We start from the raw sequence: 115,343 nt of genomic DNA on the forward strand, positions 1-115,343 counted from the left end.
AGCTCCCATGCTTGCAAGCAGTGTCGCTACATCAATAATTTCGGGTTCCTTTGCAGCATTTTCAATCACGGTTTTTCCTTCAGCCAGTACGGCTGCCAGCATGATGTTGATCGTCGCACCTACACTGACAACATCAAGATAAATCCGGGCTCCGACTAATTTTTCAGCACGCAAATAAATTGCACCCTGCTCGTTTGTCACCTCGGCTCCAAGTGCTTCAAAGCCTTTGATATGCTGATCGATCGGCCTAGGTCCTAAGTGGCATCCTCCTGGCAGTCCGATGACAGCCTGCTTAAATCTGCCCAGCATGGCGCCCATTAAATAATAGGATGCACGCAGTTTCTTCACTTTTCCATTAGGAAGCGGCATACTAATCATGGAAACAGGATTAACAACCATTTCACCTTTTTCAAAAGTGACCTTTCCGCCAATTTCTTCTAACAGATCCCGTAATGTGTCGATATCTGATATATGCGGAAGGCCTTCAATGGTTACTGGAGAATCAGCGAGAATCGTGGCAGGAATCAGTGCTACAGCACTATTTTTCGCACCACTAATATGTACGGTCCCGCGCAAGGGATCACCGCCGGCAATGTTTAACTTTTCCATATTTGTCTCCCTTCTTAAAGAAGATCACTGTTGGAGTTATACTGTTTGTGGATGTCGCGCTTTAAAAGGTCTTGTCCAAAATTTAGCCAATATCAAGAGAAAGAATACAGGTTAAACGAAATTTGTCGGAAGAAAAATAATCGAAGCTTTGCGAGGCTGTGATGTTCTCTTCTTTGCACAAAACATTTCTTAGCGTTTATAAGGAAAACTATGGCAAACGAGAGACGATCCCGCCTGCCACAATTATTTATTTATTCCAGTCTGCTAAAAATTGCTCAATGCCTGCATCCGTTAATGGGTGTTTCGTCAGCTGCTTGATGACTTTCAGCGGCATAGTGCCGATATGAGCACCTCTAAGCGCAGCTTCTGTCACATGCTGCGGATGACGAATAGATGCAGCAATGATTTGTGTATCTAATCCATGAACATCAAAAATAGTTTTCACTTCGCTGATGAGATCAAGACCATTTTGGCCAATGTCATCTAAGCGGCCAAGGAATGGAGAGACATACGTCGCACCAGCTCTAGCTGCAAGAAGTGCCTGGTTTGCACTAAAAATCAATGTGACGTTTGTTTTAATTCCAAGGTCTGTTAATGCTTTGACAGCTTTAAGGCCATCTGTAGACATTGGAATTTTGACCGTAATATTTGGTGCGATGGCAGCAAGCTCTTTTCCTTCTTCAATCATTTCCTCTGCTTTTAGGGAAATCACTTCTGCACTGACAGAACCTGATACCACGTCAGTGATTTCGCGAAGGCGGTCGTGGAATGATACGTCCTTTTCTTTCGCTACTAAACTAGGGTTTGTTGTGACGCCTGCTAAAATGCCAAGCTCGTGCGCCTCTTTGATGTCCTCAATATTCGCTGTATCTACGAAAAATAACATAACTGTGCCACTCTCCTATCAATAAATTGTCTGAAATGTAAATTTGATTGCGCTTTCTCAAGATATGGAGAAAACCGCCTGTGACTCAGGCGGCTTTCGGTTCTCATCAAATTATGCTTGGTTAGAAGAACCAAATTCGCGCATTTTGCCGATAACAGTCGCTTTAATTGCGTCACGAGCTGGTCCAAGATATTTACGTGGATCATACTCTTCTGTTTTTGCAGCAAGTGTTTCGCGTACTGCTTTCGCAGAAGCAATTTGGTTTTCAGTGTTGACATTGATTTTTGCTGTACCAAGTGAAATTGCACGCTTGATGTCAGCAGTTGGGATACCTGTTCCGCCGTGAAGAACAAGTGGAAGACCAGTTGTTTTACCGATTTCTTCCATTTCAGCGAAACCAAGGTTTGGTTCACCTTTGTACGGACCATGTACTGAACCTAATGCAGGTGCAAGGCAGTCAATACCAGTGCGTTCTACAAGCTCTTGGCACTCTTTTGGATCAGCATAAATAACGCCTTCAGCGATGACGTCATCTTCTTGCCCACCAACAGTTCCAAGTTCAGCTTCTACAGACACACCATGGAAATGTGCAAGTTCAACGACTTTCGCAGTTGTTTCCACATTCTCATCGAATGGGTGGTGAGAAGCATCGATCATGACAGAAGTAAATCCTGCATGAATCGCTTTTGCACAAGATTCAAAGCTTGAACCGTGATCTAAATGAATCGCAACAGGAACTGTTACATTATATTCTTCGATTAACGCTTTAACCATTGCGACAACTGTTTTGAAGCCGCCCATGTAGCGTCCTGCTCCTTCAGATACTCCTAAGATAACAGGAGATTTCTCTTCTTCAGCAGCTTGTAAAATCGCTTGCGTGAATTCTAAGTTATTTAAGTTAAACTGTCCAACAGCGTAACCTTTTTCCTTTGCGTCTTTCAACATTTCTGTCATTGAAACTAAAGGCATGATGAAAAATCCTCCCTATGTAGCTAATTTGCTTGCTAAAAAAAGCTCTCCACCCTAGCATGACCAGAATTTCTCGCCATATGTAAACTTTCAAAGTCAGATCGCTTTCTTCTTCCTTTCTAGGATACCAATTATTCGACAAATCGGCAACAGAATGACTCGATTCAATCATTTCCATCTAGCCATTTGTTTCAAGCGGCAGGTATTCTTTGACAGCATCTCGGATTTCATCAATATCAAAAGGTTTAGCGAAGTGCGTCAATGCACCGAGTTCTTTGGATTCTTGGATCATATCTAACTCGCCATAGGCTGTCATAATGATGACACGGATGTCTTCATCAATTAATTTCATCCGTTTTAAAATTTCGATACCATCCATTCCGGGGATTTTCATATCAAGCAGGACAAGGTTCGGTCTATGGTTTTTCACAATATCTAATGCCTGTAGTCCATTGGCAGCTTGGAAGGTTTGATAGCCTTCTTTATGAAACACTTCATTCAATAATATTCTAATACCGTACTGATCATCGACAATTAAAATTTTCTCATTCATCTGTTACACCCCATTGCTTTCATTTTTCGCCATAAAAAGAGCTGTTGTTAAATAATTCTGTTTGATTTTCACATTTCCTTTAATTATAATAGTTTACTTTACGACATTTTCTGAGCATTTTTCCTAATATTCTCTTTATATTCTATTATAAAATGATCTGACCGAAGGAGGAAATGAGTCTTGTTAAAAATTTTTACGACCCAGTTATCAGGTATTTTTTCACGTATTGGAGAAAAACAGGCTGAAGCGATTGAGGACGGTGCACGCCTTCTTGCACAGGCTGTTGTCAGTGGACATGCCGTTTATTTTCACGGAAAGAATGAACTGGCTGCTGTCGCCCTAGAGGCATCTGAAAGCAAGGAGCCGTTTCCCGGTGCGAAGGTGCTGCCGCTCGATCAAAAGGAGCGCAGCTTACTTCATCCAAGTGACAGGGTGCTGCTATTTTATTCAGACCCAGAAGATCAGGAAATTCAATCTCTTGCAAAAGAACTGCACGAACAAGGTACGCCCGTTGTTGGTGTAGGGCCGGCACAAAAGGAGCCGTCTACGATTGAAGAGCATTGTGATGTCCACATTGATTTCCAGCTCAAGAAACCGCTTGTGCCCGCTGAAGATGGGACAAGGTTTGGTTATCCTGCTTTAATGACCTGCTTATACGTCTACCACGCTCTATCGTTTACTGTGAAGGAAATCGTCGAGGAATATGAATAAAAAAACTGCCGAGAAGTGATATTCCCGGCAGTTTTTTGTTTTATTTTGATTCAGATGCTTGAAGTGAAGCACCAACGAAATCTCTAAATAATGGCTGTGGTCTTGTCGGTCTTGAAACGAATTCTGGGTGGAACTGAGAAGCAAGGAACCAAGGGTGATCCTTCAGCTCGATAATTTCAACAAGACGTCCATCTGGGCTTGTACCAGAGAAGACAAAGCCTGCTGCTTCCATTTGCTGTCTGTATTCGTTATTAAACTCGTAGCGATGGCGGTGGCGTTCGTAGACCACTTCGTCATTGTATGCAGCAAATGCTTTTGAGTCTTCATTTAATTTACAAGGGTATAGACCGAGACGAAGTGTTCCGCCTAGATCATCTACATCCTTCTGTTCTGGAAGAAGGTCAATGATTGGGAATGCTGTTTCAGGGTCAATTTCCGCTGAATGAGCTCCCTCAAGGCCTAATACGTTTCTCGCGTATTCGATAGATGCCACTTGCATTCCTAAGCAGATTCCGAAGAATGGCACTTTGTTTTCACGGGCATATTGTGTAGCAATGATTTTCCCTTCTACTCCGCGGTCTCCGAAGCCTCCAGGAACAATAATGCCGTCCACATCTTGTACGAAATCAGCGATATTCTCTGCTGTCACTTCTTCTGCATTGATCCATTTAATTTGAACATCTGCATCAAACGCATAACCAGCATGACGAAGTGATTCAACGACAGAAATATAAGCATCTTGCAGCTCAACATACTTCCCTACAAGACCAATTGTGACTTGTTTCGAAAGGTTTTGCACTTTATCAACAAGCGCTGTCCACTCCGTCATGTCCGCATCTTGGCAGTCAAGTTTCATATGTTCACATACTAGCTTGTCCAGCCCTTGTTTTTGTAAATCAAGCGGAATGGAGTATAGCGTGTCTGCATCCTGACATTCGATAACAGCTTTTGTATCAATATCACAAAATAGCGCAATTTTGTCCTTCATATCTTGTGCCAATGGCATTTCCGTTCTGACCACAATGACATTTGGCTGAATACCAAGACTGCGAAGTTCTTTCACACTATGCTGTGTTGGTTTTGTTTTCAATTCACCTGCTGCACGGATGTAAGGAACAAGGGTACAATGAATGTACATCACGTTTTCACGGCCGATGTCACTCTTCATTTGACGAATGGCTTCAAGGAATGGAAGGGATTCGATATCTCCTACTGTTCCGCCGATTTCTGTAATGACCACATCTGCACCCGTTTCTTTTCCGGCACGGTACACACGGTCTTTGATTTCATTTGTAATGTGGGGAATGACCTGTACTGTTCCACCTAAGTAGTCACCGCGGCGCTCTTTCTTCAGAACAGTAGAGTAGATTTTACCAGTTGTGACGTTGCTGTACTTATTTAAGTTAATATCAATGAAACGCTCGTAGTGACCTAAGTCAAGGTCTGTTTCAGCACCATCATCTGTGACAAAAACTTCACCGTGCTGGTATGGACTCATTGTCCCTGGGTCTACGTTGATGTATGGATCGAATTTTTGAATGGTGACATCCATCCCTCTATTTTTCAGAAGGCGGCCTAACGATGCAGCCGTGATTCCTTTTCCAAGTGAGGAAACAACTCCTCCTGTTACAAAAATATACTTTGTCATTTCGTATGCTCCTCTCTTTTTTACCCTTGCATGTCTAGACATGCACAGCTTCATCCTTTTTAGAGTGTATCCCTAAATCTCTTGAAAAATAAGAAAGCTCCCTTTCAAATAAATGAAAGGGAGCGTAAATGAACGTATCTTTACGTACTCTTTTTTAGAGAGCCCAAAATACATACTACATAGTTCGCTCTCGAAAGTCAAGACGGTTTTGTCCTGTTTTGAAGACCGGTTTGAGAGGGTTATTTGTCTTCCTCATCATCGTCTAAATCGTCTTCATCAATCTCCGTTAAGCCGTCATCATCTTCATCGTCATCTTCGTCGAAGTCTTCAAGATCTTCTTCAATTTCTTCATCATCGTCTAGGTCGAGATCATCGTCGTCTTCAACAAGGTCAAGGTCTTCTTCAAGCTCGTCGATTTCTTCTTCCTCTTCGATCTCATCGAAGTCGTCTTCAACGACAGCTGCTTTTGATTTTTTCTTTTTCGCTTTTGTTTTCACAGCTGGCTGAACTTCTTCTTCGATTTGATCAACTGGATACCAGCTGCGAAGTCCCCATCTCTGATCACCTAACGAAATAAAGCGGCCATCTATATTTAAGTCTGTATAAAATTGAGCAAGTCGATCATCAAGATCGGATTTTTGTATTCCTTGCAAACGGATAATTTCATCTATTAACTCGGAAAACGTAATTGGTGTTTTGCTGTCTCTGAAAATTTCATAAGCAAGTTCAACTAAAGACATTTGTTTGAGCTGTTCCTGTGAGTATTCTTTCAAACTCAAGGTCAGACACTCCCTTTCTATTACATGTATGTATCCATTTATCAGTGAAATAATAAGTATTTATACCTTATTCTTACGACAAACCATACCTCTCATTATAAACAAATTGGGGGAGTTTATGCCACCTTTATTGATGTTAATTTTTGATTTTTCTCACGGGGAGCACCTAGAGTGGGTACGGCATGCTTTTTGTCGTTCAGTTTTTTCTCGTCTGTTTTAAAATGGGATGTTCTGAATGAGTGAGACAACGACAGGAATCGTGAATAACATTCCAGCAGACATGAGTACGATTAGTTTTCTCCGGCTGTTTTCTTTTTCTTCCTGCTTTTTTGGAGATTTCGAAAGCTCCGCGGACACCATGATCCAGATCACCATCGTGACGATTGCCAAAATGCCCATAAATGTTGAGTTCATCATCATAACCTCCATATTGATATTTTCCCTAATTTTAACATAACATGATGATATGGATGAACATTAACAATACGCTTACGTTTGAAAACTGCATGACGAACGAAAACAGACCACCTCACGTTCAGGCGGTCTATGCTTGTTTTCTACATATCTAGCAGTTTCCTTGAGATGACCAGGCGCTGGATTTCCTGAGTTCCTTCATAAATTTGAGTGATTTTCGCATCACGCATGTATCGTTCGACTGGGTAATCCTTTGTGTAGCCGTACCCGCCGAAGATTTGAACCGCCTCTGTCGTCACCTTCATCGCTGTATCACCAGCAAAGAGCTTGGACATGGCTGATTCCTTCCCATACGGGAGGCCTTTCGTTTCGAGCCATGCCGCCTGGTAAGTAAGCAGCCTTGATGCTTCAATCGCTGTGGCCATATCAGCCAGTTTAAAGGCGATCCCTTGCTGCTGAATGATTGGTTTGCCAAATTGTTTACGCTCCTTGGCATAATCAACCGCCACATCAAGAGCACCTTGCGCAATCCCAACCGCCTGTGCAGCAATGCCGTTTCTGCCGCCATCGAGTGTCATCATGGCTATTTTGAACCCTTCTCCTTCTAGACCGAGCCGGTTCCTTTCATGAATTCGGCAATCTTCAAATCGAATTTCAGTTGTTGGCGATGAACGTATGCCCAGTTTGCTTTCCTTTTTGCCAACAGAAAAACCAGGTGTCTCTTTTTCTACAATAAAAGCAGTTGTATTTCGAGACGAAGCTTCTTGGTCTGTGACGGCAAACACAATATAATAATCTGCAATGCCTCCATTTGTAATAAAAATTTTCGCCCCGTTCAGGACGTATTCACTGCCTGCCTTTACGGCCGTTGTCTTCATTCCGCCGGCATCTGAACCAGAACCGCTCTCGGTGAGCGCGTATGCTCCTATCTTCTGCCCTTTTGCAAGCGGCTTTAAGTATTTCTCTTTTTGTTCCTTTGTTCCGAATGTATAGATTGGCCATGAAGCAAGAGATGTATGAGCGGACAGGGTGACGCCTGTAGAGGCGCACACTCTTGAAAGCTCCTCAACTGCTATGACGTAGGCTAAATAGTCACTGCCAATTCCGCCCACGTCTTCCGGCCAAGGGATACCCGTTAAACCTAGCTCCGCCATTTTGCGGAAAATAGATGGATCATATGTCTCTGTTTCGTCTCGTTCTGCTGCTGTTGGCTCCACTTCATTTTTCGCAAAGTCTCTCACCATTTTTTGAATCATTTCATGTTCATCACTTAATTGGAACTGCATCGTGAGCCACCTCGTTTCATATTAGCTGTTTACAGATGACCAGCCTTTGAATTTCACTTGTTCCTTCATAGATTTCACAAATTTTCGCATCACGAAAGTAACGTTCTGCTTGATAGCGATTCGTATAACCATCCATGCCTAGCAAATGGATCGCTTCTGTACTGATCTCCACCGCCGTTTTTGACGCAAATAGCTTTGCCATTGATGCTTCCTTTGTGACCGGTCGATTTGCCTCTTTGAAAGAAGCCGCTTGATAGACGAGCAGTTTTGCCGCCTCAAGCTTCGCCGCCAAATCGCCCAGCCGAATGGTTGTTTCAAGACCTGCTGGATGCTGCTTTAAATAGACCACTGCCTCGGTTAAAGCGGCTTCTGCAATGCCAAGGCTTTGAGCCGCAATTCCGATTCTCCCTGCATTTAAGCTGGACATGGCAATTTGAAAGCCCTCTCCTTCTGCACCGAGCAGCTGATCTTTTGGAATCCGCACGCCATCAAAATGAAGCGTGACTGTTTTTGAACCGTGCAGTCCCATCTTTTTCTCATCTTTTCCAATCGTAAATCCCGGCGTATCTTTCTCGACAATGAACGCCGATATATTTTTTCTCGCAGAAGCCGGATCGGTCACCGCAAAGACAAGATACAGTTCTGCTTCTCCGCCGCTTGTGATAAAGATTTTCGTCCCATTTAATACATAATCGCCGCCCATCCGCTCTGCTCTTAACTGAATACTTGAGGCATCTGATCCAGCCTTTGGTTCAGTCAGACAAAAGGCGCCCAACTTCTTCCCGGATGCAAGCGGCGGCACATAAGTTTCTTTTTGTTCCTTCGTTCCAAAAGTCAAAATAGGCATCGTCACAACAGATGTATGAACGGACACAATGACACCGATGGTCGCACTCACTTTCGATAATTCATGGATTGCAATGATATACGTTGTAAAATCTGCTCCTAAGCCTTGATACGAAGCTGGTATTGGAATCCCTAGATAGCCTTGCCGCCCCATTTCACTTAAAAGGGTGTTTGGAAACCGGCCTTGTTCCATGGCTTCTACTTCAGGGAATATACGCTGGCGTGCAAATTTTGCTGTCTGTTCTCTCCAGAGACGCTGTTGATCCGTAAGCAAAACATCCATCTTGACTCCCCCTATGAGTGGTCGTGGTATGTGTAAAAACCTCTCTTTGTCTTTTTGCCCAGCCAGCCTGCATTCACGTATTTTTTTAAAAGAGGACAAGGTCGATATTTGCTGTCTCCAAGTCCCTCGTGAAGGGTATTCATAATAAATAAACATGTATCCAGTCCGATGAAATCAGCTAGACGAAGCGGCCCCATTGGATGATTCATCCCTAGTGTCATCACGCCATCAATGCTTTCTGCATCTGCTACGCCTTCATACAGGGTGTAAATGGCTTCATTGATCATTGGCATCAATATGCGGTTTGATACAAACCCTGGGAAGTCTTCCACTTCAATTGGGGTTTTGTTTAATGTCTTCGCTGTTTCATAAACAACTTGATATGTGTCATCACTCGTTTGCAGCGCTCGAATGACTTCAACCAGTTTCATGACAGGAACCGGATTCATAAAATGCATGCCAATCACTTTCTCCGGTCTGCTCGTCACAGCTGCTAATTCTGTGATCGACAAGGAAGACGTGTTTGTCGCAAATATGGCCTCAGCCTCTGCAAATTGATCAAGTGTTTCAAAGATTTGTTTTTTCACACTCATTTGTTCTGATGCGGCTTCTATGACTAAATGAGCCTGCTGCACGTCTTTTAAATCTGTGGAAACGGCAAGCCGCTGCGTGATATCTCGGACTGCCTGATGTGCCAGCTTTCCTTTTTCTGCCCGCTTCGTCAGTTGTTTGGTCATGGAGGAAATCGCTCGATGAATCTGCTTTTCTGATACATCATGGAGCAGGACTGTATAGCCTGACTGAGCAAACACTTGGGCAATGCCTGATCCCATTTGACCAGCCCCAACGACCATAACGGTCTCTTCTATACTCATCAATAAACGCCTCCCTTTTCATCTACCTTTATCATGATGGCATCTCCTTGACCGCCTCCGCTGCAAATCGCCGCAATGCCAATGCCTCCGCCTCTTTGTCTTAATGCATGAATCAATGTCAATATCACGCGTGTTCCGCTTGCCCCAATCGGATGACCGAGTGCGACAGCCCCCCCGTTGATATTCATTTTCCGCCGGTCGATCCCGGTTATTTTTTCACATGCCAAAGCCACAGCTGAAAAGGCCTCATTGATTTCAAACAAATCAATATCCTCTAGGCGCTTTCCTGTTTTCTTTAAAAGCTTCTCGATAGCAAAGGCTGGTGTTTTCGGAAAATCCTTTGCCTCTACAGCAACCTGAGCATGACCGAGAACGACTGCCATTGGCTTTACGCCATGCCGTGCAGCATACGTGTCTTTCATTAAAAGGAGCGCACCTGCACCATCATTGACACCTGGTGCATTTCCAGCGGTGATGGTACCCTTCTGATCAAAAACAGGCATGAGCTTTGACAGCCGTTCATATGACGTATCACGCCGCGGAGACTCATCTTCTGTGATCAGCCGTTCTCCCGTTTTTATTTTGACGGTGACGGGGGTGATTTCATGCTCAAAAAAGCCGTTTTTTTGCGCTTCGATGGCCCGTTCATGACTTCTAAGTGCCCACAGATCCTGCTCTTCGCGCGTGATGCCGAGCTCCTTTGCAGCCATACTTCCATACTCACCCATATGAACGCCTGTAAACGAACAGGTTAACCCATCTAAAATCATCGCATCTTGTACTGCACCATCACCCATTTTGTAGCCCCATCGCGCTTTTTTTAGCAGATAAGGAGCGTGAGACATCGATTCCATACCTCCCGCCGCGATGACCTCAGCATCTCCGGCTCGAATGATTTGATCTGCTGCGGTCACACTGCGCATGCCTGATGCACAGACTTTATTGATGGTTTGTGTTGGAACAGACCAAGGAAGATCAGCATATCTTGCTGCTTGCCTTGAAGGAATCTGTCCTTGCCCTCCTTGTAAAACACTTCCCATGATGACCTCATCTATTTCATGAGAACCCGAAACTCTTTCCAGTGCAGCTTTGATCGCTAACCCGCCTAGTTCTGCGGCAGTCAAACCACTGAGAGTGCCGCCTAGTTTTCCAAATGGTGTTCTTGCTCCAGATACAATGACCGTCGAACTCATGTATGCCCCTCCCCGTTTGTTACCGCTTACATATGATTTAGGCAGCTGATGAAACAGCGCCATGGATAAGCCGATGAACATCCTATTCATCGGCCAGTCATGTTTACGACACCTGCTTTCCAGGCTCACCAAACACTGATTTTTCAAGAAGTTCGGCGACATCAAATGTGCCTACCTGCTCCTCTACTTCCTTCGCCTTCGTCCCATCTCCCAGCATCGTTAAGCAATAAGGACACCCTGAGCTGATGATGGACGGCTGGACCTGTAACGCCTGCTCCGTTCGTGCAGTGTTAATCCGGGTACCCGTCTCTTCTTCCATCCACATTAAGCCCCCGCCTGCACCGCAGCACATACCAGTTTCACGGTTGCGCTCCATTTCTTTCAGCGTCACACCAGGAATGGCTTTTAAAATGTCTCTTGGCGGGTCGTACACTTCGTTATATCTGCCTAAGTAACAAGAGTCGTGGAAAGTAATCACTTCGTTCACTTCATGTACAGGTATTATTTTCCTTTCTTTCACTAACTCTGCCAGTAATTCTGTATGATGATAAACTTCTGCCTCAAGTCCGAAGTCTGGATATTCATTTTTAAATAAGTTATAGGCGTGTGGATCAATCGTGACGATCTTTGTGACGCCGTTTTTCTGGAATTCTTCAATGTTTTTTGCAGCAAGCTCTTGGAATAAAAATTCGTTTCCAAGTCTTCTTGGCGTATCGCCTGAGTTCTTCTCTTTATTGCCTAGGATGGCAAAGGAGACCCCAGCTTCATTGAGGAGCTTTGCAAAGGCAAGCGCAATCTTTTGGCTACGATTGTCATAAGCCCCCATTGAACCAACCCAGAATAAATAATCAAAGGTTTGCTCTGCTTTTTTCAGCTCTTTCACTGTCGGCACATGCACATCTTCTCTCAGTTCACGCCAATTTTCTCTTTCTTTTCGGTTCAGCCCCCACGGGTTCCCTTGGCGCTCAATGCTTGTCATGGCACGCTGTGCATCTGCGTCCATTTTTCCTTCAGTCAAGACAAGATATCTGCGCATATCAATAATCTTATCAACGTGTTCATTCATGACAGGGCATTGGTCTTCACAGTTTCGGCACGTCGTACATGCCCAGATTTCTTCTTCTGTAATGACCTCTCCAATAAGAGAAGGATGATATATAGAGCTGGCAGCCGACTCTTCCGCACCTGCTCCTCTGGCCTGCAGTGCCAGCTGGTTTCCTGTTGTCTGCTTGAAGGCAAGCTGCGGGACCCAAGGTGTCTTTGATGTAATAGCGGCCCCTTTATTGGTTAAATGATCTCTTAACCTTAATATCAAATCCATCGGAGACAGCATCTTCCCTGTCCCTGTTGCCGGGCACATATTCGTGCAGCGCCCGCATTCCACACAGGCGTAAAGATCGATGAGCTGAGACTGACGGAAGTCTTCAATTTTTCCCACACCGAAGGTCTCTTGTGACTCATCTTCAAAATCGATTTTTTGCAGCTTGCCTGGCGGGTCTAATCTGCTGACAAATACGTTCACAGGCCCTGCAATCAGATGGGCGTGCTTTGACTGCGGAACATATACTAAGAATGTCAGCAAAATAAGAAGATGCACCCACCATGCGGCATAAAAAACAATCGCAGCCGCAAGAGGTGAAATTCCGCCCAGCAAGAAAGCAATACCAGAAGCGATTGGCTCAGTTGGTGATAGAGAGTGTCCATGCCAGATTATGTTCATGCCGTTCCCAAGTAAGACTGTCAGCATTAAGCCGCCAATAAATAAAAGCACTAGACCCGATTTGAAGCCTCGTTTTAAACGGACAAGCTTCTCCACGTATCTTCTATGGAACGCCCATACAACGGCCACTAAAATGAGAAGTGTGACCACCTCTTGGAAAAACGTAAAGACGCCGTACACCGGACCTAAAGGAAGCCCGCTGTCTGGAATAAGCCCCTTCAGAATAAAATCAAGGGCTCCGAACTGTACGAGGATAAATCCATAGAAAAACAGCACATGAATGATGCCGCTCTTCTTGTCCTTTAACAGCTTCTTTTGCCCAAATACATTGACCCAAACACGCTCTAAGCGTTTCTTCATGTCTTGTTGAAACTCTTCTTTTTTACCAAGACGAATATACGCCGCTCGTGTTCGAATGAGATAAACAAACAAATACACTGCGTAAGCGGTCACCGCCGCAAATGCGATCAAGTTGATGATTAAAAGGCTATTCATCTTGCTCCCCCTTTCATTCCCCAATACCCACTTTGTTCCGTTTCCATGTTGTACCTCTATCATAAATAATGAATGAGTATTCAGTCAATATTTTTTACACGTTTGGGTACACTATTGAAATATGCAAAAAAGGAGGAAGTTTCATGATCGCATTGATCATCCTACTCGTACTCATTGCCATCGTTTTGCTCGTGATGTTAGACCTTTATATGGGAAGGAAATATTTTTCTACTCACGCATTTGAACGGTCTTTTGACCAAACAAGCGGCGATGCTGCCTTTTATCATGATGGCGAACCATTTTTCGATCAGCTGCTTACCGATATACAGCAGGCCTCTTCTTCTATTCATATGATGTTCTTTATTGTAAAGAACGACAAGGTTGGTCAAAAGGTCTTACAAGCATTGAAAGCCAAAGCGGAGCAAGGAGTTTCCGTCTTTTTGCTGACCGACCGATTGGGCTCCTATCCGTTTGATCAAAAGGCGATTGACATGCTAGAAAGAAGCGGCATTCAATTTTACTTTTTAAATAAGCCTCGGTTTCCTTTTTTGATTTACCGTTTAAACATGAGAAATCACCGTAAAATCACGGTAATTGATGGGAAAATTGGCTATATTGGCGGATTTAATATAGGCGATGAATATGTTGGAAAGAAAGGCCGGTTTGGCATTTGGAAGGATTATCATTTGCGGATGACTGGACAGGTTGTCGCAGATCTCCAGCATGTATTTCTGAATGATTTGTACCGGTCGTCTGGTATTCATCAGCTGCAATATGAGGTTTTCCCTGCATTGGAACCGGGAACATTACAATGCACAACACGCGCGACTGCTGGCTTTTCTTTAGAAGCTTTATTTCTTAAAGATATTCAACAGGCGAAGAAACAGATCATCATCTGTACGCCTTATTTTATTCCATCTTCCCCTCTTCTGAAGGCGCTGCTTGATGCACGAAAGCGCGGCGTCACAGTTGAAATCATCATTCCAATGAAAGCGGATCATCCACTTGTCAAAGAGGCTGGCTTTCATTATTTGAAGGATCTCATTGCCTCTGGATGCCTTGTTTATCGTTTTTATAAAGGATTTTATCATTCGAAAGCCATTTTGATTGATCGCAGCCGCTGTATGATCAGCACTGCGAATTTTGATAAACGCAGTTTGTTTTTAAACGAAGAAGTAGATGTGGCCATTGATGATCCCGACTTTACTGCACACGTAGAGGAAAAGATTCGGGAGCATATGGAGGTATCTGAAATCCTGACAGAAGAAACATTGTCAAAGCGCCCGCTTTTCACACGGCCGCTTGAGTGGGTTGCCGCCATGTTCTCGTATTTTTTATAAAGGAGATGACCTATGCGTTATCGATTTGGTTATGTATCCAATGCCGTCACCTTGTGGGAAGCTTCTCCTGCCAAGTCGCTGACCTTTGCTAGATACAGCAAGCTCGCTAAGGAAGAAAGAAACGAGGCTTTATTGCGAACAACAAAAGCCAATCTCGTTAATACATTAAGAACGCTTTATTTCGCCATTGCTCATGATATCCCGCTGTACCGTTTTTCAAGCTCGATCGTCCCGCTCGCGACCCATCCCGAGGTGCGCTGGGACTTTGTGACACCTTTTCGCAAAGAATTTCTTGAGATAGGCAAGCTGGTGAAACGGCACGGCTTACGGGTCAGCTTTCACCCCAATCAATTTACCTTGTTTACTAGTCCAAAACCTTCGATAACTGAAAATGCCGTCATCGATATGACGTACCATTATCAGATGCTTGAGGCGATGAAGCTCGAAAAGGAAGGCTACATGAACATTCATGTAGGCGGGGCGTACGGCGATAAAGAATCGGCTCTTCAACGCTTTGATGAAAATATCAAACAGCTTCCGGCTCATATCAAGGCGAGAATGACACTTGAGAACGATGACAAAACATATACGTCGCTGGAAACGCTTAGTGTATGTGAAAAGCATGAGATTCCGTTTGTTTTTGATTACCATCATCACGTGGCAAATAAAGATGATGATGCCGCACTCGATGACATCCTGCCAAGAATGTTCAACACTTGGACAAACACTGACATTCCGCCCAAAATCCATTTGTCTTCACCTAAATCAGAAAAAGCCATACGCAGTCATGCAGATGGAGTAGATATGAACTTTGTCTTACCGCTTTTTCAAACATTAAAACCGTATGGTCGTGATGTAGATTTCATGATTGAAGCAAAATTAAAGGATCAGGCTCTGCTCCGTCTAGTCGAAGAACTGTCTGCGATAAGGGGCAATCGGCGGACGGGCGGAGGAACCATTGAGTGGAAATCATAGAGAAAGGTTTGCCTTTATGCAAATGAGGGTAACAAAGCTATTATGAGAAAGTAATTAACAGGAGGATATGAAGATGTCTCAAATTTATTCAATCCGAATCGCTGCAAAAGCGTTGAATTTACATAAGCTTATTTCTCTTTATGAAAAGTGCCAGCAGGCTCAGCATCGTATATATGTGTATTCTAAAAAAACAATGTGCAACATTAAGAACATCGTAGAGCTTGAAACCTTCAGGCTCACTCATTTAGAATCTGATTACTTAATTGTCGTAGAGGGGAAAAAAGCGCAAGATCTCCTTCAGCCGTTTGAAAAAGAGACGGTTTCATAAAGAAGAGCAGCCGCGGGCTGCTCTTTTGCTATATCCACTCTTTTGTTAACCAAACTTGTTTGGAGGATGCATCCATTTTCACTTGTGCCCCGATTGGCATCGTAAGCATTGGGTGCGTATGAGCACAGTCAAAATCAGCGATGAGTGGTCTTTTTGTCTCTCCGAGTACCTCAAGTAAAATCTCATAAGGCTCTTTGCCCGTCCCTTCATCATCAAACAGCTCATGTTTTCCTAAAAGAATCCCAGAAACCCGTTCAAACACGCCATTTACTTTCAATAAAGAGAAGTTCTTTTCAACAACCGACGCGGTTTTCATACAATCTTCAATGAGAAGGATGTCTCCGTTTTGGATGGCTGGCATGAACTCACTTCCCCATATGCCGTACATCGCATTCAAGTTCCCGCCGATCAATTTGCCTTCTGCTTGTCCCTCTATGACGCACAGCCAATCATCTGGACGCTGCTTTTTATCACCCGTCTTTTCTTCCCAATTGATTCGTTCATCTGTCCAAAAAGGCGGTTTTTCAATCTGATAAGGAATGGTTTGATGGGACATCAGGATGCCCTCAAACGACTGATATGTATAAGTGACAAACGGTTCAAACTCGCCAAAAGAAGGAACAAGCGCCGGTCCGTAGAAGACAGGCAGTCCCGTTTTTTCGTAGGCCGCTAAAAGAATCGCTGTCGCATCTGAATAACCAATCATGATTTTCGGATGTTGTTTCAGCAGGTCAAAATCAAGATAAGGCAGCAAACTATTTGAATTCGTCCCGCCAATCATTGACATGATGAACGCCAAGTCCTCTCTAGCCATCAGCTCATTCAGCTCATCTGCTCGTTCTTGAATTGTACCTGAACGGTAGTGATCCTCTTTCCCTGTTAATGATCCTGGTACCACAATGAATCCTTTTTGCTCAAGCCACTTCTTCGCCCGCTCATACCTAAGAGGCGAGGTCGCTGATGCAGGACTGGAAGGTGAAAAAATACCGATCTTATCGCCCTTTTGTAATCGCCGAAGCCCCTTCATTCCATCAGATCCTTCCTACAAACGTTTTTTCTATCCTAACAAAAAAAGCCCTTTATCAAAAGGGCTTTCTCTTCAATGACCAAACTGCGCTTCATGCAGTCTGCTGTACACGCCTCCCATTTGAATAAGGTCTTGGTGGCGGCCTTGTTCTTGGATGCCTTCCTCTGTCACGACGATGATACGATCGGCGTGTTTAATTGTTGCCAGGCGGTGGGCAATGACGAGTGTTGTCCTTCCGACAGCCAGTTCGCTCAGTGCATCCTGTATAGCTTTTTCTGTTTCTGTATCAAGTGCTGATGTGGCTTCATCTAAAATAAGAATCGAAGGATTTTTTAGGAACATCCGCGCAATCGACAGGCGCTGCTTTTGGCCGCCTGACAGTTTGACGCCGCGCTCGCCTATGACTGTATTTAATCCTTCTGGGAAACGCTGGACGAGTTCCTCTAAATGCGCACGACGTACAGCCTCCCAAATCTCTGCATCGCTGGCTTCTAGGTTGCCGTACGCAATGTTTTCTCGAATGGTGCCTGAGAATAAAAAGACATCCTGCTGCACAATGCCGATCTGCTGTCTTAAAGAAGACAGGGTCATCGATTTTGTACTTACACCATCAATTGTAATCTCCCCTTCATCCACATCATAAAAACGTGGCAGCAAACTGCAAATCGTCGATTTCCCGGCTCCTGAAGGCCCGACAAACGCAACAGTTTCTCCTTGTTTGATCTTCAAATCGATGTCCTTTAACACATGGCTGTGCTCATCGTAGCCGAATGTCACGTTTCGATATTCAATTTCACCTTTCAGTCCGAATACATCACGAGCTCCCTCTGTATCCTTTACATCTGGCTCTGTTTCAAGTAAGTCGACATAGCTTTTAAAGCCCGCAATTCCTTTTGGATACATTTCAATCACTGTGTTGATTTTATCAATCGGTCTGAATAAGACATTTGTAATGAGAACAAATGCGATAAATCCACCTGCCGTTAATTGCCCCTGCAGAACAAACCATGTCCCTGCCAGAAGGACAAACAGTGTCACAAGACGTGTAAGAATGTAACTGATTGAGCCGTTCACCGACATGATTTTATATGAAAGAAGCTTCGCTTTCCGAAAGCGGTTGTTGTTTTCTGCAAAACGCTTTTTCTCGAAATGTTCGTTGGCAAAAGCTTGAACAAGACGAATGCCGCCAATATTGTTTTCAACCCTTGCATGAAAGTCTCCAATGTCATTGTTCAGCTGTGTAATCGCCTGTGTCATCTTCTTATTAAAATGAAGGGCAAGCCAAATGATGACAGGCATGATCAAGAAGGTTAAGATAGCAAGCTGCCAGTTAATCATCAGCATGACAGCAAAGGCGCCAAGAATCGTCATAATTGCAATAAACAAATCCTCAGGTCCGTGATGAGCCACCTCACCAATGTACATGAGGTCATTTGTCATTCGAGACATAAGCTTACCCGTTTTGTTGTTATCAAAGAACTTAAATGAGAGACGCTGAAAATGATCAAACAGCTTCTTCCTCATATCTGTTTCAATATTGATGCCAAGCATGTGCCCCCAGTACGACACAATAAACTGCATAACCGAGCTGAGTGCATAAATGATAAACAGAGCAAGTGCGGTCCAGGCAATGACCGTCCAGTTCCCTGTCGGTAATAATGTATCAATGAAGTAGTTCACGATCAGCGGGAAACCAAGTTCCATCAATCCAACTGCGACAGCGCAAAAGAAATCTAAAAAGAACAGACCGCGATAGGGCCTGTAATAGGCGAAAAAGCGTTTTAGCATATGTAAAAGAACCTCATTTCCTCTATAATTGATAATCATTTTCAATTATAGAGGAATCCTCTTCAAAATACTAGATCAGGAAATGATTTCTTTGGCTGGAAATCCTCATAATACGCCAGAAAACAACCGGGCAAATGATTCCTTCAAACGCTCTTTTAAGCCTCTTTTATAAAAATGAACAGGGCCCATTTGCTCACATTCCTTCATATCTTCCTCATAGTGGGCCATCAATTGCTCAATTGGCTTTTTCGCAGCTGTAAAGACATTGACCTCAAAATTGAGCTGAAAGCTTCTCATATCGACATTCGCGGTACCGACAGAGGCGAGTTCTCCATCTGCGATCATCACCTTTTGATGCATGAATCCTTTCTGATAGTGATACACCTTGATGCCCTCTTTTAGAAGCTCAGAAAAATAGGATCGTGTGGCGTATTGTGTGAGAAATCCGTCATTGATCTCTGGAACCATCACCCGCACATCCACCCCTCTTGTGGCAGCGATTTTGAGCGCAGTGCGAATCGATTCGTTTGGTACAAAGTAAGGTGTGGCAATCCAGACAAATTGTTTCGCATTAGAAATGAGGGCATCATATAAATCACTCATACTTTCTTTCATATCAGGTCCAGTTGGTACAACCTGAATGACATCCTCGCCTGTCACAGAATGCGGCGTATGATACCTCGGATCATCAATTAATACTTCATCTGATACATACTCCCAGTCCAGCATAAAAACGGAGTGAAGGGTCTGAACAGCCTCACCCTTTAACATGGCATGCGTATCACGCCAAAAGCCGATCTTTTCATCCCGTCCTACGTATTCCTTGCCGACATTTAACCCGCCGACAAACCCTGTCTCTCCATCAATAATGACGATTTTCCGGTGATTTCGAAAATTGAATTTTTGATTAAAGAATCCATATTTTAAAGGTAAAAAAGGAGCGACCTTGACCCCTGCCTGCTTCAAGCGTTTAATATCTTTTCGGGAGAAGCGGATGCTGCCTGCCGCATCATATATGAAACGGACCTCTACCCCTTCTTTCACTTTTTCAATCAAAATCTCCATCATCCGGTGGCCGAGGAAATCGGATTTGAACATGTAATATTCAATATGAATGAACGATTTTGCCTTTTTTAACTCTTCAAAAATTCTGGGGAACGTCTCCTCCCCATTCTTTAAAATCTCCATATCACTATTTGTGTTCACATGCATGCCTGTTGCTTTTTCTGTGTAATGAAAAAAAGCACGCTGATTATCGGTTAAACGTGACTCATTCGGCTTACTCTCAAGCTCAGAGATTCTGCGTAATTTCTCGCGGTTATACATTCTCTTTGATTTGAATAAATGCCCCTTTACATAGAGCTGCCCTGAGAACAGATAGAACATATAGCCAATGATCGGGAAAAAAATCAGCACATATATCCATAACAGCGTGTGCTGTGATGTACGGTTCTCCAGCATGAGTGAGATGATACTAAATAAAATAATGGCGATATAAATCGCTGCGTACAGCTGAACGCTCCACGCCGGCACAGTCCACCAATACACCACATATGCCCCGAATATCATAAAATATAAAAATAAAAATTCCAGTCTTCTCTTTTTCACATTCTCCGCCCTCATTCTGTCTTTTTCTCTTCCATACCCTTTGTACAGCTTGTATGAAACGCACGACCCCTTCCTTTCTCCTAGCCTTTACAGACTGACGCTATTTGATCCGATATAATGGAGAAATACGTGATGGAAAGGAAGATTTGTTTATGCATACACCCCCACCTTTAAAAAAAGGCAGCCATATTCGGGTCATTGCCCCAAGCCGAAGTGCCAGCATTTTATCAAAAGAAGGAATTTCTCAAGCGAAAAAACGTCTGGAGTCTTTAGGGTTCACTGTCTCTTTTGGACAGCACGTCTTTGAATGTGACCTTCATTCCTCATCGTCTATTGAACACCGCTTGTCTGATCTGCATGAGGCGTTCACAGATGATGAGGTCGATGGTATTTTGACAGCCATCGGAGGCTTTAACTGCAATGAGCTTTTGCCTTATATTGATTACGATTTGATCCGACAGCATCCTAAAGTCCTTTGCGGCTATAGTGATATCACTGCACTTGCAAACGCCATTACAGCGAAATGTGATATTGTGACATATTCTGGCCCCCATTTCTCAAGCTTTCAAATGGAGCAGGGACAGGAGGAGCAGACCGCTATGTTTCAAGCTTGCTTGATGAACGGCAACGAACCGTTTGATGTGATTCCTTCGACAAAATGGAGTGATGACGCGTGGTATCTCGATCAAGCGAACAGGCAGTTTCATCCGACGAAATGGAACATATATCAGGAAGGAACAGCTGAAGGCACCTTGTTTGGCGGAAACCTTTGTACACTGAACTTACTGCAAGGGACATCGTTTATGCCGAATGTAAAGGATGCGATCTTATTTGTGGAAGATGATGAGCTGGTGTTCCCTGAAATGTTCGCCAGAGACCTTACCTCCCTCCTGCAGCATGCACAATCAATCAAAGGGTTGATCATCGGACGCTTTCAGAAAAAATCCAAGATGACAGAGGAACATTTAAGATTCATTTTAGATAAACATCCAATGCTCAAACACATCCCTGTGATTTATGATGTCGATATCGGACATACACAGCCAGTCTTCACTTTACCGATTGGTGGAAACGTTCAACTAGCGTGTACAAATGGAGACGTAAAGCTGCGCATTCATTCATAACGAAAGGCAAAAAGCACCCGAATAGGCGGTGCTTTTTTCTATCCAACCCTCCATCCCCTTCGTTAAGTAGATGTAAAAGAAAAGAGAGGAGGCAAAAATATGTTTTCTGATGTTCTAAGCCAATTATTCGATTCTATTTCTAACATAATTAATACGCTTGGATAATTCCATTTGACACACACATACTACATGCTTGCCGAAGGGAGACACACTCTATGTTCTCTGATGTACTTAGCCAATTATTCGATTCTATTTCTAACATAATTAATACGCTTGGATAATTTTCAAAACCCGCTATCTCTTAAGGATAGCGGGTTTTTTATACCAAAAAACCCCACTCATTCAATAGAGTGGGGCTTTCTTTTATTTCATTACATCTTTTCCGGAGCCGATACACCAATTAGTTTTAATGCATTCGCAAGCGTGATTTGTGTTGCTTTCATGAGTGAAAGACGTGCTGTTGTTTTTGTTTCGTTTTCTGCGTCAATGACCTTCTCGGCATTGTAGAAGCTGTGAAGGGCTGATGCAAGGTCATAAATATAGTTCGTCACGCGGTGCGGAATTCGCTTTTCAGCTGCTTCTGCTACAACTTCTGGGAAGCTGCCAATGATTTTCAGAAGATCGTATTCTTTTTCCGATTGAATGTGAGAGAAATCGGCTTTTTCAAGGTTCGGTTCATAGCCTTTTTCTTCACCTTGACGCAGCATGCTGCAAATTCTCGCATGCGCATATTGTGCATAGTACACAGGGTTTTCGTTAGACGTAGAAATCGCTAAGTCTAGGTCAAAGTCCATATGTGTCGCCGCACTTCTCATCGCAAAGAAATAACGAGTCGCATCTAAGCCGACTTCTTCAATCAAGTCACGCATTGTGACGGCTTTTCCTGTACGCTTACTCATCTTCATCTTTTCACCGTTTTTGTAAAGGTGAACAAGCTGAATGATTTCGACTTCAAGCTTGTCAGCTGGATATCCAAGTGCTTGAATCGCCGCTTTCATTCGAGGGATATAGCCGTGATGGTCCGCTCCCCAAATGTTAATGAGCTGGTCAAAGCCTCTGTCCAATTTGTCTTTATGATATGCGATGTCTGGAAGCAGGTAAGTGAAGCTGCCGTCCTTTTTAATCAGCACACGGTCCTTGTCATCGCCAAAATCAGTTGAACGCAGCCACGTTGCGCCGTCTTCTTCAAAAACATAGCCTTTAGCGCGAAGTGTCTCCAGCGCTGGTTCGATTTTTCCATTTTCATATAAAGAGGTTTCTGAATACCATACATCAAATGGCACACGGAAATTCTCAAGGTCTACACGTAATTTCTCTAATTCGTATTTCAAGCCGTATTCACGGAAGAACTTCATACGCTCTTCTTCCGGTTCATGAACAAAACGGTCCCCAAATTCATCCGCAAGCTTTTGTCCGATGCCTTTGATGTCTTCTCCTCTGTAGCCGTCTTCAGGCATTTCTTTTTCAAGACCGAGTGCCTCAAAATAACGTACTTCTACAGATAAAGCGAGGTTATTGATTTGATTCCCAGCATCGTTGATATAGTATTCACGGCTCACATCGAACCCTGCTTTATCAAGGATGTTGCAAAGGGAATCTCCTACAGCTGCTCCGCGGGCATGTCCAAGGTGAAGGTCACCTGTTGGGTTGGCTGAGACGAATTCGACTTGCACCTTTTGACCGCCGCCTGTATTCGTTTCGCCATAAGCTTCTTTTGCCTCAAGAACAGCTGGAATGAGTTTTGTTAAATACTGATTGTTCATATAAAAGTTAATGAACCCTGGACCTGCGATATCCAGTTTTTCAATGGAAGCTTTCCCTTTATCAAACGCATTGACGATGTCTTCTGCGATTTGACGAGGTGCTTTTTTCGCAATGCGGGCAAGCTGCATCGCCATGTTGGTCGAGTAATCACCGTGAGTTTTGTCTTTCGGCACTTCTAAAAGGACATCTGGCACCTGGCTTTCATCGGCAAGTCCTGCTTTGACGACTGCCGCTATGATTTCTTCTTTTAACGCATCTTTGACCTGTTCTGCGATATTCATGAACGTAAATCCTCCTTATACGAAATCGATAATGTATGTAAATGCTTTTGATCTTCTCCTGTCAGCATATCGTACGTAATGTGCAGCAGCCCCTTGTCCACATCGAGATCAATACCATGTGTGTGCACATCTAGCTGAAGTGTACCGAATGGCATCGTGTAATGTGTGACGGTTGTTTCTCCAATGAGAAAGCGCTGCTTCATTTGAATAGCCCCTGATCTCATCACAAAAATTTCTTTTTCACTCATTTTCACAACGGTTTTTACTTGACCCATTTCATGTTCTTCATGGTAAGTGAGATACGTTTTGTCATTCTTCTCTTGGTACGTTCCAGTCGTGCGGAATTCGATCGTTTCAGCCGGCTCCGTCTCTGGTTTCATCACTGACTTTACATGAATTGAAATTTGGTTTTGTGTCATTTTGCACTTCCTTTGCTAAGACCCGTTTAACTAAAATAGTATACCATATTCACGATCGCCTATCATACCATCATTTCTCTTCTTCATGGCGATTAAACTTCGTTTTTCATCTTCAGCCTTCCCTTTAGAAAAAAAGAAAAATACAACTGACCAATATGACAAGTCCAGCCTTTACGCCTAAGTCTTTTCTTTTCATTAAGTAAAAAAGAGCCTGTATGCCTGAACTTGCCAAAAATGCCTGAAAAAAATCAAATGGTGCGATTTGATCCTTTTTAAATATCACATGCATGAATAACGCAATGGCCGTCTGATAGAAAAAGCCTCGATCGTGAAACAGCCCCAGCATCTCTTCCTTTGCTTCCTTTTTCGAAGCAAAAACAGGCGGATCAGCTGCGAGCTCTCGTTTCAGTGTGAGAAAGCCTGCCCCTAACACACATAAAGCGAGGAACACCATCAATATGGACGAAAACATGAACTGCCTCCTTTATTTTTTGACCAATGTAAAAAAAGAGCTTGTCCATATGAGATGACAAGCTCCTCTATCAACTGATTATTTCACAAACCCAAGCAGCATTTCGCGTAAAAGCTTACTCGCTGTATTCGCTGTTTGGTCTGAATGATCATATACAGGTGCTACCTCGACAAGGTCAGCCCCGACGACTTGGACGTCAGATCCTGCAATTGCATGAATGGATGCAAGCAGCTCTTTTGATGTAATACCGCCAGCATCTACCGTTCCTGTACCAGGTGCATGAGCTGGATCAAGTACATCAATGTCGATCGTCACATACACTGGACGCCCTTTTAGCTTTGGCAATACTTGCTTCAATGGCTCCAGCACTTCAAATTTAGAAATGTGCATACCCGCTTCTTTTGCCCATTCAAATTCTTCTTTCATTCCAGAACGGATGCCGAAAGAGAATACATTTTCAGCTCCAATCAGTCCTGCAGCTTTACGAATCGGTGTTGAATGTGAAAGCGGCTCCCCCTCATATTCCTCACGAAGATCCGTATGTGCGTCCATATGGATGATGGCCAAATCAGGGTATTTCTTATACATCGCACGGAAAACCGGCCAAGACACGAGATGCTCGCCGCCCATTCCTAATGGAAACTTTCCTTTTTCTAAAATGCTGTCGACATACTCTTCAATTAAATCTAAGCTCTTTTGTGCATTCCCAAAAGGAAGTGGGATGTCACCCGCATCAAAGAATGGCACCTCGTGCAGTTCACGATCTAAATAAGGGCTGTATTCCTCTAAACCGATCGATACTTCACGAATGCGGTTCGGACCGAAACGTGAACCTGGGCGGTAGCTGACTGTCCAGTCCATCGGCATGCCGTATAAAATGACCTTTGCATCTTCCCATGTCGGATGACTTCCAATAAACACTTTTCCTGAATAAGCCTCATCGAATCTCATGCAAGATTCCTCCTTTTACGCTTCAAAAAATGCGCAAACCGTCATTTGCGCATGTCCATTTCGCTTGATTTATTTGATTAAGTCGCTCACAAATTTCGGCAGAACGAATGCCGCTTTGTGCAATTCTTTTGTGTAATATTTCGTCTCAATATCAAAGAAACGGCTGTCTTCTACAGCAAGTGGATCATATTTTTTAGAACCGATGGTGAATGTCCAAAGACCGCTTGGATACGTTGGAATATTCGCTGTGTAAAGCTTCGTAATTGGGAAAATTTCTTTTACATCACGCTGTACATTTGTAATCAGCTCAGGTGTGAACCAAGGGTTGTCCGTTTGTGCAACGAAAATACCGTCTTCTTTCAGTGCTTTTGCGATTCCTGCGTAAAATCCTTTAGAGAACAGGTTCACAGCTGGTCCAACTGGCTCAGTAGAGTCAACCATGATGACATCATACTCGTTGTCAGCTTCAGCAATGTGCATAAAACCGTCTCCTACTTTCACATCTACACGAGGATCGTCTAGTTTCCCAGCGATAGAAGGAAGGAATTTCTTCGAGTATTCGATGACCTTTCCGTCAATATCAACAAGTGTCGCTTTTTTCACACTTGGGTGTTTGAGGATCTCACGAATGACACCGCCGTCTCCTCCACCTACAACAAGAACATTTTCCGGGTTTGGATGAGTGAAAAGAGGAACATGTGCCACCATTTCGTGGTATACAAACTCATCTTTCTCAGACGTCATCACCATGCCGTCTAAAAACAGCATATTGCCAAACTCTTCTGTTTCTACCATTTCTAAATGCTGAAAGTCTGTTTGTTCTGTGTGAAGGGTTTTGTTCACCTTCAATGTAATACCAAAATTCTTCGTTTGCTTCTCTGTATACCAAAGTTCGCTCATTGTTCATCTTCCTCTCATCCAATAATAAACAAACATCTATTGTTAGCGCCTTTTATCGGCTTTGACTATATCGATTGTCCAAGAAAAAAGTATAGTGGATTCATATCAAATTGTAAAGAACCGCATGAGTTCTCTTCATTTTTTAAAGCGCTCCAGCAATCGCTTGTTTAAAACGGTTTTCTTTGTTCCATACTGATAAAAAACCGTCAAAATGGGGGCTTTGCATGGACACAATCATGAGTAATAAAAAAATCCGCATGACCGTGAAAACGATTCGAGCCTGTTTTTTTATCGGCTTGCTCGCTTTTCTATTTGCAGGTACCGTCTTTTTGACGATTCTATTAATAGCTAAATGGCAAGGTGCCCCTTCTGTTCAAGTTCCCCAATCCACGACCATTTATGCAGCCGATGGCTCAAAGCTTGGAGAATCCAGCTTTGGAGAAAAGAGATATTGGGTGCCATTAAAGGAGATGTCTCCTCATATCAGACAGGCAGTTGTCGCTGTTGAAGATAAAACCTTTTATGAGCATCATGGCTTTGATGTGAAACGGATGGCAGGTGCTGCGGTGGCCGATATTCGTGCCATGGCTAAGGTGCAAGGTGCCAGCACGATCACCCAGCAATATGCACGAAACCTTTATTTAGATCATGATAAAACGTGGAAACGGAAGTGGAATGAAGCCTTTTACACGATTCGTTTAGAACAAAACTATACAAAAGATGAGATTTTAGAAGGATACTTGAACACCATTTATTATGGTCACGGAGCGTACGGTGTGGAAGCAGCGTCCCGTCTGTATTTCGGGAAAAAAGCAAAGAACTTAACCCTCGCTGAATCTGCCCTGCTTGCCGGTATCCCAAAGGGGCCTTCTCTCTATTCCCCTTATGTGAATGAGGAGAAAGCCAGCGCAAGAAAGAATATGATTCTGAGACAAATGCACGAGGATGGCATGATTACGAAAAAAGCAGCCGATAATGCTGCGAAAGAAAAACTGTCCTATCGCCCTTTGCAAGAGAAGCAGCTGCAAGCAAAGCAAGCCCCGTATTTTTATGACGATGTGATTCGAGAGTTGAAACAAAGTTTGGGGTTAACTGAGGAACAGATTGAAACCTATGGGCTTCATATCCAAACGACTCTCAATCCAGAATTACAGAAAATCGCAGAAAAGACACTAAAAAACGAGATGAATTCCAAATCAGAAATCCAAATCGGCTTTGCCGCCATCCATCCCCAAACAGGGCATGTACTTGCCCTCATAGGCGGGAGAGATTATGAGAAAAGTCCATTCAATCGGGTGACACAAGCAAAAAGGCAGCCCGGTTCAACCATGAAACCCCTTCTCTATTACATTGCCTTGCAAAACGGGTTTACACCCGCAACCGTCATGCGGAGTGAGGAAACGGTGTTTGAACTGGATGATCAAGGCAGCGATGCCGCTTATTCACCAAGCAATTATCACGGCTATTACGCCAATGACGGCATTACAATGCTTCAAGCTTTAGCGCTGTCTGATAATATTTACGCAGTAAAGACCCATCTATTTTTAGGAATGGAACAGCTTGTACGTGCTGGCAAGACATTTGGAATCAAGGAGAAACTAGATCAAGTACCCTCTCTTGCCCTGGGCACGTCTCCTGTGAAACCCATTGAAATGACCAATGCATACGCCATGCTGGTCAATGGCGGAAAACGCGTCAAACCAACCTTTATTACGAAAGTAACCGACGCAAAAGGCAATGTGCTTTTTGAAGAGAAACAAAAACGAGAACAAATCCTAGATGAAAAAGCAGCATTTGTCACCACCGACATGATGTCAGGCATGTTCAATGATCAATTAAACGGCTATACAAGTGTCACTGGCCGCACCATTATAAAGGACCTTACACGAACATACGGAGGAAAGTCTGGGACTACAGGCGCCGACAGCTGGATGATCGGCTTCTCTCCCCAGCTCGTCACAGGTGTATGGACAGGCTATGATAAAGGCCGCACCATTGACTCAGTCGAAGAAACGGCCTATGCGAAAAAAATATGGGCTTCCTTTATGGAATCAGCTCTCTCAAAGCAGCCAGCCTCCTCCTTCATGCCGCCTGACGGTGTCAAAGGGGTATATATCAATCCAAAAACCGGCGACCTCGCAGGTCCAGGATGTGAATCAAAGGTATTCACCTATTTTATAGAAGGTACGGAGCCGACAGGTGTCTGCTATGGTGCTGAGGACAAGGCCTCTGAGCATGAACCAGTTCAAGATCAAAAGCCAAAGAAATGGTGGGAAAAGTGGCTGAAACGTTAAAAAAGACATGAAAAACCCCGAGACCTTCATCTCGGGATTCTCCATGTCCTAGCTTTAACACCAGTTTACTCAAAAACCGGAGAGAATTGGTAGCCATCCGTCAATCTTCACAAAAATTTCACAATTATTCAGGGACAGCCAACCCTTCTTTTAATTCATCTGTTGATGCGTCCCATAGCGCTTGATTATGACCTTTTAAGAAATCAGCCAGCACCTTTTTGGATACGTCATCCATATGACTAACGACAATTTTTCGCTTCATCGATTTATCCATTAAATTCACATGCTCTGGAAGTGACTTATACCCGCGGCGGATCGAACGGTCAACGGTCATTTCACAAGCCGTCACACCTGCATAATAAGGCCCTTCTTCTCTGCGGTCAATCGTCACCCATACGAGCCAATACGGCTTTCCGTTCGGCACCTCTTCTTTTGTTTTCAAAAATTTAATTCCTTTTTCGACGGCACTTCTTGCATGCATGGCACCAATATCAATGACAGCTTCCTTTTCTTCTACATCAATGATGACTGGCGAGATATTATCAAGGCTGAGGGCGCCTGCCCCAAAGCCTCCATGTCCGTCGGTCGCATCTGTTTTTTTAATGATGTTAAAACCAATTGGTTTCTTCTTTTTACCTTCCATTCTTTAAACCTCCTAAAGCAGCGGCTTCAAAATAAGATTAAACCAGTATATGATTTGATCCCGCATTCCGATCAATGGACCAAACACAAACTGTCCCAGTGGTGTGATCACGAATATGAGAAAAATAATGATCCCATATTGTTCAAATTGCGTCATTTTCGCCCGAACCCTAGGGCTGACGACGTCCTCAATAATACGATACCCATCCAGCGGCGGAAGTGGTAATAAGTTAAATAGGAACAAGATGACGTTTAAGTTAATAAAGATCTGGAAGAAATAATCGACTCCCGGCTCAAAGCGCATGATCCATTCCCCGCCAAACTTCTGAAGAAGCACATACACAAAAAAGCCCAAAAACGCCAGCACCAAGTTACTTAATGGCCCAGCAATGGAGACACAAATCCCTGCTAAGCGCGGTTTTTTAAAATGGTAACGATTGACCGGTACAGGTCTCGCCCAGCCAAACCCGGCCACAAAGATCAAAATCGTCCCGAATACATCGAGATGCTTCAGGGGATTGAGCGTCAGTCTCCCTTGATTCTTAGCCGTCGGGTCTCCGAATCGGTACGCAACATATGCATGCGCCAGCTCGTGCATCGTAAATGCAACAACAAGCGTAATGGCAACATATGGAATAAGTTCTAATGGATAAACAAGAAATTGGTTCAAAGGCAAGAATCCCTCTTTCTTTCTATACAATGATTTACTTCATTCAGTATACTATAAGAAGTCCCTTAAACTAAAGGGAAGCGTAGCATTAAAGGAAAAAGGAGGTTTTCGCCATGCCGATTGTCACCGTTCAAATGCTTGAAGGAAGAACAGATGAGCAGAAAAGAGCTCTTGTGGAGAAAGTCACTGATGCCGTTGTTGAAACAACAGGCGCAGGGGCAGAAAAAGTCTCTGTTATTATTGAAGAAATGAAAAAGGAACACTATGCCGTAGCAGGAAAGCGAATGAGCGATCTGTAAGCATATAAAAAGGACAAACACTCAATGTGTCTGTCCTTTTGTCTGCATTCTTATCTGTACCACGCTTTATTACGGTTCACTTGATTTTTATGGGCCGCATCGAAGAAATCGACTGTGTAAGAATAATCATAGTTCATTAAGCAGACAATGCCGCTTCCTTGAGGGTCGTGCGGTAAGCCAAAGTTATGGCCGTATTCATGCGTAGCCGCTTTTGCAGTGTTCGCTGTTCCTTGATCAAGGTTAACGGCGAATGCACTTCCGCTTGGTGCACTATTGTAGACATAAGCAATTCCGCCAGCATCAAAGTTTGGATTTGCTGTAAATCCAGTGACAAAGTCATATCCTCTGCCATCAAAGCTTCGCGCAAGGTTAGACAGAATTTGCTCTGCATTTGATCCCGAAGACGTCCAAGATCCTACTGCTTGTACGACAAAGTCCACATCATGATCACGGTTAAACGTGACATCTGCTTGCTCGATGATGCTGACAATCCGTGTTTGCCAGTCACTATATTTCGCACGATACTGCGCATCAGCGACCGCATAGACAGTGACCTTCTGACTGCCTGTACTTGCTTTTGTTGAAATTGAATCTCCTGTATTGGCCTTAAAGGTTCTCGAGCCTACCTGCTTACCAGACTCATCTAATACCTTTGTTGTCACATCTCGTTCAATTGGAGGTGCTGTCTTCAAATCTTTAAAATCTTTTGCTTTTGGCAGCCCCTCACTAATATGGGTTTCGAACGGCGCATGACCATGATCATGCCCATGACCTGCACTCGCTACTGGTGCTGAAGCTGAACTTACCCCCGGTAACAAACTACCTACCAATAAAAATGACAAAAAGACTGAACGCTTTTTCATTCCTATCCCTCCTTTATTTTTCACAAGGTTATATATTCACTGAAAATTCACCATTTTCCTTCTATTCAGTCAAAAACAGGGAATTAGATGCACAGGAAAAAAGTCGAATTACGTCATTTTCACTAATTTTTCGGATATTTTGACACACATTTCATCGAAAAATAGCGCTTTTGGTCTGGGTCTTACCAAACAAAAAAAGCCCTAAAAGTCGGGCTTTTGTTCAACTAGTTCAATTCCTTCAACTGATCAATATAAGCAAGGGCCGCCTCAAATTCTTCGTCCGTATAGCGCTGCTTGCTTTTAATGGTAAAGACCTTTTCCTTTACCTCCTCTTCTGGCAGGTCATCAAAATATAAAATCGTTGAGACAAGCTCTAGGAAACGGGATGATTGCTCGTTCATCTGCTGCGTCAGCGCTTTGAGGTCAGGCATGTCCACTTCACACTGATCGAGAAACTCTTTCCCATTGTCCGTCAGCGAATAGCGATATTGATAGTATCCGCCCTTTTTTTCCTTCATTTCGTCCAAGAATCCAAGGTTGCACAGCTCTTCAATTCTGAGCGTCAACTCCTCTGAATAGGGGCCATAAAAATGAAAATCGTATTTCTCGTAAAAAGGCAAATCTAGCTTTTTTGCTATGTAAATCATCTTTTGCAGCTTCTTCCGTCCAACGATTTCCCCTGATTCAGAGAATACCTTCATCAACTTTGCATGCTCTTTCAACAAATTCCCGACATCTCCTTTTTCAGTACTTCCTTATCCCAAACCAAGCAGCTTCATGATCGCCTTCTTTTCTTCAGCTTTTTCCGACATATCTACAATTAAGTCCATTGGGAAATAAAGTTTATGATCGGTTCTTCGTTTACCGGAAATGGCGTCAACAATATCTGACTGTCTCGACAGTTCTTTAATATGACCGCTTTGCGTCAAAAGGTGGATTGGCAGCCTCTCTTCTTCCTCCCCTGGTCTGTAGAAGTCATAGGGCAAGTCAGAGGAAGAATCGACCACTAAATAATAGTCAGGATCAATTCCTGCCTCCTTGAACAAGGCAGTCAGCTTGAAATATTTCGTCATTTCTTCATTTGGATTAAACTCTGTATATTGGAACAATCGGCGGTTCATAAAACGGCGGCACAAATCAGCCAGCACGTGATCTTCTTCATCTTCCCACGCCTGAAAATAAAATAAGACAATGGATTCATCCAGCTTAATATAGTCCTCTGTGGTGACATTCCCCTCAAAGATTGAATAAAAGTGAACAGGGGCATGTGTAAAAATATAACCCGTTTCATGCAGCTCTTTTGCCCGATGAAGGATTTTCGTTAAAATGACTTCCGCACTGCGTGTCACTGGGTGGAAATAGACTTGCCAGTACATTTGATAGCGGCTCATAATATAATCTTCAACCGCATGCATCCCGCTCTGCTTCATCACAATCTGATCTTCTCTCGGGCGCATCACACGTAAAATACGTTCCATATCAAAGTGGCCGTAGCTGACGCCTGTATAGTAAGCATCACGCTGCAAATAGTCCATTCGGTCGGCATCAATTTGACTTGAGATCAAACTGACCACCTGTTTGTTTTGATACGTTTTGGCAATGACTTCAGCCACATGCTTCGGGAAATCATCACTCACCCGGCGGAGCACTTCATTGACTTCCGTCTGTCCTAAAATAATATCTCTTGTAAACGATTCATGGTCTAAGTGGAAGACCTTTTCAAAGGAATGAGAAAATGGACCATGTCCGAGGTCATGAAGCAAGGCAGCACTAAGTACAAGCTCGCGCTCTCCTTCATCCCATTCAGGCCGCCCTTTAAACACATCATCCACAATTCGTCTCACAATCTCGTATACACCGAGTGAATGATTGAATCGGCTGTGTTCTGCACCATGAAACGTCAAATAAGTAGTTCCTAGCTGTTTAATTCGTCTCAGGCGCTGAAACTCTCTTGTTCCTATTAAATCCCATATTAATGCATCCCTTACGTGAACATAACGGTGTACAGGATCTTTAAATACCTTTTCCTCAGATAATTTCCCTTTTGGATACGCCATCGTTTCGTCCCTCTTTTTTTAAGACGTGTTTCTATTATATCGGGTAACTTTTCCCGAAAACATCCTTGAATTTGCTGGTGAATGTGTTCTCAGAAGTTGCTTGGACGTAAAAAGCCCGACCTGACAGGGACGGACCTCTTTTTAGGTCGACTGAACACATTCAGTGACATTTATTTGACTTTTTTTTGAACCTTTTCAAGTAATTCATCTTCTGTTGGTGCGGATAATGGGCGATTGTTCACAAACGCAAAAGCCTTTTTTCGTCCTGGACCACAATAGGATTGACAGCCGATCTCAATTTTTGCATCAGGGTCAACCGATTTGAGTCGAGGCAATAACGTCTTTAGGTTCGTCGCATCACAATCGTCACATACGCGAAACTCATTAGCCATGGTCTTACGCTTCCTTTCAATGATGATACTTCATTCTATATGAAACAGTTGGACAGCCAATCGTGAATAATATACCACCCAACATTGTACATCGAAGCGGCTGGACTTGCAAGACGCTTTGCCGCCCCAATCCCGTGCTTACATAAAAGCTAGTATTTTCCACTATCCTTTTAGCAAACTTGTATAAACCTTCTTGAACTTGGCTAATCTAATACCATCAAATCATATGGGGGTTTAAACACATGTCAAAACAAAGACAAGATGCTTGGTCAGAGGAAAATGATCTCCTCCTGGCAGAAACCGTCTTACGTCACGTCAGAGAGGGCAGCACGCAGCTAAATGCGTTTGAAGAAGTTGGAGACAAGCTGAACCGCACCTCAGCGGCATGCGGATTTAGATGGAATGCTGTCGTCAGACATCAATATGAAAAAGCGCTGGCACTTGCCAAAAAACAGCGAAAACAACGGATGCGCGCACTTGGCAATGGCCAGCCAGCGAAAAAACGATTACTTTATCAGCCGCAAGTAGAAGAAACGGTTACTCAAGAGGAATTCTCACAGGAACTAGAGCCAGCAAAGGAAGAAACATTTGCACCAGCAGCTGAAACTGCTGAACAGCTTCAGTTTGTGGATCAAAGCTACAATGAAGAGTTAGCTAGTTTATCACATTTATTGTCACAGGCTTCTCCTGCCCCACATACCGCAGAGAAAAAACCGGAAGCAAATCCATTTAGGCAGCATCAAGAATTAACCATCGACGATATCATTGATTTCTTACGCCGTTATGAAGGCGATGGTCAGCAATCCACTGCCTTACGTATGGAAAACAGCCGCTTAAAACGAGAAAACAATGAGCTTTCTCATAAAGTTTCGCAGCTAGAAGCTGAAGTGAAAAAGATTGAAAAGGATCAGCTCACGATTCAAGAAGATTATGAAACACTCGTCAAAATCATGAACCGTGCAAGAAAACTAGTTTTGTTTGAAGAGGACGATAGTGCCGCACCAACCTTTAAAATGGACCGGAACGGCAACCTCGAAAAAATGGCAGAATAACAAAAAAGTGCTCCCCGCCTCGGGAAGCACTTTTTTAAATGCCCAAAAATAGCATCACACTAAAAAGGACATTGATCAAAAACACAAACATAAAAATATACCTGACCTGCCTTACCTGAAAATCACCAAACATAAAAATATAAAGACCTGCAATGCCAAGTGTCAGGACAGGCTGAAGAAATGGCACTAAAAGCGAAATGCCGTAGCCGGCTCCCATGATGACAGGAAGCCATAGTAAATAGAGGTAACCGCCGTTTTTGGATTTCAAGAAACCACTTCCTCTCTTTCTTCTATCTGCTTGATTTCAGGCTGAACAAACTTGAGCCCGGCCATTGTGCGGCCGCGTTTTTGTGATGTCCAGACTGCAATAGCCGGCTGATCTGTGAGAGATTCTGTGTCAATGGTGATCAGCACTTTCTCATGTAATTCAATTGAAGCTTCAGACTCGATTTTGCACCCAGATAAACTAATATCTTGTATGTTCACCGGCACCTTCTCTTCTAACCGGCACTCATAGGACAGCGTGCCTGCTACGCCTTGCAACGGTCTTCTCATCCATTTGCGCCGCAAGGCCCTTGGTACTTTTTCCGTTTCTCTTATAAAGCGGAGAAATGTCCGAACAGCATAGGATTTTTTCTCACGATCCGTTATCGATACATGCTCTCGTGTGAATAAGAAACGGATCAGTGACAGATACTCTGATTTTTCTGTATCAGTAAAAGCAACACCAACCATCAGCTTGTCTCCATCTGGATGGCTCCAAACCACATCACACGCCACACTTTGATCCTCTGAAAAGAACAATTGCATTTGTCCTTGATTTAAAGAAGAAGCTTGATCCAATGGAATGGATAGACGCGCACCTGAATCACTCATGTCTAGTAGAAAACAAGCAATCGACTCATCTTGATGATCAGAACAGATCTGCCCCTCTTTTTCTATGACAAACCGCTCTGATTTTCGATAACGCGGACGATCAAACGCCACAATCAGTGCCATGAGTAGACCTGCACCGTTATAAAGCACCCAAAAAATATTAATCAACGTGAGATCAGCATTCATCGTCCCATTTACCTTCATATCGTATCCTATTTTCACAAGGACAAGCAATGAGAGCAGCAAGAAGATCAAATGAGGAATCATCGTTTTCAAATGAAAATGTCTCTTGTCCGTTTGAATTCCCTTCGGCGTGACAAGGAATTCAACCCTCTTCTTCAAAAACAGCTCACTTAAAGCTACACCAGCCAAGTGGAATGCCATAGAGCTTTCGTAAATATGACTCCAAAACATACTTCTTTTTTGATTCGACACCAGTTTAAACGCTAAATACGAACTAAAGAACGCCGGCAGCCAAAACATGAAAATGGACTGGAAATCGGCCCAGAAACTTTGAATACCAAATAATAAAAACAATATTGGTGTAAGAATGTAAATCATTTTAAACAAACCGTTAAACCAATACACAATGCCATCTAAATAAAGAACTCGCTGCATAAGCGTTAAGCCGCGAACCTTCAATGGATTAAACTTACGGGCGCACTGAATGTTCCCTCTCGACCACCGGTCTCTCTGCTTTAACAAGTCAAGCCAGCTTTCAGGTGCCAGACCGACGGCTAATACTTCTCCGACAGACACTGATTTGAACTTCCCTTGGAGAAGCATTCCGGTCGCCATGTCTTCTGTAATCACTCCAGTAGCAAATCCGCCAATTTCCTCTAAGGCCGTTCTTCTAAATACAGTATTACTCCCGACATACATCACCGCATTGAACCGATCCTTGCCAGCTTGGAGGGTTTGCATGAAGAAGTCCTGTTCATTTGGAATTCGATCCTTCGAGAACATATTATATTGGAAAGGATCTTCGTTATAAAACGCCTGTGGAACTTGAACAAACGCAGTCGCTCCATCATGAAAGTAAGGCACTGTCTTTTCTAAAAAGGCTGGAAGGGGGACCATATCAGCATCAAGTGTGAGAATCAGTTCCCCATTCGTTTGAGACATCGCATGGTTTAAATTACCCGCCTTAGCAAACTTGTTATCTGTTCTTGTCAGATAATGAACGCCAAACTCCGATGCAAGCTGCTCCACAGACTCCCTCTTGCCATCATCACATAAATAAATGTGGACGCTGCCTTTTGGATAAGAGAGATTCAAACAGCCTGCAACCGTGCGTTTCAGCACTTCAATCGGTTCATTATATGTAGCTATGAAAATATCAACTGTTGGCAGCCTGTCCAAATCACTGATCATGACTTGTTTTCGATTTGAAGGCTTCCAAACAAGTGTATAAAACACAAGCAGCTGTAAAAATCCAATACATTCACAGGCTACAAGCAAGATGCCCATTATTATATTAAATGTACCTTCATGCGGCAGTGTAAAAAAGAGACGCCAGCAAATATAGGCGGCATTTGTTAACACACAGAGCACAATGATGATTTTTTTAACAGTAGAGGCAAGCGGCTGAATACGATACATCACATACAACACAGACAAAACACAAAGCATAAACAGCGGGTAATACGTGGTGAATATTGACAACAAATTTACCTTCTTTCTTACGCCATAAATGACTATCACATATAAAATTCCATAACAAAGGAGGGGATTTTTTCATCACATTGCCCCTCCAAATCTATTCAAGTAACCAAATCAATATATTATTTCCACAATGTATCTAACTGATTTGAATAAAAATCAATCACTTTTCGATAACTTAAAATAGCAGGATCTTTTGTCGTTTCAGTTAAACAGTTCAGTAATATTTCCATTGCTTTGCTATGTTCCTTTAAATTATACAAAGTATGGCATAGAACGTTTGAATGGCTTTGTTGTCCGGATAAGTTTCCATCCCTTTTAGGAATATCTGTTTTGACTTTTCATATTCTCCTAAAGTTCTGTATGTACTTCCTAACCCTAGTAAAGCGTCTTCTAGTTCTTCTGAAGACAATCCTAACTCAATGGCCCTTTCATAAAAAAAGACAGCCTGCCTTTCCTCTCCTAACAAGTCATAACTTCAGGCACATTGATAATAAATAGAGGCATCGTCTGGATACTTCCTGCAAGATGAGACAGCATTTCATTTGATTCTTGAAGATGTCCACTTTTTCGAAGTTCAATGGCTTTTTCAAGCTTTGTTTCCATCACTTCACCTCTACTCTTTTCAAGATAAAAGGACTGATATTTACGAAAATACCTTTTCATTCCGTTCAATCATCCGCGTCATGTTTTTCTCAAATTCCAGCTGTTCTTCTGCGTTCAGGCCCGAGGCTGTCAGCTGATCACTAAGCTTTTGAAGCTCCTCTAGTAATAAACGCATAAGAAGTGTACAATCAATCGGTTCACCGATTAATTCTGATAAGGATGCCATCGTTTCCGGCTGTATATCAGGAAATACTGCCTTCACTTCTTGCCGTTTATCCTTTAAGGCGGCGTCATAAAAACGGCGGATCAAGTCGGCACGTTCACGCCCGCTTCCATCTGCACACAAATAAATTTGCACAGCGACCCCACCGCGTAATCTACGCTGAGAAATGCCTGCAAATTTCTTTCCATTGATACTTAAATCGTAGCTGCCTGGACAATAAGAGCCGACTATTTCATAGGCTTCAATGTCCACATCATACATCGACAGCATCCGGCGGATCAATTCCACCATCGCATCATACCCGCGGTCAATATCAATGCCCTTCTTTTGTTCCGCAAAAATTAAAGACACATTCAGTACACCTTCATCCAGCACCACAGCAAGACCCCCTGAGTTGCGCACAATCACACGATATCCCTCTTCCTCAAGCAGCTTTACGCCATCTTGGAGAAATGGAAGTCTTGTATCCTGAATCCCAAGCACAATCGTATTGTGATGCACCCAAGAACGGGCTGTCGCTGGTGAGAGGCCCTTCCCCACCGACGCGCAAAGCGTATCATCCATCGCAAAAGATTGCTTCGGGTCCACATAGAGACCAAGACTCGACTGATCGATGATTCGCCATTTTGGCTGTGTCAGTAACTCAATAGGTTCATTTTTCATCTCCTGCATATCCTCTCGTTCATAAACTGTGTTTATTATACCATGGGATGAATGGGGGGAGAATGCAAAAAAGCTCCATAACATTTGGCGTCACAGAGCGTTTCAGTTGGATGATTTGGTTTTCGGTTACGCTTCTATGTTACAGCCCTCACTCACCCATTTCAGAAAGTTGCCGGTCAGGAGCTCTGCATGCTGAGGGTCCATTACACCAGCATCCACGATCCATACCTTTTTCTCCTCTTCAGCCAGCCGCATGAGAAATACTTGCCCGCCGCCATCGTCGCCAATCGCCACATAGCCGCTTGCATATTGTCGAACCTCCCATGTTGCATTGCGTTCCGCAATGTCCTCAGTGCCGTATAGAAGCACCTCACCGCCAACGGAACATCCATTTGTCTGTTTCAGCAGTTCCTTATAAACATGGGGCAGCAGCATGTTTAGCTGGCATTCTGCCTCTTTGATCTGTATGTCACTTGCTGGTTTGTTCACGTGCAGATGTGGGATTTCAGGTAAATTGATCATTTTTAAGAGCCTCCTCTATTTTAAGTTGCTGATTTTTTCATCACCCTTTTATACAAACGAAGGAGCATTTTTAAAAGAAAATAGAAAATGACCACATCGAGTATAAAACCCCACAATAGAAATTCAAAAGTATGATGTCCGTGCAGAACTAGCCAATCAATAGGGAAACCGCGATAATCAGCATCTGAGTAAGAAACTCCTCTCAGCAAAGCTGTTCCTATAACAATCAGAATACTGATACTTAATAGCCAGTTGGATGTTTTTTTGTTTTGTTTATGTTCCATAGGCATTCCTTTCTCTGTTTTGCTGCCCGATACAAGACTTGATTCCAGTAATACAGACAACCGTCCTATCTATGACAGCATTTCTTTAAGCAAACTCTCTGCTTTATGTAATTCATCTAGAAAGGGGTTTAGATAGTCATTATAACTATCCAAATAAGCTCTCACCCCGCCAATAATCAAAATCTTTTGGAGATCTTCATTGTTCTGAATGATCCTTTGTGCATTTTTATATCTTTTGTATATTAATTGGAGAACACCTTGATTGATTTCTTGTGGATATTCTTTTTCTAGGATGTTGATGACGGTTTGGATTTGTTTCGTTAGTTGTTGTTTTTTGTTCATTGAACGCTCCTATTTTCAAGGTTTTATTTAAATCATTCAATGGTACTTTACTGTTAATAATATTTATTGAGCTTTGATGATACACATGCGCTATCATATTTCAGCCCAAACTGCCCCAGTTATGAACCTACAGAAACCGGTTTTGCCAACGATCAACTTGAAGCATATTTCGCTAACTCATAAATAATAAAAAGGCCCTCTTACCGAGGGCTTGTCAATTGTTACTCATCTGCCAATTCCCATACTATTTGACCATCTACCAAAATCTTATTTGGTGGATCATCATAAAGAGATATCTCAACTAAAGAGCTTTTCTCTTGAATTAACCAATCGTATACACTGCCACTGTTTTCATTAGGATGAGATAGAATATCATTTACTTGGAAAGCGGCAGCAATATATTCCGTAAAATTAATATCCTCTTCATCTAACATGTTATCTGTTTCAAAAACTGTATCTAGTCTTCCTAAGATTTTCAATCCACTATTCCATTCCAATATTATATCTTTTTTTTCATACTTTATTAATGTTCCAATCAAAGGATCATAACCCATTTTTTACCTCCAATTCACCATACTAAGGCCTCGCTGGTACGATATGAGCACCATCTTTCCCATAATGTATCATTCCCTTAGTAGTCTCTTCATACTTTCCAGTATCAATATTATAGTATTTTCCTATCGCTTGGCCAAAGTCTATCCTTTCTTTATTCTTACCCAATTCTTTGCCTGTCCCTGCATATTTATCCAGCAATTCCTGTGCCTTTTTATTATCTCCGTAAAAAATGCTTTTCTTTTTTCCATTTGCTACTTCTTGCTTATAATTTGGTGTTTCTGGAATATGTTTTTCTTGAGCTCCTGATTTTACTTTTGCAGGGAAACCATTTACTTCACGGTACGGTCCTTTTGGTACGGATTGTTTACCGTAAGTAGGTGTTTTAACCCTCATCACATTCTTCCCTTGATCCAACCTAAAAACATATTTCCCAACCTTCACTATCTTCGTCATTGGGATGATAGAGGCTGCGGATAGGGCTTGGTCTGTTCTGCTGATGTTTTGGCTGGTTTCTGGGTCTTTGCCAGTAACGGCTCGGTAGCCGTCGTAGATGCCGCTGTATTCTAGGATGATATTTTCGGTGGTTGAGACGACTTCACCGTCTAATATGCGTTTAGCGTTGCCACGGCTGCGGCTTTCTGGAATTTTGTCGACTTCTTCTATTCTTATTTCGCCGTTTGCGATATACGTTCGGATGATTTGTTTATTGGCGTAAACGGTGTATCGTCCGCCAATAAAATCAATATCCGACGGGTCCGTGACGACTTCATCTGCGATGTCGAATTCTTTTAACTTTTTAATGCCTTTTACGTTGTATAGTCTACCATTTATGACCCTGATGTCTCTATGAATCTTGTTTTTCCCGTTCACGGCTTCCCTTTGCAATGTCGTAAGCGATGGATCGTTTGCTGACACTTGTTTACTGATGTTTTTATAGGTGTCATTCCGAACAACCGTCTCCACATTCACGTGTTGTTTCTCTTTCAGTTTCTTCAGCATGATCATCATTGGATTGTCTTTTGGGTTGTCTATTTTATCCTTCAATCCACTGATGGTGCTGCTTACTTTTTCTTCTTTTTCATCTTTGAAAATAGATCCCTTTTGATAGCTCGTGATGTCGATTTTTGGGCCGGTGAACATGGGACTTAAGGTATCGATGTATTGCTTCATTGTTTGAAGGGAGCTTTTGGTTTCATGTAAAGCACTTGTCTGCTCCCGGTCAAATGCATGAAGCAGACCAATGGTTTTTGAGGTCTCGAGCCATGCCTTTTGATAGTTTTGCTGAAAAGCTGATTCATCTACATTTGGTAAATGAACAATATGACCAACTCTGCCAATGGCGTGGTTTACCTCTGATACGATTTCAGAAATTGTTCGTTCAGCTTTTTTTAAGCCTTGATCAAGATCATGTTCGATAAATGCTTGTGAGATAAATCCGTGCTCATTTGATTCTAATGAGTGAAGAGCCTGCTTTGTGTTTTTTAATGCAGCGCTATATTCCTCAATGACGACCTGAAAGAATTGCAGAAAGGGAATATGGCATTCTGTATAAAAGGCGCGGATGGCTTGTCCCGCCTCTCCCTTTAGTGCGCCATCGAGTGAGATGATGTGATTGATTTGTTTTTCTAGGGAGCTGATTTGCTGCGACTGCTGCTTTAACGCATTCAGCGTTTGATCTATTCCGTTTATTAGCACAAAGGCGTCAAGGGTTTTCATTGCGTTCTCCTTTATTTTCTTTTACTGCTGAAAGCAAGCGCCTTGTCCGTTTCAATCATGGTGTTCACCGCTTGTTCTGTTTGTACAAGCTGTTTCTGAAGAATGCCTATATAGGATGTACTTAATTCGTTCAGCTGATGATTGATCTTTTCTATTGTGTCTGCCGTCAGGAGCTGATTTCTCCCTTTGATGGTGGTTGGAAGGGCTGTATTCATTTGAGCGCCTGATTGTTTTGCATGCTGTAATACTCGTTTGATCTGACTGGCATCTATTTTAATTTCTCTCGTCATGTGCTACCCTCTTTTTTCTTCCAGTTGTTTCTGCTTTTCTTTCTCTATTTTTCTTTCAACCGAATGAATTTCATGTTCTAACGAATGGATCTCCGATGTTAAATCACTGATTTTCTCATTGATTCGATTTAATAGATTGGTTAGCTGTACACCTTTTATTTCCTGACTGGCGGAAGCCATTTCGTCTCGAATGTCATTAAACGTATCTGCAAGATGGCCAAACCATGTATGTGATGTCAGATCTGGATGAGTGATTTTTTTGCTGGCATCTGACAGGGCCCATTTTGCCTCTTTGATTTCTTTTCGGCACATGTTGAGTTCGATGATTTGTTCTTTTTTGATAGATATATCTGCCTTTAATGAATACAAGGCTGCTTTATAACCGATGATTGCTCCAGATATGGTCAAACACCTCTATTCCTTAAATAGTCCTCCGTTATGTTACCATTTACTAGCACAAGAGGCATATGATTGAAAGTGAATTTACCAAAAAATGAATCGTACGTATTGGGTTTTAATACCTAATTCTCGCGCGCAAAAAAGCTGGATTCATTTACTGAATCCAGCTTTTTATTGCTTATTTGAGCGATTCACCTGCTGATGCAGATGGATGATCGCTAAATGAGGTGTCTTTCTTTTCAGGAATATAATGGAGAGAGAAACCAACAAGACTAAAAAAGGCGCTTAACACCAGTGTTGGGTTTTTGAATAGGTTCGTACTTGCAATAATCATATCTCCCTTTTGCAAAAGAATCCCTAGTATTTGACCGAATACCAACAGGGCTCCTGACGTTAAGAACAGGACAAGCAGCACTTTAAATAAAAATTCCATCAATGCTCTCATGTGTTTCTCCTTTCTATACTGGAAGTATTCCCATTCCGATGAGCCAGCCAATTCCTACGATCGGCAGCATATAGTAGAGAATCAGCGGTATAAACGTTTACTCCGGTCTGGCTCCTGCAAGACCAGAAGCAATGAAAATCGATCCTGATGCCGGCGGGGAAGCGCCTTCTGTTGATGAAAAAGCAAGAATGGCGACAACAGCCACAACTGGATCCACTCCGACTGAGACTAAAGCTGAAAATGAGACAAGTCCAACAGCTGTTAATGTGGCTGTAGAAGATAATGGTCCAGCCACCAGCGTGACAAGAATACCCACAATGAGCACCATGAACCATTTCGGAATGGTAAGTACTGATGTGATTTGCGTCAAATCTTCTGCCAATCCTAATTCAGCAAGCACCTGACTAGCAGCAACAGCAAACAGCATCAAGGCACCGATCGTTGTAAACTTAGGAATGGCCGACTTGAAAAACTGAGACCAATCTAGTGCAGACGCCTTTTTTCTTCCAATTGTTAAACTAATCAACATCATGAGAATCGGAATCCACGTAATTAAAGAAATTTGATCCATTGCCTCTGTTCCGATGTTTGGATTACTTTTTAAGTAGTTTGCCAGCGGACCAATTGTGATAATGATAGGAATCAAGGCACCGAAAAAAATAAAGATCGACTTCCACCCTTGTTTCACAGCTTCCCTAAAAGGAAGAATATCATCTGGCGGCATAGCCTGAATTTTATTCTTTTTCACCAGGATATACACCAAAATAAATCGGTATACGACTTGATACAGTCCTCCTATTAATAGGGCAATATATAAATCTCCCTCAGATACAAGGGCTGCAATTGGTGCAAACCCCAGCATGATAAACATTGAAGAGTTCGGAGGCAGTGCCGCCCCAAGTCCGCCATTCCCTGCTAAAATGGTCGCTGTATGGGTTCGGCTCCAGCCTGATTTAATCATCCAAGAGGCTGTGATAGAGCCAGTGGCAGCTGTGTTTGCAGAATTTGAACCTGAAAGAGCACCTAAGACTGCTGAACCTAACGTACTCATATAAGCCGCTCCACCAGGAAGTTTTCCTACAACCGAATTTAAGATTCGCAAGAGTGCATGAATTAATTCCAGCTTTTCGATTAAATAGGCCATGAATACAAATGCAACAGCTGCATAGAGCACCTCATATGTGGATGCAAATTTTAATCCATCCCAGAAAAGTCTTAATGCATCCAATCCGCCAAATAATGTGGTTGCAATAAAGCCTAGTAGCATGGCTTCTCCCATATTCCGCTTCACGACGACATTCCATATAATGATGACAGCTATGAATACAATCAACGCAATAAAACCCATATCGTTTTTTCGCCTCCCCTTTGTTCAATAAAACGCTTACAATTTATTTCCCCTGCTGCATCACGTCAATGACTTCTTCCCAGCTGGCCGGCTTTTTCCCATTAAACCGTTCAACGAATTGAAACTCTGCTAATCTCTCTAGCTTCTGTTGTGCTGCCCGAGACATACTGGAATCAACCTCTGCTTCATTCAGCATGTCAATAGAGCCAAGCAGCTCGATCGCTCGTCTTTTCGCATGAAGTGCACTCCCTGTCACAAGACGGTTCATGGTCTCTTCAAAACTTTTGCTATCCATTGTATCGCTTAGTGAAGAAATCACTTGATGTTCCACATTATACTTTTTTGAAATTTCCAAAAATTCAACCATGAGACCAACGATCCCCTTCATATAAACGCTTCTGATCAGCTTCAAGGCCGAAGCATCTCCTGGCTGGTCACTGATTTTTTTAATATTCATGCCATAAGCATTCATTACTTTCATGAATTGGTCAGTTCCACTTCCGCTTGCCGTGATCGGAACCTTGTGTTTGTTGACTGGAAGAGGCCCTAGCATGGCAGCATCTACGAATAGAGCTTTTTGCTTTTCAATTTCGTTTGCCACTTGTTTTTTGATGTCTGGTGTTGATGCCGATACATCTACATATAATTGATCCTCTTTCAAACTTCCCGATACGGATTGGGCCACTTCTAAGGTTTTATTCGCTGGCACAGCGGCAATGACAATATCAGATTTCTCAATGACTTCGCTAATACTGCTGGTTAATTGAACTCCTGTCTGCGATGCTTTTTCCTTCAACGCGCCAGCCAATTTCTCGTTTTGTAATAGTACATCATACGCATAAAATTGATCTAATCCTTCTGTTTTCAATCCTGTTGACAGCTCATATGCCGCTTCTCCATATCCAATAAAGCCTATCTTCATCACAGATTCCCCTATCCCTGATATTTTTTCATTCTGCCTTCCAGCCATGCCGGTGCTAAGAGACTGATGTCTTGCTTTCCTTCGTTCATATACTGTTGAATCGTTTGTAATCTATGATTTTCATACGCTTGTTTTTCTTCCGCTAGCGTCAGCAGGTGTTCCGCCTTTTCCTTTGGAACGATGACGACTCCATCATCGTCTGCAATGACTAAATCACCTGGTGCTACTTTGACACCGCCGCACGAGATGGTTTGATTCAATTCCCCAGGACCATCTTTAAAAGGTCCATTTGGCATAAACCCCTTACTGTAGATCGGAAAAGCCAGCTCCTCTAAAGCGAGTTTGTCGCGAACAAGCCCGTCAATCACGATTCCTTCTATTCCTACAGCCTTTGCTGCCCCTGCCATCAATTCCCCTAAATATGCATGGCCCTTATGGTCTTTTCCATCAACAATCAGTACATCTCCTTCTTTCGCAGAGTAGATCGCTTGATGAAGAAATAAATTATCCCCTGGCCGTAAGCTGACGGTAAAAGCTGTACCTGCTACATTCATGCCTCTTGCAACTGGTTTGATTTGATGATCCATCGCGCCGGTGCATCCCATCACGTCTGACAGCAAGGTCGAGTTAAGCTTTCTTGCCCGATCTATAAGATCATTTGACACGAATTGAACAGTACTCATAGTTTCCATCATCCCCTTTTAGTTATATTTATTACATTTAATCTAATTAAAGTAATATTCATTACTTTTGTGATACGATCATACCATCTCGATTTTATTTAGTAAAGCGCTTTCAAAAAAACCAAATTAAAAAAATGAGTCACCACACGACTAATGTGTTGTGTGATAACTCATTTTCGTTAACATATGATTGATTTGATCTAAACGTGGTTTTGTTCTTTCAGGATCATTAATGGCTAAGGCACTTAAAATATAATCTACGATAAAGATAGCAGATACGACAGAGTTATGAGAGCTCACACTTGCTGAGGAACATGGCAATACATATTGTGCATACTTTGTTAGTGGAGAGCTGTAGCTGTCTGTAATTAAAAGCACTTCCACCCCATATGACTTCGCTGCCTCCAGCAAATCCTTCATACGCTTTGCATAGCGGGGATAGCTGACCGCTATAATGAAATCATCAGATTGAAAATGAACGAGATCATCCACCCAGTCACTTTTGTCTGCATCAATATATTGACAGTTCCCCAACAGCCGATTGATTCCGAGTGACAGATACTCGCCGACAGGTCTTCCGCTTCGAACACTTGTACACAGAACCTGGCGGGAGCTGGCTATTTTTTCAACAATATGCTGAAAGGTTTCTTCCGTGATATTGTCTAAAGCGTACTGGATATTTTGAAATTGCAGCTCAACATGATTATGCAGGAGCTTACTTTTATTTGAATGCTTGAGGTTCGCTTCAAGTCTCGTTTGAGGGGCAGCTTTATGCTTCATATTTGATTGAAGCTCTTTTTGAAGCTCGGAGAAACCGGAATACCCTACAGCAGCAGAGAATCTCATGATGGTCGCTGTACTCGTCCCTACTTTTGAGGCCAATTTATCTACAGTTAAAAACGCAACCTCCATTGGATTTTGCACGATATAATCTGCAATTCTCCTTTGTGCCTCGGTTAATCCCGCGACCTTATGCTGAAGCTTATGTATTAAATCGTCCATTATAGCACCTGCCCATTCTATCGGCTTTATCTACGATCAAAATTTTTTCTTTTCCCCTATATTGTACACATTTGTCATCAAAAAAACAGCCAGCACGAATCTATCGTACTGGCTGCCTTTGTCGAGATCATTATAGTGCTTGAGCTGCTGTGATAAGCGCAAGGTTGTAAACGTCTTCGGCATTACAGCCTCTTGATAGATCGTTTACTGGCTGGTTTAAACCTTGAAGGATAGGACCTACAGCTTCAAAGTTACCTAAGCGCTGTGCAATTTTGTAGCCAATGTTTCCAGCTTCGAGGCTAGGGAAAACAAATACGCTGGCGTCGCCTTTGATGACGGAATCTGGCGCTTTTTTCGCTGCTACTGAAGGAACGAAAGCTGCATCGAATTGGAATTCTCCATCAAGTACAAGCTCAGGTGCCTTTTCTTTTGCAATGCGAACTGCTTCAGATACTTTTTCTGTTTCGTCTGATTTTGCTGAGCCTTTTGTAGAAAAGCTAAGCATTGCCACACGTGGCTCGATATCAAACATTTTTGCTGTGTTTGCACTTTCGATCGCAATTTCAGCTAGATCTTGGCTGTCTGGTGCAATGTTGATTGCACAATCAGCAAACACGTACTGCTCTTCGCCGCGAGCCATGATGAAGACACCAGATGTTTTCTTTACGCCTTCTTTTGTTTTAATGATTTGAAGTGCTGGACGCACTGTGTCAGCAGTTGAGTGTGCCGCACCGCTCACAAGTCCGTCTGCAAGACCTTTATACACAAGCATTGTACCGAAGTAGTTTTCATCTAGTAATGCTTTTCTGGCTTGCTCTTCTGTTGCTTTGCCTTTACGTCTTTCTACGAAAGCTTGTACAAGCTCTTCAAAACCTTCATATGTATGAGGATCATACACGTCAACACCATCAAGTGTAAGACCTAATTCTTTTGCTTTAGCTTCAACTTCTTGTTTTTTTCCTACCACAATTGGCTGCAATACTTTGCCATCTGCTAATTTTTGAACGGCTGTTAGAATGCGTTCGTCCATTCCCTCAGGAAAAACGATCTTTACTCCTTTACCTGCAACCTTTTCCTGAACTGTTGAAAAAATATCTGCCACTTCAATACCCTCCTTGATTTTACAAAAAAAGCGTTCTCTTTTAAGCATACTCTTCTTCTACCTAAATTCAAACTACCAACTTATATTATAGCGCTTACAAATTAAATTCTTATTTTTCAAACTAATTTAATCAATTTTGATAAAAGCTGTTTTCCTCGTTCAAGTTTTGATCACATCTCCATTTGGACAAACTATGTTATAGTTGGAACAGATGGAAAACTGTTAATAGGAGTGAAAGAAATGAGCGAACAACATACAACAAATGAAGCAGCTCAAACACTAGATGGCTGGTATGCACTGCATGATTTTAGAACAATTGACTGGACAGCTTGGAAGCTGCTGACAAGTGATGAGCGCCAAGCCATCATTCATGAATTCACAGGTCTATTGGAAAAATGGAAAACAGCTGAGCATGATAAGGCTGGGAGCCAAACAATCTATAGTATTGTCGGCCAAAAAGCAGATATTATGCTCATGATTTTACGTCCGACAATGGAAGAACTAGGTGAAATTGAACTCGAATTCAACAAGACACGGCTAGCAGAGTTTACGATTCCAGCTTATTCTTATGTTTCAGTTGTTGAGCTCAGCAACTACTTAGCAGGAGGCGGCGATGGCGGAGATCCTTATGAGAACCCGCATGTACGTGCGCGCTTATATCCAGAGCTTCCTTCTTCTCAATACGTGTGCTTCTATCCAATGGATAAAAGACGTTCTGGCAATGACAACTGGTACATGCTTTCCATGGATGAGCGTAAATCTCTTATGAGAAGCCACGGCTTAATTGGCCGAAGCTATGCTGGGAAAGTAAAACAGATCATTACAGGTTCTGTTGGTTTTGATGATTATGAGTGGGGCGTTACCCTTTTCTCTGATGATGTGCTTCAATTTAAAAAATTGGTTTATGAAATGCGCTTTGATGAAGTCAGTGCACGCTACGGCGAATTTGGTTCCTTCTTTGTTGGAAACCGATTAGCAAACGAGCAGCTGGCGTCTTATTTCCATGTATGATAAAATCTTAAGGCTTCGGATCTCTCCGAAGCTTTTTTATGTATTTGTTTAGAAAGGTGATCACATCATGAAAAACTTCCCCATCGCTATTTTTGCGTTAACGCTCGGTGCGTTTTCGATTGGCATGACTGAATTTGTCATCATGGGACTTTTACCAAATGTCGCAAACGACCTTCATGTATCAATTTCTGCTTCAGGACAGCTGATTACTGGATATGCACTTGGTGTCGCAGTTGGCGGACCTATTTTAACGTTATCGACTGGAAAAATATCGAGGAAACGTCTCCTCATTCTGTTAATGATTCTTTTCGTTGCAGGAAATGCTGCTGCCGCTGTCTCGACCTCTTATGGTCTATTAATGGCCGCCCGTATTTTAACGTCATTTGCTCATGGAACCTTCTTTGGCGTCGGAGCCATTATGGCTGCACGGCTTGTGCCTAAAGAGAAAAGCGCAAGCGCGATCAGCTTCATGTTTACAGGACTGACAGTTGCCAATGTACTCGGTGTGCCGTTCGGTACCTTTATCGGAAATCAATTCGGCTGGCGTATGTCTTTTCTAGTCATTGCCGTCATTGGTCTCATTTCCTTAATTGGTATCATCAGCTTAGTCCCAAATCAGTCGAAAGAAGAAGTACTCGATATTCGAAATGAAGTATCCGTTTTGAAAAAACCACAAGTACTCGTTTCCTTTGCAATGACCATCTTTGGTTTTGCTGGTGTATTTACAGCCTTTACGTATATCAGCCCAATCTTGCTGCAAGTCACTGGATTTCAGGAAAATGGGGTTACGCTCATCCTTGTCCTATTTGGACTTGGGGTCACTATCGGAAATTTAGTTGGCGGAAAGCTTGCTGACTGGAAGCTGATGCCAAGTATTATGGTGACACTGATCCTGCTCATTGCTGTCCTGTTATTGTTTACAGTCACTTCCGAATTCAAAGTGCCTGCCGTGCTGACCATTTTTGTTTGGGGAATCATTTCATTTATTCTTGTTCCTACCTTGCAATACCGCACGATGAACATGGCACATGAAGCACCGACACTCGCATCGACGCTCAGCCATTCTGCCTTTAATATTGGGAATGCCGGCGGTGCAGCGCTTGGCGGTCTTGCTATCGAAATCACACATTTACAGCTTGTTCCGTTATTTGCTGCAGCTGTGACATTTATTGGTCTTATCATTACAATTATGAGCTATCAGTCAGATAGACGAACAAAAAGGACCTGAGTCAGGTCCTTTTTTTATTTCACCACGGTCATTTCTGGCTCTTCTATTGGTTTCACACGTTCCTGAATTGGATGGGAAAAAGAGTGCTCTGACAAGACAATATGGGAGACGGTTTTTGTAAATCCAGATACTTCTTGAATAAAGGCTTCAATTTCTTCAAGAGAAGAAACTGACAGCTTAATGAAAAAACAAGACTGACCTGCCACTCGATAAGCAAAAAAGGCGCGTGGATGCTCATTCATAAAAGCCACAAAACGCTGATACTCCCCATTTAACACCGTAACTTCCAGCAGGCAGTCAATCAGAAGCCCTAATTTTTTATAATTGACTTGAACAGAATACCCTTCGATAATCCCTGCATCCTCTAATTTACGCACTCTTTCTGCTACCGCAGGTGCTGATAAATTCACTCGTTTGGACAATTCCCTCATGGATAAGCGGGCATCTTCTCTCAATTCATTTAAAATATGCACATCTACATCGGTGATTTTCATTCGTACCTCTCCTATCCAAAAATCGTTCCATTTGAAAAGTATTTTATGATAATACTTATGATATGAAATGTAAAATAAAACTAAATAATGGTAGAATTTATTTTAACGGAATTGAATGAAAAAGCAAGTATGGAGGGATCACTTGATGAAAGAATCTTTAGACAGCCAGGCTTCTAAAACATTTCCCATCACACTTGCCATCGCACTCACACTTGGCGTTTTTGCTGCGGGATCGGAAGAGCTGGTGATTTCACCACTGCTGCCTGATTTATCAAACTCCTTTCAGCACTCTCTTGATATTCTCGCTCTTTCCATCAGCATTTATGGGTTAGCTGTGCTGGTTGGAGCTCCGCTGCTCGTTCCTTTAGGGGACCGGTATTCAAGAGAGCTGTGTTTGATTATTGGGCTGTCTTTCTTTTTGATTGGAACAGTGATGTGTGCTGCTGCCCCAAATTTGGCCGTGTTTTTTGCAGGCCGTGCTATTTCTGGGCTGGCGACTGGTGTATTTGTGCCAACAGCCTATGCTCTTGTGGGCGACCGGGTTCCATACGAGTATCGCGGCAAAGTGATGGGACTCATTGTATCGAGCTGGTCTCTTTCTCTTGTCCTGGGTGTGCCCATTGGCGCCTTTATCGGTCAAAGTTTGAACTGGCGCTGGACATTTTGGATTTTCGCCATGATGAGTCTCGTTGTCTTGCTGCTCGTCATCCTTGAATCTCGAAAACAAGTCGCCACAGCTGATCCAAAGGCACCTCAAACTAGGGAGAAATCAGGCTCTTTATGGGGGGCTTTGAAAATCGACCGAGTCCCTGCCTATTTGACCGTGACATTTTGTAACATGCTTGGATTTTATGGCATGTACTCATTTTTAGGGGCTTACCTGCAAAGTCTGTTTTCCGGGGGGCAATCAACAGCTGGACTTCTGATCATGGCTTATGGTGTTGGCTTTTCCATGAGTATGTTTACTGGGAAATTAGCAGATTGGTTTGGCAAAACACGTTCACTTTTCTTTGTGCTGGGCGGCATTACGCTTGTTCTTGCCTTACTTCCTTATGCACCGTTCTCATGGACATTGCTCATTTTTGCTTTATTTATTTGGGGTGCCATGCAAAGTTTATCTGTCACGCTTTTGAGCACCGTCCTGAGCGACTGCTCCCAAACCCACCGAGGCAAAGTGATGGCTTTTTACAGCCTTGCTTCCAATCTTGCCGTAATGCTTGGATCAGCTCTGATGGGACCTGTTTATGTCCATTTCGGCTATCATACAGTAGGGCTTGTATGTGCACTCATTACGCTTGTTGGTTTTCTCATCAGCTTCGTCAGCTATAAACGTGAAAAAACCTTACAGCAGAAACATAAAAACACATTTGAAACGTGAGCTCATTTCACTGCACATCTCGATATGTGCAGTTTTTTAGATCAATTTTTAATATCATCATAAAATACATTTTTTATAAATTTTGTTGACAATTACCAATTTTATTTTTTATAATCTAGTAAAAATTTGAAAAAGATTGGATGGTAAGGTAAACATGATCTTAAAGAATGATGTTTTTCATTTCAAAGAAGAGCCCATCGTTTCACCTAAGATGTTTACAGTCAATACATTAGGCCCTAAGGGGACAAGCAGTGAATATGCAGCAAAACATTTCATCTCTCATTCCACCACTACACTCGGCACTCATACGAAACTATCCCTTTACGACACATTCGAAACTTGCATTGAACATACTCTCTCTAACGCACTCCAATACACTCTCGTTCCACACGCATACGAAGGAATTAAACACTTCTACATGAGACCTGACCTGCAGCTTTTACAAATATTCAGATGTGACACGCCCATGTATGGTTTGGCTGTCAGACCAGATTTCCCCTTTCAAGAACAAATGCTTCACCATTTAAAAATTGTTTCTCATCCTGCACCTGTGAATTTGATTCAATATTTTATTCATCAAAATGCTGAATTTGAGCTTGTCAATTCTACAAGTACAGCCGCACAAAAAGTCAGAGACGGCGAATTTGATTTCGCTTTAACCAATGAGGTGGCTAGAGCTACATACGGCCTCACCTTCATTCGAACATTTAAAAGCATTCCTATGAGCTGGTCTATATTCGGAAAAGGAGAGATGTAACATGACAACTGAACAAAAGGTGCAAGAATTATATTTTCCTCAAGCGAAAAAACGAGAATGGGATAATGGTGTCATCCAATATTCTACTGTCAGAGGCGATACGGAAGTGTTAATTTCATACGTCCCTCCTCACACGATCATCGAACCTCATGAGCATCCAGAAGCACAAATCGGCATCGTATTAAAAGGTGAGCTTCAAATGACGGTCGGCCAATCGACCCAATTGCTCACCCCATTAGAATCAGCCTATATTGCACCACCATTCGTTCCTCACGGCGCATCGAATCTGACAGATGAAGAAGTGATCGCCATTGATATTAAGAGATTGAAAGATGGCGAGGAATATACGGCTCCTCCTACTTATTTCTTAGATATTTTCAAAACGCGTGATTTACTTCCTGGCATGGAAGTGACCTTCTTTGTGGAGGACTGGATGGAGCTTATGATTGCCAACATTCCGGGAAATGGCGGGGAAATGCCTTTTCATAAGCATCGTAATGAACAAATCGGGATTTGCATTAGCGGTGGGTACGATATGACGATTGAAGGCTTTACAGAAAAGATGGAATTTGGCACGACCTACTTCTGTGATCCAAAAGAAGATCACGGCGCCATTAATCCAAAGCCAGAAGCATCAAAGTCTATTAATCTCTTCTTCCCTCCACGCTATAACCGCTTAAAGCCAAAAGCGTCTAAGGTGAAGAAATGAACATTGCCGGAAAAGTCGTCCTGATTACAGGAGGTGCGTCTGGGATTGGGCTTGCCGCCGTCAAGCTTTTCCTTGAGCACGGAGCAAAAGTAGCAGTGGCTGATATCAATGAAGATAGCGGTAAACAACTCATTGAATCATTGCCTCATGAACATGCTGCGTTTTTCAAAACAGATATTACGAATGAGTCTGACTGTCAAAAAACCGTTCAATCCGTGCTGAGCCAATTCGGGACAATTGATGTTTTGATTAACAATGCAGGCATCGAAATTGTCTCACCTATTCACGAGATGACACTGGAGGATTGGAACCACATTCTACAGGTCAACCTGACTGGTGTATTTCTTATGAGTAAGCATACATTGCCGCATATGCTTGAAAAGAAAAGCGGAAGTATTATTAATACTGGATCTGTCGGAGGTCTCGTTGGCTGGCCTGACATTCCTGCATACAACGCAACAAAGGGCGGTGTCATCCAGCTCACCAAATCGATGGCGATCGACTATGCCGCTCATCAAATCAGGGTGAATTGTATCGCACCAGGCATCATTGATACGCCATTAAATGAAAAATCCTTTTTAGACAATCATTCAGAAAGTCTTGAGGTTGTTAAAAAGGAAAAAGCAAAGGTGAATCCCTTGCTTCGTCTCGGAAAACCTGAAGAAATTGCGGGCGTGATGCTGTTTCTCGCCTCTGATCTATCCAGCTATATGACTGGAAGTGTTGTCACAGCAGATGGCGGATACACCGCTAGATAAAAAGGAGTGCTTTCATTGAGTAAAAAAACCGTACTTGTCATTGCTGACTTAGGAGGATGCCCGCCCCATATGTTTTATGAAAGCGTGGCGGCATCTTATCATATCGTTTCTTATATCCCTAGACCCTTTGCCATTACAAAGGGTCACGCTGAACTAATCGAAAAATACTCCATTGCCGTCATCAAAGATCGTGATTATTTTGAGACACACCCTTCTTTTGAACACCCTGATTCTATTTACTGGGCACATGATGATTATCTGAAATCAGAGGAAGAGGTGGTGGATGACCTAGTCCGTGTGGCTTCCTTTTTCAAAGCTGATGCCATCACCACCAATAATGAATTATTCATTGCACCAATGGCAAAAGCCGCTGAACGGCTGGGGCTGCGCGGCGCTGGGGTAAAAGCAGCTGAAATGGCACGTGATAAAAGCCAAATGAGAGCTGCATTCAACGCTGCTGGTGTCAAAGCGGTGAAAACTCAGCCTGTCACGACTTTAGCTGATTTCCAGCAAGCTATTGAACAGATCGGGACACCGCTTATTTTAAAGCCTACATATTTAGCAAGCTCCATTGGCGTGACCCTTTTTCACGACAGAGCCGGCAGTGATGATCTCTTTTTAAACGTACAATCCTACTTGCAAACGATTCCCGTCCCAAACGCTGTGACATATGAAGCACCATTTGTCGCTGAAACGTATTTAGAGGGTGCTTACGAGGATTGGTATCAGGAGGGTGGCTATTCTGATTATGTCAGTGTAGAAGGGTTAGTCGTGGAGGGAGAATATATCCCTTTTGTCATACATGACAAGACCCCTCAAATCGGTTTTACAGAAACGGCTCATATTACTCCCTCGATCCTAGACAATGAAGCCCAGCAAATCATTATTGAGGCAGCTAAGAAGGCAAATGAAGGGCTGGGCCTTGAAAACTGTGCGACCCATACAGAGATCAAGCTCATGAAAAATCGAGAAGCAGGACTGATCGAATCCGCAGCTAGATTTGCTGGCTGGAATATGATTCCGAATATCAAAAAAGTGTTTGGGGTGGATATGGCCAAGCTGCTGATCGATGTATTAGTCGATGGAAAAAAAGCGGAGCTGCCAAAAGAGCTGCTTTCTGGACATACGCATTATATAGCAGACTGCCATTTATACCCTCAGCATTTCAAAGTAAGCGGACACATACCGGCAGAGGCCACACACATCACCATTGATCATACCCATATTCCGCAGAATGCTTTAGTTGGAGATACTGTGATCGTCAGTGAATCTGTCCCGTCCAAAGGCACCTTTGTCGATCTATCTTTATTTGAAGCCTTTAACGGCATCGTGTCGCTTGAGTTAAAAGGGTCATCCTCACAGGATGTTGCAGCATCCATCCGCAACTTACAGAAACAAGCTGCCCTTCATTTAATGGATGAATTAGTCAAGGGATAGAAAGAGAGGGTAACGTGGTGGAGATCTTACCATCTAACATGATTAAACGGCTGCCAGAACAGAAATTTGGAACCGTATTTGAGAAAATTGCGCAAAAAGCACAAAACGGAGCGAACATCATAAACCTTGGTCAGGGAAATCCCGATCTTCCTACTCCTGCACATATCGTAAGCGCTCTTCAAGAGGCAGCAGGCACTTTGCAATTTCAGCAATATGCACCTTTTAGAGGCTTCGACTTTTTCAAGCAAGCCATTGCAGATTTCTACAAAAAGGAGTTCGGCCCTGAGATAGACCCACAGAAAGAGGTTGCTCTTTTCAATGGAGGGAAAACAGGCCTTTATGTCATGAGTCAGTGTCTGCTTGACCCTGGGGACGTTGCCCTCGTCCCCGATCCAGGCTACCCAGAATATCATTCTGGGATCTTGATGGCAGACGCAAAGCCCTACTGCATCAAACTTGAATCGAAAAATGGCTATTTGCCGAATCTCTCTTCAATTGATCCGGAGGTACTCAAAAAGGCAAAGGTTCTTTTCTTAAATTATCCGAATAACCCAACAGGTGCTGTGGCAAATGATGCATTTTTTGAAGAGGCTGCTGATTTTGCATCAGCTCACGGACTGCATGTCATTCATGATTTTGCCTATGGTTCATTTCATTATGAACAAAAACCCGTAAGCTTTCTAAACGCTCCTCTTGGGAAAAGCGTAGGAGTGGAATTATATTCTCTATCCAAAACATTTAATATAGCAGGATGGAGAGTCGCTTTTGCTATAGGTAATGAGGACATCATCCAAGCCATTAACGCCTTCCAAGATCATGTGTTTGTTAGTATGTATGGCGGATTTCAACAAGCTGCAACTGTCGCCTTGCAAAGTGATGACCGTCACATACAATCATTAAAAGAGGTCTACCTTGAACGAATTCACTTTTTCATCCGTCAGGCAGAAAAGCAGCTAGGATGGTCCATCGAACGTCCAGCTGGCGCCTTTTATTTATGGGCTCCAATCCCTGATGATTTTGAACATTCTCATGAATTTGCTGACTATTTACTCGAACATACTGATGTCGTTGTCACGCCGGGGGGTGTGTTTGGAGCACATGGAAGCCGTCATGTCCGCATCTCAATGGTTGCTCCAATTGAACAGCTTGCCCTGTTTATCGACCGGCTTCGCATCCTTCCAATTCGCTTTAATCAAAAAACCCGCATATAGCGGGTTTTTGATGTCATATACTTTTCATCGAACCACCATCGACGGATATTTGTTGTCCTGTAAGATAGGAGGCTTCCTCTGATGCGATAAAAGCGGCCAATGAAGCCATTTCACTCGCTGACCCCACTCTTTTCATTGGAATTCCTGACGCTACAGCCTGTACAGCTTCTTCCCGTGAAAATGCCTGTTTACGCATCATGTTTCCGATAAATTGTTCATACCGATCTGTAGCTATAAATCCCGGGTTTAAACAATTCACTGTGATCCCTGAAGGTGCAAGCTGTGTGGCAGCATTTTTACTAGCATTAATAATCGCTGCATTCATCATACTGTTCGTAAACATTTGGTCGCCAGGCTCCTTCCATAGGTTCCCGACAATTTGAATGATCCGGCCATATTCATGTCGTTTCATCATCGCTGCCGCACGCTTCATCGTATCAATGTACGCAATGGCTTTTTGAGAAAATACTGCCATCATCTGCTCGCTGTCACATGAATCAAAGGTATCCGGCTTCCCCCCTGGAATGTTATTAATCAACACATCCAGTCTGCCAAACTCTTTTTCTATTTTCGTAAAAGCCTCAGCCCTCACTCCTTCATCTGACATGTCCCCACAGAAAAGAGCCACCGGCTCCTTTGTTTCTGCCATACGCCCAATGTGCTGCTGCGCTTCTTCTAGTGAGGATTGATTTCTAGAATTGATGATGATCTTTACATTGTCTTGAGCGGCAAGCTTTACGGCGATGGCCTTTCCAATCCCTGTACTTGCTCCTGTTACAAACGCAATTCTTTTAGACAAACTCATCCACATCCCTTTTCTTATCAAATTAGTACATATACATAAAATGACACATATAGAATGTATTTCAACAAAAAAAGACCTTTCTCCTGCGAAAGGCCCCCCGTTCTCTATTTAAATGTCGTTTCCCAATTAAACCCGATCGTTTCGTCATTCCAGGCGATTCGCTTTTCATCTGGGTTTTTCGGGTCATACGATTCTGTTGTGAAATACACAATTTGCAGCGGCGTCTCACCTAGTACACGATAGCCATGCGCGACACCCTTTGGGATAAGAAGCAGCATCGGATTGTCTTCCCCCATATAATACACATCGGTTTGCCCCTTTGTGGGAGAGTCCTCACGCAAATCATATAACACGACCTGCGCATGACCTGCAGGGAAGAACCAAACGTCGTCTTGTTTTTCATGATAATGAAAGGCTTTGATCACGCCTGGAAAGCTTTTCGACCATGACGCCTGCCCAAAGCGTTTCAGCATCGGTTCATCATCTCGAATGAGCTCTGCAAAAAAGCCGCGGTCATCACAATGTTTCATAAGTCTTTTCGTTTGAACACCATCAATCATGCTGTTGCCATCTCCCTTCTTTCTGCAAATATTCGTAAAGTGCATCCTTCCAATGCCTCGGCTGCCAGCCTGTGGCTTCAATCGCTTGAAGGTCTAAGACAGAATAGGCTGGGCGAGGCGTTTGGAAGCCGTACTCTTCCGTGGAAATCGGCTCAATTGTGGCGGACAGTCCGCTTTTCATCACAATTTCTGACGCAAAATCAAACCAGGAACAGCTTTCTCGATTACTGACATGATACACGCCTGCCTTCTGATCAAACAAATGAATCAAGGCCTCAGCTGCATCCTTTGTATAAGTAGGAGACCCTATTTGATCGTTCACAATGCGCAAATGATCCTTCGTTTCAGCGAGCCGAAGAATGGTATTCACAAAGTTATGCCCCTCATGTCCATAAAGCCACGAGGTACGAATGATTTTCACTTCATCTGACACAAGCTGAATCAATTCCTCACCAAGCTTTTTACTCTTTCCATAAATGGTTTGAGGATCTGCTTGTGCATCGATTTGGTAAGGGGTGTCCGCCTGCCCGTCAAACACATAATCTGTACTGACATGTAACACATCAGCGCCTGCGCGCTTTGCTTCCAGGGCTGTATAGTAGGCGCCAATGCCATTCACAAGATACGCCTTTTCGGTTTCTGTTTCACATTGATCAACAGATGTATAGGCTGCTGCACTGACAACAATATCAGGCTGATAGTGTCTCATCGCATGTCTAACTGCCTGCTGGTCTGTGATATTGAGCATGTTCCTCGTTAAGGCAATGACGGTCATGTCTTTTTCTTTGAGCTGTCTGCTCAATTCTTTCCCTAATTGGCCGCCTGCACCGGTGATTAAAACTTTCATCCGTCACCCTTCTTCGCTCTGATCGTATTTGGTTCGATACCAATTGATCGTTTTTTCGATACCTTCTTCAAATGACGTCTCCTGCGTCCAGCCGAGCTCGCCTTTTAGCTTACTTGCATCAATGGCATACCGTCTGTCATGTCCTTTTCGGTCTTGAATAAACGCAATTTGATCATGACTGATTCCAAGCTGCGATAGAATCGTTTTGGTTAAATCAAGATTTGTTTTCTCATTGCCGCCGCCAATATTGTATACCTGCCCGGCTGTGCCTTTTTCGAGTACCTGCTTCACAGCTCTCGCATGGTCCTCTACATACAGCCAATCGCGAATTTGCTGGCCGTCTCCATAAATCGGGATTTTCTCTCCATTGACTGCTTTTCTAATAATGGTCGGTATTAATTTTTCCTCATGCTGATACGGTCCGTAATTGTTGCTGCATCGTGTAATCATCGCGGGTAATTGGTAAGTGTGGATAAAGGATTTTACAAGCAGGTCTGAACTCGCCTTGCTTGCTGAATAAGGATTGTTCGGTGAGAGTGGTGTTTGTTCTGTGAAAGCAGGATCATCTGGCTCCAAATCTCCATATACTTCATCTGTTGAAATATGAATGAGCTTTTTCGCCTTTCCATTTAAAACAGCTTCAAGCATACGATACGTTCCAAGGACATTTGTTTGAATAAAAGGCTCTGCCGATTCAATGCTGCGATCAACATGCGATTCTGCCGCAAAATGAATGATCGCATCATAGACTTCGTCAAATGCTTGATCTAGCTCATGCTGAAGGGTAATATCCCCTTGAATAAACCGAAAATGAGACAACTTTAATAATTCATCCATCTCGTCTGGATGACTGGCATATGTTAATTTATCAAAAACGGTGAGCCTGACATTTGTATCCTGAAGTAGCAGCTTCACAAAATTCAGTCCGATAAAACCCGCTCCGCCTGTAATTAAATAAGACTTCGTCATTCGGATCCCTCTTTTTTCTTCATCGTTTCAAACATTTTCGCAGATGCTTCGTGGAGAGATTCATGTGTTCCTGCATCAATCCACCACCCTTTTAACATATCATAGGTCAGCTGGCTATTTGAGATATAGAGATTGTTCACGTCTGTAATCTCTAATTCGCCTCGATCTGACGGCGAGATTCTCTCAATATATTGAAAGACTTCTTGATCATAAAAATAGATGCCCGTGACGCAGTAGGATGAGCGCGGATGCTCCGGCTTTTCCTCTATTGATAAAATCTGTTGACGGGCGGCATCAATTTCTGCAATGCCAAACCGCTTTGGATCTGCCACTTCTTTCAACAGAACCTTGGCTCCTCTATCTTGCTGCTGAAAAGCTTCAACAAAAGGGTTTAGCGAATCCTCAAATACATTATCACCAAGCATCAGCACAAACTTCTCCCCTTTGACAAAGGGCTTTGCATAGGATAAGCCGTCTGATATCCCAGACGCTTCAGGCTGTACCTGATATACGATGTTCATCCCCAATTCCTGATCGCTTTCAAGCAGTTTTTGAAACAACGGGATTTGTTCTTCTTGTGATATGACCATCACATCTAAAATCCCTGCTTCCTTCAATTTGAACAATGACCAATAAATCATTGGATATGGACCAACCGGCAATAAATGTTTATTGAAAATCTTCGTTAAAGGCGCCAGTCGTGATCCCTTTCCTCCTGCTAAAATAACTCCCTTCACATCTACACATCCTTATAGTCTTTTTGGTGATGATTCATGAGGTGTATAAGAATGTTTTTCACTCGTTCAATTCCTTTTCCATCAATAAGTGTCCGTCCATTAAGATGGATGCTCCTGCGGAGAAAGTAGCTGCTGGACAGTCTTTCCACAGCACACCGTATATCTTTTTCATCCACAAGTTCACCTAAGCCAAGATGGTGGCACGCTCCCTTTTGTGCAAAACGAGCGGCTGTCACTGCTTGATGGTCGACTTGTGAAAGGACAATACTGGGCACTCCGATACAAACTGCCTCGTATAATGTCATCCCGCCAGCAACTATTGCCAGATCAGCTTCCGAGAGACGCGCAGGTAATTGATCTGTATGACGAATGAATTGAATATGCTCAGCCTCTATTTGTTCTTCAATGCGGGAGGCTTTTCCTGTAACCGCTAAAATGTGTAAGTGGTCCGCTTCGAGGATTGCTGATACAGTCTTTAATAACAATCCACGCGGGTCACTGCCCCCAAGGCTGATGACCACCTTTTTGCATTCTTTTCGAACCTCATATGTGTCTTTTAATCGGCTTATCTCTTGATCTAACAATAAATAAGGTGTTCCATAAAAATATTCTGTCCCATCTACTTGCATGTACTTTTCGTCCAGACCGCCATAAATGCCGTTCACGACAGCATCGGCAAGCTGACAAGCTTCTGCTCTTTTTTCTTCGAATAAGACCAGCCTGGCAGAGCTGGAGGATGCTTTGACTAATTGAAGAAATTGGAGGTCACAATCAAGTACATCAATCAGCAGAAGATCTGGATTCAGCTCTTTTATGTCCTGCTCCATCTGAAGGAATGCCTTCGACTCCTGCACCAAATGAACGTGCCAATCTGGACCTGAGAGCATTTCTACACAGATCTGTTCATTTGTATAGAAAGATATGTCGTTTCCTTCTTGAAGCAGTTGATTTGCCAGCCGTTTCATTCTGACGACATGACCCATCCCTCTTAAAAACCCACCATACACAACAATCATGATTTTCTTGTTCATTCAGCATCCTTCTGTTTCACAAATTGATTCAGCCGAACAATATCAGGGTCTTGTTCGCAAATGGTGATGAGTTCAGCCGTAGGCACAGCAATGGAGCCGCCAGCTTTCTCTAGTAAACGGGTCGCAAACACATAATCTTCTTCTGTATCAATCGTGAATCGATAAGCAGGATATGCAAGTTCTTTGGGCGGTGTGAATAATTGCAGGTGAAATTGCTCAGGATGCTTTCTGATATAGAGCGTGACATGCTCACGCTCTGGCTGCGTAAGGGGAAAATTGTCGATTTCACTTAAAATCTGTGCGTCGATCATTTCCCCGGAAATACCGAGTGGCGTTCCAGCCGTATACGTGTAATCAGCCTTCTCTTGTCTATGTTTTTCAAGCATTTTCGACAAAAGGACTGGATCTATAAATGGGTTATCTCCTGTTAAACGCACAATGGTTTGTGGTTCAAAATGACGGACAATCTGCGCAAATCGCTGCAGTACATCCGCCTCACTGCCACGAAATACTTTATAGCCCTTTGATAAACAATAATGAGCCAGCAGATCATCTTCTGCCTCAACTGTTGTGGCGATCATGAGGTTCTGCGATTTGTGATTGTAATGATCTGATTGCTTTACTCGTTCAACAATCAGGTCGATCAGCGCCATACCGCCGATCGGTTTCATTACCTTTTTTGGCAGCCTTGTTGAGCCCATTCTCGCCTGTATGACAAAAAGGACATCATTGATCATTTGGCGTCTCCTGCATGAGTACATCTTTCCACGAAACCCCTGTATGGGCTGGGATATCTCTGACAGCCTTTGTGCCAAGTAAAACCGCCATATACCTTGGATGCAGACCTTGGCTTTTTTGTCCTGGACGTAACACGGCTAGATTTTCTGCGGTCAATGTCTCGCCTTTCGCAATGCCTTTTGTCGTAAAAATGCCTCGATACGCAAATTCACGAATCTTGCCTTCAATAGCTGTTGTCGTTTTATAAGAACTGCCAAGGAGCTCTTCTGGCACTGAATGAGTGTCAGCTTCTGTTAGATTCCGCTGCTTTTCTGCCGCTCGAATATGCTGAACCATTTCCTTCAATTCTTCAGGATCAAGAGCAAAGGAATGATCAGCCCCATGTAACGTTTTATCGACTGTAAAGTGCTTTTCAATGATTGCTGCCCCAAGCTTCACAGCGGCCACAGGCGCTTCAGTTGGATGCTCACTATGATCAGAAAAGCCAATGACTGCCTCGGGAAATGCAGCAGCTAAGGTTTGAAGCACGCGGAGATTCGTGTAAGCTCTAGGTGCTGGATACTTTGCTACGCAATGCATGATAGCGACCTGCTGATTGTGCTCGCTTGTAATCGCCTCATATGCTTCATGGACATCCGAAATGGTTGCCCCGGCTGTTGAGAATATGATGGGCTTTTGAAAAGATGCCGTGTGACGCATAAGAGGCAAATGATTGATTTCATAGGATGCCAGCTTGAAAGCCGGCGGATCGGTTTGATTCAATAGATCCGCAGATTCTTCGTCACACACTGTGCTTAAAAATATCAGCCCTTTTTCCGCGCAACGTGACAATAACACCGGGAGCCATTCTGGCGGCAGCTCCATTTGTTCCACTAAAGAAAAAATAGACACCTCTTCCCCTTTGGCTGTTTCGTACAAACCCGGTTCCTTTTGATACATCCGATCAGCTTGAAACATTTGAAACTTCACCGCATCGGCACCTGCTTCCTTTGCCACATCAATTAAAGCAAGCGCCTGATCCAGCTTTCCATCATGGTTAATGCCCGCCTCTGCAATGATAAAGACAGGCGCGCCATCCCCTACTTTGCGATCTCCGATATAGAAATGCGCCATCTTACCTCTCTCCTTTTTTCGGCCACACATGGTAATACAAGAAGGCATTTTTTGTTCTAAAGCCCAGCTTTTCGTACAGCTGAATCGCGGTTGTGTTATGCATCTGAGTTCCGGCAGACATAAACCGATGCCCGCTCTCATGAGAGGCGTTAATCATCGCCATCACGAGCTTTTTCCCGATCCCTTTTCCTTGTGCATCCGCTCTAATGGACAATAAATCAAGTACCAGTTCATCGTCCTTTGTCACCCCTTGAATCAAACCAATGACTTCATCATTCACCTTTGCTGCGAGATTGATATCTGCACGTCCGAGTAAATTGTTTCTCATCCATTCCTGAAAGAAATGCTGGACGGCATTCTGATCTAAAAAAGGATCAAGTGCATACCGGCTTTTCACAAACGCCTGATGAGCAAGTGACACCGCCTCATCGTAATCCTTTTCATCCGGCAGACTGATGACCACATCTTCACCTGTAGATGGCATCTCCATTTGAACAGGCGGCGCCTCAAGGCGAGTGAGACCGCCCACATAGTACACATGTGACAGCCTTTGGACGATGCGGTTTTTTTCAAGATCAGACGCTTCAAGACGTAAAAAGAAAAAATCGCATTTTTCTGTTCTCATCCAATTGATGAAACGCTCCATCAATTCTTGAAAAGCAGACGCTGACTCCGCTTCGACAAACTTCACATGAAAAATATGCTGATGAAAAATGCCGCTTTCCCATTTTGACCATTCATATAACAGGACTGCCTTTAGCTGTGCGCCATTAACAAGAGCAAACTGCTTGAAGCCGTTCATTTGTTCCGCTTGTTGACCGTATTTCTCCAGCCAAGAAGCCAGCACCTGATCATCTACAGCATGAACGACCTTCATGATAATGCCTTCTGTTCTTTTAAAATAGACAACACCGCTGTGATAACATCCTGCACATCTTCATCTGTCATACTTGGATAGAGCGGCAGTGAGAGCGTCTGCTTGTAGTATGCAAGTGACTCAGGAAAATCCTCCGGTGAATAGTGATATGTTTCTTGATAGTATGGATGCAAGTGAACAGGGATAAAGTGAACACTCGTGCCGATTTTATATTCCTTTTGCAGCTGATCAATCAGTTCATCACGCGTGATAAATGCTTCTTTTGGATTCACTTGCAGTACATACAAATGCCATGCATGTCTTCCTTCTTGATGCACAGGCGGCAGGATCAGACCCGCTTCTTTTTGAAAAGCCTGATTGTATGCTTTTGCAATCTGTTCTCTCCGCGCCTGCATGTCATCTAGTCGGCTTAGTTGAACAAGCCCTATCGATGCCTGCACGTCAAACATGTTCATTTTATAGCCTGGTTCCTCGACCTCGTAATACCACGTTCCTTTTTCTCCATAACGATTCCACGCTCCCTTGCTCATCCCATGGAGCGCTAGTCTTCTAATCCGAGCCGCAAGCGCATCATCATTTGTTGTCAGCATGCCGCCTTCACCAGTCGCTAGGTTTTTCGTTGCATAAAAGCTAAAAGCGGTCGCATCACCAATGGATCCAACGGGCTGACCGTGGTACGTTGTGTAAAGAGCGTGGGCAGCATCTTCAAGTACAAATAGATCATACTTTTTGGCAATGGCTAAAATCCGGTCCATATCGCACGATTGACCGGCAAAGTGAACAGGAACAATTGCTTTTGTGTGTGGTGTAATCGCCGCTTCTAGTTTCTCTGCATCAAGGTTGAGTGTCGCTGGATCAATATCGACAAATACAGGCGCTGCTCCCGTATGGATAATCGTATTGGCTGTTGCGCAGAATGTCAGAGGGGTTGTAATCACCTCATCCCCAGCCCTAATCCCTCTTGCCTTTAACGCTAAAAATAAAGCAGCCGTACATGAATTGACAGCGATCGCATGTTTTGCACCTGTCAGCTGCTGAAATTCCTCTTCAAACTGTCTTACTTTTGGTCCAGTTGACAGCCAGCCGGACTTTAATGTTCCAATGACTTCATCAATTTCTTCCTGCTGAATGAAAGGCAGAGCATAAGGAAGAAATTGTGCTCTCTTTTTTCCCATATCACTTGCACACCCCTATCTTCATCTCTGAAAATCCACACCGGTTTTTGTTTTGAGCAGAGAAAGCAGAACATCGATAGATCGCGCATGCGGATAATGTTGTTTAATGAACTGAGCTCCTTGCTGCTTTGCCAGTTTCATCTCTTGTTCATCCGACAAAATACGAATGGCTTTCTCAGCTAGTTCAACAGGGTTTTCCATATGATAGCTGCCAAGCGACTCGTAATATGGGTATCTTCTGCCTTCTGTCATTTTCCCGATCAGCACACTCTTTTCAAAAAGCATGGCTTCAAGACCAACTGTTGATGTGAGCGTAATCACGATATCCACATATGGCAGCAAGTCATACAGGTCAATTTCTTTTTTAATCAATTTCACATGATTTCCCGCTCGTTCAATAGTCACATAGTCATTTAATCGATTTCGAGCAATTTCCCAAGGATGCGGCTTCATGATCAGCTGAATGTCTTTCCGTTTGGCGATCGTTTTAAGAACATCGCCATAAAAGGCTTCAGAAAATGGCTGCGTTGCCACAAGCACGGTCTTTTTAGCCGGACTGAAGTTCAATTTACGAAAAATGAGATCCTGTTGAAGCGGCGTTCGCTCCTTCACCAAATCAAACCTCGGATGACCTGTGATTTCCACCTGTTCCGGCTGACAGCCTTTATCTACATACCAGTCCTTTTCATACTTTCCAAACACCCCATGGCAAGTCGTGAAAATCGGTAAAAAGGCTTCGTCTCCCATAAGCGCACCGTGCTGAAGACAGATACTCGTAAGCTGGCGTTTCACTGTTTGCAAAGCGAGTACGCGGCTATAAGCATCCTCCGTCGTTCCAACAATGACAGCTGCAATCGGCTGCATTTGAAATAGCATTTCTATTTGGTCAATGACATCAATAAATTGCACAATGTCCTTCCGCAGCTTTTCTCTAAAAAAGACATTGCCAAAGACAGGGTGGTGAGCGTAAGGTTTAAGGAGAGCATTTGCTTTTTCAATATATTCAGCGTGGGCTTCTTTATTAACCTCTCCGGCTAATTCCGGCTTACTGATCACGGGTAATCCATAATAATCCGCCTTCTTCCAGCGAGCGAGCACCACCGTTTGGTTTGGATGGAACCGCGTGTAATTTTGTTCCGTAAAACGCAGGTGTTCAAAGTGAAGCAATACCTTTCCATTCGCCGGACGATAAGCGATACGCTTAATCTGCTGCTTATGCTGATCAAAAAATGGCTGAATCTCTTCCGGTAATGGACAAGCGGTTGTCAGTTCTTGACCGAATGCCTCATCTTCCATGCGTTCCCTCACTTCAGGACTGATATATTGATAAAAATTACTGATCAACCCAAGAGGAATTTGCTTGTAGGACAAATCCTTCATCAGATTCACATACTCAAAGTACACCTGCCAATAATGATGAATATAGTGCGACACTTCAGGTCACCTCCCATGTTTTTGTTTTAATATACTGCGAAGCTCCCAGCAGGTAGACTGCTCGGGAAGTGCTTGAATAAAGGCACTTTTCTCTTCTTCTGCCAGCTGATAATGAATGGACTGTTCTGTGATGTAATTTGTATCTAATATTTCATCAAAGGGATAGAACGGATAAAAATGATTTAACCGAAAAAAGAAACGGGCATCCCCTATCCGATAAAAATGCGGACTCTCGTCCCAGTAAGACCCAAATTCAGCATGAATTTTTGATAAAATGGATGCACGATGTACGACCGAGCAATGATCTATGGCACAGGGGGCATTCCATTGCACTGTTTGCGCCGGCCGAATCGTTTCCTTCACTGGCTCTTTTTTGCTATTTAAATAGATCACTTTAGAACTAGAATAGACAATCTCTTTACCTGGATGGGCATCTAGATAATGAGTGAGCTTCTCTAAACGGTCCGGGGCATAGACATTGTCATCTGTGGCATAGGAAATATACTCGCCCTTTGCCAGTTCTAATGCTTGATTAATCAGCACGGCGTAGCGAGTTTTCGCTGTTCTCTCTTCCAGCGTTTTGACACCGCTTTGGATAAAGTGAACGCGGGGATCTTTGCGAAACGGTTCAATCGCAGCAAGGGTTTTTTCATTTGATCCATCATCCATGATAAAAAGTTCAAAGTCTGACAGCGTCTGCTGCAGGACCGCTTCAATCGATCTGCCGACGTAAGCCGCCTTGTTGTAGCTCGTCATAATGACAGTTACTTTTGTCAAAGTTTTCACCTCGGTCTCTTTCAAACTATGTTTATCATATGTGCCTCCTCTTAAAGAGACTGTAGAGTGACCTATTTTTTATAAAATTGGATTTTTTTATTGATCTATCTTTGAAAAATGCGAAATTTTTGGTAATATAAGTAATCATTTGTGTGTATTAAAGGAGTAAAGAACATTGGAAGCTATGAAGAATGATCACTCCCAAGAAGAGGAAGTAAAAGGATTTTTTCGATTTTTTAAAATTTTCGTCGCGACAAAAACGATTATTCGCTCATATCAACATTCCAATATTCCCATTTGGCTGATGATGCTCCTTGCAAGTATCGCCGGTACGGGCTGGATCTACGAAGGGTATTTTAGCGAGTATATGGGCAATCATATTCCATTCCCTTTTATTCTGTTACAAGGAGCGGGATATGGTATTTTGGCAGGCAATATGATTCTATTTTTCGGTGTCCTTCTGATTAAATGGTTAGGCCGTCTCTTTTTCGACTGTCAAACGGCATATCGAGATATACTCAAAGCCTGCACACTGACGGTCTTTTTCCCTTCTGCTTTATTTTCACTTACTTGGATTTTCACTGTTGGGATGCTTGGTCCGTATACGTTTGTTAAAATCTCACCATATTTAGATCAGCATTATGAAGTATGGTATTATCTCGATCTTTTACCTCTTACGGAAGCATATGCAAAGACGTGGATATTGGGAATGGCTGTTTTAGGCATTGTCGCTGTGATGAAGCTCAGATTATGGCAAGCCTTCATCATTGTGATTACACCGCTCGCCGCGTTTTTTCTCATCATGACACTTTTATTTGATATTCAGCACGCTATAAACTGGATCATGTAAAAAAGACGAGTACCGATAGAATACGAGGGATTGTCTTCACGCTGAGGAATTGCATAGCAGTTCCTTTTTTTCGTTCAATGTACATATTCTCCCCTCCTGTCTCATAGTGTGAAAGAGAGAAAGAATGCTATGGAAACAACAGGTGCTTTAGCGCCTTCTGTTTAGAACACCATGAGGAAAGAGGAGGAACGTTATGAAATTGAAAAATCAATTTGGGCAAGGTTCGGGTTTCGAAGGTCAAGATTTTCGCCAGCAACAATATGGAGCAAATCCGTATCCTGCGCAGCAGATGGGTTATTCAGTCCCTCCCCAAACGCAGGGTCAAATGCAGCAGGGGTTTTCGCCAATGCCGTCTACCGGCACTTCACAAGGAGGCCAAGGAACGCAGGGCGGCGGTCAGCCATATCAAATTCCTTCTGGACCGGTTTATCAGCAGAATGTCACCGGGCAGCTGCCTATTGAGCAGTCCTATATTGAAAATATTTTACGATTGAACCGCGGCAAGGTAGCCACGATTTATATGACATTTGAGGCGAGCAAGGAATGGAATTCGAAGATTTTTAGAGGCGTCATTGAAGCTGCAGGACGTGACCACATTATCATTAGTGATAATAAGACAGGAACACGATACTTACTATTAACGATCTATCTTGATTACATTACGTTTGATGGGGAAATTCAATACGACTATCCATACTCCATGTCTACGTATTCTCCGAGATAACGTCAAGCATGGCAAAAGCAAGGCTCAGGTGCCCTTGCTTTTTTCTTTTGTCTAGGTTTTTGTCACACCTCTAGGGCGCTGCTCATAAGATGCCTAGTAGTTTTTATCAAAAGCCTAGAGGTGACATCAATGACTGTTGAGCTGGATTATACATCACCAAATGTCAAATTTTCATACGATCTGAATCAAAGCCCCCTTGTGAAATTCGATCAGCATAACCTGATTAATGTGTTAGGAAAAAAACAATTAAACTCGTTGGATCAAGTGTCCCTGCTGGATATATATTTGAGTAAAAGCAAAGTCGTAGAGCCTCATTATCATCAAAATGCCGCAGAGCTTGTTTATTGTATAGCCGGTTCTGCTGCCGTATCGATGCTGAATCCATTCACAAAAAAACTGCACACCTACACCATCACACCTGGACAGGTGGCAAACGTGCCTCAAGGCTGGTGGCACTATGAAGTCGCTCTCCAAGACAGAACTCATTTGTTAGCCATTTTTAACGCATCTACACCTGAAGTGATCCTAGGCTCAGACCTTCTCACCCTCACCCCTTCTCACATCATGGCCCATACTTATTGCATGAACGAAACACAGTGGAAGCAGGCGATAAAGCCTGTGAAACCAAGTGTGTTTATCGGACCATTTTGCCACCGGGAGGAAGAGTCTCAAACACATCCTGTCCCTCCATCTCACTACGTCCCATATTATCAAGCACCGCCCAACTATACCCCTTACTGGAGTTAAGAAAAAAACCGATGCCCCTATGAGAGCATCGGTTTATTGGCTTATAAATTTTTTGCTGCTGCAATGACAAGCATGATCCAAGAGGCGATAAATGCTACTCCGCCAATAGGAGTAATGGCTCCTAAAATCTTCACCTGCGTCAATGCCAGCACATAAAGGCTTCCTGAGAAGAAAAGGATGCCTGCAAGCATCACCCAGCCAGCGGCAGGAACCAAGGAGACACCTGACAGCTTATCTGCAAGAAAAGCGACAACAAATAAGCCAATGGCATGGAACATCTGATATTGAACACCTTTATTCCATATTTCTATATATTTTTCAGGGATTTTCCCTTCTAGACCGTGCGCACCGAAGGCTCCAAGTCCAACAGCAAGCATGGCGTTAATAGCACCTAAAATGAAAAATAGTTTCATTCGTCATTCTCCTTATCTCGTCAATTATATTTATCATAGCGCGGGTGAAGGGCGACATTCAACTTTCCCTTTACGTTGACACGAGATTGTCGGATTTCTTTTTCTTTCGTAACAAGACTTGGTCGACCACGATCGCAATGAGTGTGCCTAGAACAAGACCGTTGCTTAATAATGAAATGAGCACAGGATGCATCCCTTTCAAGGCCCCCTGAGGCACAAACATCGCCCCTACGCCTGCTAAAACAGCAATCCCAAGAACAAAGCGAATCCGCGGGACTTCTTCTTTCTCATACTGATCAAACTCCGACATCGCAATCCCAATCATAGAAGAGAAGACCACAAAGTTTACAGCAAGCCCCACAGGTGATGGCAATGCAGAGAAAAAGCTCATGAGCAGGGGAAACAAACTAATGAGAACAACAAGCAGACTTCCTATGAAAAAAGGCTTTCTCGAAGGAATTTTGGTTGTCTGGATAAATCCTGCTGCCCCCGAAATAGGTACAGGCGCAATCGCCCCGATCAGCCCGCTTAATAAATGACCAAATGCTGCGACAAAACCAGCAGGTCGTGCTCTTTTCCGCTCACGCAGTTCACCAAATGCCTTCACTGAACTTTCCACAATTCGAATACTTGCCAGCATGTTCACAATGAGTAAAATCGTTATAAAAAAGGACGTGACAAGCAATCCGCTGTCAAAGACCGGCATACCGAATGGAAACAGCTTCGGAAACTCGATGATTTGTTCTGGAATTCGAACCGGCTTCGCCAATCCGAGTAGAGCGAATAACAGCCATCCGCCTGCAAGTGCGAATAACACAGAAAACTGCCTCAAGTAATGCCATTTTGAGCGGCTGATCATGAAGGTGAGGATAATAATCAAGATCGATAAGCAAAAGACAAGCCCGTCCACCTGATTTCCCCGATAGCCGATGCCCATCAGCCCTTTCATGATTGGCTGACTTAGCTGCACAACAAGCAGCAGCAGGTAAATGCCTGTGACGACTGGCGTAAATAAAGACGCGAGCCAATTGATGATTTTAAATAAACTGAAAATAAAAAAGAAAACAGCACTAAAAATTAAAGCCCCTTGTAATGCTTGCAGGGTTTCAGGATACGTCGCAAAGATTGTACCTGTCATGCCGGCATAAAGGGTATACACACCCCACCAAAGCCCTGCTGGACTTTCATTGATCGGCAGCATATGGCCGCATAAACACTGCACCATTGCCACAAGACCAAGTGAAAAGAAAGTACTTTGAATCAGCTCCGCCGATTGCACTTGATTCAATTCAAATGCTTGTGCAATAGCAATTGGTACGGCAATAGAAGCTGCGATAAAAAATGCCATCCACTGAATGGCGCCCAAAAATAGTTTCAAACCGATCACCTTCCCTTTGTCGTGACAAGACCATTAAAAATCAAAAATAGAGTCGCCGTTCCCGTCCTTCTCTTTTTGACCCTCATCATTTTGCTGAAATTTCTTCGCACCACTTGTGCCCATGAGTTTCTCAAGCATGGCTTGATCTGTAGTCACAGGTGGCGCTGATGGTGTATGTATCGATGGAGGTGGTGAGATGGCCGGCGACTGCGGCATTTGCACCTTTGATGGTGCGTCGAGAATGACATCACATAGTGAAGAAATGGCCGCTACTTGACGTTTCACCTCTTCATCATTTCCACTTTGTTTTGCTTTTTGAACCGCTTCCTCCATTTTTTGAAGCAGGCTTGATATATGAATATTCAAGGGTAGACCCTCCAATCTAAAAAAATCTCTTTTCAACATTATTTTACCAAATGAACAAACCAAATGGGTTCATTTTTTCAAAGCAGTGCGCTCATGACTCTCTTATTTGACCCCTCATCTTCATTCACACATAATAAAAGAAACAAAATCGTCTATGAAGGGATTGAATAATGGACAAGCTTACTGCTCTATTTCAGAAACAAAAAGTCTTTCAGAAGCCGGCGGTTCAAGAACGCATCCGCATTCTTCAAGATTTAAAAGCAGCAATCAAACAGCATGAAAAGGATATATTACAGGCCTTAGCCCATGATTTACATAAATCCGAACAGGAAGCCTATACAACAGAGATTGGGATGGTGTATGAAGAAATCAATCATACCATCAAGCACCTTCACAAATGGGCGAAGCCAACTCGCGTGAAAACACCGCTGACTCATATCGGTTCAAAAAGCATGATTATCAAGGAACCTTATGGAACTGTGCTCATCATTGCTCCTTGGAACTATCCTTTCCAATTGGCCCTTTCTCCATTAGTCGGTGCGATTTCTGCGGGAAATGCCGTGATTTTAAAGCCGTCTGAGCTGACGCCGGCAGTCTCACAAGTGATCAGCACTATCATCAAACGTGTATTTCAAGAAGACCATGCGGCTGTCGTAGAGGGCGGTGTTGAAGTCAGTACAGAACTGCTGAAACTGCCCTTTGATTATATCTTCTTTACTGGAAGTGTGGCAGTTGGCAAAGTCGTCATGGAAGCCGCCGCAAAGCATTTGACCCCTGTCACACTTGAGCTTGGCGGAAAAAGTCCCAGCATCGTCATGCCTGATGCCGACATCAAGCTGGCAGCGAAGCGGATCACCTTTGGAAAGTTCACCAATGCAGGGCAAACCTGCATTGCACCAGACTATTTGCTCGTTCATGAATCCATCAAAGAGGAACTTTTGCGAGAAATGACAGCCTGTATCCGTGACTTTTATGGTGAACATCCCGAAACGCATCCGCACTTTGGAAAAAATGTCAGCCAGCGTCACTTTGACAGGCTTACACAATTTCTCTCAAATGGATCGATCGTCACAGGTGGACAGCGCAATGAACAGGAGCTCAAAATCGCTCCGACCATTTTAGACAACATCACATGGGAAGATCCTGTCATGCAGGAGGAAATTTTCGGACCGATTCTGCCTGTCATGACCTTTGATTCTCTGCATGAGGCAGTTCATATGATCAAAGCAAGACCGAAGCCGCTTGCGCTTTACTTATTTACAACAAATAAAGAAACAGAATCCTATATTCTAGACAACCTCTCATTTGGCGGAGGATGTATCAATGACACGCTTATGCATGTCGCTACCCCTTACCTGCCATTCGGAGGCGTCGGCGAAAGCGGCATGGGGCGATATCACGGGAAGGAAAGCTTCTTTACTTTTACGCATGAAAAAAGCGTCCTGCGGCAAACCAATCGCTTCGATTTTTCCTTCCGTTATCCAAATGCGAAAAATGGACTCGACTTGGTCCGCAAATTTTTAAAATAAACAGGACGAAGGGGCTCTCCCCTCGTCCTATTTTCATTCAATATCCTTGATACACCAATTGATTTCTTCAATCCCCATTTGCTTTAAATACGCGTTTACCTTTGAAAACGGCCGGCTGCCAAAAAAGCCGTTTCTTGCAGAAAAAGGACTTGGATGAGGTGACTCAATGATGAAATGCTTGTTTTGATCAATGCGTTCTTTCTTGTTTTGAGCATGTCTTCCCCATAACACAAAAACGACAGGCTGCTCACGCTGATTCAGCACATCAATCACGCGGTCTGTCACTCGTTCCCAGCCCTTGCCTTTATGAGAATTCGCCTCGCCCCTTCTCACAGTCAGCACAGTGTTTAAGAGCAGCACACCCTGCTCTGCCCAGCTGACAAGTGAACCGTGGTTTGGAACAGGACAGCCAAGATCATCCTGTAGCTCCTGAAAAATATTTCTCAAAGATGGCGGATGTTTGACGCCCGGCTGAACAGAAAAGCTTAATCCATGTGCCTGCCCTGGGCCATGATAAGGGTCTTGTCCTAAAATCACCACTTTGACCTTTTCATATGACGTCAAATGAAGAGCACGATACACGTCATCTGGTTTTGGAAAAACGGTCTGCGTGCGATATTCTTCCTTCATCCATTCACGTAATTCCTGATAATACGGCTGTTCAAATTCACTTTTCATCACAGCCCACCAGCTATCATTTAAAAATGGCTTCATTGTGGTTTTCCTCCTTCTACTTGCTGCGCTAGTCTGGAGATCATCGGTTTTCCATCCCACACAATCTCACTCTCTGATTCTCTTTTTTTCATCGCTGGTTCTTCTAATAATATCGCAAAGTTCGCTGTCGGCAGATCGCCCAGTTCATGCTTTTCACTTAAATCATCTAAGTAGTTTTTCCTTGTTTCACCCAGATCACTAGACTGATTTCCACCGCCGTCAAAAAACGCATAGATCACGCTCGCCGCTGGCACTCGTTTGACTCGGGCATGCTGTGATACACGCAAAAAGAAGTCCCAGTCCCAATAATGATGCATCGCTGGATCAAAATAGCCAATCTCATCGTGTATACAGCGTTTGTACATACTGCCCGAAGGAACATATGTAGAAAAGACACGCATATCCTCAATATCCGCTGTATAAGCAAACAAACGCCTCGACAGCGGGAAACGGGTCGCGCCTTTTTCTTCAAATGATACAATTTCTGCATCAGAAAAGACAAAATCGGCATCTTCCAGCGCCTTGCTCATGCGTTCGATATGACAAGGTGTGAAGTAATCATCGTCGTCACTCAGCATGATGACGTCTCCTGTCAGCTCCCGCACCCCCACATTTCTGGCATTTACATGCTGGACATTCTCATCTAAATGAATCAAGCGGATCGGAAGCTCAGGGTAAAGTTCCTGAATGATGTCGACTCGCTCTCCTGCATCATTGACGACAACAATTTCAAAAGGCTGTACGGTTTGTCTTGTAATGGATTCAAGCAGCTCACACAGTGCGCTGAGCCGGTTATGTGTCACAATTAATAAGGAAATCTTCATATGCAGCTTACTCCTTTAATAGATTCGTCTTTTTCCATTAAAACATAAATTGACTTTCTTCTCATGATATAAAAGGCGGTTTGATTTGATGGGAAAATGGGAATTTTTGATGAAAAGGAGTGATCATGATGGAATATATCACGGTGGAAAATAGTAAAGAAGCAAAACAGACCATTGACCACATTCATTCATCGGGTTCATCAAAAGACGCTGTTTTTGTTTTTGCGTACGACCCAGAACGCTCTGATACCGTAACGGAGTATACAGATGCCAAAAGCATGACTGCGGTCGATCAAGGGATTTTGGATCAAGTCGCCAATGTCATTCGTACCCGGGATGATGAACTGATGGCCAAAATGATGTCAACTGGGGCCGATCAAGAGTTAGCCTTAACCCTTTTAGATGAACTAAAAAAAGGGAAATTGGTGATTTGTAAAAGGTAAGAAAGGGAGGCGTTCCGATGAGAGGAACGCTTTTTTATGCCGTTTCATTGTGATAAATGGAAAAGCTGATTATAATAAGGGATAGAACAGTAACTGTTACACATCACATTGGAGGTTCAGCAACTATGTCTATGAATAAAGCACTCACCATCGCTGGTTCGGATTCAAGCGGCGGTGCAGGTATCCAAGCAGATTTAAAAACGTTTCAAGAAAAAAACGTCTACGGGATGACAGCTTTAACCGTTGTCGTTGCAATGGACCCTCATAATCATTGGGATCATCAGGTGTTTCCAATTGATACGGCGACAATTCGCGCGCAGCTCTCTACCATTGTAGAAGGTATTGGTGTAGATGCGCTGAAAACGGGTATGCTTCCAACCGTCGACGTGATTGAGCTTGCAGCTGACACCATCAAAACATATGACCTAAAAAATGTCGTCATTGATCCTGTCATGGTTTGTAAGGGGGCGAACGAAGTCCTTTACCCAGAGCACGCGGAAGCATTGCGTGAAAAGCTCACGCCACTGGCAACCGTTATCACACCTAATCTTTTCGAAGCAGGTCAATTAAGCGGAATCGGCGAGATCAAAACGATCGAACAAATGGAAGAAGCAGCAAAACGCATTCACGAACTTGGTGCAAAGTATGTGGTAATCACTGGAGGCGGTAAGCTCAGCGAAGACAAAGCCATCGATTTGCTTTATGATGGACAAACCTTCGAACGCCTTGAAACAGATAAAATCGACACAGAATACACACACGGCGCAGGCTGCACATTCTCAGCAGCAGTCACAGCTGAACTAGCGAATGGATCAGACGTGAAAGAAGCCATTTATGCAGCAAAAGAATTCATCACGGCTGCCATTAAAGGCTCTTTCCAGCTAAACGAATACATCGGACCAACAAAGCATTCTGCTCATCGTTTTGACAAATAAAACAGAAAAAACCGATTCGCCTTGTTAGAAGGTGAATCGGTTTTTGTTTATCGAAAGCTTCGTCTCTGCGCAAACAGCCAATCTGTTAAGCCTGGCGTCTCATAAGCAGGCGTCCATGATGCATGGTCATATCCATACTTGCTTGCATACTCCGTATAAAGCGGCTGGCCGCCAGCTTTTTGAATAGCTTGAATTGTATTTCTTGCATAGCTGATAGGGATAATGGAATCATCCTCTGCATGAAATGCCCATATTGGCTTGCTCGCTAAAATTCCCGCCTTGCTCGGATCTGCACCCCCCGCAATAGGAATCATCGCTGCAAACAAACGAGGATATGTGATGTTCAACTGGTACGTGCCAAATCCACCTTGTGATAAACCCGTCGCATAAATTCTTTTCTGGTCAATCTGATAAGAAGTTAACACATGCTGAAGGACATCATAAGCTTTGTGTAAATCTGGTGAAAATTGAAACACATTCGTCAGATCAATTTCATTTTGCACATTTCTTGTTAATGCAAAGCCTCCATCGACAGCATTTCGCGCCTGAGGTGCAAGTACATACGAAGGATGTTTCTTTTGAACTTCAGGAGAAGCCCATAAAACTGCACCATCATTCGCAAGTAACTGCTTTTGATTGTCTGTCCCCCTCTCCCCGCCTCCATGTAAGAAGAGGACTAAAGGATAGGCTTTACCCCTCTTATGATTTTTCGGAATGTACAACCGATAAGGCATTCCTTGATATTCAAAAGATAAAAAGGATGATGCGATATCCTCTCGTGTGACAAAACGATAATTGTACGTAGATGTAGCAAGTCGATGCCTATTTTTGTAAGCGCTTACTTTTAAAGTCGTATCAGTTTCGATATGAATGGGCTTTTTGTATAACTGACTATGAGTTGTCGGCTGGCTGCCATCTGTTGTGTAATAAAGAGAAGCTTTTTGAACGTGAGAATGCAGAGCTACCTCTTGTGAACGATAATATTGACCAGACGGGACTGAAGCAGTTGACGCAGCAGACGACGTATGATTTCGGGCAGAAGAAACGGAAGGAAAAAGAAAACTCATAGAAAACAGGACAATAATAAAGGTGATCAGGCATTTCTTGGTTGTATAGTTCATATCGTTCCTCCTGTACATGCTCAGATGAAATTTTTATTTATTATTGATCATGACAATATAAATGTCAACGCTTTCATTTAAATTTCTGATTAATCTTATTGAATTAAAAAAGCGTACCCGCTTCCGAGTACACTCTTTTATCCATACATGAATGCCTATTTTTGCTGATCGGACTCTTTCGCCATTTTTCGAATAAAGGCTTCAATGGATTCAACAAATAAAGCATATTCTTTCATTTGTTTATACGTATCTGACAGCTTCTCTTTCACTTCTTCCTGCTCTAAAGAAGGTTCACCGAGAATAGATTGAACTTGAATGAGCAATTCTTTATATTCTTCACGTTTATCTTCAACATGATCTGCCATTGTCTCCAAGCGTTTTCTAGTCGTCGGCTGCTGTTTTGAATTCAAGTAAACAACCCCTTTTTTTGTCCTACCGCATTTGGATAAACGTCAGCCTCAGCTGTATATATTTTAAAATGATACCATAATTCCACCTGTTATCATATATGTAAAACGTCATCAAACCGCTTTAGGCCAACCTTGTATATACACGCTATAGGCTTTAAGTTACAGGCTGATCTCACTAGAAAAAAGCAGATCAACGACCTGCTTCTTTTTGTAAATGCCATGTCTTCAATGTCAGCTTTGTTTCATTTCTTCCACTGATGGAGATCGATTTATTTCCCGGGGAAGGAAAGTAACGTGCAGTAAAAACTTCTCGGCCTCCGTTTACAAAAATCTCAATCGACGATGAGTCGATAAAGATATGAAGGTCGTGTAATTCCTCTATGACTACTTCACGAACTTCCTTTGATCGATCTTCAAATCGATCCCGCTCTAATGTCAGCTTCCCTTCCTCTTTATCATAGATGATGCGTGCTGCTGCACGGATACAGCATTCAAACCCTTTTTGTGTGTCAATTTGATCAATGAATACCTCTGCGCTCGTAATATCCTCTACAGGGATGGAATGAACAGAACGTTTAATATGAAAAACATGCTCTTGTTCATTGGTCCGCATGGATTGAAGTTCACTTACTGGTTTTTGAATCAGATGTCCATCCTCATCTAAACGGAGCTCTCTCGGGATCGTGAGGCAGTGTATCCATTGATAAGAAATGGTCGGATGATGTTCTTCTCCTTGATCAGGCACCCCCATCCACCCGATTAAAAGTCGTCTGCCTGATTCGTCTAGAAAGGTTTGCTGCGCATAGAAGTCAAAGCCGCGGTCCAGCTCCTCAAACGCTCCGTGTGTATATTGATAGGAATGATCATCCAATGTGCCAACAAAATAGCCTGATTGATGTGTGTTGTGATATTTTAAGCCATCCGGCTCTAGCCCTTGCGGTGACACAATCAATACATCCCGGCCGTCTAATTCAAACAGGTCTGGACATTCCCACATATAGCCGAAATTGTCTAAACCATTCTTTCCGCTGCCTGCAATCGTGCCTTGAAACGTCCAATTATCTAACGTATCAGAGGTAAATAAGACAAGGTGTCCCTTCAGGTCTAAGCTTTGTGCACCAAGGACCATGTACCACTGGCCATTTCGCTTCCATACCTTTGGATCTCGAAAATGAGCAGTGAACCCTTCCGGCAGTGTTGCCACGACACCTTTTTTCTGAAAGTGAATACCATCTTCCGAAACAGCTAAACATTGATACGTCTCACGGTTCCCTTGTTCATCCCGAACGTTTCCAGTGTACATCACATGCATCTGTCCATCGTCTATAAATGCACTGCCAGAATAACAGCCGTTTTGATCAAACCAATCACTTGGGGCAAGAGCGGCTTCTTCGTGCTGCCAATTGACTAGATCTGTCGATGTGTAATGCCCCCAGAATTTTGCACCATGCCCCGTTTTGAATGGCTGCCACTGATAAAAGACGTGGTAAATTCCTTTCCACTGAATCAGCCCATTCGGATCATTTAAAAGACCGACTGGCGGCATCAAATGAAAATGCTGCCGGTACACATCCTTTTTGACCAAATGCTCATAGTTTCGAATACGGTCTGCTATCTTTTGACGAAGTGCTGCGTCAGTAGTTGTCATGACTGTGACCACTCCTTGATTATTTTTCGACTTCTTTTATTTTAAAAATGATAGTGAGAATAAATGAAACAGCAACAGCGATTAACATACCAATCACATAATTGACCACATTCTGAACACCGAATGGTGCTGCAATCGCAATCATCGGAATGCCTGTTAAACCATAAGCATTGGCTGCTACCTTCGTGAAAACTACAAATGCCCCGCCCAATGCTCCTCCAATCATCGCCGCAATAAATGGTTGACGATAGCGGAGGTTTACACCGAATATAACAGGCTCAGTAATTCCTAAAAAAGCAGAGAAGGCAGCAGGAAGGGCAATTTCTTTTGTTTTTGCACGCTTGGCTATGAAAAAAACAGCCAATCCTGCCCCGCCTTGAGCGACATTGGACATTGCCCAGATTGGCAGCAAATAGTTACGCCCAATATCATTCAGCAATCCTGCCTCAATCGCATGGAAGCTATGGTGAACCCCTGTGAGCACAATTAAAGAGTAAGCACCGCCGAAAATGAGTCCTGCTAAGAACCCTGCATGGTCATAAATAAATGTCAGTGCATTCGAAATGCCTGTACCAAGCATTCTTCCAAGCGGTCCAACTGCAATAAATGTCACAAATCCAGTGACAATCACCGTCACAAATGGGGTCACAAGTAAATCAATACTGTTCGGAACGACTTTTCTTAAATTCTTCTCAACAAGGCACATGATATATACGGTCAATAACACTGGAATAACCGTCCCTTGGTAACCAAGAAGAGCAATATCAATATTGAATAAATGCATATATTCAGGTTTTGCTTCCGTCAATCCCCACGGATTAAGCAGATTCGGGTGAATCATAATTCCCCCTATGACAGCCCCTAAATACGGATTTCCGCCAAACTCTTTCGCTGCACTGACCCCAATTAAAATCGGCAAAATGATAAAGGCTGCACTTGAGAACATATCAAGCATTTGGAAGATCGCAGAGCTTGGATCAGCCCATTTGAAGGCTTTCATCATACCTAAGAGACCCATTAACAAACCGCTTGCCACAATTGCTGGAATGATCGGTACAAAAATATTCGATAACGTCTTTGCAAAACGCGCAAGTGGATTCATTTTTTGTTTCACTGCTTCATCATGGCTGACAGGCTTTTGTTTCTCGTCGCCAGTCTCAAGACCAGTCTCACGAGCAAATGGTTCATATACTTTGTTGACAGATCCCGTTCCAAAAATGACTTGAAATTGTCCTGAACTTGAGAAAGCCCCTTTTACACCTTCAAGTTCTTCAATGGCCTCTTTGTCAATCAAATCCTCATTTTTCACCACCAATCTGAGTCTTGTTGCACAATGCGTAGCACTGATGACATTTTCTTTGCCGCCTAACAGTTTTGTTAATTCTTTGGCTGTTTTTTGATAATCCATGAAGTTTCCTCCTTTTTTAAAGCAAAAAAGACCTAAAATTCACCAACGAGTAAAGGACATACACGTCCCCTCGTTACGCAAATTTTAGGTCTTGCCTGCCTGACAGTCACAATCCCGCGGTATCAAATTTTGATGACGCTTTCATCATAGTATAAGACTGTGACATGCGTCAACCTCTTTTTTCAAATCCAATGATCCATATACACTAATAAGAGTAGTGTGCATAAAAAAAAGCCTGCATGCAGGCACATCATTTTAAACCAATTCGGCTTCCTGCAGACGCTGGACATGCAGCGTGATGTAGCCGATCTCCGATTCAGGGAGATGAAGCCCATATTCATCTTTTAACAAATCAGCAAGTCCAAGTGCACACCGGTACGCTGTATCATACTTTGTTTGGATAAAAATCAGCATGTCTTCGTCCATGATTTGAAATGCCTCATTTGATTCCAACCTGCCTAATGCATACCTCAAATGTGTCACAAGCCGCTGATAGGAAATACTATCCTCATCAATTGAATGCTGAAAATATCTTTCAATATGCTCGATCATTTCTTTGATCATCGTTGTATATTTCACGGTCTTTTTCATGGACTCCGTATTCATTTTGGCCGTATGAATATGAAGTGCCACATATCCTGCCTCATCGTCCGGCAGTTCAACCCCAAGCCGCTCCTTTACATAACGAATGGCATACTTTCCAATCTCATATTCCTGCTTATATAAGACTTTGATCTCACCAAGCAATTTATTATATAACACAATGCCTTTTTGAAGGCGTTCAATGGCGAAGGACAAATGATCAGTCAGTGATATGTGAATGTGATCACTGAGCGGCATCATGAGTTTACCCTCTGCATAACTGATGATATGCTCTGCCACCTCAATATGCGCTTCTGGCAATGTGGCAAGAATTTGTTTGAATTTCTCATTTTCTTCACGCACAACAAAGATTTTCTCTATTTTTTGAAGAGGAACGACGTCATTTTTCCCCTTCTGAAAAGCAATTCCGGGTCCCATCACAATTTTCTCCTGATCGCCCTCCTTCACAATCACTGCGTTGTTATTCAATATTTTATATATCTTCAAGGGGTATCCTCTCCCAGCAGATAACATTTCTTATGTGGGATTTTACCCTGTTTCACTTTTTCTGTAAAGGTAAGAGCGGACCAGCACGCGCCTCTCGCATCGTCTTCTCTTCAAGCATCATCAGACTTTGAGTAAACCGCTTCTCTATCCTGCGTTTCTTCTTATGTTCTTCTGCCAGTTTCTCCAGCTCTCTCTCTTTCACTACTTCAAAGAATCCGGCATTCGCCGCGGCCGCCTGAAACCCTTGCTGTTTCATCATCACACCAGGGTTCACAAGCACATTCATCATAAAACCAAACCATACGCTCAACCAGCTTTTTAATTTCTTCACTGAACATCCCTCCGCTTTTCTTAGAATCTAGCAGCTCTAGCAAAACAACTGCTCCTATCATATCCCGAGAAAAAAGAGAGGTTTGTCACAATCTGGGTGAAAAAACCAACTAGTTTTCAGAAGTTTTGTTGAAAAGTGCAGAAGATCATCATGTGCCTGGATGTTTCAATGAAAATTTTATGCACACGCTATCCCAAAGATAAGCACACCTTATCAACAGGGTTTATCCACATATCAACACCCTCTTACTAGATTTTGTGTATGTAAATTTTTTATTTTCCATATATGCATCTGAATAATTGAGTTATCAACAGACATTTGTGAATAAGTGCGACTTTATAAACAAAATAGTTCTTTATAACTATGTAAAATAAGACCATTTTAGTAAAGGAATTGTTTTCAACGTATTGAATACTTAATAACGGGCAGTGAATCTTTCCTATTTATCCACAAAAAGAAAGGCTATCTCCCTAAAAACACAGCTAGAAAGGGGAAAATAAATGAAAAAGGTAATATCTCGTTCTTCTGTTCTATTGTTCTCCACTATTTTTATTTTATCCACATTCTTTACCGGTCAACAGGCTGCTGCTGCTCCATCTAACAAAAAGATGGAACTAGAAAAAGCAGAAATCTTCGGTGAAATCAATGTCAACTCGAAAAAACAAACCACTGTCATTGTTGAATTAAAGGAAAAATCCTTAGTTGAAGCCAAGCAAGAAGGCGAATCACAAACAAAGGCCTCCCTCAAAAAATCTCGAACAAAAGTAAAGAACGCAGCACTCAAAGAGGTAGATAAAGCGAGTGTTCGTCAAGAATATGAAAAAGTTTTCTCTGGTTTCTCTATGAAACTTCCTGCAAACGAAATCCCGAAGCTGCTCGCAGTGGATGGAGTAAAAGCCGTTTATCCGGATGTTACATATAAAACCGATGAAGTGAAAAAAGAAAGCATCCAGCTTCCAAACGAAGATGTCTCCCCGCTTATGGATAAAAGCGCTCCATTTATCGGTGCACCAAAAGCATGGGATGCCGGCTATTCTGGAAAAGGGGTCAAAGTCGCAGTCATTGATACTGGAGTAGACTATACCCACCCTGATTTAAAAGGAAACTTCGGTTTATACAAAGGCTATGATTTTGTTGATAATGATTATTCTCCGCAAGAGACACCTAAAGGAGATCCTAGAGGCGAATCCACAGATCACGGCACACACGTTGCAGGAACGATTGCGGCAAATGGACAAATTAAAGGGGTCGCAAAGGATGCCACGCTTCTTGCATACCGTGTACTTGGACCAGGTGGATCTGGAACAACTGAGAACGTTCTTGCAGGCATCGACCGGGCTGTTACTGACGGAGCAGATGTCATGAACCTCTCTCTTGGAAACAGTGTCAATAACCCTGATTATGCAACGAGCATTGCACTTGATTGGGCCATGTCTGAAGGCGTTGTCGCTGTTACTTCGAATGGAAACAGCGGTCCGAACAGCTGGACAGTCGGTTCTCCCGGCACGTCAAGAGAGGCCATTTCTGTCGGAGCAACTCAGCTTCCGTACAGTCTTTACAATGTGAAATTCCCGAACTATTCTACTGCAAAAGTCATGGGCTACTACCAAGAGAGTGATTTAAAAGCGCTTGACCAAAAACAAGTCACACTCGTCCAAGCAGGAATCGGTGACGAAAAGGCGTTTGAAGACATCGATGTGAAAGGAAAGGTGGCTGTGATTGAACGGGGTGCCATTGCTTTTGTGGATAAAGTCGACAATGCAAAAGCCGCTGGTGCAATCGGCGTTGTGATGTATAACAATACCGATGGAGAAATCCCAGTCGACGTACCAGGACTCGCACTTCCTACAATTAAGCTGTCAAAAGCTGAAGGAACAGCGCTTATCAAAGCCATTGAGGCTGGAAACGATACAACGGCTTTCTCCATTCAATTTGTCAAGGAACTTAGTGAGCAAGTCGCTGACTTCTCATCCCGCGGACCGGTTGTGGATACGTGGATGATTAAGCCTGATCTATCAGCACCTGGCGTCAGCATTGTGAGTACGATCCCAACGCATGATCCTTCTCAGCCTCACGGATATGGATCTAAGCAAGGAACAAGTATGGCATCTCCGCATGTGGCAGGAGTTGCAGCGATCATTAAACAAGCAAAACCATCGTACTCAACTGAACAAATCAAAGCATTGCTGATGAATACAGCAGAAAAACTGTTTGACGCAAATGGCAGCCCATTCCCTCATAACACACAAGGAACAGGCAGCGTTCGAATCATGGAATCACTTCAGGCGTCTTCTATCGTTTCTGATGCGAGCTATTCTTACGGCACTTTCTTAAAGGAAAAAGGCGTTCAAATCAAAACGAAGAAATTTAAGGTAGAAAACCTTTCAAAAGCACCGAAAACGTATACCATTGATTACAAATTCAATGGCAGCGGCATTAGTACAAACGGAACGAAAAAAATCACCGTCAAAGGGAATTCCACTGGATCCTTTACTTCCGCAGTACAGGTGAATTACGGAAAAACCAAAAAAGGGACGTACCAAGGCAGCATAACCCTTCGCGAAAATGGCAGAAAGATCACAGAAATCCCTACTTTATTGATTGTGAAAGAGCCTGATTATCCGCGCGTCACTTCTGTTTCCGTAGAGCCGGACAATCGTGCTGGAAGCTATGTCATTAGCAGCTACCTGCCTGGCGGTGCTGAGAACCTTGCATTCCTTGTCTACTCGACCGATGGAGAGTATTTAGGTGAAGCTGGTGTTTATCAACATGTTGATAAAGGAGAACACCGCGTAAAATGGAATGGCACAATCAATCAAGGCCAGAAGCTTGAAGCTGGTGAGTATACAATGCTTGCGTATGCAAGCTTGAAAGGAAAATCAGATACCGTACAAACGAAGGAAGCTTTCGAAATTTACCCTGAATAAATGTGAATCACAAGAAAAGCCTTGTATGAGCGGATAAGCTCATCAAGGCTTTTCGATCATATATGGAGGAAAGAGAAACTCATGTTGATATTGCTATGGATCGTTTCTTTTTTTACTGCTTTTTTCCTGACGATCACCTTGGTTTATTTTCTAACCTTTTTACATACGAAGCAGCCTCGTCCTTTTCATCAAGCATGCGAGCTGTCTGTTTATACTTCCTGTATCTACCCGCTCAGCCTGCTCGTGTCAGCCGCCTTCTTCCTCACCATGATGCTCCTTTTCCCCTTGTACTGGCTCCGCAGGCGATAAATATACATACGTTATGCATCAAAGGCTTCTTTTAATAAACGATACGATGTGAGCCGGTCTTGCATGTGATGTGTGATGGTCACAGCGATCAATTCATCTGTCCGATAAGCCTTCGCGAGTGCGGTCAGCTGCTCTTTCACAGATGCTGGCGTTCCAACGACCATCCTTTGACGATTAGCAGCCACTCGTTTTTGTTCATATGGACTGTAGGAATACGACTGTGCCTCTTCATATGAAGGAAAGCCTTCAAGATTCAGCCCTTGTTCATTGGCAAGTAAAGATAAATCTAAGCTGACAGCCAGTTTTTCTGCCTGCTCCTCTGTTTCGGCACATAAAACAAAGACTGCCAGACTGACACGCGGCTGATCACCGAATACTGAAGGTTCAAATCGGTTGATATATTGCTCCACAGAGTCTTCTCCGCCTTCACCATTAATAAAAAGCGCAAACGTGTAGCCTGCACCTGCTTTCGCCGCAAGCCTTGCACTCCCGCCAGAGGAACCGAGCATCCATACTTCTGGCGCGGTCTCTACCTTCGGAGAAGCAGTCAAATGAGGCAGCGGGTAAAATTCATCCGCTAGATCATGTAAATACACCTTCAATTCCTCTACCTGCTCAGGATATTGGTCGCCTAGACGCTTTCGCTCACCATGATGAAGGGCAATGGAGGAAATGGGCATACCACCAGGAGCACGTCCAATCCCAAGATCAATTCTGCCGGGAGCCAGCGCTTCGAGAACCCTGAAGTTCTCTGCTACTTTATAGGCACTGTAGTGGGGGAGCATAACGCCGCCAGAGCCAATGCGTATATGCGACGTAACGGCTGATAAATGGCCGAGAAGCACCTCTGGACTCGATCCTGCAAGCCGGTTTGAAAAATGATGCTCTGATACCCAAAAACGGTGATAGCCCCACTTCTCCGCCTGCTTCGCCAGTTCAACCGTCTGCTTCAGTGCTTCAGCAGGCGTAGCGCCTCCTATCAAAGGAGATTGATCCAGTATACTTAATTTCATTATGCTGCACCTCTTACAGAAATCCCCCTCTCTTAATGGAAAGGGGGATTTCTTATTTATTTTCGATTAAAGCCCTTCTCTTTCACAAATTCTCCAAGGAAGGCACGCTTTGGCTGACTAAAGCCTCTCAGCATCTGCTCAGACCAAGTATCTTTTCTATCGCCATTTGTTCGTTCTTCATAATATGCGGAAATACGATCGTCGTATTCTTTTAAATAACGATCCACATGCGCTTCATCTTGCTGATATGAATTTTCATGATAGATGAGTTCAACTGGCAGCCGTTCCTTTTGAGACGACTGGTTAGCTGGATGACCAACAGCCAGACCGAATAACGGCAGCACATAAGATGGTGTTTCAAGCACTTCAGAGACTTCTCTCAGCTGATTACGCAGTCCGCCAATATAGCAGATCCCAAGTCCCATTGATTCTGCAGCAACACTGACATTTTGTGCAGCCAATGCCGCATCGATGACGCTAATGAGAAAGGCTTCCGTATTCTCAAGCGCCTCCTCATGATTCTTCCCTGCTCTTTTTGCAATATGATCATGGCGTTTCAAGTCTGCACAGAAGACAAAGAAATGCCCATTCTTCTCAACGTAAGGCTGATTCCCAGCCAGTTCAGCAAGCTTGGCCTTCTTCTCCTGATCTGTCACCCCAATAATACTATACGCCTGTACATAGCTTGATGTCGAAGCAGCCTGTGCACTTTTAATCAGTGTCAGCACCTCTTCTTCTGACAAACGTTCGTCTGTAAACGAACGGATGGATCGATGATTTAATATGGTTTCTATCGTTTTGTTCAATTCGAAGACCTCCTTCACTTCTTCTATCATAAGGCAAAGACATAGGGCTTTTCAAAAATGAAAACTCGCATAAAAAAAGACAGCCTATACTTAGACTGCCCTTACCCGTTTTATTTAAATAAATAACTTTGATATTTCGTTAATTGAACGCTTGCGTTATAGGCGATCCCGAATCCAATGAGAACGGACAAGACAGAGCTTCCTCCAAAGCTGATAAATAAGAGTGGAATCCCTGTTACAGGCATCACGCCTATGTTCATGCCAATGTTCTGGAACGTATGAATTACAATCAATGCTGTATATCCTACGCAGAAGAATGACGCAAATCGGCTATAAGGATGGATACGGTCAATCAGTACGACAAGCCGGTAAATCAAGAAGAAGAACATGATCACAACAAACGCACAGCCGATAAAGCCAAAGGCTTCACCTATAATGGAGAAAATCATATCCGTTTGTGCTTCAGGAACGTAGACCTTTAAGTTTTTAATGCCATTCCCAAAAATCTGCCCTGCACCAATGGCCATAATCGCCTGCTCTACTTGATATTTATCAGATCCAGATGCATCCTGCGTCTGTGCTTGGTTGGCTGTTGAAGAACTATCAGGCAGCCAAGCGGTAATCCGGTTGATCTGGTACTGCTGGATGCCTATTGTTTTCGCAAAATCAGGGAATAAGATAATCACAGCTAAAACAGAAGCAACTAAAAGCACAACCACTGAACCGATGAGAGAGATCAGTTTCCAATTGATCCCTGATAAAAACACCATCACCACAACAATAAACATACAAACAGCCGCAGTCCCTGCATCCTGCAAGAAGATCAGTCCAACTGGTACAGCTGCCACCCCGGCAATTTTTAATAATAGAATAATATCATCTTCTAATGTCCTTTTTCCCCTAGGTGTAGACTTTCCAATGACCGACGCGAGCATCATAATCAGACCAATTTTCATGAACTCTGAAGGCTGAAGTGTTCCAATCCCCGGAAGTATAAACCAACTTTTGGCTCCGTTTTTTATAGGGGCAAAGTCTTTACCCCCAATCTGAGCAGGGCTCAATTTTAAAATAATTAGAAGAAGTATCCCACCTAGAAAGATGTATATACTTAATTTTTCAAGCTGTTCAAGGTCAAAATAATTAATGGCTACAATGCAAATTGCTCCAATGAGATAATAAATAATTTGCCTTGTCCATGCACCACTACCATATTGTTCAAACTGTCCAGCAGCATATATAGAAATGACACTGATGGCAAAGAAGGCTAAAAATATAAAAATCAAATCTCCTTGATAGTAAGGAGATGTATTCTGCTTGTTCATGAACTAACCACCCTTATTACAAAACATAAAAGCCCTTATTTATATTAGATTGAAATTTTCACAAAATCAACTCACCTTAAATATGACGGAAGATACATCCGAAAGGTTCCATTCAATTTTCAAAAAATGAAATACTTTTCATCCTAACAATAGGAAAAAATCCCTCTATACACTTTTCATTCAATCGATCTCAAGTCCTTTAAAAAGTTTATTTTACAGATTTTAAGGGGAAAATTCAATGACATATGTGGCGATATGACAAGTAAACATCAGATGAGATAAGCTGCACTGAGGAATAAAACCATTTTGTATGGAATAAGGCCCATTTTCCAATTATTACGTTTACTTCAAAGTCAATTGTGGTATAATACTTGTAACAAAATGTTCACAATATCTCCTAAAAACAGACACAAATGCATCCTGACCTCTCATTTGATTTGAACATCAACTTACAAAGGAGTTGGATACGATGGATATGTTCTTTGCGTACCTATGTATAGCAACGGCTACACCCCTGTTTTTATGGCTGGAAAACAGAAAGATTGCATTAGCATCTATTCCACCCATTATGATTATGTGGATTTTCTTTGGTCTTTACATGACAAGCAGTTTATCTCCAGCAGGACATACCTTCATGATCGCATTCTTTGCCATTAACGTGATTTTGGCTCACATTGCAGCGTTCCTCATCTACGGACTTCCATTCATTCGCAAAAGATTCAGCAGCAGATAGATATCGCCCAACTATTGGAAGCGTTATCACCATCATGATAAAAACCACTCACCTTCAAGAGATGAGTGGTTTTTTTATTATTTCTCTGAATGCTCAGACTGCTTTGGCGCAGACGGTGAATAACCGTCTTTACTGTTCTCTCCGTGGCTGTAGTGAGCCGCAAAGATCCAAACAGATCCGATGACGAAGATAATCGCACAGAACAGACCAAACAAAGTATTTCCGACTTGAACAGTTCCGTTTTCACTCTCTGTCATGTGCATAAACATGAACAGCTGCAAGAATGCTTGAATGAACGCAAAACCAAAGATAATCCATAGTTTTGCGGAACTGCCAATTTCAGCTCCAATCGCAATCCAGAATGCTAAGATTGTCAGCACAATGGACAGGATGAAGCCAACTACGTGTTTCCAAGGGAAGTGTTCGTGCTCTGCTGAGGAATGTGTTTTTCCAGCCATATCACAAAAGCCCCCCTAATCCGATCAAGTAAACAGCTGTGAAGATGAAAATCCATACAACATCAAGGAAATGCCAGTATAGACTTGAGATGAAAATCTTCGCTGCTGTTTGTGGAGTTAATCCACGCTTTTTAATTTGGAACAAGATCCCGGTAATCCAGAAGATACCGATCGATACGTGTAATCCGTGAGTTCCTAAAAGTACAAAGAATGCAGACCAATACGCACTTGTATGGATGCTCGCACCTTCATGTACATAATGGAAGAACTCGAAAAGCTCAAATCCAACGAAGCCTGCACCTAGAAGCAGTGTGAGAATCGTCCATATGACAACCCCTTTTGTACTTCCACGGCGCATTTCATGAACAGCAATCCCACATGTAAATGAACTAACCAATAGCAGGAATGTCATGATCAATACAAGCTTCATATCAAACAGCTCAGCTGGTAAAACGCCGCCAGCTGTTCTGCCATGTAGAACAAAGTAGGTCGCAAAAAGTGTTGAGAATAACACGATTTCCGCGCCAAGGAATATCCAGAAACCAAGGATGTTTAAACGTCCGGTTTCAGAGCGATATTCAAGCGGTGCATTTGCATAGCTGCTATCATTATGTCCCATTACTTCTGCGCCTCCTTATTCTTTTTCTCTGTTTCAATGACTTCTTCAACAGGAATATAGTAGCCATCGTCATATTCGAATGAACGTAAAATCATCGTTGCGAATACACCGATTAAGCCAATAACGCCAATCCAGTACCATTCAAATACAAGACCGAATGCACCAAGTCCAAAGAATGCAGACATGATCAGCGGTCTGCCTGAATTGTGCGGCATGTGAATTTTCTTGAATTCTTTTTCAGGATGAACGTCCACATTGTTTTGCTTCCAATGATGGAATGCATCTGGTGTTGTCACTTCTGGAAGTGCTGCAAAGTTATAATGCGGCGGAATTGCAGAAGATGTCGCCCAGTCAAGTGTACGTCCTTCTCCCCAGCTGTCTCCAGACACTTCACGTTTTGAATGTCTCCAGCTGTAGTAAATGTTGTAGCAAAGGATGATGAATCCGATACCCATCATAAATGCACCAATTGTTGAAATAAAGTTGAGTGCAGTCCAGCCATCTTCTGGTCCATACGTATAAATACGTCTTGGCATTCCTTGCAGTCCTAGGAAGTACTGCGGGAAGAAACAGATGTTAAATCCGATCATGAATACCCAGAAGAACCATTTGCCGATTCTTTCGTTTAACTTGTAACCAAACATTTTTGGATACCAGAAAACAAGACCAGCAAAACAAGCAAATACAGTACCTGCGATTAATACATAGTGGAAGTGGGATACAAGGAAGTACGTGTTATGGTACTGGTAATCCGCAGCTGCCATCGCAAGCATAACCCCAGTTACACCACCGATTACGAAGTTCGGGATGAAACCAAGTGCCCAAAGCATTGGTGATGTAAAGCTGATACGGCCTCGATACATCGTAAAGAGCCAGTTAAAGATTTTCACACCTGTTGGTACAGAAATCGCCATTGTTGTAATCGAGAAGAATGAGTTAACCGCTGCACTGTTCCCCATTGTAAAGAAGTGGTGAACCCACACAAGGAAACTAAGAACAGAGATTGCCACAATCGAGACAACCATCGCTTTGTAACCAAACAACTGCTTTCTTGAGAACGTCGCAAAGATTTCTGAGAAAATACCGAAAGCCGGCAGGATAACAATATATACCTCAGGATGTCCCCAAATCCAGAATAGGTTCGCCCAAAGCATCGGCATACCGCCTGCTTCGAGTGTAAAGAATGCAGAACCGAATAAACGATCAAATGTCATAAGTGCTAAAGCAACTGTTAGTACAGGGAATGCAAAAACGATGATGACAGACGTAATCAATGTTGTCCATGTAAACATTGGCATACGCATTAGTGTCATACCTTTTGTACGCATTTTTAAGATGGTCACCATGAAGTTAATACCTGTCATAAGTGTACCAATACCTGCAATTTGGAGCCCGAGCAAGTAGTAGTTCTGTCCAGGTCCTGGTGAGAAATCATTTCCGGCGAGCGGCATGTAACTCGTCCAGCCTGCACTTGGTGATCCTCCAATAACGAAGGAAATGTTGAACAGCATTGCTCCGACCATGAATGTCCAGAAGCTAAGGTTGTTCAGATAAGGGAATGCAACGTCACGTGCACCAATTTGAAGAGGAACAACGACGTTGATTAAACCAATTAAAAATGGCATCGCCATGAATAGAATCATGATCGTACCATGCGTTGTAAAGATTTCATTATAGTGGTTTGAATCTAAAAACGTATTATTAGGAAGCGCCAGCTGCGCGCGCATCATCAGTCCGTCTACCCCACCGCGGAAGAACATAATCACAGCAGCAAGGATATACATGATTCCAAGCTTTTTATGATCAACTGATGTCAGCCATTCTTTCCAGAGCCATTTCCACTTTTTAAAGTAGGTTAAAACAAACACGATGGCAATGGAGGTAAGAGCGATAGAAATTTGCGCACCAAGAATTAATGGGTCTCCAGTTACAAAAAACTCATCCCATTTTAAATGCATAACGGCCTCCTCCTTTCCTTAGTCAGTTTATTCATTATCTAGTTTTCTTTTATAGTTCTTCACATTCTCGAAAGGATCTGTCTTGGAATGCGGAGAAACTGCTTGATAACCTAAACGTTTGCGTGCTTGGAGTGCATATTCAGAATCCTCTCCATGCTTTGCAAAGGATAAATGTGTTGATGAGAATGTCTGCACATCTGCAGCATCAGGAAGCATCAAGTAGTCATACGTTTTCTTCGTTAACTTTGGTGCTTCTTTCTTCGTTTTGTTTACCCATTTATCATAGTCAGACTGCGTCATCGCATTGACTTTGAATTTTTGCTGAGCAAAGCCCTCGCCTGTGAAGTTGGCGTTTCTTCCTTGGTATGTGCCTACTTCATCAGCTTGAAGATATTGTTCCATTTCCATTCCAGCCATCGCATACTTCTCCCCGCCTAGCTGAGGAATCCATAGTGATGCCATTGTATCAGCGGAAGTGATTTTGAATAAAACCGGCTGATCTTTTGGAATGTTTAAGTAGTTCACTGTCTCAATATTTTCCTCTGGATAGCTAAAGATCCATTTCCAATCAACAGCTGTCGCATAAACGACAAGTGGATCTTTATGGCTTGTTGCTTGAGGTGCCTCTTCCAAAGAGTAAATTGTTTTTACAGTTGGAATCGAAAGAGCAGCAACGATTAATATTGGGATCACTGTCCAGACAACTTCTAGAAGCGTATTCCCGTGTATTTCTGGGTTATAAGAGGCGTTTCCAACGTCCTTACGCTCACGGTATTTAACCAAAATGATGGTAAACATTACAAATACCGCACCAACGATAAAGAGCATGAATCCGATAGATAAAAGGATTAAGTCTTTTTGTTGTGCTGCGACTGGTCCTTTAGGATCTAAAACAGCGATATTGCTGCAACCTCCTAATACAAAAACACTCACGAGCATCGCTAATAAAAGCATAGGTTTAATGGCTCTGAACAAGAAGATCACCATCCTTCCTTAAATAATGTATAAATTGCTGAATAATTGTGAAAAGCCATCTGCCTTCGAAAACTTTTCTTCCCTTTGTAATGCTATCAAAATCTGTTAGAGTTAGCTTCCCTTTTTTCAAAAGTTCATTTATTTTTCAACAGATTTCTTTTAAAATGTCATAAATTCGACATAAATTTATATTATTGCACACACAATAAATTTCTAGGATTTTGAAAAGTTGAGAGTTGAAGGCAAAGGACAAACAATCAAGAACTTTGTCAAATTTAGGTTTACCACAATAAAAAAGTTTGGTCAAATTTCAATTTAACTTAATGAAATTTTATCTAGGTAAACAATTTCAAAATAGGTATCCCCACATTTAACAAAAACCTTACTTATTTTAACGCAAGTTGACAAGAAAAGAAAGTATCGATCCTCTGACTATGCGCGTTAAGAATTGGCAATTATGATGAATATGTGGAATCCCGCTAAATGACTTCCAGCAAAAAACCGGCTCAGCGCCGGCATTCTGCAATTATTCATCTCTTACTAAAATGTCAGGGCGTCTATAGATGTCCCCTTCATGCTCAACATCAATGTATGTCCACTTGCCTGTATAGGTTAAAAAGCGGTTCCCCTCTTTCTCTACGACCATCGTATCCTCTGATTTCAATCCAGGCAATGAAGGATTCCAAGTAAAGACTTGATGCAGCTGAATTTCTTCCTTCGATGAGGGAACTGCAATGATTTCTCTAGATACAAAGCCCGTCTTTCCCCCTTGATGAAGCTTTTTCCAGCTATCAGGGAAGCCCTCTTTTTCATACTGAGCAATACCTGCTTTCAATACATCTCCCAATGTCTTACCAGGGCGCGTGGCAGCATTCATGACCGTGTCAATTCGTGCAAGCCGATCTTTGTTCTCTTCAAGCTCCTTTGGAAGCTGACCGAAGTAAACAGACCTTGTGACATTCGCCACGAGTCCATGCCGTTCAGCGCAAAGAACAACAAGCGCATGCTTTTGAAGTTTTTTGTCTGTCGGAATTGGATGACGGTATTGATGAATCCGGTCATCTGTTGCTACAAGCAGCACTTCAATCGTCATTCCCTGCGCGATCGCTTTTTGAGCCGCAAGCGAAGCGATTTCGTGCTCCGTCTGTTCTGGAACGATTTCTTTACAAACACTCTCTACAATGACCGCTGTTTCATGACAAAGCGTTTCATATTGGCGGAGCTGTGATGCGGAAAGAATGGATCGGACTTGCGACAAATCCGGCTCAATCCATTCGAATCCATCCATTTGAATGTCTGACCCGATCCGTTTGTCTTTTGTGAGTGTTTGAATGTGTGCCGTATCTTCCTCAAACCAATCCATCGTCACCACTTGAAAGGGGTGATCGATATACGCCATCTCTTCTTCAATGATCCGCTTTTCTTCCATTTGATTCACTATGAGGACGATGTCGTCTTTTAACACAAGCAGCTTGCACACGCCCTCTGGTGTATTTAACACGATGTGATTTCTTCTCCCTCCTGTCAGCCAGGAGAAGTTATTACGCTTTTGAATCAAGACACCGTCGAGCTGTTTTTCTTCCATTAATGTTCTTACTTGTTCAATCATCTAATCACCTGCCTATATGAGTGTATGAATGAAACGTTTAAAAGCTGTTTTCCCTTGCTCGGTTCTTTTAAACACACCCGCCTGTGAGAGAATACGAGAAAAAATCATACCGACTTCTTTTTGTAAAATAGCTTCTGTATTGTCCTCTGTAAAGGTATTCTCTTCAAGCAGACGCTTTGCCCATGTTTCGTGTTTCGTGATAGCAGGGCGGGCTTTGATTTCTTCAAGGGGGTTTTTGGATAACAGCGCTTCTTTTAATTGACTTAATTCCTCTGCTAATCTACCAGGAAGAACTGCAAGACCCATCACTTCAATTAATCCGATATTCTCTTTTTTAATATGATGGACTTCTTCGTGCGGGTGGAAAATTCCATCCGGGTGCCGCTTGTTTGTACGATTATTGCGCAGCACTAGATCTAATTCATAGTCATCTCCATGGCGGCGTGCAATTGGTGTAATGGTATTATGCGGCGTCTCTCCTGTATGAGCTAGCAGCTCCACTTCTTCATCTGAATACATTTTCCACTCGTTTAAGATAAAGTCTGCAGCGTCTGCAAGCTTCTGCCGGTCGCTGCTTCGAAGGCGGATGACAGACATCGGCCATTTCACAATGCCAGCCCTCACATTCGGAAAGGCATTCAGAGAAAAGACCTCTTCCACCTCCGCTTTCGCCATCGGAAATTCATGCGCACCGCCCTGAAAATGGTCATGACTTAATATACTACCCCCGACAATCGGAAGGTCGGCGTTCGATCCGATGAAATAGTGCGGGTATATATATATGAAAGAAAGCAATCGTTCAAAGGTCTTTTTGGTGATGCTCATCGGCTCATGTTCGCCTTTGAACACAATGCAGTGCTCGTTGTAATACACATAAGGTGAAAATTGTAGAAACCAAGATTCATCTGTGAGTGTCACAGGAATGATCCGGTGATTCTGTCTCGCTGGATGGTTGATGCGCCCCCCAAACCCAACGTTTTCTTTACAAAGGAGACAAAGAGGATATTGTTTTTGACTAAGCTTTTTGGCTTCAGCGATTGCTTTTGGGTCCTTTTCCGGCTTTGATAGATTGATTGTGATCTCCAGCACGCCATCATCTGTTGGTGTAAACCACTGCACATTTTTGGCGATTCTGCCTGTATGAATATAGTGTGCGTGCTGCTGCATTTCATAGAACCAGCTTGTAGCAGGCTCTGGCCCTTCATGCTGGCGCTTCTCTTCAAACTTTGCGTAGATGACACTTGGAGGCGCCACCAAGCATCCCATGATTTTCGCATCTAGTAAATCGCGATACGTATCCGTCCCCTCAGGGATAAGGCCAGTCTCAACTGCCCAATCCAGCATCGGCATTAAGATGTCTTCAAGCTCCGCCTCCCCTGAGACTGTCCTTGGCTCAGCTTCATCCAGCCCAAGCACCTCAAGCAGCCGATTTCTCGTATACTCGATATCTAGTCGTGTGATCAGCTCTTGATTGATCCCGTATTGAATCAGCTGTTCCAGTTTTTCAAAAATATCAACCGCCATTCTCTCTGTCCCCTCTCTTGCCTGCCTGTTATGCGTTATTTACTTTGGTAGCCGTCTGGATGCTTCTGAAACCAATCCCACGCACTTTGAATGATGGTGTGAAGGTCAGCATATTGAGGTGTCCACCCTAATTCTTGCAGCGCTTTTTCAGAAGAAGCAATCAGCTTTGCTGGATCCCCCGCACGTCTGTCAGCGACCTGTGCTGGGATCGCATGCCCCGTGACGTTTCTAACAGCATCTACTACCTGCTTCACGGAGAAACCAGTGCCATTCCCTAAGTTGTATGTTGCACTTCCTTTTCCAGCACGCAGACGATCAACAGCTAAGATGTGCGCGTCTACTAAATCCATGACATGAATGTAATCCCTAATACACGTGCCATCCTCTGTCTCATAATCATCACCGTAAATCATGATCTGATCTCGTTTTCCTAAAGCCACTTGCAGAATAATCGGAATGAGATGTGTCTCAGGCTGATGATCCTCTCCGACAAGTCCTTCTGTATGAGCGCCAGCTACATTAAAGTAGCGAAGCACGACGTATTCTATTCCATATGCCTGCTCAGACCACTTCAGCATTTTTTCAATCGCTAGTTTCGTTTCTCCATAAGGATTGGTTGGATTCGTCTCATCCGTTTCAACGATCGGCACTCGCTTTGGTTCACCATATGCGGCAGCGGTTGAAGAGAAAACGAGGTGTTTCACATCAAATTCATTCATCACCTGAAGTAAGGCTGTCGCTCCTCCAACGTTGTTGTCATAGTACTTTAGCGGGTCTGTTACACTCTCGCCGACAAGTGAATTTGCGGCAAAGTGCATCACCGCTTCTATTTGATGCGTTTTGAAAACCTGTCTTAAAAAATCTTGATCTCGTAAATCTCCCTCTTCTAAAACAGCTCCCTCCAAAACAGCTTCTTTGTGCCCTGTCTGCAAATTATCCACTACCACCACTTGTTCACCTTTCGCTAAAAGAGCCGCTACCGCATGGCTGCCAATGTACCCTGCTCCCCCGCACACTAAAATTGTCATTACACTTCCTCCTTCGTGAGTTCTCTTGCGCCGCCTCCAATTCCAGCTGTGTAAAAAGAGGCTTGAATGCCTGTCTTCTCTTGATAAATCGATCCCGTTTCTTCTATAAATGATGCCAGCTGCTTTTCTTTCACAATACTGATCGTACAGCCGCCAAAACCCGCGCCCGTCATACGAGAGCCAATCGTTCCAGGATGTAGCCAAGCGGCTTCTGCCAGTGTATCTAGTTCAAATCCAGTCACTTCATAATCATTCTTTAAAGAGAGATGAGAAGCCTTCATAAGCGCACCTATTTCTTCCATTTTATCATCTTTCAGAAATTTGACTGCTTTTATGGTCCGCTCGTTTTCTGTCACTACGTGTCTTGCACGTTTGCGGCATGTTTCATCCTGAATCAAATGGGCATGCTCGGCAAATTCATCTGCCGTGAGCTCACATAAGTGGGCAAGGTCGATTTCTTCTCGTAAATCGTTTAAAGCTGATTGACACTCTGACCGGCGTTCATTGTATTTGGAGTCTGCCAGTGTCCGCTTTTTGTTTGTATTGGCAATGACAAGCGCCAGTCCCTCTTGCCGAAACGGACTGTATTGAAAATCAAGGGTATCGCAATTAAGCAAAATGGCGTGATCTTCTTTTCCAAGAGCAATTGAAAACTGATCCATGATGCCGCAATTGACGCCAATAAATTCATTTTCTGCACGCTGCGAAAGGAGGGCAAGACGGGCATTTGAAACGCCGAATGAATGCCATTCATTGATGCAGACGGCGGTGACAAGCTCGATGGAGGCAGAGGAAGACAGGCCTGCGCCATTGGGAATATTGCCGCCGTATACAATGTCAAAGCCTTCTTCTATCTTCATCCCTGCTTCAATAAACTGATGGAACACGCCCTTCGGATAATTCGCCCAGCCATCCGACTCTAAGTAAGCGATTTCAAAAAGGTCGAATTCTTTCACACCATCGCCATCAAAGTTCAAGGAATACATTCTCACGCGGCCATCTGACCGCTTTGCACATGCTGCATATGTACCGAGAGTGAGCGCACAAGGGAATACATGACCTCCATTGTAATCTGTATGTTCACCAATCAAGTTCACTCTTCCCGGGGCAAAAAAATAGCGAAGTTCTTCTTCTTTATCCCCAAATTGCTGGTGAAATGCCGCGCGTAACATATCGATCATATCCATTCCCCTTTTCTCATCTGATACTCTTATTTTAGTTGCCTGAACTGCGTAAGTTCAATGGTAAAAAAATCGTTAAAAAATACCCTTTTTTTGCTGTGAATGGTACGATGTGATATGAGGTGTAACATGATTCAAAATAGAAAAAGGTTGTTTTTTGCTGTGAAGGAGGTTTTCCAATTTGAAGAAGGAAGCATTTGCATTTCGTTTTCACCATTCTGATGTTACATTGCCGGCACAAATATGGTCTGTTGGCTGGGAGGTTCAATCATCTTCGTTATACAGCTGGAATGGCGTGGAGCGGAAGGATCAGGGCAAGTGCATCTTTCAGCTCACACTGTCTGGACACGGCATGATTGAAATCGGACAAAAGCGGTTCAAAGTCTTGCCGGGGCAGGCCTTTCTTGTGAAAAGTCCAAGTGCCTATCAATATTATTTTCCAGAGGACAGTGAGCATTGGGAATTTCTCTATTTGACGCTTTATGGGGAAGCCTGTGATCTTTGCTTTGACCAATTTATAGATCAAGGAAAGCAGGTCATGCGTTTTCATCCTCATTCCAAGCCGATCCGCCTGCTGAAGAAAATTTATGATGAAGCCAGTGAAAGACGGATTACCAATCCATTTGAGGGGTCTAGCCTTGCTTATCAATTTGTCATGGAACTGTATTCATATTTGCCAAAGCTTGAGGGACAAATGGAAAAATGGCCTGAGCCCATCGTCCAAGCGGCCTTGTTTGCCAGCCATCATTTTCACGAGGAAATTGGCCCAGACGATATGGCAGCTGCGGCACGTTTATCCAAAAGTCATTTTACGAGGGAATTCAAAAAGGCCACTGGCTTCACACCTATTCATTACTTAACCAATATCCGGTTAGAGAAGGCGGAAACATTATTAAAAACAACGAAATACTCAATTGAAGAAATCGCCATACAGTGCGGCTACCGAAATGCGAATTACTTGAATAAAGTCTTTCGAAAGAAAATCGGCATGTCTCCAAAGCAACTGCGGGAAACAAGCGAAGCATAATAAAAAGCAGCCGCTTCATCATTGGCTGCTTCTTTTACGATTTTGACAGATCAACATGAATTCTCCCTTGTTTTAAAACAATCGTCATTTGCGTATCAGGGGTCATTAAGTTTTCTAAAATGTCCGTTGCCGTTTGAAGCGCAATGTCCATTCGGTTGATCTTTTCCTTTTCTTGTTCCGAAAACGCTTCTGGATGTGCGGTCATTTCTTTGACTAGCCTCAGCACTTGTTCATGCTGCTTTTCTGTTTGTTGATATATGGCATCATATAAGTCGTCTGGCCTGCTGCTCATTTCACATCACCTATCTTTTTTATGTGTTAAATCGCATCTTCTTTTGTTTTCTTGAAGACGAACCACTTACTGGCGACATAATTGACCACCACAATCACAAAGTTGACGAGAATTTTTGCGACGGTTTCATTGAGCGCCATTTGGCTCACAAATAAAATCATCAGCCCCAGATCTACACCTAGAGACATGAGACGGACACTAAAAAATGAAGAAAGCTCACGCATGAGGCTTTTTGTGTCACGAGCCTTTTGCTTGAAGACATACTTCTTATTGGTGATATAAGCAAAGAGAACAGCAAATACCCATGAAACAACCGTAGCTGTTTTGTAATCCATGGAAAACATCTCAACGAATAAATAGAAGCTGACGATATTGACAATGGTTGTACACACACCCATCACAAGATACATGACAACTTCTTGATACTTTTGAAAAAGGCTATACATGTCTTTCTTCATTCCTTCTTGGTGGTTTCTGTTTCTTTTAGAATACCATCTTGAGAAGAACTTCCCAAACGAACAATATGTATGTCCTGAAAAGATGAAATTTGTTCTACTCGATGGCAAATGTCAACGCAATTGGTTTGTATGAGTCAAATGTTTTAGGTCTTTATCATTATTTTAATTTATAATCTTTCAACTGACTTTACAATTGTTTATTATTAGAAGTAAGATTTCAATATTTATGGGTTTTTTAGTCATTTTTTTAGGGACGTGGTAGGTGATAGATTTTACAAAATAGGTTAAATGTCATCATTTTCGACAAAATTTATTTTGCGCTGTTTTCAACCACACGTACAGTTACTAGACGGTTTGTTCAAGTCATTGGTTGCAGTGAATATGTCTTATTGAACTGGAGGATATTATGGATACGCAAGTGAAAAGAAGAGTTGACGAAGAGTGGGTTTATTTGATTCAGGAAGCGAAAAAAATTGGACTAGGCATCGAAGAAATACAAGCTTTTTTAACATCCAACGGTGATCAGAAGATGATAAACAAACCGTAAATCAACGCCGTTATCCTTTGTCTTTCAGACTGCTTTGGCTATAAGTTCTGACCTGTCAATTGACCTTTTGAAAATCCTTTCATGACGATACGCTACAATAATTGAACACCTCTCCATACCAATCCCTTCCACTCAATGGGGTTCTGTCTTTCTATATTAGGAGGACAGTCCGTTTCCTGTTCTTTATATGATTCCTTTTTAGCCGCTATTCATGAAAATTGTCCTTCTCTCGTTATAAAACCAAGCTGTCCACCCATATATTAAGCATGAAAACAACGAGAAAGCAGAAAGGTGGGTAGAGCGTGAGTTCAGATTCCCTTTCGTATTATCACCAAAAAAAGGATCAGTATTATCATGGGGTAAACCCGGTCATCGTCAGCCGTATCCGCGCGGAATGGACGTCTTTGTTGGATATCGGATGCGGCACAGGCAAGCTTGGAAAAGTCCTGAAACAAAAGGGCCGGACCATTTATGGCATTGAGTCATTTGAAGATGCAGCAAAAGAGGCGGAACAAGAGCTGGATCATGTTCTCTGCGGAAATATTGAACAGCTGGCTCTCCCTTATCAACATGAACAATTTGACTGCATGATTTTCGGAGACGTCCTCGAGCATTTATTGGACCCTTGGGCCGTTTTAAAAAAGGTGAAACCCTTCCTTAAAAAAGAGGGTGCCATCCTGTCATCTATTCCAAATATCGGCCACATTTCAACGGTTTTAGAATTACTAGCCGGCAGATTTACTTATACAGATGCAGGGTTAATGGATCAAACACATTTACGTTTCTTCACCCTTCACGAAATACATGCACTCTTTCATTCAGCGGGTTTTCGCATTCGCGAATTCGAGGCCATTCGCGTACAGCATCCTTCCTATGCAAGCGTGTTGAATGATCTACATGAATTACTCATGAAACACGGCATTCGTTCTGATTTCCACGAGTCTGCTACAGCCTATCAATATGTGGTCGAGGCGGTTCCATTTCATGAGTAATCCGACGATTCTGTTTGTTTTATGTGTGAATGATGAATCGATGTTTCAAGCTTGCTTCCGGCAGCTCGCTTCACTTCCGGCTCCTCATGGATACCATGTGGAGGTCTTACCCATCAGACAGGCATCAAGTATGACCTCTGCATACAATGAAGCCATCACTCATCCAGCTCAGTTTAAAATTTATCTTCATCAGGATACCCTGATTGTCAAACAGCATATGCTGCTTGAACTCATCCCGCTTTTTTTACAAAATCCATCACTTGGCATGGTTGGAGTGATTGGAGCAGAATGCGTGCCTGACAATGGAATTTGGTGGGAGAGTTCTGATTGCAGGGGAAAAGTCATTGAATATCGTCACGACACCTATCAGCTGCTTTCGTTTGAAAGAGGCCGTCAGCAGCCCGAAGCGCAAGATTATATCAAAGCTGCGGCCATTGATGGTCTTTTCATGGCGACGCAGTATGATGTGAAGTGGCGTGAGGATCTCTTTGATGGCTTTCATTTTTATGATGTTTCGCAGTCCTTTGAATTCACTCAGAAGGGCTATGAAGTTGGGATTGCAAGACAAGAAGAGCCTTGGTGTATTCATAAATGCGGAGATCATTTTGATGCGGAAACATATGAAAAAGCGAGACAAACATTTCTTGCAAATTATCGATAGAAAGCACCCTTTTCGGGTGCCCAGAATGTAGAGAAACTCATGTTTTTCTACATTCTTTTTTATTTTCCACGTCATGATGTTAGGTGAGAATGGGTCTTTTGGTGCTTTTAAGATCTTGTGCAGCTTTCAAGAAAAGGACACGGAGCACATGCTTTCGGATCTGATTTGTAGAACCGATAACCTTTCCGGGAAAATAAAGCTGTCGAGATTTTCTCGACAGCCTGACAGACCTAAAGGTCTGTTTGATTCATCAAGTAGATAATCTAGAATCACGTGTTCCAAAACGAATATCCGGATTTACACTAGAACGGGTTCCATTCCTCACAGCAAAATCGTTATCATGTTGAGATAAAGTTATAAGAGGGAAATCTTGAGTAGTAACGCTACTGCCTGTAGCATTTCTTACTGTCAGATCAGTTGATTCTGGAGAAGTAGCATTTCTTGAATTCACATCAAAATCGACAGATGATAATGAGATCACACCTAGCAATGCTGAAGCACTCAAAAAACCAGTAAGAACCGTTTTAAAATTCATATGAACAGTCGCCCCTTTGGATTTGTTTTCGGGCGTACATCACTTTTTCGTACATTTTTACAGATTCATCCATACGCCCATTCTCATTATAGTACCGAGCCGCTTCGAGCGCTAGGTCTTCTATGTATGGATAACCCCTCTCGTTCTCTAATTTTTCCAACGAGCTCAAGACCTCACTTAGGTTTGCTGTTTTTAAAAATAAATTTTCCAATACCATCAGCAACGATAAAAACAGATCATTTTTTCTATTCTTCGCTTCTTCCAAGCCTCTTTTGAAAAATCTTTCTCCCTCAATAAATTCCTTTTGACTCAAATGAAATAAAGATAATTCATAATAAACCAAAAGCAACTCTGTAGCATGAATAGGCTCTCCTTCAAGAATAACCTGATTAAAATAAGCTAGTGCCCTATTAAAATCACCTAATCCTTTATAACAACAACCAATATTAAATAATGACTTCACAATCATTGGCTTATTAGAAATTGCCTTAGATCTTTCTAAAGCTGACAATAAATGAGGAAGCGCCTTTTCTCTGCATTCAAAATCAATGAAATTACCTGCCATAACAGTTAGACAATTAATTTCTCGAATCATATAAAGTGAATTGCTCTTATGTGCCTTATAGGTATCATAAGAAAGACCAACGTAATACATAGACACGTGTGTCTGTTTCATGTGATAAAACACTTCTGATAATTTGTAGTAAAATTCCGCTCTTTCTAACTCATCCCCTACTTGCTCCAGGCGCTTTTCCGCGCGCTTATAGAACACAATAGCTCTAATAAACTCACCATTTTTGAATTCATACATTCCTTGAAAAAAATTAAAATAGTATTCAAGAATGGCTGACATCTTCTTTCCTTGTCCTTCTACAGCTTTCAAGTAATCAGATTTTTCAAGTGGTTCTTTAGAAGGCTGCACATAGTCTGTCATCAATTGGTGACGGAACTCCATCAGCTGAAAATAAAGAACCGCCTGTTCATCTTCTTCCATGACATCTATATCTTTTCTAATCTCTTCCCTTAGCATATGGGCCTCTTTAACATTGAATCTTTTTATATGCTTATACCATTCATTTATCTTGATCGCTACAACTGGAGACGGTATAGACGCCATCTACAATCCCCCCTAGAAAACCAATTTTTAATAAATGTTAGCACAATAATTCCTAATAAAATCCTATTTTTCCATTCATATGTAAAGTTTTCGGCATGACGCAAACACTTTGTAAGCAAGTAGGACACAAGACATATCAATCTTTAGATGCTATCGCAGCAGTTAACGCATTTAAATCCCATATAAGCGTTCTTGAAGCATCACACTATGGAAATACCCGAGCATAAATAAAGGTGCTTAAAACGAACATGAACGCTCTTGGTGGTTTGAAATAGGCGCTATGTTTTTTTAGAAACAAAAAAAACAGGCTCTTTAGCCTGTTCTTTATTATCCAGTGATGACCATATTGATGAATGGGACACTCAGTAAAAAGAAAACAACGGCAAAAACAACTTTATAACCCATCTCTTTTTCTTTATTATTTTTACGTTTTATCATATAAACAGCAAAATAGGAAGCACCAATTAACATCATCAATACTGGTATTACAGTCATCATAAATTCTCCTCCCAAATAAAAGAACCTATATTGCGGTCACCGCAACCCAAAAAGAAAATTTCCATCACATTACCAATTATCAAGAAATAAATGGTAGCATGAAAATATATCAAAGAAAGTGAGTGATTCTTATAAGTCCATGACTCCTATGCCTCATTATGCAACCATTTTTTTGACTCTCTTATGATTCCCCAAAATAGGAATCTGTATAGAATTACAATCAAGAAAAAAGTATAAACAAACTCAAAGGGAGAGAATGGTTCATAATCAATTATGTATGCATTAATAAACACTATTATCAAAGAAAACAATTCCATCAAAGAATCTATAAATCTGTTTTCTTTGAACACGTCCCTTGTCTTTTTGAAATTAAAGATGTCTTTAATTTCCCCGCTGGAAAGTCCTTTGATCAAACCTAGACCTATAAAATACACCCCAAAAGAAAACTCATAGGACAAATTAAAAATGTGTGTGATTACACAATAAATCAAAGTGAATAAGAATAAATACATTTTATTACTCTCCTTAACCTCTAAGTATTCCACCCCAATAGAAGGAAATATCATGTATGCGTTACCCCAAAAAACAAATAGGAGTGGTACGTATGTTTAAAAAATTTCTAGTAATGTTATGTGTGCTTACTATTACATTTGGTTTCTCTTCTCCAATGATTAGTCATGCCAATCAAGGTAATAATGAGACCCCTCCAGTCAGTGTAGATAAAAAACAATTGGAATTAGCAGAGAAACTATCTAATTACTTCGAATTAGATAAGGATGGAAATATTCATTTTACAGCTGATAAAGAAACCCTTATGGAAATGGGAATTTCAGAACACGACAGTCAACTAATGACTTCTATGAAATCAGAAGAATTTAGCTTTGAAGAGAATGAGAAAAAAGGTGACATGCAGGCTTATGGTTTTGTAGGTCTACACCTCAAATTAGGACCGAAAGTTAGAAGCATGAACGCCATAGTAGCAGGTGGATTTGCAGCCGGATATATCGGTTGGTACACAAGCAAAATTGCTGCTGCTGGACCATGGGGTGCCGGAGCCGCTGCGGCTATTACTGCTGGAACTTCTGGTGCGGTTGCATGGGCAGTTAAAAACAAATATAAGAAAGTTGATGTAGGCGTAAATATTATGTTTGTCGACTTAGCATATACTGTAAAAATACCTTAAAAATTACTGTTAAGCAACAATAAATAAAAAAAGCAGGCTCCAGTAAGAGCCTGCTTACTCTTAATATAAGACTTCAACACAAAATTTTTGAAATTGCTGAAAATATTTTGGTTCTGCATTAATAGTGGTAAGCGTATAGAAAGTGTTGCAGCGTGCAGACGATCGGTAAGCCCTCTCATTCTTCTCCTCGTAAAACAACCCTTTTTACATAAAAAAAGAAGCCATTTACGGCTTCTTGTGTTGAATTTCACTTTTCCATTATTTTATATCCGAAATCTATAAGGCACAGTTGAAAACCTCTCTGGAATGAATTTTTATCATCTTTATCTAACATACCATCCTTGTATGTTTCAATTAAGCTTTCAGCACGCGACTGTTCCATCGGCGTGTACCGGCACTAATTTATATTCCATAATACGATTTTCTCCTTGATCCTCGACTTCAAAACACCCTTTTTATAAAGCTATTTCAATTGTTCAACAAGTATTGTGCCAACGTCTTTCGAGACATATACCTCTAAATTTTCTCCAGGTGTCAGGTCGTTCATTTTTAATTGTTTCACACTGATCTAAAACAGTATCATATATTTTTTCTACTCGATCTTTGCTTCAAGTCTTCAACTCACGCATAATAAATTCAAACTCAATTTCAATTATAGAAAAGTCCTCATAGCAGCAGTTATAACACCCCTTTTGACATGGAGGAATATTACCTGTTGATTTTTGATAATCTTCTATTTTTCGTTCGTACTTTCTGTATGTCTGGATAAGCCGAGCAGCTCTTGATTCAGGATGAATGTCACTATGACACTTTTTATATTTCTTCCCGCTACCACAGAAACACGGGTCATTTCTTGATATTGTCTTAACCATTGCCTTCCCCCTACAACAACAGGGTCAACCCATTAATTACCTAAACAATTTTATCATATATTACCAAAAAATGCCGTCTTGCATCTGCAAGACGGTCAGTCACCTTTCTAGATTTCACTCTTCCAAAGATGCTATTTCGTCTAATAGAATTTTTGCCCCTTCTCGACTTAACACAATACCTCAAGATAAAGTCATGTTTTGATCAGGCTCAGCACCCTTTTCGGGTGCCTTTTTTATGATATACTGTCATAAACAGCCAGATCGTCTCATATGCATTGGAGTACCTTGTCCCTAATTCGTACAAAGGAGGAAACAATGGCAGACAAAAAAGTTCATTATAAGAAGGTTGCCGCTTCAGAGGATTTTCGAAAACTTCTTGAGGAAAAACGCAGATTTATCGTACCGATGACGATTTTCTTTTTTCTCTTTTACTTTTCACTTCCGGTTGCTACATCCTACTTCACCTTTTTGAACACGCCGGCAATTGGCGCGATCTCATGGGCTTGGTTATTCGCCCTCACACAATTTGTTATGACCTGGGTTTTATGTGGACTTTATGCGAAAAAAGCAGCTAAGTTCGACAATTATGTAAGCGCTTTAAAAAATGAATCAAGAGGTGATGACGAATGAGCATGACCGCTTTTATTTTGTTCGTAGCGATCGTAGGGCTCACATTGGTCATCACATATTTTGCTGCGAAAAAAACAAGCAATGCGAGTGATTTTTACACAGCAGGCGGAGGTCTGACTGGGTTTCAAAACGGCCTTGCCATTGCTGGAGACTATATGTCTGCTGCATCATTTTTAGGGATTGCTGGAATGATCGCGTTAAACGGATTTGACGGCTTTTTCTATAGCATTGGTTTTCTAGTAGCGTATCTTGTCGTTCTTTACGTTGTGGCTGAACCGCTTCGAAATCTGGGGAAATATACGATGGCCGATATGATCGCTGCACGATTTAAGCGCCCTGCCATTCGAGGGGTTGCCGCTTTTAATACCATTACAGTCTCTACTTTTTATATGATTGCACAGCTTGTTGGGGCAGGTGCATTAATCAAACTGCTTCTTGGCATTGATTACTGGATTGCGGTACTGATCGTGGGTGTCCTGATGACCATTTATGTCGTGTTTGGCGGCATGATTGCGACCAGCTGGGTACAGATCACAAAGGCTGTGCTTCTCATGCTTGGGACGTTAATTATTTCTCTGCTTGTGTTTGCAAAGTTTGATTTTAGTCTGCTGAAGATGTTTGAACAGATGAAAACAGCGACCCCGTTCGGTGGGGCATTTCTTCACCCGGGAAATAAATATGATGTGCCTTTAGAGACACTATCTTTGAACCTTGCTTTAGTGCTTGGGACAGCAGGTTTGCCGCACATTTTGATCCGGTTTTATACGGTCAAAGATGCCATTTCTGCGCGTAAATCTGTTCTATCCGCTACTTGGATCATCGGGATTTTTTATTTAATGACGGTTTTCCTTGGCTTCGGCGCTGCTGCATTTGTTGGAACAGAAGCGATCACAGCAGCAGATGCAGCAGGCAATATGGCCGCACCTCTTCTGGCACAAGCTCTTGGAGGAGATTTGTTATTTGCCTTTGTTTCCGCTATTGCCTTTGCGACTATTTTGGCGGTGGTAACGGGTCTCGTCCTATCCGCCGCGTCTGCCTTTGCGCATGATTTTTATAGTCAGATTATCCGCAAAGGAAAAGCGAGTGAGCGGGAGCAGGTGAAGGCGGCACGTTTTGCTTCCATCGGCGTGGCGATCCTCTCTATCATTCTCGCATTATTTGCCCAGTCCTTAAACGTCGCTTTTCTTGTGTCTCTTGCCTTCGCAGTGGCAGCAAGTGCGAATTTACCTTTGATTATCTTCACTGTTTTTTGGAAACGATTTAACTCTACGGGTGCCATCGCAGGAAGCTTAACAGGCCTTCTGAGCGCTCTAATCATCGTCTCGCTCAGCCCAAGCGTCTGGGACCCGTCAGGAGCAGCCATCTTCACAGGAGAGCCGCTCATCCCGCTGTCGAACCCTGGGATTATCTCGATTCCACTCGGATTTCTTGCCGCCTACTTAGGCACGATATTCTCTTCTGAAAAAGCAGATGAAGACACCTTTACGGAAATTCAAGTAAAGGCACATACAGGCATGCATATGGATACTGATTCATAAGGAAAAGCTGGCTGCTCAGCCGGCTTTTCTTGTGTTCTTCTATTCAATCTCAGTAAGGTATAAATTGGCTTTTTAACTTATTTTTATACTTCTCTAATCTGGCAACCCTTCTAAACGTGATTAGAGAGCAGCATGTAATGAGGATTAACAGAATTTCATGAACTTCCCCCCTGTTATCAACCACACTCTTCATTCCTATCCCTCCCCGTAATGAATCTATTTATAGTGATGTATTCTCTGCAAGATGTCATTCCTATGTTATCATATTATACACATACTGGAAATTATTTAAAACGACACGAAAGAAGTGGGATGACATATGCAAAGTATTTATTCTGCAAAATTATTATTCGAATCTATCTCATCACCAAGCAGTATACCTGATAAAATCTTTGAAGAACGAATTGTCTTAGTAAAAGCTAAAAACCAACGTCAAGTGAAGGAAATAATCAAACAAGGCTTCCCAGAAGAAACCTATGATAATGCAGAAGGTGGACAAACTAACATAAGTTTAGCAGCCATCCTAGATATCTTTGAGCTTGTAGATCACTTAGAGCAAGAATCACTGCACTTGAGTGAAGTGTACAGCCGCCACCTTATTTTTGATAAAGAAACATCTGTTCAAGAAGCCATTGAGGCATATTCTCTAGATAAATAAAAAGCCGGCTTTTTAATAGCGCTGGAATAACTCTGGGTTTTTCGGAACGTTTTCTAAATAAACGATCTTCCCTTGGTCGTCCAGCTCTGCGATATCAATTCCTTCTGCTGTATAGACACGGCCATCTGAAAGCTTTCCGCAAACGGCCCAGTTTGTTTCATACTTTCCATCTTCTCTTTTATTCCACCCATCCCACATATGCTTAATGTCATCATGTACGTGGAAAAATGTATTCAAAAATTGTGTGAACGCTTGGATCCCAGGCTTTTGGGCGCCATTTAAGACAATCATGACATCGTCAGAAAACAATGCCAGCAATTCATCCATCTGCTCCTGCCCTTTTCCTGCTTCATCGTATCGGCGAAAATACGTATCGAGCACTTCCATGTTCATTCTCCTTTATTTACCTGTCATTTCGAAAATAATCGAACTATATGATTGTACACAATTGTATAGCTCCTGTCTAATTTACCCGGCATAAGAAAAGACATGAATTGATTTAATCCATGTCTCCTTCAGATTAAAGAGATGCTTTTTCTGCTGCAACAAGTGATTTCAGCTCTTCTGCTGCTTTTTTAGGATCGGCGCTCTGGCTAATAGCACTAATGATGCTTATACCGTCTGCCCCAGCTTGTATCACTGGTGCTGCGTTGTCGTATGTGATCCCTCCGATACCTACAATCGGAATTTGAAGGCCATGACGGCGGACTTCAGTGATCAAAGACACACCTTGGACACTGCGTGTATCCTTTTTCGTTTCCGTTGGATAGACTGGGCCCATCCCGACATAATCTGCTCCGTCCTTCATGGCTTGTTTTACTTCATCTAGGTTATGCGTCGATACGCCTAATATTTTATTCCCGATCCTTTCTCTGACGTCTTTTGCATTTGTGTCTTCCTGTCCAACATGAACGCCATCTGCATCTAGATCAATCGCTAGCTGTACATCATCATTCACAATAAAAGGAACATTTGCTTCTTGGCAAAGCGCTTGAATTTGGCGAGCCAATTGTTTCTTCTCTTCACCCTGCAAGGCTTTTTCACCCTTTTCACGAAATTGAAACATGGTGATTCCGCCTTGAATGGCCTCTTTCACAATATCAAGCGGCTGCCTCGTTGTATTCGCTGTGCCCAAAATAAAATAAACCGATAATTGCTGTTTGATTTGCTGTTGATCAGCCTTTGTCATGTGAAATTCCTCCTATTTTCCCTAACGTCAGCACATCATCTCCGGTTGTGTGTGATAGTGCGTTTAACAATTCCATTTGAAAGGTTCCCGGTCCTTTATCCATTGCGTGCAGAGCTGCCCTTTCAGCGGCGACACCATAAAACATCAATGCAGCTGCCGACGCATGAAGCGGCTGTTCACCCGCTGCACAAAATGCTCCGATGACAGACGTCAGCAAACAGCCAGTTCCCGTCACCTTCGTGAGCCATTCATGTCCATTATGAATGGACAGCACCTCATCTCCATCTGACACCACATCGACTTTTCCTGTGATCACCACTATTGTCTGAAGTGCAATAGACGCTTGTTTGGCTAATGCCGATACATCTCCATTCGCCGCTTTCGCATCAACGCCTTTTGACTCCCAGCCATCCACTCCAAGTAAATGAGCCACTTCGGCAGCGTTTCCTCTGACAACGGTGATTTTCACTTTCTCTAACAGCTGTTTAGCAGCATTCGTTCGAAACGTTGTCGCACCAACGCCGACAGGATCTAACAAAACAGGTACACCTTTTTCATTGGCGGCTTGTCCAGCGAGAATCATGGCTTCCACCGTTTCCTTAGTTAATGTGCCAATATTCAGCACTAGTGCATCCGCTAATTGCGCCATTTCAGCCACTTCTTCTTTGGCGTTTGCCATGACTGGCGAAGCACCTAAAGCAAGCAGTCCATTCGCTGTAAAATTCGTCACAACTTGATTGGTGATATTATGAACGAGTGGATTTTTTTCTCGAACCTTCTCCAATAAATGAGACGCGCAGCTTGTTTTCATCCGTATCATCCTCCCTTTTACTCTGCATCCCACACATAGGATTTCGTATGCTTTAACCATTCTCTTGCCGCAAACGACAAATAGCGGTCCTTTCGCCAAATGACACCTAAATGCCACGGGATCGACGGGTTTAGGGAAATGACCTTTACCTTTTCGGGATCAAGATCACGGCAGATTCGTTCTGGCAGAAGTCCAATCCCTAAGTTTTCAGCTACCATTTCACTAATGAAATCCCACTGAGACGTTTCATAAATGACATTTGGCCGAAATCCCGCATTCATACATTCATTCAAAATCCGGCTGTGCAGAACAAAATCTTCTCTAAAGAAAATAAAAGACTCTTCCCTTAAATCAGCTAAATGTACTTCCTCACGACCAGCCATCGGATGGGATGGATGCGTCACGAGCTTCATGTTCTCTTTAATAATGGTGTACGTATGAAAAATTTTATCATTTGCAGGCAGAACAATGACACCAATATCAAGCGATCCATCCTCGACCCCTTCCTCTACTTTAATGGAGCCGTGCTCAACCAACTGAAATGTGACATCTGGATATTGCTGGCGGAATTCCCCCATGACATTAGGGAAGAAACTTGACCCAATCATCGGCGGCAGTCCGATTCGAATATGCCCTTTTTTCACATTCATTAAATCATTTAATTCGCTCGTTAAATTCTGAAATGACTGTGTAATTTCACTCGCCTGTGTATACATGGTTTGGCCAGCATCTGTCATTTCAACCTGCCGGCCATTCCGGTAAAACAACTGCACCCCCAGCTCATCCTCCAGGTTTTTGACCATCTTAGAAATGGTCGGCTGCGATACGTAAAGAGACTGCGATGCTTTCGTGAAGCTCTTTAATCTTGCCACTTCTAAGAAATATGTTAAATGTCTGATGTCCACATGCTTCATCCTTCCTATAGACAAAAGGAATAATTACTATTCGATATATGTATTTTACCTATAACTGAACGTGCTGTACACTTTAAAGTAAGCTCATCAATTGGAACGTTGTCATGTTTTTGTGAAACACTGAACAATTTATATAGAAAAAGGAGTGAACAGAAAGTGAAATTGCTCAAAACGCCGCTGATTGCTGCCCTTCAGATTATGGTCTTGTTTATTTTTGCGAAATTCATGAATGTGCTGGCGGCCTTTTTGCATTTGAAAATTCCGGGCACGATCTTAGGCATTCTTGTCATTTTCTTATTACTTCATTTTAAGATCATTCAATTAAAATGGATAGAACTTGGCGCCGTATGGCTGCTCGGAGAACTGCTACTTTTCTTTATTCCATCAGCAGTTGGTGTCATTGATTATGGAAAATTGCTTTCTCAATCTGGCACAAGTATTGTCCTTGTCGTCTTAATTAGTACGTTTGTGGTCATGCTCTCAACTGGTATCATGACGCAAATGATTGCAAAACGAAAGGAGCGGAAAAAGCTATGTTAGTTGGCGGACTATTTCTGATTTTAACAGTTCTTTTATATCTCGGATCAAAAGCGGTATACAAACGGCATCCGAAGGTCTATGTCTCACCGTTACTTGTCACTCCGCTTGTCCTTGTCGTCTTGCTGTTAATCGTCAACATTCCTTACGATGCTTACAATCAAGGAGGGAAATGGCTCACGAATATGCTGCAGCCTGCGACTGTTGCTTTTGCCATTCCTTTATATAAGTATTTTCATATCCTGAAGAAGCATGCAGTGGAAATTATTTTGAATGTGGCTTGCGGCTCTGTCATTGCGATCTTATCAACGGCTTTTATCGCCAAGTTGTTTCATCTGGACACAGGCCTTATTGAGAGCCTTGTCCCAAGATCGGTCACAACACCTGTAGCGATGAGTGTGTCAGAGATGATCGGCGGCATGCCGTCCGTTACGGCCGTGTTTGTCATTTTAACCGCACTGTTTGGATCGATTATCGGTCCAATGGTGATCCGTTACTTCCGCATCGATAATGACATTGCCATGGGCGTCCTGCTTGGAACGGGTGCACACGGGGCAGGAACATCGAAGGCTTTTGAAATGAGCTCCGTCTCAGGAACGATCTCAAGTGTATCGATGATTATTTCAGCCATTATTACATTATGTGCAGCGCCTATCCTTATGTCGTTTGCCTTATAAAAAAAGCCATTTCCCTTATTGGAAAATGGCTTTTTCTTATGCTTGTATGAAGACAACCTTTAAATAGTTCCCTTCAGGATAATTCTTCGTTGTACGGAAATCCTCAGGAAGGGTATATTCTTCAAGTATCCGATAGGTTTGCCCTGCTTCTTTAAAAGCCTGCGCAATAAACCCTTTAAATTTCTTCATGCCAAATGCACTGCTATTCGTTGATGCCACAATGACGCCGTTCTCAGCTGTAATTTGGATGGCTTCTTTTAATAGCTTCTTATAATCCTTCGCCGCACTGAATGTGTGCTTTTTCGTTCGTGCAAAGGAAGGCGGGTCTAAGATGACGAGATCATAGGTCCAGCCTTTTTTCGCTGCAAACGGAAAATATTTAAAGACATCCATGACTTTGATATCCTGCCCGTCCACATCAATACCATTGACTTCAAACTGCTCAGATGTTTTTTTCAAGCTGCGGTTTGCAACATCTACACTTGTCGTACGGCTCGCTCCGCCAAGCGCAGCTGCCACTGAGAAAGCACCTGTGTAAGAAAATGTATTGAGCACAGTCTTTCCTTTTGCATAACGATCTCGGATCGCTTTTCTCACATGACGCTGATCAAGGAAG

At 42.7% G+C, this 115,343-nt stretch carries 122 protein-coding genes and 1 pseudogene (2 of these 123 cut by a window edge); 34 read left to right on the forward strand and 89 right to left on the reverse strand.

Features of this window, described 5'->3' with window-relative positions; translation table 11 throughout:
- From NSS65_RS17670 to NSS65_RS17685, 4 genes are all read right to left on the reverse strand, one after another.
- Positions 1-609, reverse strand: partial view of a UDP-N-acetylglucosamine 1-carboxyvinyltransferase gene (locus tag NSS65_RS17670; RefSeq protein WP_024423746.1) — the 5' end (the start) only. 681 nt of this gene lie to the left of the window's left edge; the window shows 609 of its 1,290 coding nt (coding positions 1-609); its start codon is at positions 607-609; its stop codon lies off the left edge, out of view.
- 247 nt (positions 610-856) lie between these two features.
- Positions 857-1,495, reverse strand: a complete 639-nt coding sequence (fsa, locus tag NSS65_RS17675) for a fructose-6-phosphate aldolase (protein ID WP_326135240.1) — start codon at positions 1,493-1,495, stop codon at positions 857-859.
- 111 nt (positions 1,496-1,606) lie between these two features.
- Positions 1,607-2,464: a class II fructose-bisphosphate aldolase gene (locus NSS65_RS17680; protein WP_024423748.1), complete on the reverse strand. Its 858-nt coding sequence runs from the start codon at positions 2,462-2,464 to the stop codon at positions 1,607-1,609.
- A gap of 178 nt (positions 2,465-2,642) precedes the next feature.
- Entirely contained in the window at positions 2,643-3,017 is a 375-nt protein-coding gene (locus NSS65_RS17685; RefSeq protein WP_003214681.1) for a response regulator, read from the reverse strand.
- Between the two features lie 180 nt (positions 3,018-3,197).
- On the opposite strand from NSS65_RS17685, the gene NSS65_RS17690 reads away from it, so the two are divergent.
- The gene (locus NSS65_RS17690; RefSeq protein WP_046312941.1) at positions 3,198-3,728 is read left to right on the forward strand and encodes a DUF2529 domain-containing protein; all 531 of its coding nucleotides are present in this window, start codon (positions 3,198-3,200) and stop codon (positions 3,726-3,728) included.
- A 40-nt stretch (positions 3,729-3,768) separates the two neighbouring features.
- Here the strand turns inward: NSS65_RS17690 and pyrG are convergent, their stop codons facing one another.
- From pyrG to NSS65_RS17730, 8 genes are all read right to left on the reverse strand, one after another.
- On the reverse strand, positions 3,769-5,376 hold the full coding sequence (gene pyrG, locus NSS65_RS17695; RefSeq protein ID WP_034281230.1) for a CTP synthase (glutamine hydrolyzing): 1,608 nt from the start codon (positions 5,374-5,376) through the stop codon (positions 3,769-3,771).
- A gap of 239 nt (positions 5,377-5,615) precedes the next feature.
- Positions 5,616-6,155, reverse strand: coding sequence for a DNA-directed RNA polymerase subunit delta (gene rpoE, locus NSS65_RS17700; protein WP_034281231.1), 540 nt, complete (start codon positions 6,153-6,155; stop codon positions 5,616-5,618).
- Between the two features lie 216 nt (positions 6,156-6,371).
- Entirely contained in the window at positions 6,372-6,569 is a 198-nt protein-coding gene (locus tag NSS65_RS17705; protein ID WP_034281233.1) for a hypothetical protein, read from the reverse strand.
- A 143-nt stretch (positions 6,570-6,712) separates the two neighbouring features.
- Positions 6,713-7,855 carry an acyl-CoA dehydrogenase gene (locus NSS65_RS17710; RefSeq protein WP_061110195.1) on the reverse strand — a complete coding sequence of 381 codons (1,143 nt, stop codon included), beginning with the start codon at positions 7,853-7,855 and terminating at the stop codon, positions 6,713-6,715.
- A 16-nt stretch (positions 7,856-7,871) separates the two neighbouring features.
- Positions 7,872-8,984, reverse strand: coding sequence for an acyl-CoA dehydrogenase family protein (locus NSS65_RS17715; protein ID WP_268481150.1), 1,113 nt, complete (start codon positions 8,982-8,984; stop codon positions 7,872-7,874).
- A gap of 11 nt (positions 8,985-8,995) precedes the next feature.
- Positions 8,996-9,859 carry a 3-hydroxybutyryl-CoA dehydrogenase gene (locus tag NSS65_RS17720; protein ID WP_326135238.1) on the reverse strand — a complete coding sequence of 288 codons (864 nt, stop codon included), beginning with the start codon at positions 9,857-9,859 and terminating at the stop codon, positions 8,996-8,998.
- Positions 9,859-11,052: an acetyl-CoA C-acetyltransferase gene (locus tag NSS65_RS17725; RefSeq protein WP_326135237.1), complete on the reverse strand. Its 1,194-nt coding sequence runs from the start codon at positions 11,050-11,052 to the stop codon at positions 9,859-9,861. The genes NSS65_RS17720 and NSS65_RS17725 overlap by 1 nt, the downstream gene beginning before the upstream one ends.
- Positions 11,053-11,155: 103 nt before the next feature.
- Positions 11,156-13,267 (reverse strand): heterodisulfide reductase-related iron-sulfur binding cluster, encoded by a 2,112-nt coding sequence (locus NSS65_RS17730; protein ID WP_326135236.1) that lies wholly within the window; start codon positions 13,265-13,267, stop codon positions 11,156-11,158.
- A 143-nt stretch (positions 13,268-13,410) separates the two neighbouring features.
- On the opposite strand from NSS65_RS17730, the gene cls (NSS65_RS17735) reads away from it, so the two are divergent.
- The 3 genes from cls (NSS65_RS17735) to NSS65_RS17745 all read left to right on the forward strand — a co-directional run bounded on the left by cls (NSS65_RS17735) (position 13,411) and on the right by NSS65_RS17745 (position 15,910).
- Complete coding sequence (gene cls / locus NSS65_RS17735; RefSeq protein WP_326135235.1) at positions 13,411-14,607, forward strand: cardiolipin synthase; 1,197 nt, start codon at positions 13,411-13,413, stop codon at positions 14,605-14,607.
- A 12-nt stretch (positions 14,608-14,619) separates the two neighbouring features.
- The gene (gene uvsE, locus NSS65_RS17740) at positions 14,620-15,582 is read left to right on the forward strand and encodes a UV DNA damage repair endonuclease UvsE (RefSeq protein WP_163114762.1); all 963 of its coding nucleotides are present in this window, start codon (positions 14,620-14,622) and stop codon (positions 15,580-15,582) included.
- A 73-nt stretch (positions 15,583-15,655) separates the two neighbouring features.
- Positions 15,656-15,910 carry a hypothetical protein gene (locus tag NSS65_RS17745; RefSeq protein WP_041108190.1) on the forward strand — a complete coding sequence of 85 codons (255 nt, stop codon included), beginning with the start codon at positions 15,656-15,658 and terminating at the stop codon, positions 15,908-15,910.
- 28 nt (positions 15,911-15,938) lie between these two features.
- Here NSS65_RS17745 and NSS65_RS17750 read toward each other — a convergent pair whose 3' ends face one another.
- From NSS65_RS17750 to cls (NSS65_RS17760), 3 genes are all read right to left on the reverse strand, one after another.
- Positions 15,939-16,937, reverse strand: coding sequence for a S66 peptidase family protein (locus tag NSS65_RS17750; protein ID WP_342467318.1), 999 nt, complete (start codon positions 16,935-16,937; stop codon positions 15,939-15,941).
- 72 nt (positions 16,938-17,009) lie between these two features.
- On the reverse strand, positions 17,010-18,725 hold the full coding sequence (locus NSS65_RS17755; RefSeq protein ID WP_041088614.1) for an ABC transporter ATP-binding protein: 1,716 nt from the start codon (positions 18,723-18,725) through the stop codon (positions 17,010-17,012).
- Between the two features lie 105 nt (positions 18,726-18,830).
- Positions 18,831-20,333, reverse strand: a complete 1,503-nt coding sequence (gene cls, locus NSS65_RS17760) for a cardiolipin synthase (protein WP_041115905.1) — start codon at positions 20,331-20,333, stop codon at positions 18,831-18,833.
- 152 nt (positions 20,334-20,485) lie between these two features.
- Between cls (NSS65_RS17760) and NSS65_RS17765 the strand changes: the two genes are divergently transcribed.
- Entirely contained in the window at positions 20,486-21,457 is a 972-nt protein-coding gene (locus NSS65_RS17765; RefSeq protein WP_061110201.1) for a S66 peptidase family protein, read from the forward strand.
- Positions 21,458-21,828: 371 nt separating this feature from the next.
- Here the strand turns inward: NSS65_RS17765 and argS are convergent, their stop codons facing one another.
- From argS to speE, 5 genes are all read right to left on the reverse strand, one after another.
- Positions 21,829-23,502: an arginine--tRNA ligase gene (argS, locus tag NSS65_RS17770; protein ID WP_034281247.1), complete on the reverse strand. Its 1,674-nt coding sequence runs from the start codon at positions 23,500-23,502 to the stop codon at positions 21,829-21,831.
- Positions 23,499-23,921 carry a DUF1934 family protein gene (locus tag NSS65_RS17775; protein WP_003215400.1) on the reverse strand — a complete coding sequence of 141 codons (423 nt, stop codon included), beginning with the start codon at positions 23,919-23,921 and terminating at the stop codon, positions 23,499-23,501. Before NSS65_RS17775 ends, argS begins: the two co-directional genes overlap by 4 nt.
- Positions 23,922-24,045: 124 nt before the next feature.
- Positions 24,046-24,393, reverse strand: a complete 348-nt coding sequence (locus NSS65_RS17780; RefSeq protein WP_061110202.1) for a hypothetical protein — start codon at positions 24,391-24,393, stop codon at positions 24,046-24,048.
- A gap of 78 nt (positions 24,394-24,471) precedes the next feature.
- Positions 24,472-25,344, reverse strand: coding sequence for an agmatinase (gene speB, locus NSS65_RS17785; RefSeq protein WP_061110203.1), 873 nt, complete (start codon positions 25,342-25,344; stop codon positions 24,472-24,474).
- Positions 25,345-25,413: 69 nt separating this feature from the next.
- Complete coding sequence (gene speE, locus NSS65_RS17790) at positions 25,414-26,244, reverse strand: spermidine synthase (protein WP_025093862.1); 831 nt, start codon at positions 26,242-26,244, stop codon at positions 25,414-25,416.
- Between the two features lie 224 nt (positions 26,245-26,468).
- Here speE and NSS65_RS17795 point away from each other — a divergent pair, with 224 nt between their 5' ends.
- Positions 26,469-28,538, forward strand: coding sequence for a transglycosylase domain-containing protein (locus tag NSS65_RS17795; protein ID WP_061110204.1), 2,070 nt, complete (start codon positions 26,469-26,471; stop codon positions 28,536-28,538).
- Positions 28,539-28,662: 124 nt separating this feature from the next.
- Here NSS65_RS17795 and NSS65_RS17800 read toward each other — a convergent pair whose 3' ends face one another.
- Positions 28,663-29,181 (reverse strand): YwhD family protein, encoded by a 519-nt coding sequence (locus NSS65_RS17800; protein WP_024423769.1) that lies wholly within the window; start codon positions 29,179-29,181, stop codon positions 28,663-28,665.
- 12 nt (positions 29,182-29,193) lie between these two features.
- Positions 29,194-29,850, reverse strand: a complete 657-nt coding sequence (locus NSS65_RS17805; RefSeq protein WP_061110367.1) for a site-2 protease family protein — start codon at positions 29,848-29,850, stop codon at positions 29,194-29,196.
- A 113-nt stretch (positions 29,851-29,963) separates the two neighbouring features.
- On the opposite strand from NSS65_RS17805, the gene NSS65_RS17810 reads away from it, so the two are divergent.
- On the forward strand, positions 29,964-30,149 hold the full coding sequence (locus NSS65_RS17810) for a 2-hydroxymuconate tautomerase (protein WP_003214939.1): 186 nt from the start codon (positions 29,964-29,966) through the stop codon (positions 30,147-30,149).
- A gap of 50 nt (positions 30,150-30,199) precedes the next feature.
- On the opposite strand, the gene NSS65_RS17815 is transcribed toward NSS65_RS17810, so the two are convergent.
- From NSS65_RS17815 to NSS65_RS17830, 4 genes are all read right to left on the reverse strand, one after another.
- Complete coding sequence (locus tag NSS65_RS17815; protein WP_025093861.1) at positions 30,200-31,012, reverse strand: zinc-dependent metalloprotease; 813 nt, start codon at positions 31,010-31,012, stop codon at positions 30,200-30,202.
- Between the two features lie 224 nt (positions 31,013-31,236).
- Positions 31,237-31,737 carry a YwgA family protein gene (locus tag NSS65_RS17820; RefSeq protein WP_144496430.1) on the reverse strand — a complete coding sequence of 167 codons (501 nt, stop codon included), beginning with the start codon at positions 31,735-31,737 and terminating at the stop codon, positions 31,237-31,239.
- A gap of 30 nt (positions 31,738-31,767) precedes the next feature.
- Positions 31,768-33,069, reverse strand: a complete 1,302-nt coding sequence (locus tag NSS65_RS17825) for an HD domain-containing protein (RefSeq protein ID WP_007497716.1) — start codon at positions 33,067-33,069, stop codon at positions 31,768-31,770.
- A 170-nt stretch (positions 33,070-33,239) separates the two neighbouring features.
- Positions 33,240-33,461 carry a DUF1450 domain-containing protein gene (locus NSS65_RS17830; RefSeq protein WP_003215259.1) on the reverse strand — a complete coding sequence of 74 codons (222 nt, stop codon included), beginning with the start codon at positions 33,459-33,461 and terminating at the stop codon, positions 33,240-33,242.
- Between the two features lie 242 nt (positions 33,462-33,703).
- On the opposite strand from NSS65_RS17830, the gene NSS65_RS17835 reads away from it, so the two are divergent.
- Positions 33,704-34,513, forward strand: coding sequence for an RsfA family transcriptional regulator (locus NSS65_RS17835; RefSeq protein WP_144496431.1), 810 nt, complete (start codon positions 33,704-33,706; stop codon positions 34,511-34,513).
- 34 nt (positions 34,514-34,547) lie between these two features.
- On the opposite strand, the gene NSS65_RS17840 is transcribed toward NSS65_RS17835, so the two are convergent.
- From NSS65_RS17840 to pta, 17 genes and pseudogenes are all read right to left on the reverse strand, one after another.
- Positions 34,548-34,781 carry a DUF5970 family protein gene (locus NSS65_RS17840; protein ID WP_024426379.1) on the reverse strand — a complete coding sequence of 78 codons (234 nt, stop codon included), beginning with the start codon at positions 34,779-34,781 and terminating at the stop codon, positions 34,548-34,550.
- On the reverse strand, positions 34,778-37,054 hold the full coding sequence (locus tag NSS65_RS17845) for a glycosyltransferase (protein ID WP_144496432.1): 2,277 nt from the start codon (positions 37,052-37,054) through the stop codon (positions 34,778-34,780). The genes NSS65_RS17840 and NSS65_RS17845 overlap by 4 nt, the downstream gene beginning before the upstream one ends.
- Before the next feature lie 119 nt (positions 37,055-37,173).
- Positions 37,174-37,657: pseudogene (locus tag NSS65_RS17850) on the reverse strand (tetratricopeptide repeat protein).
- A 40-nt stretch (positions 37,658-37,697) separates the two neighbouring features.
- A complete protein-coding gene (locus NSS65_RS17855; protein WP_070326133.1) occupies positions 37,698-38,543 on the reverse strand; it encodes a lipoate--protein ligase family protein in 846 nt (281 codons plus the stop codon).
- Positions 38,544-38,669: 126 nt separating this feature from the next.
- Entirely contained in the window at positions 38,670-39,065 is a 396-nt protein-coding gene (locus NSS65_RS17860) for an SMI1/KNR4 family protein (RefSeq protein WP_070326134.1), read from the reverse strand.
- Between the two features lie 20 nt (positions 39,066-39,085).
- Positions 39,086-39,349, reverse strand: a complete 264-nt coding sequence (locus tag NSS65_RS17865) for a hypothetical protein (protein WP_139142191.1) — start codon at positions 39,347-39,349, stop codon at positions 39,086-39,088.
- Between the two features lie 69 nt (positions 39,350-39,418).
- A complete protein-coding gene (locus tag NSS65_RS17870; RefSeq protein WP_024426384.1) occupies positions 39,419-39,691 on the reverse strand; it encodes a hypothetical protein in 273 nt (90 codons plus the stop codon).
- Positions 39,692-39,912: 221 nt separating this feature from the next.
- The gene (locus NSS65_RS17875) at positions 39,913-40,245 is read right to left on the reverse strand and encodes a hypothetical protein (protein WP_111926894.1); all 333 of its coding nucleotides are present in this window, start codon (positions 40,243-40,245) and stop codon (positions 39,913-39,915) included.
- A 22-nt stretch (positions 40,246-40,267) separates the two neighbouring features.
- On the reverse strand, positions 40,268-41,962 hold the full coding sequence (locus NSS65_RS17880; protein ID WP_342467319.1) for a T7SS effector LXG polymorphic toxin: 1,695 nt from the start codon (positions 41,960-41,962) through the stop codon (positions 40,268-40,270).
- Between the two features lie 11 nt (positions 41,963-41,973).
- Positions 41,974-42,252: a YwqI/YxiC family protein gene (locus NSS65_RS17885; protein ID WP_046312888.1), complete on the reverse strand. Its 279-nt coding sequence runs from the start codon at positions 42,250-42,252 to the stop codon at positions 41,974-41,976.
- Between the two features lie 3 nt (positions 42,253-42,255).
- Positions 42,256-42,654 (reverse strand): DUF5082 family protein, encoded by a 399-nt coding sequence (locus NSS65_RS17890; protein WP_034281454.1) that lies wholly within the window; start codon positions 42,652-42,654, stop codon positions 42,256-42,258.
- Between the two features lie 175 nt (positions 42,655-42,829).
- Positions 42,830-43,096: a hypothetical protein gene (locus tag NSS65_RS17895; RefSeq protein WP_041115477.1), complete on the reverse strand. Its 267-nt coding sequence runs from the start codon at positions 43,094-43,096 to the stop codon at positions 42,830-42,832.
- Between the two features lie 97 nt (positions 43,097-43,193).
- Positions 43,194-44,444, reverse strand: coding sequence for a TRAP transporter large permease subunit (locus NSS65_RS17900; RefSeq protein ID WP_326135234.1), 1,251 nt, complete (start codon positions 44,442-44,444; stop codon positions 43,194-43,196).
- Between the two features lie 43 nt (positions 44,445-44,487).
- Positions 44,488-45,366, reverse strand: coding sequence for a prephenate dehydrogenase/arogenate dehydrogenase family protein (locus NSS65_RS17905; RefSeq protein WP_214755344.1), 879 nt, complete (start codon positions 45,364-45,366; stop codon positions 44,488-44,490).
- A gap of 11 nt (positions 45,367-45,377) precedes the next feature.
- Entirely contained in the window at positions 45,378-46,049 is a 672-nt protein-coding gene (locus tag NSS65_RS17910) for an RraA family protein (RefSeq protein ID WP_081338890.1), read from the reverse strand.
- A gap of 150 nt (positions 46,050-46,199) precedes the next feature.
- Positions 46,200-47,051, reverse strand: a complete 852-nt coding sequence (locus tag NSS65_RS17915; RefSeq protein ID WP_041115469.1) for a MurR/RpiR family transcriptional regulator — start codon at positions 47,049-47,051, stop codon at positions 46,200-46,202.
- Between the two features lie 130 nt (positions 47,052-47,181).
- Positions 47,182-48,153 carry a phosphate acetyltransferase gene (pta, locus tag NSS65_RS17920; RefSeq protein ID WP_024423792.1) on the reverse strand — a complete coding sequence of 324 codons (972 nt, stop codon included), beginning with the start codon at positions 48,151-48,153 and terminating at the stop codon, positions 47,182-47,184.
- Between the two features lie 240 nt (positions 48,154-48,393).
- Between pta and hemQ the strand changes: the two genes are divergently transcribed.
- Positions 48,394-49,164 (forward strand): hydrogen peroxide-dependent heme synthase, encoded by a 771-nt coding sequence (gene hemQ / locus NSS65_RS17925; RefSeq protein ID WP_034281267.1) that lies wholly within the window; start codon positions 48,394-48,396, stop codon positions 49,162-49,164.
- Positions 49,165-49,231: 67 nt separating this feature from the next.
- Positions 49,232-50,392: an MFS transporter gene (locus NSS65_RS17930; protein WP_046312886.1), complete on the forward strand. Its 1,161-nt coding sequence runs from the start codon at positions 49,232-49,234 to the stop codon at positions 50,390-50,392.
- 14 nt (positions 50,393-50,406) lie between these two features.
- Here the strand turns inward: NSS65_RS17930 and NSS65_RS17935 are convergent, their stop codons facing one another.
- Complete coding sequence (locus NSS65_RS17935) at positions 50,407-50,886, reverse strand: Lrp/AsnC family transcriptional regulator (RefSeq protein WP_034281269.1); 480 nt, start codon at positions 50,884-50,886, stop codon at positions 50,407-50,409.
- A gap of 145 nt (positions 50,887-51,031) precedes the next feature.
- On the opposite strand from NSS65_RS17935, the gene NSS65_RS17940 reads away from it, so the two are divergent.
- The 6 genes from NSS65_RS17940 to NSS65_RS17965 all read left to right on the forward strand — a co-directional run bounded on the left by NSS65_RS17940 (position 51,032) and on the right by NSS65_RS17965 (position 57,136).
- Positions 51,032-52,264, forward strand: coding sequence for an MFS transporter (locus tag NSS65_RS17940; protein ID WP_214755342.1), 1,233 nt, complete (start codon positions 51,032-51,034; stop codon positions 52,262-52,264).
- A 154-nt stretch (positions 52,265-52,418) separates the two neighbouring features.
- Entirely contained in the window at positions 52,419-53,021 is a 603-nt protein-coding gene (locus NSS65_RS17945; protein ID WP_024423797.1) for a bacilysin biosynthesis protein BacA, read from the forward strand.
- Position 53,022: 1 nt separating this feature from the next.
- Complete coding sequence (locus NSS65_RS17950; RefSeq protein ID WP_034281271.1) at positions 53,023-53,730, forward strand: cupin domain-containing protein; 708 nt, start codon at positions 53,023-53,025, stop codon at positions 53,728-53,730.
- Positions 53,727-54,488, forward strand: coding sequence for a glucose 1-dehydrogenase (locus tag NSS65_RS17955; RefSeq protein ID WP_034281272.1), 762 nt, complete (start codon positions 53,727-53,729; stop codon positions 54,486-54,488). Before NSS65_RS17950 ends, NSS65_RS17955 begins: the two co-directional genes overlap by 4 nt.
- A 15-nt stretch (positions 54,489-54,503) precedes the next feature.
- Positions 54,504-55,925 (forward strand): ATP-grasp domain-containing protein, encoded by a 1,422-nt coding sequence (locus NSS65_RS17960; RefSeq protein ID WP_326135233.1) that lies wholly within the window; start codon positions 54,504-54,506, stop codon positions 55,923-55,925.
- A gap of 17 nt (positions 55,926-55,942) precedes the next feature.
- A complete protein-coding gene (locus NSS65_RS17965) occupies positions 55,943-57,136 on the forward strand; it encodes an aminotransferase class I/II-fold pyridoxal phosphate-dependent enzyme (RefSeq protein WP_326135232.1) in 1,194 nt (397 codons plus the stop codon).
- A 13-nt stretch (positions 57,137-57,149) separates the two neighbouring features.
- On the opposite strand, the gene NSS65_RS17970 is transcribed toward NSS65_RS17965, so the two are convergent.
- From NSS65_RS17970 to NSS65_RS18025, 12 genes are all read right to left on the reverse strand, one after another.
- Positions 57,150-57,941, reverse strand: a complete 792-nt coding sequence (locus tag NSS65_RS17970) for an SDR family oxidoreductase (protein WP_326135231.1) — start codon at positions 57,939-57,941, stop codon at positions 57,150-57,152.
- A gap of 104 nt (positions 57,942-58,045) precedes the next feature.
- Positions 58,046-58,501, reverse strand: coding sequence for a dTDP-4-dehydrorhamnose 3,5-epimerase family protein (locus NSS65_RS17975; RefSeq protein WP_034660371.1), 456 nt, complete (start codon positions 58,499-58,501; stop codon positions 58,046-58,048).
- Positions 58,494-59,348, reverse strand: coding sequence for a dTDP-4-dehydrorhamnose reductase (rfbD, locus tag NSS65_RS17980; protein ID WP_034281275.1), 855 nt, complete (start codon positions 59,346-59,348; stop codon positions 58,494-58,496). Before rfbD ends, NSS65_RS17975 begins: the two co-directional genes overlap by 8 nt.
- 3 nt (positions 59,349-59,351) lie before the next feature.
- A complete protein-coding gene (rfbB, locus tag NSS65_RS17985; RefSeq protein WP_211043659.1) occupies positions 59,352-60,317 on the reverse strand; it encodes a dTDP-glucose 4,6-dehydratase in 966 nt (321 codons plus the stop codon).
- Positions 60,314-61,054 (reverse strand): sugar phosphate nucleotidyltransferase, encoded by a 741-nt coding sequence (locus NSS65_RS17990; RefSeq protein ID WP_041115453.1) that lies wholly within the window; start codon positions 61,052-61,054, stop codon positions 60,314-60,316. Before NSS65_RS17990 ends, rfbB begins: the two co-directional genes overlap by 4 nt.
- A gap of 2 nt (positions 61,055-61,056) precedes the next feature.
- The gene (locus NSS65_RS17995) at positions 61,057-62,085 is read right to left on the reverse strand and encodes a glycosyltransferase (RefSeq protein WP_041115450.1); all 1,029 of its coding nucleotides are present in this window, start codon (positions 62,083-62,085) and stop codon (positions 61,057-61,059) included.
- Positions 62,082-62,822: a glycosyltransferase family protein gene (locus NSS65_RS18000; RefSeq protein WP_041115448.1), complete on the reverse strand. Its 741-nt coding sequence runs from the start codon at positions 62,820-62,822 to the stop codon at positions 62,082-62,084. The genes NSS65_RS17995 and NSS65_RS18000 overlap by 4 nt, the downstream gene beginning before the upstream one ends.
- Positions 62,812-63,936: an N-acetylneuraminate synthase family protein gene (locus NSS65_RS18005; protein WP_326135230.1), complete on the reverse strand. Its 1,125-nt coding sequence runs from the start codon at positions 63,934-63,936 to the stop codon at positions 62,812-62,814. Before NSS65_RS18005 ends, NSS65_RS18000 begins: the two co-directional genes overlap by 11 nt.
- 1 nt (position 63,937) lies before the next feature.
- Positions 63,938-64,813: a GNAT family N-acetyltransferase gene (locus NSS65_RS18010; RefSeq protein ID WP_070326147.1), complete on the reverse strand. Its 876-nt coding sequence runs from the start codon at positions 64,811-64,813 to the stop codon at positions 63,938-63,940.
- On the reverse strand, positions 64,810-65,988 hold the full coding sequence (locus NSS65_RS18015; RefSeq protein WP_041115442.1) for a DegT/DnrJ/EryC1/StrS family aminotransferase: 1,179 nt from the start codon (positions 65,986-65,988) through the stop codon (positions 64,810-64,812). The genes NSS65_RS18010 and NSS65_RS18015 overlap by 4 nt, the downstream gene beginning before the upstream one ends.
- A gap of 21 nt (positions 65,989-66,009) precedes the next feature.
- On the reverse strand, positions 66,010-67,422 hold the full coding sequence (locus NSS65_RS18020; RefSeq protein WP_070326149.1) for a CDP-glycerol glycerophosphotransferase family protein: 1,413 nt from the start codon (positions 67,420-67,422) through the stop codon (positions 66,010-66,012).
- Between the two features lie 6 nt (positions 67,423-67,428).
- Positions 67,429-68,199, reverse strand: a complete 771-nt coding sequence (locus tag NSS65_RS18025) for a glycosyltransferase family 2 protein (protein WP_041115894.1) — start codon at positions 68,197-68,199, stop codon at positions 67,429-67,431.
- Between the two features lie 184 nt (positions 68,200-68,383).
- On the opposite strand from NSS65_RS18025, the gene NSS65_RS18030 reads away from it, so the two are divergent.
- From NSS65_RS18030 to NSS65_RS18040, 3 genes are all read left to right on the forward strand, one after another.
- A complete protein-coding gene (locus NSS65_RS18030; RefSeq protein WP_242026008.1) occupies positions 68,384-69,049 on the forward strand; it encodes a YIP1 family protein in 666 nt (221 codons plus the stop codon).
- A 193-nt stretch (positions 69,050-69,242) separates the two neighbouring features.
- Positions 69,243-69,773, forward strand: coding sequence for a spore coat protein GerQ (gerQ, locus tag NSS65_RS18035; protein ID WP_024426405.1), 531 nt, complete (start codon positions 69,243-69,245; stop codon positions 69,771-69,773).
- Between the two features lie 129 nt (positions 69,774-69,902).
- Positions 69,903-70,520 carry a cupin domain-containing protein gene (locus tag NSS65_RS18040; RefSeq protein ID WP_024423814.1) on the forward strand — a complete coding sequence of 206 codons (618 nt, stop codon included), beginning with the start codon at positions 69,903-69,905 and terminating at the stop codon, positions 70,518-70,520.
- Between the two features lie 41 nt (positions 70,521-70,561).
- Here the strand turns inward: NSS65_RS18040 and NSS65_RS18045 are convergent, their stop codons facing one another.
- The 3 genes from NSS65_RS18045 to NSS65_RS18055 form a co-directional block, all read right to left on the reverse strand.
- Positions 70,562-70,933 (reverse strand): DUF423 domain-containing protein, encoded by a 372-nt coding sequence (locus tag NSS65_RS18045; RefSeq protein ID WP_025093833.1) that lies wholly within the window; start codon positions 70,931-70,933, stop codon positions 70,562-70,564.
- A 70-nt stretch (positions 70,934-71,003) separates the two neighbouring features.
- On the reverse strand, positions 71,004-72,311 hold the full coding sequence (locus NSS65_RS18050) for a purine/pyrimidine permease (RefSeq protein WP_034281286.1): 1,308 nt from the start codon (positions 72,309-72,311) through the stop codon (positions 71,004-71,006).
- Between the two features lie 33 nt (positions 72,312-72,344).
- Positions 72,345-72,677, reverse strand: a complete 333-nt coding sequence (locus NSS65_RS18055; protein ID WP_217008675.1) for a YwdI family protein — start codon at positions 72,675-72,677, stop codon at positions 72,345-72,347.
- Between the two features lie 170 nt (positions 72,678-72,847).
- Between NSS65_RS18055 and NSS65_RS18060 the strand changes: the two genes are divergently transcribed.
- Positions 72,848-74,206: an aldehyde dehydrogenase gene (locus NSS65_RS18060; RefSeq protein WP_326135228.1), complete on the forward strand. Its 1,359-nt coding sequence runs from the start codon at positions 72,848-72,850 to the stop codon at positions 74,204-74,206.
- Between the two features lie 33 nt (positions 74,207-74,239).
- On the opposite strand, the gene NSS65_RS18065 is transcribed toward NSS65_RS18060, so the two are convergent.
- Both NSS65_RS18065 and NSS65_RS18070 read right to left on the reverse strand, forming a co-directional pair.
- Positions 74,240-74,920: a uracil-DNA glycosylase gene (locus tag NSS65_RS18065; RefSeq protein ID WP_034281289.1), complete on the reverse strand. Its 681-nt coding sequence runs from the start codon at positions 74,918-74,920 to the stop codon at positions 74,240-74,242.
- Positions 74,917-75,744: a glycosyltransferase family 2 protein gene (locus tag NSS65_RS18070; protein WP_024423819.1), complete on the reverse strand. Its 828-nt coding sequence runs from the start codon at positions 75,742-75,744 to the stop codon at positions 74,917-74,919. The genes NSS65_RS18065 and NSS65_RS18070 overlap by 4 nt, the downstream gene beginning before the upstream one ends.
- Before the next feature lie 128 nt (positions 75,745-75,872).
- Between NSS65_RS18070 and NSS65_RS18075 the strand changes: the two genes are divergently transcribed.
- Both NSS65_RS18075 and NSS65_RS18080 read left to right on the forward strand, forming a co-directional pair.
- Complete coding sequence (locus NSS65_RS18075; protein ID WP_024426410.1) at positions 75,873-76,187, forward strand: general stress protein; 315 nt, start codon at positions 75,873-75,875, stop codon at positions 76,185-76,187.
- A 125-nt stretch (positions 76,188-76,312) separates the two neighbouring features.
- Positions 76,313-77,122: a bifunctional hydroxymethylpyrimidine kinase/phosphomethylpyrimidine kinase gene (locus NSS65_RS18080; protein ID WP_024426411.1), complete on the forward strand. Its 810-nt coding sequence runs from the start codon at positions 76,313-76,315 to the stop codon at positions 77,120-77,122.
- Positions 77,123-77,169: 47 nt separating this feature from the next.
- On the opposite strand, the gene NSS65_RS18085 is transcribed toward NSS65_RS18080, so the two are convergent.
- From NSS65_RS18085 to NSS65_RS18110, 6 genes are all read right to left on the reverse strand, one after another.
- On the reverse strand, positions 77,170-78,243 hold the full coding sequence (locus NSS65_RS18085; protein ID WP_070326152.1) for a chitobiase/beta-hexosaminidase C-terminal domain-containing protein: 1,074 nt from the start codon (positions 78,241-78,243) through the stop codon (positions 77,170-77,172).
- Positions 78,244-78,398: 155 nt separating this feature from the next.
- Positions 78,399-78,653 carry a hypothetical protein gene (locus NSS65_RS18090; RefSeq protein WP_024423823.1) on the reverse strand — a complete coding sequence of 85 codons (255 nt, stop codon included), beginning with the start codon at positions 78,651-78,653 and terminating at the stop codon, positions 78,399-78,401.
- A 190-nt stretch (positions 78,654-78,843) separates the two neighbouring features.
- Positions 78,844-80,301 carry a sucrose-6-phosphate hydrolase gene (locus NSS65_RS18095; RefSeq protein WP_326135225.1) on the reverse strand — a complete coding sequence of 486 codons (1,458 nt, stop codon included), beginning with the start codon at positions 80,299-80,301 and terminating at the stop codon, positions 78,844-78,846.
- A 19-nt stretch (positions 80,302-80,320) separates the two neighbouring features.
- On the reverse strand, positions 80,321-81,709 hold the full coding sequence (locus tag NSS65_RS18100) for a sucrose-specific PTS transporter subunit IIBC (RefSeq protein ID WP_065214916.1): 1,389 nt from the start codon (positions 81,707-81,709) through the stop codon (positions 80,321-80,323).
- A 255-nt stretch (positions 81,710-81,964) separates the two neighbouring features.
- Positions 81,965-82,798 (reverse strand): PRD domain-containing protein, encoded by an 834-nt coding sequence (locus NSS65_RS18105; protein WP_034281297.1) that lies wholly within the window; start codon positions 82,796-82,798, stop codon positions 81,965-81,967.
- 52 nt (positions 82,799-82,850) lie between these two features.
- Positions 82,851-83,129, reverse strand: a complete 279-nt coding sequence (locus tag NSS65_RS18110; protein ID WP_065214917.1) for a hypothetical protein — start codon at positions 83,127-83,129, stop codon at positions 82,851-82,853.
- A 500-nt stretch (positions 83,130-83,629) separates the two neighbouring features.
- On the opposite strand from NSS65_RS18110, the gene NSS65_RS18115 reads away from it, so the two are divergent.
- On the forward strand, positions 83,630-86,056 hold the full coding sequence (locus tag NSS65_RS18115) for a S8 family serine peptidase (RefSeq protein WP_326135224.1): 2,427 nt from the start codon (positions 83,630-83,632) through the stop codon (positions 86,054-86,056).
- 320 nt (positions 86,057-86,376) lie between these two features.
- Here the strand turns inward: NSS65_RS18115 and NSS65_RS18120 are convergent, their stop codons facing one another.
- The 3 genes from NSS65_RS18120 to NSS65_RS18130 all read right to left on the reverse strand — a co-directional run bounded on the left by NSS65_RS18120 (position 86,377) and on the right by NSS65_RS18130 (position 89,506).
- Positions 86,377-87,378: an LLM class flavin-dependent oxidoreductase gene (locus tag NSS65_RS18120; protein WP_081125023.1), complete on the reverse strand. Its 1,002-nt coding sequence runs from the start codon at positions 87,376-87,378 to the stop codon at positions 86,377-86,379.
- Positions 87,379-87,434: 56 nt separating this feature from the next.
- On the reverse strand, positions 87,435-88,184 hold the full coding sequence (gene nfsA, locus NSS65_RS18125; protein ID WP_065214920.1) for an oxygen-insensitive NADPH nitroreductase: 750 nt from the start codon (positions 88,182-88,184) through the stop codon (positions 87,435-87,437).
- 110 nt (positions 88,185-88,294) lie between these two features.
- The gene (locus tag NSS65_RS18130; RefSeq protein ID WP_065214921.1) at positions 88,295-89,506 is read right to left on the reverse strand and encodes an FtsW/RodA/SpoVE family cell cycle protein; all 1,212 of its coding nucleotides are present in this window, start codon (positions 89,504-89,506) and stop codon (positions 88,295-88,297) included.
- A gap of 469 nt (positions 89,507-89,975) precedes the next feature.
- Between NSS65_RS18130 and NSS65_RS18135 the strand changes: the two genes are divergently transcribed.
- On the forward strand, positions 89,976-90,239 hold the full coding sequence (locus tag NSS65_RS18135) for a spore morphogenesis/germination protein YwcE (RefSeq protein WP_008345491.1): 264 nt from the start codon (positions 89,976-89,978) through the stop codon (positions 90,237-90,239).
- A 77-nt stretch (positions 90,240-90,316) separates the two neighbouring features.
- On the opposite strand, the gene qoxD is transcribed toward NSS65_RS18135, so the two are convergent.
- From qoxD to NSS65_RS18175, 8 genes are all read right to left on the reverse strand, one after another.
- A complete protein-coding gene (gene qoxD / locus NSS65_RS18140) occupies positions 90,317-90,697 on the reverse strand; it encodes a cytochrome aa3 quinol oxidase subunit IV (protein ID WP_007497818.1) in 381 nt (126 codons plus the stop codon).
- Position 90,698: 1 nt separating this feature from the next.
- Positions 90,699-91,316 carry a cytochrome aa3 quinol oxidase subunit III gene (gene qoxC / locus NSS65_RS18145; RefSeq protein WP_041115415.1) on the reverse strand — a complete coding sequence of 206 codons (618 nt, stop codon included), beginning with the start codon at positions 91,314-91,316 and terminating at the stop codon, positions 90,699-90,701.
- A complete protein-coding gene (gene qoxB / locus NSS65_RS18150) occupies positions 91,316-93,274 on the reverse strand; it encodes a cytochrome aa3 quinol oxidase subunit I (protein ID WP_024423835.1) in 1,959 nt (652 codons plus the stop codon). The genes qoxC and qoxB overlap by 1 nt, the downstream gene beginning before the upstream one ends.
- 27 nt (positions 93,275-93,301) lie before the next feature.
- A complete protein-coding gene (gene qoxA / locus NSS65_RS18155) occupies positions 93,302-94,258 on the reverse strand; it encodes a cytochrome aa3 quinol oxidase subunit II (RefSeq protein WP_111927023.1) in 957 nt (318 codons plus the stop codon).
- Between the two features lie 517 nt (positions 94,259-94,775).
- Positions 94,776-95,858 carry an aminopeptidase P family N-terminal domain-containing protein gene (locus NSS65_RS18160; protein ID WP_111926926.1) on the reverse strand — a complete coding sequence of 361 codons (1,083 nt, stop codon included), beginning with the start codon at positions 95,856-95,858 and terminating at the stop codon, positions 94,776-94,778.
- 12 nt (positions 95,859-95,870) lie between these two features.
- On the reverse strand, positions 95,871-97,382 hold the full coding sequence (galT, locus tag NSS65_RS18165; protein ID WP_214755328.1) for a UDP-glucose--hexose-1-phosphate uridylyltransferase: 1,512 nt from the start codon (positions 97,380-97,382) through the stop codon (positions 95,871-95,873).
- 35 nt (positions 97,383-97,417) lie between these two features.
- On the reverse strand, positions 97,418-98,410 hold the full coding sequence (gene galE / locus NSS65_RS18170) for a UDP-glucose 4-epimerase GalE (protein WP_326135223.1): 993 nt from the start codon (positions 98,408-98,410) through the stop codon (positions 97,418-97,420).
- Entirely contained in the window at positions 98,410-99,597 is a 1,188-nt protein-coding gene (locus NSS65_RS18175) for a galactokinase (protein ID WP_326135222.1), read from the reverse strand. The genes galE and NSS65_RS18175 overlap by 1 nt, the downstream gene beginning before the upstream one ends.
- A gap of 175 nt (positions 99,598-99,772) precedes the next feature.
- Here NSS65_RS18175 and NSS65_RS18180 point away from each other — a divergent pair, with 175 nt between their 5' ends.
- Complete coding sequence (locus tag NSS65_RS18180; RefSeq protein WP_326135221.1) at positions 99,773-100,618, forward strand: AraC family transcriptional regulator; 846 nt, start codon at positions 99,773-99,775, stop codon at positions 100,616-100,618.
- A 34-nt stretch (positions 100,619-100,652) separates the two neighbouring features.
- Here the strand turns inward: NSS65_RS18180 and NSS65_RS18185 are convergent, their stop codons facing one another.
- Complete coding sequence (locus NSS65_RS18185) at positions 100,653-100,910, reverse strand: hypothetical protein (protein WP_034281308.1); 258 nt, start codon at positions 100,908-100,910, stop codon at positions 100,653-100,655.
- 26 nt (positions 100,911-100,936) lie between these two features.
- The gene (locus tag NSS65_RS18190) at positions 100,937-101,320 is read right to left on the reverse strand and encodes a GtrA family protein (RefSeq protein ID WP_012011676.1); all 384 of its coding nucleotides are present in this window, start codon (positions 101,318-101,320) and stop codon (positions 100,937-100,939) included.
- Between the two features lie 454 nt (positions 101,321-101,774).
- Between NSS65_RS18190 and NSS65_RS18195 the strand changes: the two genes are divergently transcribed.
- The 3 genes from NSS65_RS18195 (at position 101,775) to NSS65_RS18205 (ending at position 103,568) form a co-directional block, all read left to right on the forward strand.
- Positions 101,775-101,915 carry an anti-repressor SinI family protein gene (locus NSS65_RS18195; protein WP_008345506.1) on the forward strand — a complete coding sequence of 47 codons (141 nt, stop codon included), beginning with the start codon at positions 101,775-101,777 and terminating at the stop codon, positions 101,913-101,915.
- A 302-nt stretch (positions 101,916-102,217) separates the two neighbouring features.
- A complete protein-coding gene (locus tag NSS65_RS18200; protein WP_326135220.1) occupies positions 102,218-102,907 on the forward strand; it encodes a class I SAM-dependent methyltransferase in 690 nt (229 codons plus the stop codon).
- Complete coding sequence (locus tag NSS65_RS18205; RefSeq protein WP_326135219.1) at positions 102,900-103,568, forward strand: glycosyltransferase family protein; 669 nt, start codon at positions 102,900-102,902, stop codon at positions 103,566-103,568. The genes NSS65_RS18200 and NSS65_RS18205 overlap by 8 nt, the downstream gene beginning before the upstream one ends.
- 250 nt (positions 103,569-103,818) lie before the next feature.
- Here NSS65_RS18205 and NSS65_RS18210 read toward each other — a convergent pair whose 3' ends face one another.
- The 3 genes from NSS65_RS18210 to NSS65_RS18220 all read right to left on the reverse strand — a co-directional run bounded on the left by NSS65_RS18210 (position 103,819) and on the right by NSS65_RS18220 (position 105,715).
- A complete protein-coding gene (locus NSS65_RS18210) occupies positions 103,819-104,103 on the reverse strand; it encodes a hypothetical protein (RefSeq protein ID WP_041115399.1) in 285 nt (94 codons plus the stop codon).
- On the reverse strand, positions 104,093-105,220 hold the full coding sequence (locus NSS65_RS18215) for a Rap family tetratricopeptide repeat protein (protein WP_144496442.1): 1,128 nt from the start codon (positions 105,218-105,220) through the stop codon (positions 104,093-104,095). The genes NSS65_RS18210 and NSS65_RS18215 overlap by 11 nt, the downstream gene beginning before the upstream one ends.
- Positions 105,221-105,547: 327 nt before the next feature.
- Positions 105,548-105,715: a hypothetical protein gene (locus NSS65_RS18220; RefSeq protein ID WP_170825853.1), complete on the reverse strand. Its 168-nt coding sequence runs from the start codon at positions 105,713-105,715 to the stop codon at positions 105,548-105,550.
- A 607-nt stretch (positions 105,716-106,322) separates the two neighbouring features.
- Here NSS65_RS18220 and NSS65_RS18225 point away from each other — a divergent pair.
- Positions 106,323-106,901: a hypothetical protein gene (locus NSS65_RS18225; protein WP_139142194.1), complete on the forward strand. Its 579-nt coding sequence runs from the start codon at positions 106,323-106,325 to the stop codon at positions 106,899-106,901.
- A 608-nt stretch (positions 106,902-107,509) separates the two neighbouring features.
- Here the strand turns inward: NSS65_RS18225 and NSS65_RS18230 are convergent.
- A complete protein-coding gene (locus NSS65_RS18230; protein ID WP_070326168.1) occupies positions 107,510-107,773 on the reverse strand; it encodes an SEC-C metal-binding domain-containing protein in 264 nt (87 codons plus the stop codon).
- A 315-nt stretch (positions 107,774-108,088) separates the two neighbouring features.
- Here NSS65_RS18230 and NSS65_RS18235 point away from each other — a divergent pair, with 315 nt between their 5' ends.
- The 3 genes from NSS65_RS18235 (at position 108,089) to NSS65_RS18245 (ending at position 110,599) form a co-directional block, all read left to right on the forward strand.
- Positions 108,089-108,403 carry a DUF485 domain-containing protein gene (locus tag NSS65_RS18235; RefSeq protein ID WP_034281315.1) on the forward strand — a complete coding sequence of 105 codons (315 nt, stop codon included), beginning with the start codon at positions 108,089-108,091 and terminating at the stop codon, positions 108,401-108,403.
- Positions 108,400-109,941, forward strand: coding sequence for a cation acetate symporter (locus NSS65_RS18240; RefSeq protein ID WP_070326169.1), 1,542 nt, complete (start codon positions 108,400-108,402; stop codon positions 109,939-109,941). The genes NSS65_RS18235 and NSS65_RS18240 overlap by 4 nt, the downstream gene beginning before the upstream one ends.
- Positions 109,942-110,260: 319 nt before the next feature.
- A complete protein-coding gene (locus NSS65_RS18245) occupies positions 110,261-110,599 on the forward strand; it encodes a DUF4288 domain-containing protein (protein WP_070326170.1) in 339 nt (112 codons plus the stop codon).
- Positions 110,600-110,611: 12 nt separating this feature from the next.
- On the opposite strand, the gene NSS65_RS18250 is transcribed toward NSS65_RS18245, so the two are convergent.
- From NSS65_RS18250 to NSS65_RS18265, 4 genes are all read right to left on the reverse strand, one after another.
- Positions 110,612-110,986: a nuclear transport factor 2 family protein gene (locus NSS65_RS18250; protein ID WP_034281317.1), complete on the reverse strand. Its 375-nt coding sequence runs from the start codon at positions 110,984-110,986 to the stop codon at positions 110,612-110,614.
- Positions 110,987-111,119: 133 nt separating this feature from the next.
- Positions 111,120-111,788, reverse strand: a complete 669-nt coding sequence (gene thiE / locus NSS65_RS18255; RefSeq protein WP_041115395.1) for a thiamine phosphate synthase — start codon at positions 111,786-111,788, stop codon at positions 111,120-111,122.
- Positions 111,775-112,599, reverse strand: a complete 825-nt coding sequence (thiM, locus tag NSS65_RS18260; RefSeq protein WP_070326171.1) for a hydroxyethylthiazole kinase — start codon at positions 112,597-112,599, stop codon at positions 111,775-111,777. Before thiM ends, thiE begins: the two co-directional genes overlap by 14 nt.
- A 17-nt stretch (positions 112,600-112,616) precedes the next feature.
- On the reverse strand, positions 112,617-113,504 hold the full coding sequence (locus NSS65_RS18265) for a LysR family transcriptional regulator (RefSeq protein WP_039182411.1): 888 nt from the start codon (positions 113,502-113,504) through the stop codon (positions 112,617-112,619).
- A gap of 165 nt (positions 113,505-113,669) precedes the next feature.
- Between NSS65_RS18265 and NSS65_RS18270 the strand changes: the two genes are divergently transcribed.
- A complete protein-coding gene (locus tag NSS65_RS18270; protein WP_081338894.1) occupies positions 113,670-114,053 on the forward strand; it encodes a CidA/LrgA family holin-like protein in 384 nt (127 codons plus the stop codon).
- A complete protein-coding gene (locus NSS65_RS18275) occupies positions 114,047-114,727 on the forward strand; it encodes a CidB/LrgB family autolysis modulator (RefSeq protein ID WP_024423852.1) in 681 nt (226 codons plus the stop codon). The genes NSS65_RS18270 and NSS65_RS18275 overlap by 7 nt, the downstream gene beginning before the upstream one ends.
- A gap of 36 nt (positions 114,728-114,763) precedes the next feature.
- Here NSS65_RS18275 and NSS65_RS18280 read toward each other — a convergent pair whose 3' ends face one another.
- Positions 114,764-115,343: the 3' portion of a class I SAM-dependent rRNA methyltransferase gene (locus NSS65_RS18280; protein ID WP_214755325.1), read on the reverse strand. The gene runs 602 nt beyond the window's last position; the window shows 580 of its 1,182 coding nt (coding positions 603-1,182); its start codon lies off the right edge, out of view — the gene reads right to left on this strand; the stop codon is at positions 114,764-114,766.

Origin of the sequence: Bacillus sp. FSL K6-1006 (assembly GCF_038593175.1) — a bacterium.
Classification (GTDB): domain Bacteria; phylum Bacillota; class Bacilli; order Bacillales; family Bacillaceae; genus Bacillus; species Bacillus safensis.

What these genes read in the sequence shown, in the direction of transcription:
- fsa (WP_326135240.1), bottom strand. Translation starts at nt 1,495, where the DNA reads ATGTTATTTTTCGTAGATACAGCGAATATTGAGGACATCAAAGAGGCG.
- NSS65_RS17680 (WP_024423748.1), bottom strand. Translation starts at nt 2,464, where the DNA reads ATGCCTTTAGTTTCAATGACAGAAATGTTGAAAGACGCAAAGGAAAAA.
- NSS65_RS17685 (WP_003214681.1), bottom strand. Translation starts at nt 3,017, where the DNA reads ATGAATGAGAAAATTTTAATTGTCGATGATCAGTACGGTATTAGAATA.
- pyrG (WP_034281230.1), bottom strand. Translation starts at nt 5,376, where the DNA reads ATGACAAAGTATATTTTTGTAACAGGAGGAGTTGTTTCCTCACTTGGA.
- NSS65_RS17705 (WP_034281233.1), bottom strand. Translation starts at nt 6,569, where the DNA reads ATGAACTCAACATTTATGGGCATTTTGGCAATCGTCACGATGGTGATC.
- NSS65_RS17710 (WP_061110195.1), bottom strand. Translation starts at nt 7,855, where the DNA reads ATGCAGTTCCAATTAAGTGATGAACATGAAATGATTCAAAAAATGGTG.
- NSS65_RS17715 (WP_268481150.1), bottom strand. Translation starts at nt 8,984, where the DNA reads ATGGATGTTTTGCTTACGGATCAACAGCGTCTCTGGAGAGAACAGACA.
- NSS65_RS17720 (WP_326135238.1), bottom strand. Translation starts at nt 9,859, where the DNA reads ATGAGTATAGAAGAGACCGTTATGGTCGTTGGGGCTGGTCAAATGGGA.
- NSS65_RS17725 (WP_326135237.1), bottom strand. Translation starts at nt 11,052, where the DNA reads ATGAGTTCGACGGTCATTGTATCTGGAGCAAGAACACCATTTGGAAAA.
- NSS65_RS17730 (WP_326135236.1), bottom strand. Translation starts at nt 13,267, where the DNA reads ATGAATAGCCTTTTAATCATCAACTTGATCGCATTTGCGGCGGTGACC.
- cls (WP_326135235.1), top strand. Translation starts at nt 13,411, where the DNA reads ATGATCGCATTGATCATCCTACTCGTACTCATTGCCATCGTTTTGCTC.
- uvsE (WP_163114762.1), top strand. Translation starts at nt 14,620, where the DNA reads ATGCGTTATCGATTTGGTTATGTATCCAATGCCGTCACCTTGTGGGAA.
- NSS65_RS17745 (WP_041108190.1), top strand. Translation starts at nt 15,656, where the DNA reads ATGTCTCAAATTTATTCAATCCGAATCGCTGCAAAAGCGTTGAATTTA.
- NSS65_RS17750 (WP_342467318.1), bottom strand. Translation starts at nt 16,937, where the DNA reads ATGAAGGGGCTTCGGCGATTACAAAAGGGCGATAAGATCGGTATTTTT.
- NSS65_RS17755 (WP_041088614.1), bottom strand. Translation starts at nt 18,725, where the DNA reads ATGCTAAAACGCTTTTTCGCCTATTACAGGCCCTATCGCGGTCTGTTC.
- NSS65_RS17765 (WP_061110201.1), top strand. Translation starts at nt 20,486, where the DNA reads ATGCATACACCCCCACCTTTAAAAAAAGGCAGCCATATTCGGGTCATT.
- argS (WP_034281247.1), bottom strand. Translation starts at nt 23,502, where the DNA reads ATGAATATCGCAGAACAGGTCAAAGATGCGTTAAAAGAAGAAATCATA.
- NSS65_RS17775 (WP_003215400.1), bottom strand. Translation starts at nt 23,921, where the DNA reads ATGACACAAAACCAAATTTCAATTCATGTAAAGTCAGTGATGAAACCA.
- NSS65_RS17780 (WP_061110202.1), bottom strand. Translation starts at nt 24,393, where the DNA reads ATGTTTTCGTCCATATTGATGGTGTTCCTCGCTTTATGTGTGTTAGGG.
- speB (WP_061110203.1), bottom strand. Translation starts at nt 25,344, where the DNA reads ATGAGATTCGATGAGGCTTATTCAGGAAAAGTGTTTATTGGAAGTCAT.
- speE (WP_025093862.1), bottom strand. Translation starts at nt 26,244, where the DNA reads ATGAGCGAACTTTGGTATACAGAGAAGCAAACGAAGAATTTTGGTATT.
- NSS65_RS17795 (WP_061110204.1), top strand. Translation starts at nt 26,469, where the DNA reads ATGGACACAATCATGAGTAATAAAAAAATCCGCATGACCGTGAAAACG.
- NSS65_RS17800 (WP_024423769.1), bottom strand. Translation starts at nt 29,181, where the DNA reads ATGGAAGGTAAAAAGAAGAAACCAATTGGTTTTAACATCATTAAAAAA.
- NSS65_RS17810 (WP_003214939.1), top strand. Translation starts at nt 29,964, where the DNA reads ATGCCGATTGTCACCGTTCAAATGCTTGAAGGAAGAACAGATGAGCAG.
- NSS65_RS17815 (WP_025093861.1), bottom strand. Translation starts at nt 31,012, where the DNA reads ATGAAAAAGCGTTCAGTCTTTTTGTCATTTTTATTGGTAGGTAGTTTG.
- NSS65_RS17825 (WP_007497716.1), bottom strand. Translation starts at nt 33,069, where the DNA reads ATGGCGTATCCAAAAGGGAAATTATCTGAGGAAAAGGTATTTAAAGAT.
- NSS65_RS17830 (WP_003215259.1), bottom strand. Translation starts at nt 33,461, where the DNA reads ATGGCTAATGAGTTTCGCGTATGTGACGATTGTGATGCGACGAACCTA.
- NSS65_RS17835 (WP_144496431.1), top strand. Translation starts at nt 33,704, where the DNA reads ATGTCAAAACAAAGACAAGATGCTTGGTCAGAGGAAAATGATCTCCTC.
- NSS65_RS17855 (WP_070326133.1), bottom strand. Translation starts at nt 38,543, where the DNA reads ATGAAAAATGAACCTATTGAGTTACTGACACAGCCAAAATGGCGAATC.
- NSS65_RS17860 (WP_070326134.1), bottom strand. Translation starts at nt 39,065, where the DNA reads ATGATCAATTTACCTGAAATCCCACATCTGCACGTGAACAAACCAGCA.
- NSS65_RS17865 (WP_139142191.1), bottom strand. Translation starts at nt 39,349, where the DNA reads ATGGAACATAAACAAAACAAAAAAACATCCAACTGGCTATTAAGTATC.
- NSS65_RS17870 (WP_024426384.1), bottom strand. Translation starts at nt 39,691, where the DNA reads ATGAACAAAAAACAACAACTAACGAAACAAATCCAAACCGTCATCAAC.
- NSS65_RS17875 (WP_111926894.1), bottom strand. Translation starts at nt 40,245, where the DNA reads ATGGGTTATGATCCTTTGATTGGAACATTAATAAAGTATGAAAAAAAA.
- NSS65_RS17880 (WP_342467319.1), bottom strand. Translation starts at nt 41,962, where the DNA reads ATGAAAACCCTTGACGCCTTTGTGCTAATAAACGGAATAGATCAAACG.
- NSS65_RS17885 (WP_046312888.1), bottom strand. Translation starts at nt 42,252, where the DNA reads ATGACGAGAGAAATTAAAATAGATGCCAGTCAGATCAAACGAGTATTA.
- NSS65_RS17895 (WP_041115477.1), bottom strand. Translation starts at nt 43,096, where the DNA reads ATGAGAGCATTGATGGAATTTTTATTTAAAGTGCTGCTTGTCCTGTTC.
- NSS65_RS17900 (WP_326135234.1), bottom strand. Translation starts at nt 44,444, where the DNA reads ATGGGTTTTATTGCGTTGATTGTATTCATAGCTGTCATCATTATATGG.
- NSS65_RS17905 (WP_214755344.1), bottom strand. Translation starts at nt 45,366, where the DNA reads ATGAAGATAGGCTTTATTGGATATGGAGAAGCGGCATATGAGCTGTCA.
- NSS65_RS17910 (WP_081338890.1), bottom strand. Translation starts at nt 46,049, where the DNA reads ATGAGTACTGTTCAATTCGTGTCAAATGATCTTATAGATCGGGCAAGA.
- NSS65_RS17915 (WP_041115469.1), bottom strand. Translation starts at nt 47,051, where the DNA reads ATGGACGATTTAATACATAAGCTTCAGCATAAGGTCGCGGGATTAACC.
- hemQ (WP_034281267.1), top strand. Translation starts at nt 48,394, where the DNA reads ATGAGCGAACAACATACAACAAATGAAGCAGCTCAAACACTAGATGGC.
- NSS65_RS17930 (WP_046312886.1), top strand. Translation starts at nt 49,232, where the DNA reads ATGAAAAACTTCCCCATCGCTATTTTTGCGTTAACGCTCGGTGCGTTT.
- NSS65_RS17935 (WP_034281269.1), bottom strand. Translation starts at nt 50,886, where the DNA reads ATGAAAATCACCGATGTAGATGTGCATATTTTAAATGAATTGAGAGAA.
- NSS65_RS17940 (WP_214755342.1), top strand. Translation starts at nt 51,032, where the DNA reads ATGAAAGAATCTTTAGACAGCCAGGCTTCTAAAACATTTCCCATCACA.
- NSS65_RS17945 (WP_024423797.1), top strand. Translation starts at nt 52,419, where the DNA reads ATGATCTTAAAGAATGATGTTTTTCATTTCAAAGAAGAGCCCATCGTT.
- NSS65_RS17950 (WP_034281271.1), top strand. Translation starts at nt 53,023, where the DNA reads ATGACAACTGAACAAAAGGTGCAAGAATTATATTTTCCTCAAGCGAAA.
- NSS65_RS17955 (WP_034281272.1), top strand. Translation starts at nt 53,727, where the DNA reads ATGAACATTGCCGGAAAAGTCGTCCTGATTACAGGAGGTGCGTCTGGG.
- NSS65_RS17970 (WP_326135231.1), bottom strand. Translation starts at nt 57,941, where the DNA reads ATGAGTTTGTCTAAAAGAATTGCGTTTGTAACAGGAGCAAGTACAGGG.
- NSS65_RS17975 (WP_034660371.1), bottom strand. Translation starts at nt 58,501, where the DNA reads ATGATTGATGGTGTTCAAACGAAAAGACTTATGAAACATTGTGATGAC.
- rfbD (WP_034281275.1), bottom strand. Translation starts at nt 59,348, where the DNA reads ATGAAAGTTTTAATCACCGGTGCAGGCGGCCAATTAGGGAAAGAATTG.
- rfbB (WP_211043659.1), bottom strand. Translation starts at nt 60,317, where the DNA reads ATGACGAAGTCTTATTTAATTACAGGCGGAGCGGGTTTTATCGGACTG.
- NSS65_RS17995 (WP_041115450.1), bottom strand. Translation starts at nt 62,085, where the DNA reads ATGAACAAGAAAATCATGATTGTTGTGTATGGTGGGTTTTTAAGAGGG.
- NSS65_RS18000 (WP_041115448.1), bottom strand. Translation starts at nt 62,822, where the DNA reads ATGATCAATGATGTCCTTTTTGTCATACAGGCGAGAATGGGCTCAACA.
- NSS65_RS18005 (WP_326135230.1), bottom strand. Translation starts at nt 63,936, where the DNA reads ATGGCGCATTTCTATATCGGAGATCGCAAAGTAGGGGATGGCGCGCCT.
- NSS65_RS18010 (WP_070326147.1), bottom strand. Translation starts at nt 64,813, where the DNA reads ATGAAGGTCGTTCATGCTGTAGATGATCAGGTGCTGGCTTCTTGGCTG.
- NSS65_RS18015 (WP_041115442.1), bottom strand. Translation starts at nt 65,988, where the DNA reads ATGGGAAAAAAGAGAGCACAATTTCTTCCTTATGCTCTGCCTTTCATT.
- NSS65_RS18030 (WP_242026008.1), top strand. Translation starts at nt 68,384, where the DNA reads ATGAAGAATGATCACTCCCAAGAAGAGGAAGTAAAAGGATTTTTTCGA.
- gerQ (WP_024426405.1), top strand. Translation starts at nt 69,243, where the DNA reads ATGAAATTGAAAAATCAATTTGGGCAAGGTTCGGGTTTCGAAGGTCAA.
- NSS65_RS18040 (WP_024423814.1), top strand. Translation starts at nt 69,903, where the DNA reads ATGACTGTTGAGCTGGATTATACATCACCAAATGTCAAATTTTCATAC.
- NSS65_RS18045 (WP_025093833.1), bottom strand. Translation starts at nt 70,933, where the DNA reads ATGAAACTATTTTTCATTTTAGGTGCTATTAACGCCATGCTTGCTGTT.
- NSS65_RS18060 (WP_326135228.1), top strand. Translation starts at nt 72,848, where the DNA reads ATGGACAAGCTTACTGCTCTATTTCAGAAACAAAAAGTCTTTCAGAAG.
- NSS65_RS18065 (WP_034281289.1), bottom strand. Translation starts at nt 74,920, where the DNA reads ATGAAGCCATTTTTAAATGATAGCTGGTGGGCTGTGATGAAAAGTGAA.
- NSS65_RS18070 (WP_024423819.1), bottom strand. Translation starts at nt 75,744, where the DNA reads ATGAAGATTTCCTTATTAATTGTGACACATAACCGGCTCAGCGCACTG.
- NSS65_RS18075 (WP_024426410.1), top strand. Translation starts at nt 75,873, where the DNA reads ATGGAATATATCACGGTGGAAAATAGTAAAGAAGCAAAACAGACCATT.
- NSS65_RS18080 (WP_024426411.1), top strand. Translation starts at nt 76,313, where the DNA reads ATGTCTATGAATAAAGCACTCACCATCGCTGGTTCGGATTCAAGCGGC.
- NSS65_RS18085 (WP_070326152.1), bottom strand. Translation starts at nt 78,243, where the DNA reads ATGAACTATACAACCAAGAAATGCCTGATCACCTTTATTATTGTCCTG.
- NSS65_RS18095 (WP_326135225.1), bottom strand. Translation starts at nt 80,301, where the DNA reads ATGACAACTACTGACGCAGCACTTCGTCAAAAGATAGCAGACCGTATT.
- NSS65_RS18100 (WP_065214916.1), bottom strand. Translation starts at nt 81,709, where the DNA reads ATGGATTATCAAAAAACAGCCAAAGAATTAACAAAACTGTTAGGCGGC.
- NSS65_RS18115 (WP_326135224.1), top strand. Translation starts at nt 83,630, where the DNA reads ATGAAAAAGGTAATATCTCGTTCTTCTGTTCTATTGTTCTCCACTATT.
- NSS65_RS18120 (WP_081125023.1), bottom strand. Translation starts at nt 87,378, where the DNA reads ATGAAATTAAGTATACTGGATCAATCTCCTTTGATAGGAGGCGCTACG.
- NSS65_RS18130 (WP_065214921.1), bottom strand. Translation starts at nt 89,506, where the DNA reads ATGAACAAGCAGAATACATCTCCTTACTATCAAGGAGATTTGATTTTT.
- NSS65_RS18135 (WP_008345491.1), top strand. Translation starts at nt 89,976, where the DNA reads ATGGATATGTTCTTTGCGTACCTATGTATAGCAACGGCTACACCCCTG.
- qoxD (WP_007497818.1), bottom strand. Translation starts at nt 90,697, where the DNA reads ATGGCTGGAAAAACACATTCCTCAGCAGAGCACGAACACTTCCCTTGG.
- qoxC (WP_041115415.1), bottom strand. Translation starts at nt 91,316, where the DNA reads ATGGGACATAATGATAGCAGCTATGCAAATGCACCGCTTGAATATCGC.
- qoxB (WP_024423835.1), bottom strand. Translation starts at nt 93,274, where the DNA reads ATGCATTTAAAATGGGATGAGTTTTTTGTAACTGGAGACCCATTAATT.
- NSS65_RS18160 (WP_111926926.1), bottom strand. Translation starts at nt 95,858, where the DNA reads ATGATTGAACAAGTAAGAACATTAATGGAAGAAAAACAGCTCGACGGT.
- galT (WP_214755328.1), bottom strand. Translation starts at nt 97,382, where the DNA reads ATGGCGGTTGATATTTTTGAAAAACTGGAACAGCTGATTCAATACGGG.
- galE (WP_326135223.1), bottom strand. Translation starts at nt 98,410, where the DNA reads ATGACAATTTTAGTGTGCGGGGGAGCAGGGTACATTGGCAGCCATGCG.
- NSS65_RS18175 (WP_326135222.1), bottom strand. Translation starts at nt 99,597, where the DNA reads ATGGATATGATCGATATGTTACGCGCGGCATTTCACCAGCAATTTGGG.
- NSS65_RS18185 (WP_034281308.1), bottom strand. Translation starts at nt 100,910, where the DNA reads ATGAGCAGCAGGCCAGACGACTTATATGATGCCATATATCAACAAACA.
- NSS65_RS18190 (WP_012011676.1), bottom strand. Translation starts at nt 101,320, where the DNA reads ATGTATCTTGTGATGGGTGTGTGTACAACCATTGTCAATATCGTCAGC.
- NSS65_RS18195 (WP_008345506.1), top strand. Translation starts at nt 101,775, where the DNA reads ATGGATACGCAAGTGAAAAGAAGAGTTGACGAAGAGTGGGTTTATTTG.
- NSS65_RS18205 (WP_326135219.1), top strand. Translation starts at nt 102,900, where the DNA reads ATGAGTAATCCGACGATTCTGTTTGTTTTATGTGTGAATGATGAATCG.
- NSS65_RS18210 (WP_041115399.1), bottom strand. Translation starts at nt 104,103, where the DNA reads ATGAATTTTAAAACGGTTCTTACTGGTTTTTTGAGTGCTTCAGCATTG.
- NSS65_RS18215 (WP_144496442.1), bottom strand. Translation starts at nt 105,220, where the DNA reads ATGGCGTCTATACCGTCTCCAGTTGTAGCGATCAAGATAAATGAATGG.
- NSS65_RS18220 (WP_170825853.1), bottom strand. Translation starts at nt 105,715, where the DNA reads ATGACTGTAATACCAGTATTGATGATGTTAATTGGTGCTTCCTATTTT.
- NSS65_RS18225 (WP_139142194.1), top strand. Translation starts at nt 106,323, where the DNA reads ATGTTTAAAAAATTTCTAGTAATGTTATGTGTGCTTACTATTACATTT.
- NSS65_RS18230 (WP_070326168.1), bottom strand. Translation starts at nt 107,773, where the DNA reads ATGGTTAAGACAATATCAAGAAATGACCCGTGTTTCTGTGGTAGCGGG.
- NSS65_RS18235 (WP_034281315.1), top strand. Translation starts at nt 108,089, where the DNA reads ATGGCAGACAAAAAAGTTCATTATAAGAAGGTTGCCGCTTCAGAGGAT.
- NSS65_RS18240 (WP_070326169.1), top strand. Translation starts at nt 108,400, where the DNA reads ATGAGCATGACCGCTTTTATTTTGTTCGTAGCGATCGTAGGGCTCACA.
- NSS65_RS18245 (WP_070326170.1), top strand. Translation starts at nt 110,261, where the DNA reads ATGCAAAGTATTTATTCTGCAAAATTATTATTCGAATCTATCTCATCA.
- NSS65_RS18250 (WP_034281317.1), bottom strand. Translation starts at nt 110,986, where the DNA reads ATGGAAGTGCTCGATACGTATTTTCGCCGATACGATGAAGCAGGAAAA.
- thiE (WP_041115395.1), bottom strand. Translation starts at nt 111,788, where the DNA reads ATGACAAAGGCTGATCAACAGCAAATCAAACAGCAATTATCGGTTTAT.
- thiM (WP_070326171.1), bottom strand. Translation starts at nt 112,599, where the DNA reads ATGAAAACAAGCTGCGCGTCTCATTTATTGGAGAAGGTTCGAGAAAAA.
- NSS65_RS18275 (WP_024423852.1), top strand. Translation starts at nt 114,047, where the DNA reads ATGTTAGTTGGCGGACTATTTCTGATTTTAACAGTTCTTTTATATCTC.